Origin of the sequence: Ensifer sp. NM-2 (assembly GCF_003024455.1) — a bacterium.
In the GTDB taxonomy this organism is placed as follows: domain Bacteria; phylum Pseudomonadota; class Alphaproteobacteria; order Rhizobiales; family Rhizobiaceae; genus Ensifer; species Ensifer canadensis.
Map to the genome: position 1 here is coordinate 228,562 of NZ_PVZR01000002.1, position 115,343 is coordinate 343,904.

The window sequence follows — 115,343 nt, forward strand, 5'->3', positions numbered from 1 at the left end:
TCCACCTCCCGTTCCGATACTTTAGTCAGGCTAAAGTTTATGATGGTCGCTTGTCAATCGCCTTCGTGAGAATTTCGTCTGAAACAATCTCGAAACGACCACCTACAGCGCCGCGCGTCTTATTAGAGGCGCAAAGGTCGCTGTAGCACTTTGAATTGCCGCATGTTTTTAAATCGAACAGGATTTCAGGAAACATGCAGTAAGGGCCAGTCACCGCTCCGGTATGATCCGCGTCGTTCCGACCCATAGTTCCCTCGCCTCGCCGGGACCGACATTGCAGGCGCGATGCGGCAGCGAGGCGGGAAAGTGCAGCGTGTCCCCCGCCGTCAGTCGGTATTGCCTGTCACCGATCTCGTAGAGCATCTCGCCCTCGATCAGATACAGGAAATCCTCACCTTCGTGACGCGTCAACTCGGAGACATAGCCGGGTGGCATGTGCGTGATGCAGCTGTTGAGCCGAGCATCGGGAAAGCCGCGCCGCAACAGTTGATATACCCGCTCCTCCGCCTCGATGCTGTAACCGTGCCGTTCGCTGGCATGCGAGACCATGGAATAGGTGGGATGTGGCACCTGCTGCAGAAAGGCCTCCACGCTGGCGCCGAGGGCAGAGGCAAGGTTGTAGAGCGAAATCAGCGACGGCGTCGAAAGACCGCGCTCGATCTGGCTGATGAAGCCCTCGCTGAGCCCAACCTCAAACGCGACCTGTCGCATCGTCTTGCCGATCTCCTTGCGCCTTTGCCGAAGCGCGCGGCCAAGTGAAACGGCGGGCGGAAATTGTGGAGAAATGAGGAACTGCCCGTCGCCCTTCTGCCGCGTCACCCGTTCGTCGAAGCTCATATCGTCTTTCCGCTTTGTCCTGATTTGAGGAAAAACTTTAGCTTCACTAAAGTCACCTGCGCAAGCCAAAACGACATGTGGCCGCATTCGACAATCATTCACGCGGGATTTCGGGCAGGTTTCATGCCAACAAGACAGGCGCCTGGGCTAACAGCCGATCACTCCCCGCGACCCATGCGCGCGCGCCGTAACAGCCTTTTGCTCAGCGGCTTTGGGCGGTGGAACGGTCCCAACACGCGCTCTCGTTCAGTCTACTGAATGCCTGTTCATCGCAAGATTTGATATTTTTTTATCGTTCATATTGACCAATGTTGGATTACTAACATACTCTCACCCGAACAAGCCCGACTACCACCAAAAACAATCGACGCTGGAGGCGCGGAAATGGGAACAGCAACAAGACTACCGCTCGTTGCGGCAACTTTATATCTAGGCGCTTCGGTCTTGGCCGTTCATCCGGCGTCGGCTTCCGAACTCATCAGGATCGTATCCCCGTACAAGACCACGACGCTCGACCCGTTGCGCTCTGCCGCGGCGGGCAACATCGAGACATACGGCCAACTCTATGCGCGCCTTGTGCAGCGCAACACCGCAAACGGCGAACTTGAAGCAGGACTGGCTGAAAGCTGGGATATTTCGGAGGATGGCCGCACTTATACATTTCGCTTGCGGGACGCAAAGTTCTCGAATGGCACAACCATCACGGCCGATGACGTCGTGTTCAGTCTGTCGCGCATCCACGATGACAAGCAGTCAGCCTATCCCGCCCCGCTCGGTGCAGTGGTGACCATCACGGCATCTGACCCCAAGACGGTGGTGATTAGACTGAAGTCTGCGTTCGCACCATTCCTGGGCAATCTCGAAATTTGGAACATGGGGATTGTTTCCAAGGCTGACGTCGAGGCTCAGGGCGCGGAGAAGGCTTTCAGCAGCGCGCCAGTGACATCGGGCCCGTACGCCGTCAAGGAATGGAAGCCGAATGATAAGCTCGTGCTGCAACCCAATGAGCACTATTGGCGCAGCGGCTATCCAAAATCGGACGCGATCGTCGAACTGAAAGAAGTTGCCTCTCCTGAGACGCGAGCGGCGATGTTGAAGGCCGGCGAGGCTGAAGTGGTGCGCGCAGTACCGTGGGCGCAGATTGATGACCTGAAGGCAACGGACAGCATTGATATGCGGCTCGAACCTTCGACCACGATCTATATGACGTTGATGAACCACAAGCGCGAGCCGTTTTCAAACATGAAGGCAAGGCAGGCCGCAGCCTATGCGATTGACAACAAAGCAATGGCAAAAGCGATTACGCGGGGTTACGCAGAACCCGCCAACACGACCCTGCCAGGCAGTATCGATTTCCACGACAAGGACAACCCTGGCATCCCCTTTGATTCTGCGAAGGCAAAGCAGTTACTGATTGAGTCTGGAATGTCCGGACACGAGGTGAAGATCCTCGCCACATCGGGCGCGACCGAGCAGCAGATGGCGTTGCTGTTGCAGGCACAGTGGCAGGCCATCGGACTGAAGCCAGTCATTGTAAACGTTGACTCCGGCGCTTGGTGGGATGCAACCGCCAAGGGCGACTACGATGCGGCGGCAAACTGGTGGTATAACGAGACGCCCGATCCCGATCTGGCTGTTCGCTGGGCAGTCTGCGGCACTTGCGGCTCCAACTCCTACAACACCTTCTACGCCAACCCGAAGGTCGACGAGTTGGTTGCGCAGGGCACCATGGAGACCGATCTCCAGAAGCGAGCGGAGATCTATAAGGAGATCCAGAGGATCACGACCGAAGAGGTGTCTCAGATTCCTCTGTTCTATGCGCCGAACGCGGTCGCCTACTCGAAGAACCTCGAAGGCATCAAGCTTACCCCCTCCCTCCAGTGGACCCTCGAAGATACGACGGTCGCCAAGTAGATGAGATCAGGGCGGCGGCGCTTTGGTGTGCTGCCCTTCCCTCTCACCGGAGGAACCAGATTGAACTTTCTGTCACTCATATCGCGGCGCATGCTGCAGTTGCTTGCCGTGATGGTCGGGATCAGCATCGTCACCTTCCTGCTGCTGCACCTCGCGCCCGGCGATCCCGCCCGTCTCCTTGCAGGCGACCGTGCGAGCCCCGAAACGATCGCGGCCATTCGTTCGCACTATGGTTTGGATCAGCCACTCTGGCGGCAGTACCTGACCTACACCATCAATCTACTTGGAGGTGACATCGGTCAATCATTGCGATTCCAGCGGCCGGTAAGCGAACTCATTTTGCAGTTCATGTGGCCAACCTTGTTCCTTACGGGTTACGTCGTGACACTGGCCGTTCCGCCAACAATTGCGTTGGCGATCGCCAGCGCCCGCGAACCAGGAGGTGCCGCCGACCAGACCATTCGGATCATCGGCATCATCGGCCTCACCATTCCGGTTTTCTGGCTGGGTATCATGATGTCGCGCTTCTTCGGTGTTTCGTTGGGATGGTTTCCTGTTTCAGGCTACGGCGAGACCTTTGCCGAGCATCTGCACCATTTGTTTCTGCCTGCGATGTCGACGGCGATCTGGCTTGTTCCGGTGCTGACCCAGAGTCTCCGCGCTGCGCTGATCGAAAAGACCACGGCCGACTTCGTAACCGCGGCGCGTGCTCAAGGTGCAAGCGAGCGGGAGATCTTCTGGAAAACCATCCTGCCCAACGCCGTTCTTCCGACGCTCAACCTTCTGGGCGTTATGGTCGCCTTCATGATCGGCGGAGCCATCATCGTTGAAACGGTCTACGCTATACCTGGCCTCGGCTCGCTGATGGTCGGCGCACTCCTCGGCCGTGACTACTATGTGGTGCAAGGGCTCACGCTCGTTTTTGCCTTCTCCACCGTATTCATAACGCTAGCCGTCGATCTTGTTTCGGCTTTGATCGATCCCCGAATCCGGCTCTGAGGTACCACAATGTTGAAATCACCTGCTTTATCAGGGATCGTTGCATTCGCAACGCAGCTCTCACCGATGATGGTGCTGGCGATCGCCATTCTTGGCGGCTGGTTGTTCATCGCCCTGGCCGCTCCCCTGATCGCGCCATACGACCCGGACACGATCGACATCGCCAGTATGCTGACAGCGCCCAGTGCAGATCATTGGTTTGGAACCGATCAGGTAGGTCGCGACGTTTTCTCCCGTGTCATTTACGCAGCGCGCGTGGACCTGTTTCTTTGTGTCATCGGCGTCCTGCCTCCGCTTGTAATCGGCACCATCGTCGGGCTCTTCAGCGGTTACTTCGGAGGCATGGTCGATAGCGTCTTCATGCGGGTCTATGACCTTACGGTCGCCTTTCCATTTTTTGTCTTGGTTCTGGCTATCGTCGGCGTGATCGGACCGGGCCTCGTCAATTTTATCATCGCACTGACGATCGTCGGCTGGGTCAGCTACGCGCGTCTTGTCAGAGCTGAAGTCCTGACGGTTCGCGAAAGCGAATTCGTCCGCGCCGCCGAATGCCTCGGCTACCCGAGACGAGCGGTCCTTTTCCAACACGTTCTGCCGAACGCAATCGGACCAGTCATTGCCTATGCCGTAAGCGACGCCGTACTGGTCATGCTGGCCGGGGCGAGCTTTGGCTATCTCGGCATGGGCGCTCAGCCGCCGCTCGCAGAATGGGGCGTCATCATTGCCGACGGACAGGCGTTCATCCAGCAAGCATGGTGGATCTGCCTCTTCCCAGGTCTCGCGGCAATTTCACTCGGACTGGGCTTCGCCTTTCTCGGAGACGGTCTCGGCCAATGGCAGCGTCGGGAGGTGGCCGCATGAGCATGGCAAGCAAGCTCTCACCATTGATGGAGGTTGAAAACCTGTCGATCTCCTTCGGATCCCTCGAGACTGTGAAAGGCGTGTCGTTTAGTGTCAATGCTGGCGAAATCCTCGGCATCGTCGGGGAAAGCGGGTCTGGGAAGTCCCTCACGTGCCGCGCGCTCATGGGCATTCTTCCCAGAACAGCAACAACAATGGGCGCTGTCCGGTTGGAGGGGCGAAGCCTCCTCGAACTTGGCGAGCCTGACTGGTGCTCGATCCGCGGCCGCGAACTCGGTATGATCTTCCAGAACCCCGCTTCACATCTCGACCCGCTCCGTCGCATCGGCAAGCAAGTCGCAGCACCGATGGTGCGGCATCTGGGAATATCGAAGCGCGAAGGAGAGCGGCGGACAATCCAACTGCTTGAGGATGTTGGCATCCAAGATGCGCACGCGCGATCGCGTTCTTATCCGCACGAATTCTCCGGCGGAATGAAACAGCGGGCCATGATCGCCGCTGCAATCGGCTGTGGACCGAAGCTACTGATCGCCGACGAGCCGACCACAGCACTAGACGTTACTGTCCAGGCGCGCATCCTTAAGCTTCTGCGCGATCTGAACCGAAATCGCGGCTTGTCGATCATCCTGATTTCTCATGATCTGGCCGCAATCGCCAGCACCTGCTCGCGCGTGATCGTCATGCGCAACGGAGAAATTGTTGAACAGGGCCCGACTGAGGAGATCATTAACCGCCCCAAAAGCAGCTACACACAGCTCCTGATCGCGTCGCAGCCAAACGGCTGGAGCAACACCGGTGATCCAGCGCCTGCATCGCGGTCCATCCCCCTGATCAGCGTTGACAAGCTTTCCGTGTCGTTCGTGCCGCGAGGCAATCTCCTAACCGGTTCGGCATCCAAACGAATCCCATTCCTTGCCCTGAACGAAGTCGATCTTCAGGTCAGCGCCGGAGAAACGGTGGGCATCGTCGGCGAAAGCGGATCGGGCAAGAGCACGCTCGCGCGGGCGATTGTACGGCAGAACAAGCCGAGCAATGGCGCGATCAGTTTCGATGGCAGCGATGTGCATGAGTTGAGCGGCGCGGAGCTCATGCGTTTCCAACGGCGCGTGCAAATGGTTTTCCAGAATCCGTACGACTCCCTCAACCCCCGAATGAGTGTCCGGGACGCCGTCGCCGAGCCGATATGGAGGCACGGCCTGTCAGACCGACGCTCGGCTCTAATGCGCGCAGACGACCTTCTGGAGATGGTCGAGCTGCCGAGGGCGTTGCGAGAGCGTCGCCCCCGACAGCTATCTGGCGGCCAATGCCAGCGTGTCGGCTTGGCCAGGGCACTCTCGCTAGAGCCAGAATTGTTGATCGCAGACGAAATCACGTCCGCTTTGGACGTGACAACACAGGCACAAATCCTGGAACTCCTGGGCAGACTTCAGCGCGAGCGGCAACTCGCATTGCTCTACATTTCCCACGATCTCGGCGTCGTCAACAGCATTTGCCAACGGGTCTATGTCTTTAAGGGAGGCAGGATCGTTGAGAGCGGCCCGACACAACAGGTCCTGAACAAGCCACAAGATAGCTACACCCGCGAGCTTGTCGGTTCAGTCACCCACCTAAAGCCCCATGCAAGACAAGGAATGTGCCATGCGCCTCGATGAGTACGTCACCTACGATGGCGTCGGCCTTGCGCAACTCTTGGCAAAGGGTGACGTAAGCCCGAGAGATTTGGGGCGGTGCATTACGAGCTCGGTGGCGGCAGTGAACTCAAAGATCAATGCCGTCATAGAACTGTACTCCGACGCCTTGGATTGCCTTCCGGAGAAGCCGGGCCCGGGCCCGTTCTACGGGATCCCGACACTGACAAAGGACTTTCCGGTCGAGGCGGGGCGCCCTGCCGAGTTCGGCAGTCGGCTTGCTGAGGGAAACCGGGCGACGCAGGACGCCGTTTATTGGGAACGACTTAGAAACGCGGGCCTGGTCAATGTCGGCCGTACGACCAGCTCGGAGTTCGGCGTGGCCGCAACGACAGAAACGCTGCTCTACGGCAACACCTCTAATCCATGGGATCCCAAGCGCGGCGTCGCGGGGTCAAGCGGCGGTGCGGCCGCGGCAGTTGCAGCGGGCATTGTGCCATTCGCGCAGGGCAGCGACGGTGGCGGATCGATCCGCAATCCCGCCTCCTTCTGTGGACTGATCGGGCTCAAACCCTCACGCGGGCGCATTACCGGATCTCCACGCGCCAACGCTCCGCTTCTGGGACTCGCCACGGCATTCATGTTGACAAGATCAATTCGCGACACGGCCCTCCTGCTGGATCTATCCAATGGCCCTGACGCTGGGGATGGATACGAGATTTGCAGGCCGACCAGCAGCTATAGCGAGACAATTCAGCGTCCGCCGAAGGGCTTGCGCATCGCACTCTGCACAGACTCCTGGTCGGGGTTCCAATGTGATCCCGAAGTCGTGAACGCTGTAAGAATGACGGCGGGACTGTTAGCTGCCCTTGGTCATCACGTCGTGGAAGCGCGGCCAGAATTCGACTACGCCGCGTTTCTCCATGCACAGAAAATCATCTGGGCAGCCGATAGCGCTTCGGGATTGTCGAAAATTGCAGAACACATGCAAAGGAAGCTCGGCCCTGAAACTGTTGGCACCACTGTCCTGGCCTTGCATCGCTACGGAACGACGCTTAGCGGCGCGGAACTGATCGGTGCGCTTGCCACTTATGACGATGTGACGCGCCAAATCGGCCGCTTCTTCAATCAATACGATCTCCTCTTGACGCCGACCAGCGCCATTCTGCCGGAGATCGTGGGGACATTTGACCCCGCGCGGCCGGAAATCGATGCGGACGATGTCTTCGCCGACCTCGAACCGAAGGAAACGTTTACAGCTCTTTTCAATGGTACTGGTCAGCCAGCAATCTCGCTTCCGACGGGAACATCCTCAGGCGGAATCCCTATCGGCAGCCAGCTGGTGGCCCGGTTCGGGCGCGAGGACTTGCTGCTTGCTGTCGGACGCCAGCTCGAAGAAGGTCTGGATCGTAACAACGGCATATGGGGGCAAGGATTTCCCCCTGTCTTTGCAGGTAGCATGCGGGAGTGATGACAGTGACATTTGCCAATGACGAAAGCTCGAACGAGGCTGGTGCGGAGAAGATCGACATTGAAGCGATCCTCCGCGCGCGCATGAACGAATTCTCTCCCTCGGAGCAGAGCCTCGCTGTCTACATGCTCGATAATGTTCAATTGTTGCCCTTTGAGACGGGCAGCACCATCGCGCGCGCAGTAGGCGTGAGCGAGATGACGGTGACGCGTTTCGTACGATCTCTTGGCTTTGAAAATCTTCGCGATCTGAAGAACCGGATGCGCAGCTCTGTTGTAGAGAGAGACGGAGAAGTCGATGACTACATGGCGCGTTTCCAGGTCCGCAACAGCCGACAGCAGGAACTCCAAGAGAGCTTGAAACTCGAGCTGGACGCGATCGTGAAGGCGTATGGGCTGACTGCGACTGAACAATGGGATGAGGCCGCAACGCTTCTTGCCAAGACCCGCCACGTCTATGTCGTCGGATTCCAGGCGTCCAAAGGTTTGGCGATGGATTTCTCGAGCCGTCTGCTATGGGCGCGCCCAAACGTTCTCTTCGCCGACAACGCTACAGGCACCTTTGGCGAAGTCCTCTCAAGCGACCCCAAACAGAGCGTGGTTGTACTGGTTGATACTGCGGCCTATGCCGCCCGAGGGATCAAGCTGGCTGACAAGCTCAAGGCATTCGGAATTCCACTCATCATTGTGACCGACCGCTACAGTCATTGGGGCTTCACCTACACGCCGCTTGTCTTTGAGGGGCACACACACGTGAAAACCTTCTGGGACTCGACGGCGAGCCTTGGAGTGATCCTCAACCTCATGATCGACTCTGTGGCGGTGAAGCTCGGCCCCAAGGCGAAGCGCAATTTTGCGACAATGAGCGAGATGGGTCAGTTGTTCGGCGAGTTCGTCGGCGGATCGTACCTAAGGCGAAAAGACTAGTATTATCAAGGAAATGCGAAAGAAGTACTGATGACATCGAGCTCTACGCTAACCTTCCGTGATCCCAACAAACCCGGCGCACCCCTTGTCCCGCGGGCGGAGTGGGATCGCGCGCCGTGGAATCGCTGGACCTTCCAGAACGTGCGTTCGATCGTGCCCACAGCACAGGTCTGGCGAGGTCAGGGTGGACCAACGGAAATGCTCAGTGCGCATCAGGATATTGATCGCGTTGAGTTCGAGCTGGACGGGACCCGCCGGACGGTCGCTAACTTCATGCAAGCGCAGTATACCGACGCGTTTCTCGTTCTGCACCGCGGGAAAGTGGTCGCGGAGAGATATCTCAGCGGCATGACCGCCAGGACGCCGCACCTCTCGCAATCGGTGGCCAAATCCATTGTCGGCACCGTGGCAGGCATTCTTATCGAACGCGGTGAAATCGATCCGGCCGCTCCACTCACCCAGTATCTCCCCGAACTCGAAACCACAGCGTACCGGGGTGCTACCGTTCAGCATGTGCTGGATATGACCAGTGGCGTGGTATTCGACGAAACCTACACTGCCCACGATTCCCACATGGCGCAGTTGGATGTCGCAAGCGGTTGGAAAGACGGACATCAGCCAGACTGGCCGAAGAACGTTTGGGAATTGATCCTCACGCTAAAGGAGGCCGAATGCCCGCACGGGGCTTCGTTCCGCTATCGCTCTATCGAAACAGACGCACTCGCCTTCGTTCTTCAGCGGGTAAGCGGTCTGATGCTATCTGAGCTCGTAAGCCGCGAATTGTGGTCGCGTATGGGGGCTGAGGAAGATGCCTATTTCACGGTGGATCCCGCAGGCTATGCGCTTGGTGACGGTGGCTTCAATGCCACGCTGCGTGACTACGGACGCTTCGCGTTGTTGCACCTAGGGCAAGGCAACATTGGTGGTCGGCAGGTTGTTCCCTCAAGATGGATCGAAGAAACTCGCTACGGAAAATCGTACCCGCTTGGAGACAACTATTGCGAGACCTTGCCGCACGGCACTTATCATAACCAGTTTTGGATCGAGGACCAGAAAAGACGCGCCTATATGGCACGCGGCGTGTTCGGTCAGTTGATCTATATCGACCCGGAAGGCGACTTCGCCGCTGTGATCCTCTCAAGTTGGCCACAGTTCCTCAGCACGGATCGGACGCGGACGGCACTAAGTGCGATACATGCCATCCGTGATGCCTTGAATTAAGTGCTCTCGGACGAGGGCAGCCGCGGCGCATGGTAAGCGTTCTGATGGCCTTGGTCATCGTGCCCTTCGCGACGGCAAGCACGCCTGTAGCGGCGGCTTCCTGCGCCGATTGTGTGCAACTCCACGACCGGCAGCTTCATCACATTGCCAGCAGTCTCCCCTCGGCCGACGACGTCATTCGTCCATCAATCACGAGGCTGACATCAACGATCGACCCGTCTGCTTTGCGGTAGGACGGATTACAAACTTGGCTGCCACAGGGGTGGCATCGCTTTTTTTGAGCCACTGCGCCTTGAAGCGCATTTGAGCGAAACGCATTATTGTTGGTGGGAGCGATCGCGTCTCGTGGAGTGGTGCAAATGTCTTCCGTCGAGTCCCTTGCGGCGCGATTATTGTCAGCGACATTGATGTTCGATCGGGCGTCTTTGGCGGCACTCGAGGCTTTGGCTGCCGAATCCGACAGGCGGATATTGCGACGTGGGGAGGCTCTGGTTCTCGAAGGTGAGCCATCGGATCGGTTCTTTATCGTGCTATCGGGCCGCTTTACGGTGCATAAGGAAGACTATGCTGGTGCGGTCGCTGAGATCGGCCAGGGCGAGCTCGTCGGTGAGGTCGGTTTTTTTGCAGGGCTGCCCCGCATGGCGACCGTGCTGGCTGCCCGCGATTCGATCGTCCTTGAAATCCGCGGCAGCCAGTTCGAGAAAGCGGCCAAGGCTTTGCCAAGCCTGCGGCAGGCGGTCACCACGTTTCTCGCGCGCCGGTTCGCCATGCAGTCTCCGAATTCATCGCGCCCAAAGGAACCTGCCAAGATCCGAACGCTTGCGATCATTCCAGCTGGCGGAAGTCGCATTTCACCAGTCTTCGTCCATCACCTGCGAGCGGCGTTCGCGGCGGGAATGCGCGCTGAGTTCCTTGCCCGGCCTGACATTGAAGCGCGGTTCGCCGGTCGTCCGATCGACGATCAGTCGGTTCTCAACTGGTTGAACGAACTCGAGGCCAAGACCGAGATCATCGTCTATGTTGCCGATGAAGAGCCCAGTGAATGGACACGGGTCTGCATTCGCCAGGCGGATAGCGTCCTGCTGCTCGCCGACGCGTCCTGCTCGCCCCGCCTGAACCGGTCCGAGGAACTGGCGCTATCGGTTCATTCACCCTCGACCGCGCGGCTCATCCTTATTCACGACAAACGCTCGGCAACGGTTTCTGGTACGGCGAAATGGCTAAACGAGCGTCCTCATGTTGGCCATCATCACCATGTTGCACTGGGGGACGGGTCTGACATCCAACGCCTGGTCCGATTCTTTTCCGGCAAGGCAAGGGGCTTCGTAGCGGCGGGGGGCGGGTCCCTCGGCTGTACGCATCTTGGTGTTTGCAAGGCCTTCGTCGAGGCGGGCGCTTGCTTCGACTATCTCGGTGGGACAAGTTCCGGAGCGGCAATGATGGCCGGTTTCGCCAGAGGGCTGAATGCCGATGAGATCGACCAAGGCACGCACAACATATTCATCAAGGGTCGAGCGTTTCGCCGTCCCACCTTGCCGCATTTCGCGCTCCTGGATCACAAGGTGTTCGATCAGGCCCTTCAGGCCGAGTACGGCGACGTTCTGATTGAGGATCTGTGGCTTCCGTTCTTTGCGCTTTCGACCAATCTCAGCACTCGTCAGCCTCATGTTCATCGCCGCGGAAAGCTCTGGCAGGCGGTTCGCGCGTCAGGCTCGATCCCCGGTGTCCTGCCGCCATTCTTTACGGGTGACGGCGATATGCTCGTGGATGGCGCGATCATGAACAATCTGCCGCTCGAACAGATGAAGGAACTCAAGACCGGGCCTAATGTCGTCGCGAGCTTGGAGTCAGGTGGTCCACAGAAATACCACATCGACTATGACCGCATCCCCGGAGCTTCCGAGTTGGCGCTCGCCTGGCTAAACCCTTTCGGTCGCGCCAGCTTGCCAAAGGTGCCGAGCATGATTCAGGTGATTGCTGCGAGCATGCTGGCACACCGGCCGCAGGACATTGCCATTGGCCCAGAGGATGTCTTGGTTTGTCCGCCGGGTTCGAGCGCGGTGAGCTTCATGGATTGGAGCCGGCATTCCGAATTGTTTGCCGGGGCCTACGACTGGGCCATCCGATGGATCGACGAACGCCTGCGCCAGAACGACCCGGCACTCCACGCGGTGCTGGGCACCTCAGCTCAGAAGGGCCCGACCCAAGTCCGTGGCGACAGCATGGACAAGTCCACCACGTAGCGCGATCCGCCACGTTGTGCCACCAGCGAGCAGTCACTTCATGGCAGATTGAGGTACGCCCGACTCTCGACCCACGGCCGAGCACGAGGAAAAGGAGTACGTATGCGATCCGCTACGGCAGCACGGTTGCGCCGACTGTCGCCGAGCTTGAAAGCCGCATTTGGGCGCGCTCGTGCGAAACCCGCAGAATGCGAATCCGGTTCGCGTTCACGTTGCACGCGAACACAGGCTGGAATAAAGTCTAGGAATAGATCCGGCCTTGTTTCGGTAGGTTCGTTCCATAGAAGTCGCGAAGAGATTGTCGTTTGAGCTTATATAGTAAAGACATGGCATGCGTGGGCGTCTGCTTCGGGACGCCTGAAGCCCCGTGCCTGACCACCGTACCAATCCGCGCCGCGAGCTTTTCCGTGACCAGCATTTGCCGGGAGCTTTGGGCGGGTGACGCAAACGACGTTCGACTTCCGGCCTGCGAGTCCTACTTCCTCATGCTCTATCTAGAGGACGCCGAACACGCAGACATCCGGTCGGACGGCTCCTGCGCTCCGGTTCGCCGCTTTGGGCGTGGCACCATCTGCATCGTCGATCTCGGGGACGGGGCGGCCATTCGCCTCAACAGTCGACTGCGCTCGCTGGCCTTCGTGCTACCCAAGGCCCTGTTCGGCGAGACGGCGGAGCTATCGCCGGACACCGGACCACGCCGCCTGGTGTGCCGTCGTGGCGAACCGGATTCGGTGCTTTGCAATCTCGGTACGGCGCTGCTGGCATTTTTCGCCGGTAGCGGAAAAGCGCCTTCACCGGCGCCCCTGGGGCCTGTAGCAGTCGCTATCTGCGCCCACCTGCTGCACCGGTATGGCGAGCCGATTGAGGCGAGCGGTGGAAAGCCGGCAAGGGTGTTCCTGCGGGAAGATCTCGGCACCGCGCTATTGCCAATCGCCACACGGATCGACAGGGCGAAGGCGTACCTCGCCAATCATACCCTCTCGCTGGAGGACATTGCCTGCGCGTGCGGATTCGGCAGCCTTGAACATTTCGCAAAGGCATTTGTCGGCGAAACGGGCGTTACGCCTTCGGTCTGGCGGCGGGGGTGCCTCCATTAATCCAATTGCTTGAACGAAGAAACTTGGGCAGTCTTTCTTTCGCCTGTTAGTTGGGAGTCGTACGATAGGGAGGCCGCCCCGGAAAGCACCCAGGAGCCGGACGCCATTCGCCGATCGATCGTCGGCGCATCCCCAATCTCCTTCATACGGCTGCGATCCCATCGCGAAGACTTGGCACCGAGCCCGGCCAACGCGCGCGATGAGGCCTTCAACATTATCACGCAATTTTTCATGCAGGAACGCGTCGAGAAGGCTCGCGACCTGCTCGTCTCCTCGCCGCTGCCAATCGCCGAGATTGCAATGGCGTGTGGCTTTGCCGACCAAAGCCACTTCACGCGCGCCTTCTCGCGTGTAGTCGGCACCACGCCGGGATGCCGGCAGCGCCATCAGCGTTGAGCGCAATCGCCGTTATGTGAACGGTGTATCCCTGCCGTCCGCCGAGTTTCCCTTCGTTGCGGGTAAACGGGAGAATCTTCAAAAAGCAGACATTCCGGACAAGAACCTGGAGCGGGATAGAAGCAATATCGGGGAACCACTTCCGCAACCGGCAATTACTCGGGGAGAAGCCGATGATCCTGGCAGTCACGCCGCCGTCATGCCCGACTGGTCGCCGGTCAGGACCTTCGGTGAAGGCGCCGGCGCCTGGACATCACGCCTGCCGATCGCCGATCTCAAGGGCTTCTTCGGCGCGCTCGGCTGCGCCTGCAGGACCGTTCAGCGACAGAGGAACGCACGGCATCGTTAGTTAAACTCCCGCAAAGGATCAAAGAATGAAAAACATGGCCGGACCTGCCGCAATAGCGGCAGTCTCAATCTTGATCTGTTCATCTGTCGCTCTCGGCGATGACCGTGCCCCAGCAACTGGCAAGGCCCGCCCCTCTTGGGCGAAGGTCGTTGTGAACCATCCGACGCCGAAGCGTGGCGCCTATTACAAGGGGATATCCTCGACCGCGTTCGCAGCTTGGAATGGCAGCAGATCCGATGAGGGTGGTGGCACTCGCCCCGCGTTAAGATGAAGACCGCCAGAGAAGGAGGGTTGGCTGCCCATGAGTTTGCGTGGCCTACTGCAGCGTCGCCACGAAGGCAGGCACATGCTGTTGCCAAACCAGGTTGGCGCGCTGATGCGAAGCCGCCCCTGATCCGCCTTGTGGGCGTCGATCGCGTCCTTGCGCGCCGTTTCGAGCGCCTGCATTGCGGGCTGGACCTGTGCGGCGAAGATCGCCCCGTCCGTCGTCAGCGACACCTGCAGCGTCGTGGGCACGAAAAGCTGGATGCCGAGATCGTCTTCCAGAGCGGAAATGGCCCGTGTGATCGCGGCGGGCGCCAAGTTGAGCTCCCGCGCTACCTGGGCAAAATTTCGCTTTTCGGCGGCAAGCAGGAAGATGCGCAGGGCCTTATAGTCGTTCATCTTGATTATTTCTAAAAACGCAATTCATTCGCAATTTTTATTGCAATTACTCGACACAATTAACGGAGCTACACCTGTTCTCACCAAACAAAGTTTACCGCAGAACCGGCGAAGGCGGCGGCAGACGCCCTGCTTCCCACCAACTCAAGAGGAGATAACCCATGTCCAGCAAACTCGAAGTCCTGACCCCGCAAAACAGCCAGCTCATCTTCATCGACCAGCAGCCGCAGATGGCTTTCGGCGTGCAGTCGATCGACCGCCAGGTGCTGAAGAACAATGTCGTGGGCCTCGCCAAGGCCGCCAAGGTCTTCGATATTCCAACGACAATCACCACCGTCGAGACCGAATCCTTCTCCGGCCACACCTATCCCGAACTGCTCGCCGTCTTCCCGGAAAACGACATCCTCGAGCGCACTTCGATGAACTCCTGGGACGATCAGAACGTCCGCGATGCGCTGGCGAAGAATGCCGCGAACGGCCGTAAGAAGGTCGTCGTTGCCGGCCTCTGGACGGAAGTCTGCAACACCACCTTCGCGCTCTCCTGCATGCACGACACGGATTACGAGATCTACATGGTAGCCGATGCTTCCGGCGGCACGTCGGCCGACGCGCACAAGTACGCCATGGATCGGATGGTGCAGGCTGGCGTGGTGCCGGTGACCTGGCAGCAGGTCCTGTTGGAGTGGCAGCGCGACTGGGCGCGAAAAGAAACGTACGGCGCGGTCACCTCGGTGGTGAAGGAACATTCCGGCGCCTATGGCATGGGCATCGACTACGCCGTGACCATGGTCCACAAGGGCGAGGAGCGCGTCCATCACGGCAAGCGTATCGGTCCGAACCCCGCAAAATAATCATCGCCGGTCGCCTCCCTGGTTTGTCGTCGAGACGCACCAGGGAGGTGGAGGCGCTGACCACAGGGTTCGATTTCACTTTCGAGCACACGTTGGAGCACCGGACCGGTATTAAGGAGAAAGCACGCAGCACCTGAATAGCGTCGTTAAATCGCCTCACCCGGCCGTCGTCGGAGGACAAGCGTGGATCGCTTGCTGCGCCCGCTTTGCAAGAAGGGCCGGATTCAGTCTCAACCAATAGGGGTCACCGCAGACAATGCTGAATATACTTCGCGGGAAAAGCAATTCACTGGTACTGGCATTCGTCTCTGGATTCGCGGACGCGCTCTTCTTCATTCATTTGGGCGGCCTTTTCGTTGGACTGGTCACCGGCAATGTCGTGCTCCTCGGGCTGGGGCTGGTCGGTCACGAAAAAGGTGGTTTGCGTGGTCTTCAGATCATGTCATTCCCTCTCTTCATGGTGGGCGCGGGTTTGGCGGCGATCATGGTCACCTCGATCAAGCCTCTCAAACGCGCGACGTTCTGGACGCTCATGGTCGCCGCAGCTGCGTTCGCGATGTCCGCTCTTCTTGCAATCTTCGATGCCGGGCCGGTATCCGCCTGTGCACTTCTCGCCGTCGTCGCGATGGGGATGTTGACGGCCATCGAGCGTCTCGACACCAGGCTCGGCCCGCCGTACTCGCTGATGACAGGCAACATCGCCGGGCTCGCCACCGCCGCTGCTCGTCGCCTCATCGGCTACACCGAGAAGCCGGAAGAGTGGGGGCAATCATTAACCTCGACGATCCTGGTGCTTGGCTTTGTGCTGGGGTGCGCCGCCGGCGCGTTTGCGCAAGTCACGGTTGGCGTTGCCGGCATGCTCTTGCCAGCCCTTTTGTTGCTCCTGATCGGCCTTTTCTATTCGCCTCAGAGCCCACAGAAGTCTAGCTAAGCGGATGGTCGCTGACATTTTGTCGCCCGGAGGCGCGATCGCTGCGGATCGACGGAGACCGTACGACCGCTCGTCGGGCAGACGTCTGGACCTACCCCCCAATGCGAATGAGCGGCCTCACCACGTCGCTACTCTGTTGGATCTCTCAACAATGTCATCGACCGCGGTTGAAGGAATGACCTGCCGCAGGGACGTGTACGCTGCGATGTCCTTTTCGACCTCGTACTTGCTGTCGAGGTGTACGCCTGCGGACTTGGCTGCGTCCGCGGCGGAGATGCCCTGCCGCGTCTCGGCTTGCGGGCCGCCTTCGAATGGTGTCGTCATCGCGAACAGCGAGGTCGCTCCTTCGAGCGCCTTGGTGAGCGTGGCTGTGTCTTCGAGTGAGGCGCGGATGAGCGTGGCGCCAGCGTTTGCAAGCTCCTTTGCCTTTGCGGAGTCGGTGTTGCGCGTGACGGCGCGAAACTCGTGGCCGCGCTCCAGCAGGTTCTTCACCACAGCGCCGCCTTGTTGGCCTGTGGCTCCCGTGACGACGACAGCAAGCTTCTGACTCATGACCAATCTCCTTTCACTGGACCAGATTGGGCCGCCGCCGGTTGGGCCGAGCGGCGACCCAACGCGTTCAGCCGACTGAAGCCAGTGCGGATGTGGCCTGACGCCCTGTCTGCAGCGTGTGGCTCCACCAGGAAAAGTCATCCAACAGAACGCCCGCCGCCTGTTCGAGATGCGGAAAATCCACGAAATCCTTGCCCTGCTGCCAGATGCCAAGGAACTCGGCCATGCCGATGTTCACGGACTTGGGGATCGGCGCCATCTGAAGTTCGACGGCAACCATGCGCAGTTGCTCGATGGCGCGTGCGGCCCCGACGCCGCCATACCCGACGAAGGCGGCCGGCTTGCGGTTGAATTGCTGGAAAGCATAATCCAGCGCGTTCTTCAGCACTGCGCTGTACCCGTGATTGTATTCGGGCGTGACGAAGACGAACCCGTCCAAGGCGGCCAGCTTCGCCGCCCAACGCTCTGCGACGTGATCCTTCGGCTGCATCCAGGCCGGCGATGCCGGCTCATCGAAGAATGGCATCGGGTAGTCGCGCAGGTCGACAATTTCGACGCTGAGATCGCTGCGCCGAGCGGCAATCTTGTGAAACCATGCGGCCGCCCGCTCGCTGAAGCGGCCCTCTCGCGTCGAGCCGACGACGATGCCGATATGTGGGTTCTTGGACATGTGGGTGCTTCCTTTCAGGCTTGTCGAACAATCGGGACTGCGTGCAATTCCCGCTGTCCCTAAAATGCTCGCCGCATATTTAATTGACTAGGCGGGGCTATCGGATTTAACTCCCCCATTTTTAGAAGGAATATCGACGATGCTCGACCTGAACGACATCGGCCTGTTCGTGCAGGTTGTTCGCTTTGGCAGTTTCGCGGAGGCCGGACGTCGTTTGGGGATTCCCGCCAATACGGTCAGCCGGCGCATTCAGGAACTGGAAGAGCAGCTCGGCGCCCGGCTCATGCAGCGATCCACCCGGAAGCTGAAACTCACCGATGCCGGACATGAACTCTACGATAATAGCGCTGCGGCCGTGGACGGACTGCAACAAGCGGGAGAGGATCTGATTGCCGGCGCGCGGGTGCCCAGGGGGCTGATACGTGTGGCGATGCCCGCCGACTTCTTCGACTTCTACAAAATGGAATGGATAGCCGAGTTCCTGGCCTCGCACCCACAAGTGCGTATCGAGTTCGTCTTAAGCGACGCCACGGTTGATCTTATCGAAGAAGGCATCGATGTCGCCTTCCGAGGGAACGCAACGCGTGGTCCGAACTATGTTGTGCGCAAGATCCAAACCCGCTCGTTCGGACTTGTCGCCAGCCCGACCTACCTTGCCGCGCGCGGGACGCCTGCCACATTGCAGGAGCTGACCCGTCATGACTGTCTGTTTATGCCACAGGCCCGGGACTATGCGACCTGGCGCCTTCAAGGTCCCGACGGACCCGAGGAGGAGGTGACCGTCACCGGCCGCGTGATGGCGAATACCGCACAGGCGATCCGAAAGGCGGCGATAGCAGGCCTCGGCATCGCGTTGACACCGATCCTGGGCACAGCCGATTTCGCGGCTGGCCGACTGGTGCCGGTTCTGCCCCAATACATGCGCCGCAATCTCGGCATGAGCGTCGTCTACCCCAACCGGGCTCACTTGCCACTGGCGGTTTCGGCTTTCATCGACGCCGTCGTCGGCAAGATACGTGCCGAATTGTTGAGCGCAGAAGGGTCGCAGCAATTCGCGCCAATTGCCGATCCAACTTCAGAAGGGCCGGCCCCACGGCTCTGATATAGCATCGGTAGGTCGGCAATAGACGTCAAAATGCCCCGGTTTTCCGGGGTCTTTGTCAGTGTTCCGCTCCGTACGCGCTCCTGCAGGACTCCGGGCACGCTCGTCGGGTCCTTTCAGCCGCGAAGCCTCGTCCGCCTCAGGAAATCGCCCCAAGCACCTCGTGGGTTATGGCCCACAATGCCTGCCGCGCATTCGGGTCGTCGGCGGGCGAGACAGGCTCCAGCGGCGTTGCATCCTTCACCGAGAAATATCCGCCCGTAGCGGTCCCGAACTCAGCATCCATGGCGAGACGAACGATGATGCCCGCGCCTCGACGGGGATCGCCAATCTTCAGCCTCGTCAGGATCCGTTCGAGCATTGGCGCAAAGCTCAGCTCGCGCCCCAGACCAGTGACATTAAAACCTGGGTCCAGGCAGTTCACTGCCACGCCGGTTCCTTCCAGCTGCCGCGAAAGTTCGAGGGATAACATGATGTCCAGCAGTTTCGTCCGTCCGTAGATCCGTGAGGAGCCTAGCCGGGAAAACCGCGTGGGCGCGAACATATCGCCCGTCAGTTCGATCTTTCCGTGATGGCGGGACGCTTCCGATGCCGTGGTCACAATGCGCGAGGGTGCAGACCGGATCAGCGTCTCGCGCAGGGTGCTCGTGAGCAGCCAGGGTGCGAGATAATTGACCGCCATCATCTCGTCGTAGCCGTCGACCGTGGTGCGCGGCGCGAAGGCGTGAATGCCGGCATTGTTGATCAGCACATCGATCTTGTCATGTTCCCTCGCGATCGTCTGGCCGACTGCGGAGACTGTCTCCAATCGCGTCAAGTCCGCATAATGAATGTCGATCTGCGCCTGCGGCGCGACCGTCCTGATTGCATTACCGGTGGCTTCCGCATTGACCTCGGAGCGTGCAATCAGCACCAAATGCGCACCACGACTGGCCAGCTCGATCGCCGCCAGACGCCCGATTCCGCTCGTAGCGCCGGTCATGACGACGATGGGCGCGGAAATCTCGGACATGGACACCTCATAGATATAGTGGATATATATCCATCATATCGATAACGCCAAGGAATGGAAAGGGGAGCGACTGCATGGCGTCCCTCACCGAAGACGAAACAAATGAGACGCCCCTGCTGTGGCTATCGCTCGGCGAACAGCTCAATGCACTGCTGAGCGCGTCCCGCGCGGTTGCGACTGAAATGGCCGCCAGCTTCGACGCCGATTTGCAACCGGCCGCCTACCACATCATCCAGTGGCTTCATGCGTACGGGCCGGCTCAGGCGAGCCATGTTGCAGATGGTTTGGCTATGGACCGTAGCGCGACTAGCCGCCTGGTGCGACAGCTAAAGCAAGCCGGAATCGTCGAGTCTCGTCCCGATCCGGCCGATAAGCGTGGCGTAATACTGTCCCTGACAGACCAGGGCGTCACCAAGATACGCGCAGCGATCAAGTACAAGGGCGAGGTTTTTCGCCGTCGTCTCGACGGCTGGAGCGAGGCGGATCTACGCCTCTTTACGGCCCTGCTTCGTCGCTTCAACTCCGGCAAAGCAAACTAGGACCAGCCCCCGAAGGGCACAGACATGGTGGTCGGCCTTTGTGGAACGGTCATTTGGGAACGTCAGCCGGCCTTGTAGCACGCACCGTGTCGGTGATGGACAATCTCGTCATCCGGCCATGGGCGTGTCGGCCGCTGCAATAGACAGATGGCCTCCTTTCGAGGAGGCCATCCTGCACACGATCCGGAGGGATTAGTTTCGGGATCGCTTTTGCGCGTGCACTAATATAATGGCGAAAGCGCAGAATTGTTCCCATCCAACGATCGGCTCGCGAGGGCTTCTCGCCTACCGGCGTCAAACCCTCTGCCGACTTCTTCGTGGCGATCGAAATATCGCGCAACGACCAATTGATATTATTGTTCCGCCTCTAGTTACCTATAAGGTAAAGCCCTGGAGGAACTACATGATACGCTATGTGCTTTTGCTGAACCTGGTCGCATCTCCAGCTTTCGCCCAGTCAGGGGATCTGGAAGCGATATGCGCCACGGTCGCAAAAAACTTCCTTCTGACCGATGTGTTGCATCTTGGAATTGTTCAGTCCTTCCCGGAACTGAAGCCGCCGGGCGTGCGGCTGACCTATTCGACGCGTGCCAACGTGGCAAAATCGGACATGTCGGACACGTTTGAATGTGAATTCAGTAACGCAAAGCCGCCCTTTGCATTGGTCCGGTTTTGCCAATCGAACACCTGCTATTCGCCCCAGGAGGAGGACGCTGCGCGAAAAAGGCGGTTCGATGAGATGCGTATCCTTTTGGAGCGATCACAAAAATAGCCCGGCCCCCGGACGTCTGCGAAGAGAGACCGTGCCAAACTGATCCAATGCATCATCAGATGGCATGTGGCGTTTGCTGATGCTGAACGAGTTTCCAGTCGTTCTCGCAAGCATGATAGGTTGACGTACAATAGGCGTGATAAGCCTCCGTTTCGCGCCTATTCGCTAACGCACGATAGGCCAAGACCATGACGTCGTCCGACGGCTGCGCAAAACACTTTTCCGTCATCCTGATCCAATCCCAACGCGGCGACTGTCGAATGCTTTCGATGATTTCGGACCCTTGAAGAATGCCGAGAGGCGCCACGAAAACCATAATGCAGCCGGGGTGCACAAGATCCCTGTAGGCACTCTCGCCTTCACACCAGAGACGCTCTTCCATTGTCCAGGCGTCATTGTCGATCATAACCACCTCCTGAGTGCAATGAGCAGCAAAATACTGCCTGCCCGATTTCGGTTCCCTTGCATGCCCGCCCAGTGCTTCGCTTAAGAAACTTCAGAACGCTCAGACGAAACTTCCTTGAAGATTAGGGTTTGCTGATGTGACAGTGAAAAGAGTTTCGCAATGGCCCTGATCGCGCCCGATGGTGGCAGACTTCATGGATGTAGCGCAGACGCAGCCGCGCTCCTGGCTTCTATACGCTGGCTGAGGAGATTGCCGTAACCGAGCGCGTGATCGTCCGCATTGGTTGCCCGCTGGATCTACCCGAAGCCAAGGGATGCCAGTCGTGCACCACAATGCCGGCGATTTTCCCTTGGGACATGGATCGGCGGCCCGCATTTGTTCGTTTGGCTCAAAGGGCTTGGGATTTTCAACGTGATCTCCTTCAACGGTCATCTCTTCCATCTCGGGCCAATGCCGCTTCACAATTTCGTCGATCACACTTGGGATCTACCAAATCCTCGGCAATCATCATCAAAGCCGTCGCCAGGGCACCGAGGCCAAACGATGCACCGAAAGCGTAGATCTGCAACCCGAACGCAAGCGGATCAAGACCCTCGCCGTGCCCGAGGGCGCCCGGAGCGACTATTGCGATCGACGCCCACATTCAAAACAACGAACCTGATCAGCGTCGGCATGATGAACCTCATGAACCTCACGATCCATCCCAAACCTCAAAATCGACTATCGGTTCCGATCGCTCAGAAGAAATCGATCACGAATGTGGCAACGAATGAGCGGAACAATCGACAGGAGCGACCGTTCGCAGACCGGCGACATTCAGGCCCGACTTCCGGTTCCCAATGGCGACAAAAGACTGCGTCGTGTCTCTTGCAGACGCCGCCCCGCGGAGATCCTTCCGTGACCAATACAACCGTCTTTAGTCACGTCCGTGGCGGTCCCGGAACCTTCGGTCTTGTCAATCGGTTCTTCTCATTGAACCTGGAGTACTGGACATGTCCAAGAAGACTGCTGCCCCACCCAAGAGGGTCGACCCTAGAGCACAGCCAATCCGCCGTCCCGACGACAAGGAAGCGCCATCGGAGCCCGACGACCGCAAACATCCCGCGCGAGATATAAGAGAGATGCCAGCGCCGAACCCAAACGGTGACCCTGCAGACGGGAGTTAGCCCCGTCCACCGCTGCACATGAAGGTGATGTGAGAATCTCTTCATTTCGCCAGGCACCGTCACGCGCTATCGGCCGGAGCTTAATTCAAGATGGATTTCAACGGGGCAAGGTCACAGACGCTAGATGTTTATGCGCGCCAGGGATATCTGGAGCAGCCCGGTGCGAGGTCAGCAGGTTTGGAACAATTCGCCAGCGCCCGCGTTTTGTGGACACCCCATGACAGCTGGCAGTCCCCCCCGCAACAGCTGTCGTTCTCTCGGCCCCTCCCGCAGGGGCCTTTTCTTTGCAGGCGTCAATTGCCCGCTTGAACATCCATTCGCGGCACCTAATTTAAACTGTCTTTCTTCATCCACTTGCATGTGAAGGAGGAACCCATGTTCATTGCGGAAATGCCATGGTCTGTGCCGCTCTTGGTAAAGCTTCAGAACGGCACGCATCACGTTTTCTCGTCCGTCTATGAGGCTCTTGATTTCCTGGAAAATGAGTGGCCGCTTCGTCGAGGACAGCGCTACGAGCGCGCGGTCAGGACTTGCCGCGGTGCACTTCAGCGGGCGACCCCAGTCGCCGTCGCGCGCGAAGCGTTCATCGCAGCCTGTCTTGAAGCCGGTTTGCCGGCCACAGCGGCATTTGAACAGGTGAAGGTGCCCGGAGGCAGTAATCCTCAAAGGGCCGCCTAAGGTTACATTGGCGATCACGGAACGACCTCCGGCGATCCACACAACCTGTGGTCCATGCTTCTGTCGGGACCACGTCGGAACGAAGGCTGCATCCGCTCGTTATCCCTGCGAAGACAAGGACAGGGCGATGATCGAAACTTGGAACGAATGCGTCATCATCCAGCTTCCCGACCTCGACGGCGTGCAGATGGTTTGGACGCCCGCGCGGGCAGCTACTTTGCTTAACGACAGCTGGCCGGTAGACTATGGCGTCGCCTTCACCGACGCCCTCAACAAGTGCACGGACGCAATGCTTGGTACCTACCCTTGGGAACAAGCCCGCGAGGCGTTTGTCGAGGCAATTGCCGAGGCAAAGATCACAAAACTGCACTGACATCACGCTGCCGCCCCGCGCTCGCATCGTGATCGACGATGTCCCACGCATGTCCGCAGGTTCAATTGGAATGCGGGGCCCGATGCGACCAGCCCTGGCGGCCGAGGCGTTGGCGGGCGTCGAAAGCGGCCGCACGCAGGGAACTCGTCTGCCCGTCCCGGCGTTATCTGGCCGGAGGTACGGTCATGTCCAAACATATCAACGATCAAAAGCTGAATTCACAGCCCCACCAACCTGTGTTCGACGTCGTGGAGCATTGCATCCGCCACAGCATAAGCAGCAAGGATCAGGGCAAGCTCCTTTCCCTGTTGGGCAAGTTCGCGAGCAGGCATGAGCTCGAAACCAACGCCCCACCCAAACGACCGCGCTTCCGTTAACCCAACTGCTGTGCAGATCGTCTGGCTACAGCGCCGCTCGTCTAATAAGACGGCAAAGGTCGCTGTAGCACTTTGAATTGCTGCATGTTTTTATCGTTGGATTTAGGGAAACAGGCAGTAGTGTGAAAAGTGGCCCGCGACGCCTCCCCTCGAACCTTATGCGAGAAAAGGGAGGGTTTGGCGTCGACCGGCGCGGCCGCACGCGACCGAGTGACGATTGCAAACCTTTGCTTCATCACCGCGCCGTCGACAACATGCACCGGACTTTGACCCAAGGACTATGCTACTCAGGATCGTCAACGATTCTGAGTGTATGTGTGATGAGCTCCAAGACCCGCGGCTACCTCTTCGCCTTTCTGGCGATCTGCATTTTCGCCGCCCAGGACGCCATCACCAAGTACCTTGGTGATCGTTACCCGGCGCTTTTCATAACCATGATACGGTTCTGGGCGTTTGCGCTCTTCGTATTCTGTTTCGCTGCATCGTCACCGGGCGGATATCGCCGCGCCGTTCAGACGCGTCATCCTTGGTTACAGATCGCACGCGGACTTTTGCTCGTCGCGGAAATCGTCATCATCGTCTTTTCCTACGTTCATGCCGGGCTCGCGATGAGCCAGTCGATCTTCCAGGCAACGCCGCTGATCATCACGGTCCTGTCAATTCCGCTGCTGGGAGAGACGGTAGGATGGCGGCGCGGTACCGCGGTACTGGTTGGGCTGATTGGCGTTTTGGTGATCATAAATCCCGTAGATGTTCACTTCGACATGTCGCTTCTTCTGCCGCTTGCAGCATCCGTGCTGTTTGCGCTCTACAGCATCGCCACCCGCGCGGTCAGCCATGAGGATTCGGCAGTCACAAGCCTTTTTTATGCCGGGGTCGTCGGAGCTCTGGCGATTTCGCTCATTGGCCCCTTCTATTGGACCGAAGTCCAGACTTTCGACTGGCTTGCGCTGGCAGCGCTTTGCGTCTGCGGTACGCTCAGTCACTATTTCCTGATCAGGGCGTATGGGCTGCTGCCTGCCGCCGAAGTTCAGCCTGTCACCTATTTTCAGCTGGTTCTCAATGTCATTGTAGCGGTGATGTTGTTCGACGAGAATTTAACGCACAACATTATCGCAGGCGCTCTCATCGTCGTCGGCGCGGGCCTTTTCACCATCTGGCGAGAACATCAATTGACGAAGCGGTCGTAGTCAAGATTGTGGGCGCCATCCGCGTCCAAAGGCCCTCGCGGCGGGTAACTTCGACGTTGGTATGTTTCCATTCGAGTTATACCTTTTTCCAAGAAAGGCATAACAACGAGAGGAGCGGAGCAAGAGAGACAATCGGCGGCGGCAAAAGTCCCTGTGCCGCGACGTCGCAAAACGTCCAACCGCGATGGCGGGAACACAATCACATAACCGCTATGATTGATCCGATGTCTCAGCCCATCCTACCCGCCTTGGCCGCGCTCATCCATTCTCGAACCTCCAGAACAGCGGCCGGGTGGCGCGGCTTGCGAGGCGAGACCAGATAGAAGTCCGCTCCAACGCGCAATTCTGGCGTGAACGGGCGGACAAGACGACGGGAACCCAGATCGTCCGTCACGAAGAACAGACTGGCGAGAGCGAGGCCCTGCCCGGCCGCCGCTGCCTCGATCGCGAGCGAGGTTTGGTTGAACCGGATGTTCTTGCCCGAGGTGGCGACCCCTGCGGGAAAGGCAACATCCAGAAACTGGGGCCAGAAATCATGGGCATCATGTAGCAACGCATAATGCCTGAGATTTTCAGGCTGTGTTGGCGGTCCAAGCTTCTCGATCAACAGAGGGCTTGCGACAGCAACGATCACGTTTTCGTACAGGAGGTCGGCGATCAGACCCGGTCCGAATGGCGGACGCCCGTAGCGCACCGCCAAGTCCACCGCGTCGGTTTGGAAATTGGAGATCCGGTCGGTCGCCAGAATGCGGAGGCCGATGTCGGGATGCATCTCCGTGAAGTCCGGTAACCGTGGGATCAGCCAGCGTGACGCGAAGGTTGGCGTCACGCTGATGGTCAGATGGCGTGGTTCGGGTTTCAGGGCTTCCGTCGCATCGGAAATCAGTTCGAAGGCGCGGCTGATATTGCCCACATAGCTGCGCCCAACGTCGGTGAGCGCAAGCGTCCGCGTATGGCGCTCAAATAGCTTCAGGCCGAGGGAGGTTTCCAAACCGCGCACCTGCTGCGCGACTGCACCCTGCGTCACTCCCAACTCTTCAGCGGCGAGGCGGAAGTTCAGATGTCGCGATGCGACCTCGAAGGCACGCAATGCGTTCAGCGGCGGAAGTCGCCGATTACCGTCAGCCATGCGATAGTTTTTCTACTGGATGATAAGTGTTGTTCTGGTTCGTGAGCCTAGACGAAAGATGCTATCACTGTGGGCAATTAACGCAAATCCCGATGAAGGAAACGAATATGTCAGAAAAAGTGGCGATCGTCGTGGCGGGTGGTTCTGGTATGGGTGCGGCCTCGGCCCGGCGTCTGGCCGCTGACGGGTTCAAGGTGGCCATCCTGTCATCCTCGGGCAAGGGAGAGGCGCTGGCTCAGGAACTCGGCGGATTTGGCCTCACCGGATCGAACCAATCCAACGATGACCTGAAGCGCCTGGTGGATGGTACGGTGGACCGTTGGGGCCGGATCGACGTGCTGGTGAACAGCGCGGGGCATGGGCCGAGGAAGCCTATCCTTGAGATTACGGACGAGGACTGGCACACCGGGATCGACGTTTACTTCCTGAATGCCGTGCGACCGACACGGCTGGTAACGCCCGTAATGCAGCGCCAGAAATCCGGCTCGATCATAAACATCTCCACCGCATGGGCGTTCGAACCAAGCGCCATGTTTCCGACCTCGGCGGTGGCGCGCGCGGGCCTTGCCTCCTTCACGAAGGTTTTTGCCGACACCTATGCGGCCGAGAATATCCGCATGAACAATATCCTGCCCGGCTGGATCGACAGCCTTCCGGCCACCGAGGAACGGCGCGAGGGCGTGCCTATGAAAAGATATGGCACCAGCGACGAAATCGCCGCAACGGTGGCATTTCTTGCCTCCGATGGTGCGGCCTACATCACGGGCCAGAACATTCGTGTTGACGGCGGCATCACGCGCTCCGTGTGATCGCTGCTGTCGGATCGTCATGTGAGAAGGTTGGGGTCAACGATTGTTGGGTGGGATCCCGATTTCCTCCATCCAGGCCTGAGAGACCGGTATCCTACCTCAATGGCCGGCTCAGTCTGCGTGCCCTGCGGGGTCACTCATTGGGGCGCTACCCTTCTGGGCACCCCGCCCCTGTTCCTTGCCATTGATGGCTGAGCCATGCCATTAAGCTCTGACACGCAAAACGGCCGCGAAGGACCGCTTTGCAGCGCAAGGCGCAGCAGGCGGCACGCTCCGGCTGCTTCTCCGTGAGGCAGGCCGACACATTTCAGGAGAACTCATGTTTGACCACGTCAAATTCGGAGTGAGCGACTATGCAGCGAGCAAAGCGTTCTTCCTGAGCGCACTCGAGCCGCTCGGTGTAGCTGTCGTCGCGGAGGGACCGCCGACATACGGTGTCGAGCTTAGCCCAAAGGGTAAGGCTTCACTGTGCCTGTACCAAACCGAGGAGAAGCCGGCGCATCTTCATTTGGCGTTCACGGCCGACAATCGCCAGCAAGTCGAAGTTTTCTATCGCGCGGCTCTGCAGGCCGGTGGCAAAGACAACGGTGCGCCCGGTCTGCGCCCGCACTACCACGTGAACTACTATGCAGCTTTCGTCATTGGCCCCGACGGGCACAATATCGAAGTGGTTTGCCACGAACCGGGGGCCTAACCCCTCCATCGCGGCGACGTCCACAAGCGGGCTTCCCCCCACCGGCCGCCACCGCTCATGCCATGCGTTGACCGTCTGCTTCCAGACCCAAAAACCGAGACCGGATCAACGCCTTGGCTGAGTTCCGCGTCGGACATCACGCTCGACAAAGAGCCTCCAATGCGGCCCGATGGATTTTTTCGTTCGCCGCCATCAGCACCGCATCATATCGGCGCGCGTCCGCTAGTGGTCTGCCTTCCCAATCCGTCACAATGCCGCCGGCGCCGAGCACGATCGGGATCTGCGGCAAAATATCGTAGTCGAAGACATTGCTTTCGAGGAGGAGATCGATGCTGCCTAGGGCCAGGAGGCCGGCAGCGTAGCAGTCGTGCGAAAACCGGGTGAAGTGGACCTTTGCGGCCAACTCGGCGAATTGGCTGTGCCGCTCGCGGTCGAACTGTTCCAGAGCAGAGGTGTAGAGAATCGCCTGATCGATAGCCGTTCGATCGCTGGTTCGGATCGGGTTGCCGTTGAGGGTCGCCGGCGTGCCGGGCAGGCCGAGCCAGCGTTCGTCCGTGATCGGCTGATTGATCATGCCGAGCATGGGTTCACCGCGATAAAGAAGGGCGATCTGCGTGCCGAAGGCGAGCGAGCCGGAGACGAAGGATTTCGTGCCGTCGATGGGATCGAGCACCCAGATCCATTCGGCATCCGTCCGGCAGGCGCCGAACTCCTCGCCCCTGATGCCGTGATCGGGAAAATGGACCTCGATCATTTGCCGCATCGCTGCTTCCGCATCGCGGTCGGCGATGGTGACGGGACTGGCATCGGCCTTGGCGTCGATGGCAAGGCGCTGGCGGAAATACGGGCGGATGACATCGGCGGCAGCGTCCGCCATGGCGTGGGCGAGCGCCAGAAGGGCCGGCGGGCAGGTCTGTGCAGGCGTCATGCTTGGTTCCTTTCGGCTTCGGTCGCGATCTCGCGCAACAGGGTTCTGACGGTCTCGACCTGTCTTTGGGCGGCGGCGGCCTCCTGCCGCAGACGCGCCGTCAGATTGCCGGGCCCGATATCGGTGAAGCTCGCCGGGCGGGCGGCAATGAACGGGTCCGGCTCATCCGAAGGCAACCGCAGGGCGGGCGCGAAATACCCTTCTTCCTCTTCCAGCCCGAAGGCCAGAACCTGCGGTCGGTCTTCGCCCAGAAGCAGCAATTCCACAAACATCGCCGCCATCGGTAGATGCCCCTCGCCGGATAGGCAGGCAAGATGGGCCCAGCCGCCACGATCCGGCTGGACGAGGCAGTCCTTCACATGCACTTCGGCAATGTAGGGCGCCTGCAGCGCCAGCGCCGGCAGCGGCAATTCGTAGGCATTGATCATGTTGCCGAAATCGAACAGCAGGCCGAGGCGCGGGTTGTCGACGGCCCGCAGGATACGGATCAGCTCCCCGGATGTCAGGTCCTCATGCTGTTCGAGCGTGTAGCGCAGCCGCGCCTGCGGATCGAAGTCGGCAAGGCGCCGCAGGTCTGCGATCGTCCACTCGACGATCTCGGAAATGCGACCCTCGTAACGCGGATAGCAGCGCAGCGAAGTGGCGCCGGCGGCAAGCGCGATGCGCACGGCATCCGAGAGCCCGGCCGCTTCCGTCGTGCTGGTCTCGACATGCAGTTCCAGCCCGTGGCGCGCGACAGCCTCCGCAAAGGCTTGCAGAGCCGCGTCCGGCATCCGGCTCAGGCTTGCCTGCTCGCCGTCCTCGACATGGATCTTGATGCCGCAAAGCTGCTGCGCTTGGGCGAATTCGATGAGATGCAGCGGCGTCATTCCGCCGAAGCGCATGTTGAGATGAAAGGCATAGGCATGCGCAAACAGCGGGGCGCTCCTCGCCCGCGCGGCAAGTCGGCCGCGGCTTTCAGCGGCAAGGGCTGCGATTTTCGCCCGCCAGTCCGGGCGCGGCATGGCGTTCCATGGCATATCCTTCACGGTGCCGGTTCCTCCGCAAGATAATCGTGTTGGTTGACGGGCGATCCGCCGCCGTCAGGCGGCCAGCACCAGAAGGTCGCGCTCCGAAACGCTGACCTCGACTGGCGCGCCGATCGCCGGCGGCGGCCTGTCGGGCTGGTTGAACGTATCGAGCGAGAGGAGCTGGCCGGCGACGGCGACGCGGACGCGGATCACCGAACCGAGGAAATGCACCTCGGCGATATGGCCGGAGAGAACGACATTGCCGTCCTGCTTGCGCCCCAACGCCACCGTTTCCGGCCTAAGCGCCAGGCTGATGCGGTCGCCGGAACGCCCCGCCAGCGTCCGGTTCAGCGCCACCGGCACGTCGCCCAGCCGGATCCGGCCGGCAGCGGCGTCCGTGAGCTCGGCGTCGATGAGGTTCAGCGTGCCGACGAACTCGGCCACGAAGCGCGTTGTCGGCCGGTTGTAGATCTCGAACGGGGTTCCGACCTGGTCTGCCACGCCCTGATGCATGACCACGACGCGATCCGACATGGAGAGCGCCTCTTCCTGGTCGTGCGTGACGAAGATGGTGGTGATGCCGAGGTCGCGCTGGATGCGGCGGATCTCCTCGCGCAGGCTGACGCGGATTTTCGCGTCGAGCGCCGAGAGGGGCTCGTCGAGAAGCAACACCTGCGGGCGCACGGCAAGCGCTCGGCCCAGCGCCACGCGCTGCTGCTGGCCGCCGGACAGCTGGAAGGGATAGCGGCCGCCCAGCTGCGGCAGGCCAATCAGCTCAAGCATCTCGGCGACCCGGGTGCGGATCGCGGCCTTGCCCTCGCCCGCCACCTTGAGGCCGAAGCCGATATTGTCGGCCACCGTCAGGTTGGGGAACAACGCGTAGGCCTGGAACACCATGCCGATGTTGCGCCGGTTGGCGGCAATGCGGGTCACGTCCCGCCCGTCGATGCGGATCGAACCGGAAGTCGGCGTTTCGAACCCCGCCACCATGCGCAGCACCGTGGTCTTGCCGCAGCCGGAAGGACCGAGGAAGGAGACGAACTCGCCTTTTTCGATGCCAAGATTGAAATCCTTGACGACGCGCGTCGCGCCGAAGGATTTTTCCAGATGATGAATGTCGAGAAAGGCCATGGTCAGCGCCTCACGGTGGAGAATTTGGAAAAGCGGGTGAAAAGCTGCATCAATCCCATGCAGGCCCAGGTGATGGCGAAGGCGACCACGGCGAGTGCCGAGGGCTCGTATGCCCGGTTGCCGCCCATCCACACCATGTAGGGACCGAAGGAATTGACGTTGAGGAGTGCTGCGAAGACGTATTCGCCGATGACGATGGCGAAGGTCAGGAATGCCCCCGACATGACCGAGACGAAGACGTTCGGCAGGATGACGGCGGCGAGGATGCGCGCCCAGCCGGCCCCGAGGCTTTGCGCCGCCTCGGTGAGGCTCGCGATGTCGATGGTGCGAAGGCCGGTGTCCACCGAGCGGTACATATATGGCAGCGACAGCGTCGCGTAGCCGAACAGCAGCAGGATGTTCGTGCCCCACCAGCTTCCCGTCAGCGGCAGGATCGAGGAAGTGTTGTAGATGCGGATATAGCCGAAGACGATGACGATCGGCGGAATGACCAGCGGCAGCAGCGTGATGAATTCCACAACCGGGCGCAGGCCCGGGAGGCGCAGCCTGACGAAATAGGCCGTCGGCACGACGATCAGGATGCCGAGCACGATGGTCAGGAGCGCCAGTACGACCGAATAGCCGAAGGTCTGCTGGAACTGCGGATCGGCCAGCACGACACGGTAGGCCTCGAAACTGTATTCGCCGCGCGTCATGCGCATCGAGAAATCGAACATGCCGAGGAGCGGCAGCAGGAAATAGAGCCCGCCGAGAGCGACGGCGAGCCAGGACCAGAGGCGTTTTCCCGTCATTTTACCCACCGTTCGGCGCGCATGCGCAGGAGGATGTAGATGCCGTTGGCGATGCCGGTCAAAACGATCATGGCAAAGGCGATGGCATAACCGAGGTGCGGATCGTTGAGCACGTCGCCGCGGATCTGGGCGAAGAGCACGATGGGCGCGATGGAGAGCGACGAGCCGGTGAGCGCGATGGCAGTTGCAACGGCGCCGAAGGCATTGGCGAAGAGCAGGGCCAGCGTGCCGAGCAGCGACGGCCACAGCACCGGCAGCGCCACCAGGCGCCAATACTGGAAACCGCTCGCGCCCAGGCTTTCGGCCGCCTCGCGCCATTCGCGCCGCAACCCGTCCAGCGCCGGCGTGATGATCAGCACCATCAGCGGGATCTGGAAATAGAGATAGGTGAGTGCCAGGCCGAGGAACGAGACGATGTTGAAGCCGGAGCCGTAGAGGTTGATGCCGAACCAGTTGCGCAGCAGCATCGTCACGAAACCGAGGCGACCGAGTGTGGCGATGAAGGCAAAGGCGAGCGGCACGCCGGCGAAATTCGAAGCGACGCCGGAAAAGGTGAGTATCCCGTTGCGCAGCGGGCGCGGCAGGTCGCCGAGCGAGATGGCGGCGGCGATGAGGAAACCGATCACGCAGCCGAGCACCGCCGTCAGCAGGCTGAGTTCGATGGAGATCCAGAAGGCTCCCCGGATCGACGGCGAGAAGAGCTTGCCGATGTTTTCCAGCGTTGCCTGCCCGTCCGTGTTGCGGAACGCGCCGACGACGATGTTGAACGTCGGCAGGATCAGGAAAAGCAGAGCGAAGATGAAGAAGGGGGCAACCCCGAACCAATTGCGAACCTGCCGCGGCCTGAGGGCGGCCGGCAGGGATGCGGCGCTTGTCGTCATCGGATTTTTCCCTGAGGGTGGAGCCGCGAGAGGCTCCGCGGCAAGCGGAGCCTCTGTAGCAAACGCGAACCCTATTTCACGTTGGCGCCGACGACCTTGTCCCAGCCTTCGACGATGGCGGTCTTGTTGGCGGAGAGCTCCTCGACGCTCGGGAAGATGGCCTTCTCATAGGCTTCCGCCGGCGGCAGCTTGTCCAGAAGCGCCTGGGGGAACTTGCCGGCCTTCAGCATGGCGTTGAAGCGCGCCGGGTGGCAGTAGCCCTTAAGCCAGCCGATCTGGCCCTCGTCGGAATAGAGATACTCCATCCAGAGCTTGGCGGCGTTGGGATGCGGCGCATAGGCCGAGATCGCCTGCACATAGACACCGGCCACCACGCCGCTTGCCGGAACGACCACGTCCATTGGCGGGTTGCCCTTCAGGCCGTCGCGCCAGGCGAGCAGGTTGTAATCCCAGGCCGCGACGATCGGGGTCTGGCCTTGCGCGATGGTGCCGGCCTTTCCGAGTACCGGCACGAAGTTGCCAGCCTTGTTCAGCTCCGCGAAGAGTTCCAGCCCCTTGGCGCCGGAATCGGCACCGGGCTTGGCACCGCGCGAAACGCCCGCCGACATCAGCGCGAGGATCGCCTGCGCCGAGGAGCGCGGATCGCCCGTCAGCGCCACGGCGCCGGAGTATTCGGACTTGGCGAGATCCGACCAGTCGGCCGGCGCGGTTGCAAGCAGGTCCTTGTTCACGCCGAAGGCCATGACGCCGTAGTAGTCGCCGTACCAATAGCCCTTTTCGTCCTTGATGTTGGCCGGGATCTCGTCCCAGGTCGCCACCATGTAGGGCTGAAGCAGGCCCTCTTCTGCTGCGGCCGGCGCGAAGGCGAGGCCGAGGTCGACGACATCGGGCGCCTGCGAACCGGTATTGCCCTTGTTGGCCCGGATCGCTTCCAACTCATCGGCTGTGCCGGCGTCGGGGTTCAGCTCGTTGACGGTGATGCCCGGATACTTGGCTTTGAAGCCGGTAATGACTTCGCCGTAATTGCACCAGTCATGTGGCAGTGCGATCACCGTCAGCATGCCTTCCTTGGTGGCGGCATCCACGAGGTCCTGCGGGGCTTCCGCACGGGCAAGCCCCGGTAGCGCGACCGCAATGGCAAGCGTGGAGACGAACGCGCGGCTCGCGGCGCGGGATACGTAGCGTTTCATGGAGTCCTCCTGTTGACCGTCTGCGACGGTTCGTGGGCGATGGCTGCGTGCTGTCCTTGCATCCGGTCGTCGGCGTCGCCGCCCGTCCGGTTCCCCTTGCACCTGTCTGCGTCCTCGGGAGCTGCATCGGTGCGTTTTTATGTAAGGGCAGGATGTAACAATTGGACAACAATCAAACGTCCATTATGGTGCATTTGACTGTACCAATTTTCGGAGGCACGCCTTGGCCAAACAGTTCGAAGGCCCGATCCTGCCCTTCCTTCGCCTCGACGCTGCAAGCGCCCTGCCGAAATTCCGCCAGGTGCAGGACCAATTGCGCATGGCGATCCTGCGCGGGCACCTGCGCGCGGGGACGCGCCTGCCGGCAAGCCGCATCCTTGCCGAGGAACTGGACCTGTCGCGCCAGACCCTGGTGCGGGTGCTGGAGAACCTGAGGGCGGAGGGATATCTGGAAGCACGGCAGGGCGCTGGCACCTTCGTCTCGGCGGCCCTGCCGCGCCAACTGACGAAACCGCGCCTCACACCTGTCCGTAGCGACGCGCCGGATATCGCAGCGCCCCGGCTGTCGCGGATCGGCGAACTGTCGCGCGAGGTGTCGGCCGAAATCGGCCAGATGGAGCATAAGCCCTTCCTGCCCAACCAACCGGCGCTCGACCGCTTTCCCTTCGCCGTTTGGCGCAAGTGCTGGAATGCGGTAACGCGCAGCGGCAAGGCGGTGGCCATGGGCTATGGCGATATCGCCGGCGAGCTGGTGCTGCGCCAGAGGATCGCCGAATATCTGGCGCTTCACCGGCGCGACCCTTGCGATCCGGAACAGATCGTCATCACCCCTGGCGGGCATGCCGCCTTCACGCTCGCTGCGCTCGCGCTGGCCGATCCCGGCGACGGCATCTGGTTCGAGGATCCCGGCCCGGTGACGACCAGCAACCTGTTTCGAACGCTCGGGCTGCGCCTCTGCCCTGCCGATGTCGACGCCGACGGCATGGACATCGCGGGCGCCATGGCGCGCCATCCCGACGCGCGTCTCGCCTTCGTCATGCCGTCGCGTCACCACCCGCTCGGGGTGACGCTGTCGCTGCCGCGCCGGCTCACGCTCCTGGAATGGGCACGAACGAACGACACCTGGATCATCGAGGACGATTATGACAGCGAATTCCGCTACGACGGTGCACCACTCCCCTCCATGCGGTCCATCGACAGCCATGACCGGGTCATCTATGCGGGCAGTTTCAGCAAGGCGCTCTATCCCGGCATTCGCGTCGGGTATCTCGTGCTGCCGCCGCAGCTCGTCGGCTCCTTCCGCAGCCTTTCGGGACTGATCCACCGCAGCGTCCCGGTGGAAACCCAGCTCGCCCTTGCCGAATTCATCGGCGGCGGCCACTTTGCCAGCCACCTGCGCCGCATGCGCGGCCTCTATGCGGAGCGCCGCGCGGTGTTCGTGGAGGCGGGACGAGCGACGCTCGCCGGCCTTGCGCGCATTGACTGCTCCGACAGTGGGCTCAACGCGCTTGCCTGGCTGGAGGATGGCCGGAACGACCGGGCCGTGCACGCCGCCGTCCGCGATGCCGGGCTGCAATGTTACCCACTGTCCGACTATACGATCGCAACACCCCGGCCGGGCGCCCTCATCCTCGGCTATGCGGGCGTTCCGACAGACCGCATGAAGCCTCACCTTCTTCGCCTGGCCGAGGCGATCGCCCGCACATGACGGCGCAACGGGCGACCATGCGGCTCAGGAACGCCTCGATGGCGATAGCCCAGTCCTGCGGCTCCTCGGTGTCGTCGCAATCCCGCCGGGCGATTACATAGCCTATGCCGCGCAGCATCCCTGCCACCGAGCTCAGTGCCGGACGGCGCGCACGGGCGTACCGCTGCGCTGGGTCACCCCGACGCCGGGCGCAATCCCCACGTCCGCATTGGAGGCGGCGAGCATCGGCTTGCCGCGCACGATGTCGGAGGCGCGCTCGGCCAGCATGATCGTCGGCGCGTTAAGATTGGCGTTCGGCTCCGTGGGGAAAACGGAACTGTCAATGACCCGCAGTCCCGCGATGCCGCGCACCTTCAGGTCGCTGTCGACCACCGCCATGGCATCCTCGCCCATGCGGCAGGAGCCGCAGGGGTGATAGGTGCTTTCCATCGTCTCGCGCACCCAGGCGTCGATCTCGTCATTGCTGCGCACATTGGTGCCGGGAGCAATCTCCTCGCCGCGGAAGCGGTCGAAGGCCGGTTGGGCGATGATTTCGCGCGTCAGCCGCAGGCAGCGGCGGAAGCCTTCGCGGTCCTCCTCGCGGTCGAGATAATTGAAGAGGATGTCCGGCTGCTCGTGCGCCTCCGGCGAACGCAGACGGACATGGCCCCGGCTCTTCGGCTTGTTCGGCCCGGTGAGCACCATGAAGCCGTGGCCCTCGAGCGGCTTCTTGCCGTCGTAGCGCATGGCGGCGGGCAGGAAATGAAATTGGATGTCCGGCCATTCGAGCGCGACATCGGAACGGATGAAACCGCCGCTCTCGAAATGGTTGGAGACTGAAAGTCCCTTCTTGAACAGCAGCCATTCCGCACCGATCAGGGCACGGCTGAGAAGGCCCATCTTGCCGTTGAGCGTGATCGGCTCCTTGCAGGCATATTGGATATAGACCTCGGAATGGTCCTGCAGGTTCTCACCGACGCCCGGCAGATCGTGCAGCACCGCGACACCCGCCTTTCGCAGTACCGCCGCCGGGCCGATGCCAGAGCGTTGCAACAGGTGCGGAGAGCCGATCGGACCGGAGGAGATCAGCACCTCGCGGCTGGCCTTCGCCACGACGCGCGTGCCGCCAAACTCATATTCGACACCGACGGCGCGTTTCCCCTCAAGGATCACACGCCGCGTCATGGCGTGGGTTATGACCGTGAGGTTCGGCCGGCTCATCGCCGGCTTCAGATAAGCGTTGGCCGTCGACCAGCGCACGCCGTCCTTCACGGTCATATGCATCGGCCCGAAGCCTTCCTGCATATGGCCGTTCGGGTCGGCGGTGGCGATGTAGCCGGCCTCGCGGCCGGCATCGACGAAGGCGCGGTAAAGCGGGTTCTGCATGCGGTTGCCGGCGTTGGTGGCGAGCGGACCGGAAGCGCCGCGATAGGCGTCGCCCCCGTCCTGCCAGCTTTCGGCACGCTGGAAATAGGGCAGGCAATTGGCATAGCGCCAGCCGCGCGCGCCCCGCTCCTCCCACTCGTCGAAGTCGCGGGCGTGGCCGCGCATGTAAACGAGCCCGTTGATCGAGGACGAACCGCCGATGACTTTCCCGCGCGGGCAGTGTACCCGGCGACCGTCGAGGCCGGGTTCCGGCAGAGTCATGTATTTCCAGTTGTACTTCGTGCCATTCATCGGGATGGAGAGCGCCGTCGGCATCTGGATGAAAATCGACTTGTCGCTGCCGCCGTATTCCAGCACGAGGACTTTCGTGGCCGGGTCTTCCGAGAGCCGGTTGGCGAGCACGCAGCCAGCCGAACCGGCACCGATGATGATGTAGTCGTATGTGTCGGTCATGACGGTTTTCCCAAGGTTACGGATACTGGCCCCAGCCGCGCCCGCGGGCGAAGAGCCGGGTCAGGACGTAGTGGACCGCACCTGCCGCGACACAGGCGGGTATGGAGGCGGTCAGGTACTTGAAGGCCGGCAGGCTCGCGAGCGTCTGCGGATTGAAGATGACGACGTAGACGATGCAGCCGACGGCAAGGGCGAGGAGCCCGATGGGATTGAAGCCTCCCCAGAAGCGGTAGGGACCGTTTTGCTGGGGGCCATGCAGGCTGCGCATGTCGAGCTTCTGGCCGCGCAGGAAGAAGTAGTCGACGATGCCGATGCCGGCGAGCGCAGAATTGAGCGCCGAGGTCCAGACGAGGAAAATGAAGAAGCCGTCGTACATCTGCGGATAGAACACCACCAGGCCGAGCGGGATGAGGCAGAACAGGAAGAGGACCGTGCCCCAGGGAATGCGGCGCACAGACGCCGTGCCGACCTGGCGCAGCCCGACGATGGAGGTGTAGAGGATGTTCGCCATCGAGGTCATGTTGGCGAAGGCGACGAAGAGCAGGGCAATGATGCCGATGACCGGACCGGCGATCTTGGTCATCCAGATCGTCGGATCGCTTTCGCCGAGTGAGACGGCCGCAAGCAGACCGACGATTTCGCCAAGGGCAGCCGCCCCGAAGATGCCGAGGATGTTCGGCCAGAAGGCGGTCCGTTCGTTCTTGGTGAGGCGCGCCAGGTTGCCGATATAGGGCCACCAGGAGAAGCCGGCGGCCAGATTGACCTCCACCGCGACGATGAAGTTCAGCGTATTGTCCTCGAAGGGCGGATCGAGCGCCGGCAGCGCCAGAAGCTCGCTGAAAGACCGCTGACTGAGGATGAGGTAGAGCATCACGCCCATCAGGATCACCAGGGCCGGTGACACGACCATGTTGAAGAACTTGATCGAGGTTGGGCCCTTGGCGACGATGAACCAGGTGACGAGGATGGCGCCGATCGCGGCAATGACCATCTTGACGCCAGTCGGGTTGGCCGCCTCACCGGCGCTGAGGGCCATCAGGCCGTCGATCGAGCGGCCGAACATCATGGCGAGCACCGCCAGCCAGCCCATGGTGAGCAGCACCACGGCCAGAACGTAGACAACACGGCTACCGTTGTAGCCGAACTGGCTGCGCAGCGCGATGAACTGTTCGACACCGTAGCGCCCGGACATGCAGGTGGTAGCGAGCGACGTCAGCACCACGCCAACGATGTTGCCGATGACGATCGCGGCGATACCTTCCTTCGGCCCGACGAACAGGCCAATCGCGCCGCCAATGAGGAAGGCCCAAGTGGCGATGGCAAGCGCCGAATTGGCATAGGTGAATTCCCAGAAGCCCCAGAGCCTCTCGGAGGGCAGGAGCGGCGCATCACCGCGCTCGGCAGCGGCGCTGTGGCGGGCGGCGTCCTCGCGTTCGATTTCTGCGGCCGAGAGACCGCCACGGGCGACATGATCGGTCATCTCAGGCCCCCCAGATCCAGAAGGCGGCGACGAGCACGACCGTCAACACGGTCATGCCGGTATAGTCGAGCGCAGTCATCGTGCCCTCGAAGCGGTGCCCCGCCTCGATATCCTCATAGATGCGGGCGCGGCGCGCCAGCTCGTTTTGCCAGGCGGTATCGTTGTCTTCCATTGTCGTTCCCCTTGTCGCGTCGCGCCTTCTGGCGTCTTTCCGCGAGAAATGCGGCTCCATCAGCCGCCGATCCTTGGAACCGGCCGCCCATGGGCGACGGCCGGGCGATGTGTCAGGGCCTCATGGCAGCGTGATCCAGACAGCCTTCGTTTCCATCAGGTAATCCAGCTGCTCCGGCCCCAGATCCTTGCCGAAGCCCGATGCCTTGAAGCCGCCGAACGGCATGGAGGGATCGATGGTGCTGTGGGCGTTGACGTAGATCGAGCCGGCGTTAAGGCGCGGAATAAGCCCATGCACACGGGACAAGTCGTTCGAGTAGATGGCGGCGGCGAGGCCGAAAGCGGAGTCGTTCGCCAGCGCGACCGCGTCGTCCAGTTCGTCGAAGGCATCGGTCACAAGCACCGGGCCAAAAATCTCCTCCCGCACGATGCTCATCTCGGGTTTGCAGCGGGCGAAGATGGCGGGCTCGATGAAATGGCCCGGCCGATCGGGGCTGCCGCCCCCATGGATCAGTTCGGCGCCTTCGCGGCGGCCGGCCTCGATATACGCAGAAACGACCTTCTTCTGCTGCGCCGACACCAGGGGGCCGATATAGCAGTCGCGGTCCAGTCCGGGCGCGACCTTCAGCGTGCGGGTGACGGCGACCAATTCGTCGAGGAAGGCGTCATGGACCGAGCGCTGGACATAGACGCGCGTGCCGGCGTCGCAGACCTGTCCGGAGTTGAAGAATACGCCGTTGACCACCGCGCGGGCCGCACTTGCCAGATCCGCATCGTCGAGCACCAGGACGGGGGATTTGCCGCCCAGTTCCAGCGTGACATGCTTGAGATGCCCGACGGCCGTGCGCCCGACCTCCTGGCCGACCGGCGTCGAGCCGGTGAACGTGACCTTGTCGATGCCGGGGTGGGCCGACATGGCCGCGCCGATCACGCTGCCCCGGCCCGTTACAATGTTGACCACACCGTCCGGAATGCCGGCGTCCTGCACCAGTTCGCCGAAGCGCAGGGTCGCAAGCGAGGTCAGCTCGGCCGGCTTGACGATAGTGGTGCAGCCGACTGCAAGGGCAGCTGCAAGCTTCCAGGCCATGGTCTGGAGCGGGAAATTCCACGGCACGATGGCCGCGACGACGCCCAGGGGCTCCTTGCGGGTATAGGCCAGGTAATTGCCCGGCAGGGACGGCTCGACCGTGCGCCCATGCAACTTGGAGGCCCAGCCGGCGAAATATCGGAAGGTATCGATCGTGCCCTGAACGTCGACCTCTCTGGCGAATGTCACCGACTTGCCCATGTCGATGGCTTCGATCTCCGCCAGTTCGTCGGCGTGCGCTTCGATCAGGTCTGCGAGGCGGTGGATCAGGCGCTCGCGTTCGAGCGGCTTGAGGCGGCGCCAGGCGCCCCCATCGAACTGGCGGCGCGCGGCCTTGACGGCGCGGTCGAGATCCTCGGTCGTGCCTGACGGCACCCGGGTTACCAGGCCGCTCGTGGAAGGTTCGAAAACGTCGAAGGTTGCACCGTTGCCGCTGTCGACCCAGGCTCCGTCGATGAACATCTTCTGGGGCTTCGCCAGAAACCGCCGGGTCGCGTCGCTGACGCCGTATTGATCCAGATAATTGCGGACGTTTTCGTCCATGTCGTGTCCTCCTCGTAGGCCTGGGCCTCACGTTCCCCTTGCATGCATGACGCGACCGATGAGGTTCATGAGCACCTGTGCGGCCAAAGTGGATGTTGAACCGGAATGATCGTAGTCCGGTGCAACCTCTACGAGATCGATGCCGACGACCGTGCCGCGCTTGACAAGCGCGGCGAGAATTTCCAGCACTTCGTAGTAGATGAATCCGCCATGCGACGGCGTGCCGGTGCCCGGCGCGATCGACGGATCGAAGCCGTCGATGTCGATGGTGACGTAGTAGCGTGCGCCGGGCGGCACCCGTTCGGCCACCGCATCCGTGCCGAGCGCGCGGATCTGGCGCACCGAGAGGATGTCGGAGCCCATCTTGCGGGCATCCTCGTAGCCTTCCCTGGCGGTGGAGGAGACATTGCGGATGCCGAACTGCGACAGACCGCTGACATAGGGCTTTTCGGCGGCGCGGCGCATCGGGTTGCCGTGGCCGTAGCGCACGCCATGGCGCTCGTCGACGAAATCGAGATGGGCGTCGATCTGGACGATGTGGATCGGGCCGTTCTTTTCGCAGTCCTCGGCAAAGGCATTGATACAGGGGATGTTGACGGAATGGTCGCCGCCCAGCACCACCGGCAGCGCGCCGGCGGTGAGGATCTTGCGCACGCCGAATTCGATATTGGCGTGGCTCTTCATCGTGTCGGTGTGGACGATGTCAGCATCGCCGATATCGACGATCGAGACCTCACCGCTCGGCAGATAGGTGACGTCGTCCTCGTGATCGTAGGCGCCGCCGTGGCCGAAGGAAAACAGCGTCGAAGCTTCGCGGATCGAGCGTGGACCGAAGCGGGTGCCCGCCCGCCACTGCGTGCCGCAGTCGAACGGCGCGCCGAGGATCGCCACATCGGCGTCGATGGCGTCCCAGTCCGGCTGATAGGGATATTTGCCGAACGTGCAGATGCCGACGAACGGCAGGTTCAAACGTCCGGTTTCGTAGGAATTGCTGGCCATGTCACCCCTCCATAGGTGGAAGGAGTGTGCCGGAGGCAGATACATTTAAAAGCATCTATGATTGCATGTTCACTTGTGCATTAATCAATGCATGATCAACAAGGTCCGCCACCGCGTCCTCCATCTCTCGCTCGGCGATGCCGAGCTTCGGCTCCTGCGGGTCTTCGCTTCGGTCGTGCAGCACGGCGGTTTTTCCGCCGCGCAATCAGCGCTGGGCATGACGCAGGCGACGATCTCCACCCATATGCGCCATCTGGAAGAACGTCTCGGCCTGCGCCTGTGCAGCCGTGGACGCAGCGGCTTCCTGCTCACCGACGAGGGGCGGCTCGTCTACGAGGCGGCCCTCGAACTCTTCGGCTCGCTGGAAAAATTCCAGGGCCGTATCGGCGAGGCGCAGGGAGAGCTTACCGGCAGCCTCAGCTTCGGCACCGTGGACGCCATGATCACCAACCGCAACCTCGACCTCCAGGGCGCGCTCGCCGCCTTTCATGCCAAGGCGCCGCGGGTGCACCTGGAAATCGACGTCGCCGCGCCGCAGGTACTGCATCAGGGCCTGCTGAACGGCACCTACCAGATCGTGCTCATGCCGTCCGTCGGCAGCGTCACGCCGCATTTCCGCAGCCAGCCGGCGTTTTCCGAGATGCAGAAGCTCTACTGCGCCGAGGGGCATCCGCTCTTCGCGACACCCGATGGCGACCTAACCGACGCCGTTCTGGAGACACAATCCTTCGCCGGGCGCACCTACATGCTGAACGAGACGATCTGCGGCGTGAACTTCACCTGGGCGGCCGCGACCCCGCATATGGAAGGGACCCTGCTGCTGCTCCTATCCGGCGCCTATATCGGCTTCCTGCCCGACCACTACGCAGACGAATGGGTGCGCGATGGCCGCCTGCGGCTGCTCGCCCCCGAGCGCATGAGCTTCGAAGACCTCTTCCACATCGCCTACCCGCGCAACAAACCCTCCCGGGCAGCCGAGACCATGGCGCAGGCAATTACCGAAAGCGTGCGTAAGCCGAGCTGACACCGATGACGTTCCGGGAAATGGCGGATCTGGATTGAGCGATTGTCGGACAAAAAAAGCCCCGCCTGATGGCGGGGCAGGCGCGCGTCCTGATCAGGGGGACGCGAGGGAATGGCAATCTCTAAAGTCGCAGAAAGCGCCGCCGACAACGCTTCGTCGGCGAGCAGCCCTCCCGCTTCACGCGACCGATGCCTCGGGCTGAAGGAGCGCCGATCGCTTGCCTCGATGAAGATCCCGCGCGAAAATGCAGGCGGCGCTGTGGCCCGGCGAAAGGCCATGGGACGGCGGTATAGCCTTGGCACAGTCGTCCACCGCCAGGGGGCAGCGCGTTCGAAACCGGCAGCCGGACGGTGGGTTTGTCGGACTGGGGACTTCGCCGATCATCAACGGCCCCTTGCGGAGCTTCTCGACACGCGGATCCACCTCCGGTGCTGACGCCAGCAGCATCTGCGAATAGGGGTGGCCCGGATGGTCGTAAAGTTCCTGGGACGGACCATGCTCGACGATCTTGCCGAGATACATCACATAGACCCGCGAAGCCGCCTGCCGCACCAGTGCAAGATCATGGGCGATGAACAGGCATGCCACGCCCAGATCCTTCTGCAGGCGCAGGAACAGGTTCATCACCTGCGCACGAATGGAAAGATCAAGTGCGCTCACCGGCTCGTCGCAGATCAGCACTCGCGGGTTGACGGCGAGCGATCTGGCGATTGCCACGCGCTGGCGCTGACCACCCGAGAGCTCGCGCGTGTGACGGTCCCTGACCGCGGACGCCAGACCGACCTGATCCAGAAGCTCCTTCGTGCGACGATCCCGCTCCTCGGGCGATCTGGTGCCGGCGATGACAAGCGCTTCATCGATGGCCTCCCCCACCGTCTGGCGATCGTTCAAGGACGAATAGGGATCCTGGAAGACGTATTGCAACGCCCTACGGCTATCGCGCAGGGGCGCGCCTGAAAGGCCGCTGAGGTCGACGCCGTCGAGCAACACCCGTCCGCTGCTCGCCTTCTCGAGCCCGACAATGGTGCGCCCGAGCGTCGACTTGCCACAGCCGGATTCACCGACCAGCCCGACGATCTCACCGGGATAGAGTTCGATCGAGACATCGTCGACGGCATGGACAAATTTGCCCCGCTGAACGCTCTTGAAGCGCGTCTGGAGATTTTCGACTTTAAGAACCGGTGCGTGTGTCATGCGGCAGCCTTTCCTTGATTGACGACGGGGCAAGCCACGAGAACCGCACCGTCGTCCGACCGGACCAAAGGGGGGCGGCTATTGCTGCATGCGGGGACGGCAAGCTCGCAACGCGGCGCAAGGGCGCAACCCTTGATCGGCGCGCCGAGCGTCGGCGGAATGCCGGGGAGCCCTCGAAACTCCGACCCAATTGGATCCTCCCGCCTCGGTATCGCGTTGATCAGCCCCCTGGTGTAGGGGTGACGTGGGCTGACGAGGACCTTGTCCACCGGACCGCATTCGGCGGCGCGCGCCGCATACATGACGACGATGTTGTCGGCAGCACCCGCGACCACCCCCATGTCGTGGGTGATCAGCACCATCGCCATGTTGAGACGACGCTGCACGTCCTTCAGCAGCCGCAAGATCTGCGCCTGAACCGTCACGTCGAGGGCTGTCGTCGGCTCGTCGGCGATCAGCAGCTTCGGCTCGCCCGCAAGGGCAATGGCGATGACGATGCGTTGCCTCAACCCGCCCGAAAGCTCGTGCGGGTATTGCCGGAGCCGGGCCACGGGATCGGAGATCCCGACAAGCTTCACGAGCTCGAGGGCACGTGCCTCGGCTGCCCTCGGCGTCATGTCGAGATGCAGTTCGGCCATCTCGGCAATCTGCCGCCCGATCCTGCGCACCGGGTTAAGCGCGCTCATCGGATCCTGGAAGATGAAGCCGACGGACTTGCCGCGCAGCTTCTGGATTTCAGGCTCAGGCAAGCCGATCAGTTCGCGCCCCTCTAGCTTGACGGAACCAGAGAGCATCGTCGTTACGCCCGTCGGCATCAGGCCGAGCGGTGCGAAGTTCATCACCGTCTTGCCGCTGCCGCTTTCGCCGACGATGGCGAGACATTCACCCTGCCGGACCGAATAGCTGACATCGTCGACGGGGCGGACCGCCGATTTCGCGGTTAGGAGGTCGACCGTCAGATTGCTGACGTTCAGGAGCGGCTCGTCACGCATCGGAATTCTCCTTGCCCCAGCTTGCGACCTCAAGGCGACGCGCTGCGAGCATGCGCCGAGTGAGCGGTTTTGGAATGCGGTTGAGAGCGATGGACTCCCCGAGGGTGTTGAAGCCGATGACGGCGGCCGTGAGGGCAAGCCCGGGCAACAGAACCTGACGCGGGTCGGATTCGAGATAGGGCAACGCGTCGACGAGCATCTGGCCCCATTCCGGCGTTGGCGGCTGAATGCCGAGGCCAAGGAAGCTCAGCGTCGCAACCGCCAGAGCGGCAGTGCCGGCGTCTGCCGTCGCATAGACCATCACCGAACCGATCGTACCGGGGAGGAGATGGCCGAAATAGATGCGCCAGGGACTGGCTCCCAGCACCCGCAGCGCCTCGATATGAGGTTTACTCATGATGCTGACTGCCACGGCGCGGCTGATACGCCCACTCATGGGCCACCAGGCAAGTGCCAGCGCCAGCACCATCGTCCAGTATCCGGGACCGACGATCCCGATCACGGCCAGCGAGATGATCAGGCTCGGTACGGACAGGCCCACATCAACGATGCGCATCAGGAGGTCGTCCACCCAGCCCCGGTGGTAACCAGCGATCGTTCCGAGCACGATACCGATGGTCATGGCGATACCGAGAACCGAGCCGACGCTCACCAGCGACGTGTTCGCAGCGATAATCAGACGGCTAAACGTATCACGACCGAGGTGATCGGTTCCGAGCCAGTGTGCGGCCGTTGGCCCGAGACCGGCCTCCAGCAGGTTTTGGGCGCTCGAGTCCTGGGGCGCCAGCCAGGGCGCGAAAGTACCCAGAGCAACGAATAGGCCGATGGTAATCAAGGCCGCCCGCGGCATCTTGTTCAATCGGGCCAGGATAGGATTGAGCATGTTCATGATCAGCTCCATTGGCGGCGAATGCGCGGATCGGTCAAAAGAACCGCTAGATCGACGATCAGATTCACCACGATAAAGAAGGTCAGGAAGATGAGCAGGCATGCCTGCACCACCATGAAGTCGCGAAAGCGGACGCCGGCGAGGAAGTAATCCCCAAGACCCTGCCAGGCGAAAAGCGGTTCGACGATGATCGCAGTGGCCGTCATCAGCCCGACCTGGGTGCCGAGCGCGTTGATGAAGAGGGGCGTGATGTTGGGCAACGCCTCGCGGAGCAATATGGCTGTGCGACCAAGACCCTTGCTCTTGGCGGTCAGAACGAAGGGACTCGTCATCGCTTCCTCCAGCCCTACCCGCACGACGCGGCTGAGGACGGCGGCCGGCAGAACGGCGACGGTGAGCCATGGCAGGATCCAGCTTTTGGGGCCGTTAAAACCGAACGACGGCAGAAGCTGGAAGGTGACGGAGAAGCCATAGATCATCAGCGCCCCGACGAAGAACGTCGGCGTCGATGCGCCGAGGAGCGCCAGACCGCGCGATACGCGGTCCGGCAGTTTGTAGGGCCAGAAGGCCCCGAGGAAACCCAAAGCCAGGCTGATGAGGGCGGCGATCACAGCCGAGCCTGCAATCAGGAGCCCGGTCACGAGCATCCGGTTCGCCAGGTCTGCGCTGACATCCTGTCCCGTTCTGTAGGAAATGCCGAAGTCGCCGCGAACAGCGTCGCCAAGCCAATCCACGTAGCGCATCAGCAGTGGCTTGTGCAGTCCTATCTCTTCGGCGACCTGTTCGACATAGCCCGGTGTAGCGACCGCCCCGCGAAGTTCCGCGATCAGGACGGCAACATTGCCGGGTGCCGACACCACGAGTGTGAAGCAAACCAGGGACGCCATGAATAAGAGGACCAGGGAATGCTTCAGCCGCTTGCTGATGAAGTGGATCAAGGTACCCTCCTCCTACTCGGCCAGCAGAATGTTTTCGTAGGGCATGTCGTATTCGGTGACCGGGCTGCTGAAGCCATGGAGCCGCTTGGAATGCGCCCAGATGCTCGGCACGTAGACCAGCGGCGCAATCGCGTCGTTGTCCCGTAGCCAGTCATAGACCTTCTGAATGGTCGGCTGGATCTGATCGCCGGTCGCGGCCATCGCCGCATTGATCAACGGATCGAGGTTGACCGGATCGGTGACCAGCTTGCCCTCGACGTCGTTGTGGAAGGTCGAAAGGCACAGTCCGACGATCGAGCCGAACGGATCGTAAGGTGCGCCATATGTCAGGAAGAAGCCGAGATCGTACTTCTGTTCGAGCATGTCCGTGTGCTTGGAGGCATGGTCAACCGAGCGGATGACGAGGTCGATACCGATCTCCTTCATCTCGGACTGGATGACCTCGGCAATCACACGTGATCCCGGCACGGCGTCCGGGCTGACGACCAATTCGAGCGTCAGCGGCTTGCCGTTCTTGGATCGGATGGGGCTTCCCGTCCAGCCGGCCTTTTCGAGCAGCGCCGATGCGGCCGCAGCATCCCGGACAGGTGCATCACTTTGCGTTCCGGCATAAGGCAAGGCGCCCGAGAACATGTTGCCGGCGGGCTTGGCGTAGCCATGGTAAAGCACCTTGGAAATCGCGGCGCGATCGATGCCGATGCTGACGGCCTTGCGCACTTGCGGATCCTTGAGCGCCTCAGCACGGTCGGGATTATAGGCCATCACCAGCGTGACGTTGCCCGGATCGACGACGACGTTGAAACCGGCCGCCTCAAGCTGCTTGCCCTCTTCCGGGGTCAAGGGCGCGATCCAGAACCCGCCGATCAGGTCGAGTTCCTCGGCACGCAATGCCGCAACCCGCGAACGGGCATCAGGGATAACCTTGGCTTCAAGGCGTTCATAGGACGGCAATTCGCCCCAGTAGCCTTCGTGATGCTCGAAGACGCTCTGGGTGTCGTCCGCGCTGATCTGACGCCACGGCCCGGTACCCACAGGCTCCTTGAACTTGCCGTCGGCACCTACGGATTTAGGCGATAGGAAGCGCGTCGGCCGCGTGTAGGAAAGTTCCTGCATGAGCGCGAGCACCGGCTCCTTGAAATGCAGGGTGACGTGGTAATCGTCGACCACGTCGAGCGACTGGAAGTGCTTTGAGCAATTCATCCAGCTGAACTGGTCGATGCCCATCCAGCGCTCGAGATTCCATTTGCACGCGGCAGCGTCGAACTTGGTGCCGTCCTGGAATGTCACGCCCTCGCGCAACGTCAGATGCAGCGTCTTGCCGCCGTCTTCGATCTTCCAGTCGGTTGCCAGGCAAGGTTCGATCTGACCGCCCTTGCCGTATTTCACGAGCGGCTCGAACATGAGGTCCTGAATGGCCCAGATCGCGTAGTGACTCTGCGGATCGAGATTGCCGGCAGGCTTGGCGATGGCAACCCTGAGCGTGCCGGCGGCACCTTGCGCATAAACGATTTTCGACAAAGCACCCTGCGCCATGGCCAAGCCGATAGCGCCGGCCGCCCCTTGCAGGAACGTACGTCTATTTACTGACATGAGTTTTTTCTCCTCTTTGGCGCTCCCTGCGCCCGCCTAGACACCGCGGCCTCCACGCCGTTTTGTATAGACAAATTGACTGTCTCATGTATACAATCTTGCGTCAAGATCGCATTTTAGATTGTCGACATTTTAGCCTGACAAAGCGGTACGCAGACGAGAATTGGGATGAGAATGCGCTGGCACAACCGACGTTATCGTCGCGTTTCGCAAACGACGAAACGCTGTTGGCGCGAATCCTGGCAGCTGCGACGCCATTCCACCTCAACAATATCGGCAGACATTGTATACAATGCGGGTGGAGTTGAATGCTGACGAGACCAGCGGCTTCCGGAAGAAGGAGGCCGCACAAAAAGGTGCGCTGATCGGCGTGTCCCGCCCGATAGGCAGGCCCAAGATAAATGCGCGGGCCGAGTTCGGTCGCCGCAATCGTTCATGTGTGGTTTTGGATCGAATCTCGACAACGGCGGCCTGCGTATGCGGCCGCCGTTGGTGTCATCAAGCGTATCGCAGCCGTTGCAGGAATGGGAGCGCTCGCAACGGCGGGTCGGCCTCAGGCTTTGCCGATACTGCCGAACACCAGACGCCCCTGGTGGAAGGTGGCGGTGCGCGCCGGCACGCGAGCCACCGCCTCCGCGGAGCAACTCGCACCGACAAGCGTGAAGGCGGCGTCATCTCCGGCATTTGGCCAGGCGCGCTTGCCTTCATCATCCAACGGCAAAACGCCGCCGGTGGCGATGGCCATGGCCCGTGACAAGTGGAACTCATCCGACCCGCGATAAAGCTGCGCGTAGAAATAGGCCTTTTCCAGCATGTCGCCGCTGCCGAACGGCGACCAGTGATCGATGACGCTATCCGTTCCGGTCATCACGAACACGCCCGCCTTGCTCAATTGTGGCAATGGCATCATCAGAGCACCAAGCGGGACCGTCGAGGCGATCGTCATCTGATTTTCCGCCAGGCGGGAGGCAGTCTCCTCCAATGCTTCAGGAGCCAGTGTAGTCAGGGCAAAGGCATGGCTGATGGTCACCTTGCCACGCAGCGCGGGATTCTTCTCCGTGGTCTCGATCATGTAGTTGATCGCCGCCATCCCGGCCGGACTGGTTTCATGCAGGTGGATGTCCACCCCTTTGCCGGTATCGAGGGCAATCTGGAACATGGAGTCGAGTGACTTCTCCATCGCCCCATCGACGTTGGTCGGATCCAGCCCACCGACATAGTGCACGCCCATCTGCATCGCTTCGCGCATCAAGCCGTCGACCTTGGAATGCAACAAACCGTGTTGTGGGAAGGCGACAATCTCGCAGACGAAGTCATCGCGGTGATTTTCCAGCGCGCGCTGCAGGTGTTCAAGGCTTTTCAGGCCACTGACCGGATCGATGTTGCAATGGCTCCGTGCGACGGTGCTCCCCTTGGATTGAAGCAGCGCGATCAGGCCCTCGGCTCGTTGCTGCGAGGTGGGCAACAATTGGGGGATCAGCTTTTCTTCCAGCGCAATCATGTCCATGATGGTCTTGCCTTGGCGCGGCCGCGGCGCCTGCCAGGGACCACCGTAAAAGGTCTTGTCCAAATGTATGTGCATATCGCGCATGGCCGGCAGCATCAGTTGGCCATACGCCTGATAGCGCGCGACACCGCTGGGCAGCGTTGCGTTCGCGGGATGAAGCGCGGCGATCTTGCCGTCCTTGATCTCGACGGTGTACAGCGCGGTGCGGGTGCCGATGACGATGTCGCCGTCATACTCGAAACCTTCTTCCAGCCGCACGTCAGCCAGCAGGTAGTGACGATCCGTCAGCATGTTTGCTCCAATCTCGGCAACAGGTTCGGCCGTATTCGCAGATACCTCGTGAGCCAGTCCGCCAGTCAGCCCGACGACCGCGCAAGCGGTGGTCAGCTTCCCCGTTTGGCCGAGAAATGCCCGGCGGCTTTGCGACAGTGTCTGTTCCAACATCGTTCCCTCATCGTGGGTTTGGGGAGTTTGCGTAATGATGACAATTCGATTTGCACGGACAGCCGATAGCTGTCGCATCTTGCCGAGCTACGGGACAAGATGTGCTACGGTTGCAGACTGCAAAACGTTACCGTTTCGGCCGAACTGATCACTTCTTGGGAAATGGGCGTGAGAACCATCCGTTGATCAATGATGGGGTGGCACGCCGATACGAGATCACCGGACTTGTCGCGGGGATAAGCGTAGGCGCCAGCCTTCGAGGTCCGAAAGCCACCGCTCACCAATGCCTCGGCGAGCTTGACGGCTGCCGCCACGCCGTCGATGACGGGGACCCCCGTTTCGCGCGATAGCCAATCGCACAGTTCTGCCATGCCGGCGCACCCAAGCACGATGGCATCGACACCATCCTCGCGTATCGCAGCGCGCGCCTCATCGAGGAGTTTCGCGCGCGCGATTGCCGGGTCGGTTTCGAGTGCTAGCACCGGCAGGTCGACCGAGCGCACACGGCGGCATCGCGAGGCAGCCCCGTAGTGCGCGACAAGATCCTCAATCACCGGCACCGACCTCGGCAGCGTGGTGATCACTGTGAAGCGGGTCGCTACGGTTACTGCGATCTGCACCGCCGCCTGGCAGATACCGATGACGGGACCGGAGGCAACCTCGCGCGCAGCGGCAAGGCCGGGATCATCAAAGCAGGCTATCACGTGCGCCGATACGCCCCGCTTCTCGGCGGCACGGATCGCCGCCAACATCGCAGGCACGGCCATCGCCTCGTCCGCGTAGCCTTCGATCGAGGCGGGCGTGTCCGTTGCGGTCTCCGCCTCGATGACTGTGCCCTCCGATCGTGCTGCCTCGGCCGCACGTGCGATTTGGTCGGTCATTGAGGCTGTCGAATTCGGATTGATGACGTGTATGCGGATCATCGGGTGGCTCTCTCCGGCCTGGGGTTCACTTGTGCAAACTCGAAGCGCAGTAGCTCTTCCGGCTTTTTAAGTTCGAACTGGCGATCTGAAGTGATGTAGTTGTCGGCATGCAGCCTGGCGATCGGCTGGTAGGTTTCCGGATTCGCATAGCGCCCTTCGGCATCAAGGCACCGGTCCTGGATATGCATGTGCACGACTTTGCCGATGACGAGCACGCGCTTGTGATAGTCGAGGATGCGGTCGACCCTGCATTCGAAGCTGCAGGGACTTTCGGCGATGCGAGCGACGTCGATCTGGTCACACGGCACCGGTGTCAGACCGGCGAAATCCAGTTCATCCACTTCTGAGGCGAAGTTGACGCCGCAGACGATCATCGCCTCGGCGAGCGCCATGTCGACCATGTTGACAACGAACTCGCCGGTTCGGCGGATGTTCGAGACAGTGTCCTTCTCATCACCATTGCCGCGGTTCTGGATGCCGAGCACCACCAAAGGCGGCTCGTGGGCAAACACGTTGAAGAAGCTCATTGGCGCCGCATTATTGTGTCCGGCCGGCGACCGGGTTCCAACAAGCGCGATGGGGCGCGGACCAATGAAATTGGTCAGCAATCGATAACGATCGGGAGGGGGTAGCGTGGTGAAATCGATATTCATGTCCGGTTCTCCTCCATGACCGTTCAACCGCTTATCACTGCGCCGACGCACGGCGCGTCGACCGGCTGGGACGTCCCAGCGTGCAGCCGTAGGCACGGCAAACACCCACGCACAGGAGAACCTCGCCGAGCTTTCCGCACGGAAACCGGCGTATCTGGCACGTTGCTCTCCCGGCGTCGCCGAATACCATCTTTGATTTATATCGCATCCATTTTTGTGTCAATATTGCATCCAATTAATGCATACAATATTATCAGTCAATCTCAGGCGTGCCTGCGCCACATTGCCGGCGCGAACCGCTGGCACAAAGGAATGTTTGGGAAGACGTTTTAACTAATGCGCTGCCGCGAAAAAGGTCGCAACGATGTTGCCAATCACCGACTGTAGGTTTCGTTAAATCGTATTCGATGTAAAAACATGCAGCAATTCAGAGTGCTACAGCGACCTTTGCGCGTCTAACAAGACGCGCGGCGCTGTAGGTGCGTTGCTCGACGCGAGGGTATAAGCGAGAGTGGCATACGACGCGCGCCGAAATCTGCTCACCTTCCGCCCAATCTGCTGGCGGCAAGTTGTATACTATAGATGCCGAATATTGTATTATGTTATGGGTGCAGCCGTCAAAGCGCTACAGCGACCTTTGCGCGTCCAATAAGACGCGCGGCGCTGTAGCGGCGCTGTAGGAGTCCTGACTTTCGTCCGCGCGTGGAAAACGGGCATTGACGTCCAGCAGGGAGCGCCAGTGATCACGCTGGTCACAAGGCGGCAAAACGGTCTAAAGGCCCTCTTCTTTTGCGTAGGCAGCCAGGAGATCCGGCAAGTCGTTTTCCGAGTTGCTTTTCAGCAGAGCGCGCGTTGTGATGGCCCCGATGTGATGGTCCATCAATTTGCACGCCTTTTCGCGATCGTTCCGTGCAAGTGCGGCAATCAACTCGCGGTGCTCCGACACGGCGCAATCGGACGAATGAGGGCGACCATAGAGCGACAAAATCATGGACGAGCGCGAGACGAGCTCGGTAACGTATCGCGATAGGATGGCGTTCTCCGTCAGCTGTGCGAGCAGGACGTGAAACTCACCGGCGAGTTGGATCGAGGCCGACGGATTGTCGAGCCTTGCCTTGTCTTCGGCGTCGACGTGCGCTTCAAGCTCCTTGATCTTCGGGGCCGTCAGACTGCCGATCAGGCTATCGACGACCAACGTCTCCAACGCTCGGCGCACGGCAAAGATATTATGCCCTTCCTCCAGACTGGGGTGGCTGACGCATGCTCCCTTGTTCGGCCGCAATTCGATCAGACCCTCACCGTTCAGTCGCGCCAGAGCCTGCCGCACGATCGTGCGGCTGACGCCCAGCCGCTCACCGATCGAATCCTCGGGAAGTTTCGTGCCCGCAGCGAATGCTTGGTCGAGGATGGCACGCTTCAAGATACGATAGACCGCATCTGACTTGGGGACCGCCGATCTTGCATTGCTGTCGCTGGGTTTGGGAGTCATGATTTTCCTCGAAAATAGCCAAAGCGTGCGATTGATAGCGATTGCCAAGCGTTGGATCGCAAACAACTATCACCACGCAAGCCGAACCGTAAAGCCGCGGTCGGCGGCCCGCTGAACCGGCAGGTTAGGCCGTTGCATAGTGACGGCTCGACCGATCGCGGCCCGCCACTGCGAACACCAAATTCCCGACTTTTCGCCTTTCATCGAAAAAGCTTCATTCGATGGCCGGCAAATCGCCAGCCAATTCGCCGCCATTCACAACCACGCGGCCGCGCCGGATGACGGTGCGCCTATGCGGCGTCAGGGCGACGGCTTCCGCCAACGTGCGCGCGGGCACCAGCACCAGGTCGCCGAAGCAGCCTTCAGAGAGACCGTAACCGCCGAGACCGATACCTTCAGCACCACCGAAAGTGCAGATGCGGGCGGATTCTTCGAGATCAACATCGTTGGTCATACCGTTGCGTTGCGCCAGGTACTTCGCCCGCTCCAGCATGTCACCATTTCCAAACGGCTCCCAGGTCCCCTGAATGCCGTCAGAACCGGAGGCAACCGTGAGACCGCATTGGCGCATCAGTCGCAATGGCAATGCCGGGGCAGAGGGACTGCCGACGGTCATCACCGCGATGCGTTCTGCAGCGAGCTGGCCGATTAACGCGTTTTGCCGTGAGGCGTCGAGCGTCCCGAGGCAATAGGCGTGGCTCACCATCACCTGCCCCTGCAGCGACAAGGCGCGGGTCCGTTCGACGATGAGTTCAAGACAATAGGCACCGAGGTCGCCCGGTTCATGCAGATGAATGTCGACAGGTTTTCCGTGACGATCCGCGAGCGCGAAGATTGCATCGAGATGACGCACCGGATCGCGCTCGATCGTGGCGGGGTCGATGCCGCCGACGATATCGGCGCCGGCCTTCAGGGCCGCATCCATCAACTCGAGCGTCCCCTCGCGCGGCAGCATGCCGCTTTGCGGGAAAGCCACAATCTGTACATCGACCAGATCGCGCATTGCCTCGCGTGTTTCCAGCACGCCTTCGACATTGGCGATGCCGATCTCGGTGTCGACATCAACGTGGCTGCGAATGCTCAAAACGCCATGGGCGAGCGTCTGAAGGATCTGACGGGCCGATTGCCGGCGGGCGTTGATGCCAAGCTCGCGCTTGGCATTGCGGTCGGCCAGGATTCGGTCGTTGCGGGTCGGACCGACCCGGTTCTCGAACCAGTCCATGCCGACAAGTGTCTTGTCGAGATGCGTATGTGCCTCGACAAGCCCTGGCAAGGCGACATGTCCGGTCGCGTCGATCTCGGCCACCGGACGGGGACAATCTGCCGCAACAAACCGACCGTCTCGGATGAGAAGGTCCTTAACAGGCCCACCGAAGGGGCGGGCATTACGGATAAGAAGGTCTGCAGTCATTGTAGATCCTCAATTGTCCAAGCGCCTTACGTGCGATCACTAAGTCCGGCCCGCGCCATCGCCAGCCGAAATGCGCGCAGGGCACGGTCGAGGATCGCGTCTTCGTCCTGGCCGACGAGGCGTCGCCCGCGCATCAGAACACGCCCGCCGACGATGGTGGTGTCCACGTCCGCCCCATTGGCGTATCGGGCAAGGCGCTGCACCGGATCGTGCGGTGGCCAGAGATGGGGCTGACGCATATTCACAAGGACGATATCGGCGCGCTTGCCGGTTTCAAGCGAGCCGAGTTCATCATCCATCATCAGGGCGCGCGCGCCGTCGATCGTCGCCATCTCCAGCAGCCGCAGCGGCGGCAGCACGGTATCATCTGAGAAATGGCGCGCGTGGTAGCGATGGGCCTGGAACATGTTGCGGAACATGTCGAAGGACCGATCGGGCGCCGCGGCATCGGTGCCGAGCGAAACCACTATGCCGTCCTCCATCAGCTCCGGTGCCGGGCAGCGGCCATAGACCGACATCAGCGCACTCGGATTGTGCGCAACCTTGGCACCGGTCCGCTTCAGGACCGCCCGGTCGGCCTCGGTCAGGTCTATGCAATGGGCAAGGAGCGACCGCTCGTCAAAGAGACCAAGTCGCGCATCGTTGGCGGCGATGGATCCGTCGCGATGACCGTCCTGCACCAGAAGGCTTCGCCTCTCACGCGCGCGGTCGCGGACTTTGCATGCAATCCTGTATACCGTTTCCCCGCGCAGTTCCTGCTCATCGAAAACCGGTAGCGAAAACACGACCTGCAGCCGGTCGTCGCGTCCAGCCCAGGCATCGACCAACTCGGTGGCCACGTCTATCTGCCGGTCTGGGGAGACGACGATGTCGTTGTGGGACGTCGGCGTATACTGGCGATACACGTGATTTTGCCCGGACCGGTTCGGCCCCACGGCCAGAACCTCACGCACTCCCATGGCGGCAACCGAAGCGAGATGCGCCTCCGCCGCCTCCGGTGCCTCGGTGCGCATGATATCCGGGCCGCCGCCGAACAGCAGCGCCGCAGTCGTCGTGCCGCACTTGATCCGCTCTGCCGCCGACAGCGCCGCTTCCGCTGCCCAGAACTCAGGGTCGGTCGCAGTCGCGTAAATGCGGCCGGTCACGTCCATCCAGTCCTCGGCTGCACTGCCCAACCCTTTGGTCAGCATATGTCCGGCATGAGCGTGTGTGTCGATCAGCCCAGGCATCGCGACCATGCCGGCAGCCTCGATGCGCTCGGCCTGCCATTCTCCGGCAAAGCTTCCCTCGCCGATGCCGGCGATGCGCCCGTCCTCGACCAGAACATGGCCGCGCTCAAGAACGCGACGGTCCGCGTCCATGGTAACGATCGTGGCGTTTTCAATCAGCAGTGCATTCGTCATCGGAAGTTCCCTTTCCGGCTGTCGGGCCTGGCGTTCTTTTTTGAGAAGCGTCGCCAAAACCACTTTTGCCATCTTGATATTGTTTGCATCAGATGTACACTATTACTGGGAACATTCGTATCCAATAACACAGATAATATGTATACGCCAAACGGGAGAAACCAGTGAAAACCTCTTTGAAGACCCTCTTGGCGGGTCTCGCCCTTGTGGCGCCGCTTTCCGCCCCCGCCCTCGCCGAGACACTGCGCTGGGCTTCATCCGGCGATGTCATTTCCTACGACCCCAACGCACAGGTCGACAGCTTTACCCAGAGCGTGCACCATATGGTTTTCGACCCTCTGGTGCGCCGTAACAAGGACCTGAAGCTCGAGCCGGCGCTCGCCACCTTCTGGGAGGTCATCGAGCCGACCCGCTGGCGCTTCAAGCTGCGCCAGGGCGTGAAATTCCATGAGGGCCAGCCCTTCAACGCCGACGACGTCGTGGCGACCATCCAGCGCCAGATCGACCCCGGCGCGCGCAACCGCGAGAACCTTTCAACCGTCGTCGGCGTCGAGAAGGTAGATGAATACACTGTCGACCTCATCCTGCGCGGGCCCTATCCGCTGCTCCTCAACGACCTTGCCGCCATCTACATCATGAGCAAGCCCTGGATGGAGGAGCATGACGCGCTGAAGCCGGGCAATGCTTCGACCGGAGTCGTCACCTATGCCAGCAACCATGCCAACGGCACGGGTGCCTTCAAGCTGAAGACCTACGAACCGGATTCGCGCTCGATCTTCGAAGTGAACAAGGACTGGTGGGACAAGCCGCAGCACAATCTGGACGAGGTCGAGTTCCGTCCGATCGCCTCCGACGCGACCCGCGTCGCGGCGCTGCTATCGGGTGAAGTCGACATGATTGCGCCCGTTCCGCTGCAGGACGTCGACCGCATCTCCGCCACCGATGGGCTGAAGGTCGTCGAGAACCCGTCCCTGCGTACCATATTCTTCATTTTCAGCTACCGGCCGGAACTTCATGCGACCCCCGGCAAGCCCAATCCGCTGCTCGATGTGCGGGTGCGTCAGGCCCTGTGGCACGCGATCGATACCAACACGATCCAGAAGCGCCTGATGCGCGGCAAGTCGCGTACGGCCGGGATGCTCGTCGCACCGGCGGTGACCGGCTACGACGAAACCATCGACGTGCCGCTTCCCTATGATGTCGACAAGGCCAAGGCGCTGCTGGCCGAGGCCGGTTATCCGGATGGTTTCAAAACGGGGCTCGCCTGCCCCAATGACCGCTACATCGCCGACGAGCAGATCTGCCTTGCGGTCGCCTCCATGTGGGCGCAGATCGGCGTCCAGGCCAATGTGAGTGTCGAGAGCAAGACGACCTATTTCCCGCGTACGGACAAGGGTGAGTTCGACGTCTATCTTCTCGGCTGGGCTTCGCTGCCGCCGATGGACGGCTTCAGCCCGTTGCAAGCGCTGCTGGCGACCAATGACGGCACCTTCGGCGGCAGCAACGCCGATGGGCTCTCCAATCCCGAGATCGACAAGCTGGCCTATGCCGCAGCCGTTGAACTCGACGAAACCAAACGCGTCGAGATGCTGAAGCAAGCCTTCCGCATAACCCATGATCAGGTATTCTACCTGCCGCTGCACCAGCAGCCGGTCGCCTGGGCGATGAGCAGCAAGCTCGACATGCCGCAGTTCCCGGACGAGTACGTGCGTCCGTGGTTCGCACAGATGAAGAAGTAGTCGGGATTCTCCCAAGGCGCAGTCCCGGCAAGCGAAGCCTGCCGGGACTGCGCTCAAACCGGGTCAACCCTTCCGCGTCGCTGGCGGCGCGGGGGACGCGGGAGCGCAACAGCCCGGTTTTCGCCCCTTCGGGCAAGATCGCTCCCTCAAGGACTATCCGATGATCAGACTCTTTTCAGTCAGGTTGCTTCAGGCCATCCTCGTGATGGTCGCAGTGACTGCCATTGCCTTCGTCATGTTCCGCTTCGTCGGCGATCCCGTCGCCTCGATGGTGCGCGAAGGCGCAACCCAGGCGGAAAAGGACGCGGTCCGTGTCGCTCTCGGCCTCGACAGGCCGGTCGTGGTGCAGTTCGTCGATTTCGTCGGCCATGTGCTGACCGGCGATCTCGGCACGAGCTACCGCTACCAGCAGCCTGTGACCAGCCTGTTGCTCAGCCGTCTTCCGGCCACGCTGGAACTGGTTGTCGTCGCCACCGTGCTGGCCCTGTCGCTCGGCATTCCGCTCGGAGTGCTCTGCGCGCTAAAACCGCGTTCCTTTCTCTCCCGGCTGACCCAGTCTGCGACACTGGTCGGCATTTCGATGCCCACCTTCGTCACCGGCCTGCTGCTGATCCTGGTTTTCGCAGTGAACCTGCGCTGGTTGCCGTCCTCCGGACGCGGAGACCTCGTCGATATCGGTTTTTGGGAGACCGGCTTCCTCACCCTTTCGGGCCTGAAGTCGCTGATCCTGCCGTCGATCACGCTGGCGCTGTTCCAGCTCACGCTGATCATGCGGCTGGTGCGCTCGGAGATGATCGACGTGCTGTCGTCGGACTATATCCGCTTCGCCTTCGCCCGCGGCTTGCCGCGCGCCTATATCTATGGGCGGCTCGCTCTACGCAACGCGCTAATGCCGGTCGTCACCGTTACGGGCCTGCAGATCGGCCAGCTCATCGCCTTCGCCATCGTCACCGAGACAGTGTTCCAATGGCCGGGCATGGGCCTGCTCTTCACGAATGCCGTCGGCTATCCCGACGTGCCGGTGTTGGCTGCCTACCTTCTGTTCGTTGGCTTCCTGTTCGTCATGATCAACATGATCGTCGACATTCTCTACACCTTCATCGATCCGCGCCTGAGGACACGATAATGGCTACGCAATCCCTGATGCGCCGGCTTCCGCCGGTTTCCGTGATGGTCGCCGGCCTGGTGCTCTTCATCATGCTGACCCTCGTCATCTTCGCCCCGCTGATCGCGCCGATGGATCCTCGCGACGTCTCATCCTATTCGCTGATCGACATGGAAATCCCCCCGGCGTTCATGGAGGGTGGTGATCCCCGCTTCCTGCTCGGCACCGACAACCAGGGCCGCGACCTCGTTTCCGTCATCCTGTTCGGGCTCAGGATCTCCGTCGTCATCGGCGTCGGCGCGGTGGTCTTCGCGGCCGTGGTCGGCGTCGTGCTCGGTCTCGTCGCCGGCTTCTTCGGCGGTGTGATCGATGGCATCGTTATGCGCGTTGCCGATGTCTTTGTCAGTTTCCCCACCATCCTCGTCGCGCTGCTCATCAGCGGCATCGCCCGCGCGCAGCTCAGCGCCGAAACGATGCTTGCCTGGGCGCCGCTGGTGTTGATCTTCTCCATTGCCGTCAACGAATGGGTGCAATATGCCCGCACCGTGCGCGCCTCGACCATGGTGGAAGTCGCGCGCGACTACGTGCGCGCCGCCAAGGTCATCGGCCTGCCGTCCGGCCGCATCATGGGCCGCCACATTCTACCAAACATCATGAGTTCGGTGATGGTCATCGCCACCATCAACCTTGCGGGCGCGATCCTGACGGAGGCGACGCTCTCCTTCCTCGGCGCCGGCATGCCGCCGACCTATCCCTCGCTCGGCACGTTGATCCGCATCGGCAATCAGTTCCTGTTCTCCGGCCTCTGGTGGATTGCGGTGATGCCGGCGACTGTACTGGTCGTCCTTGTGCTGGCCGTCAACGTGATCGGCGACTATTTGCGCGACCACTTCAACCCGAAACTGATGGTTCGCTGAGATGACCGAATCCACGCTCCCCGTCCTCGACATCCGCAATCTCTGCGTCGAGTATCCGCTGGCCAACGGCAACACGCTTAAGGCCGTCAAGAACACCGATCTCATGATCCGCCCCGGAGAAATCCACGCCCTCGTCGGTGAATCCGGCGCCGGCAAGACCACTGTCGGCAATGCGCTGATGGGTCTCCTGCAGGCCCCTGGCAGAATCGCATCCGGCTCCATCGTCATCGCCGGCAAGCAGATCGACCTACGCACCGGCCGCACCCAAGGCATTGTGCCCGGACGCGATGTCGGCGCGATCTTCCAGGATCCGATGACGAGCCTCAACCCGCTCTTCACGGTGGAAAGCCAGCTCTGCGAAGGCATGCTCACCCATCTGAAGCTTTCGTCCAAGGAGGCGAAGGCCCGCGCGCTGGAACTGATGAAGGCCGTCGGCATTCCGGAGCCCGAACGCCGGCTCAGCAGCTATCCGCACCAGCTTTCCGGCGGACAGCGCCAGCGCGTGGTCATCGCCACCGCACTCGCCTGCAATCCGCAGCTTATCGTCGCCGACGAGCCGACGACGGCGCTCGACGTCTCGGTGCAGGCCCAGATCCTCAAGCTCATCCGCGATCTTGCGGACGAGCGCGGCGTCGGCATTCTGCTCGTCACGCATAATATGGGTGTCGTCGCCGAGATCGCCGACCGCGTCACCATCATGCAGAACGGCGCGGTGGTGGAAAGCGGGCCGACGCGCGAGGTGCTGACCGCGCCGAAGGCGCCCTATGCCCGCACGCTGATCGCCGCCGTGCCGCCCATCGAAACACGCCTTGAGCGTCTACCGGTCCCAAGTGAGGAAACGCAGGTGTCGCTCGACGCCCGCGCCACCGTGCGCCGCAAGAGTGCAAAGACCGAAGCGGGCAGCCGCGACGACGTGGTACTCTCCGTGCGCGACCTTGCGGTGGAGTATGGCAGCCGTTCGTTGATCCCAGGCCGCAAGGCGTCGGTCTTCAAGGCGGTCAAGGGCGTCTCATTCGACGTCCGGCGCGGCGAGATTTTCGGCCTCGTCGGCGAATCCGGCTGCGGCAAGACCACCGTCGCCAACTCCATAGCCGGCCTGGTCACCCAGAGTTCGGGCACCATCGATTTTCAGGGAACGGCGCTCGGCGCCCGACGTGAAAAATCGGTGCGCCAGTCCCTGCAGATGGTGTTCCAGGACCCCTATTCGGCACTCAACCCGCGCCTGCGTATCAACTCCGCGATTGCGGAGCCCATCCTGTTCTACAAGCTCGCCTCCAATGCGCAGGAAGCCCGGCAGGACGCCACGACGCTGCTCGAAGCTGTCGGCCTTCCCGCCGACGCCGGCGCGCGCTTCTCGCACGCTTTCTCCGGCGGTCAGCGCCAGCGGATCGCCATTGCGCGCGCTCTCGGGCCGCGCCCTTCGCTGCTCATCTGCGACGAGCCGACCTCCGCGCTCGACGTCTCGGTGCAGGCGCAGCTCCTCAACCTCCTGAAAGATCTGCGCGACCTCGCCGGCCTCTCCATGCTGTTCATCAGCCACGACCTCGCGGTGATCCGTCAGATGTGCGACCGCGTGGCCGTCATGAAGTCAGGGCAGATTGTCGAGCTTGCCGATACCGAAACGCTCTTCACCGCGCCGCAACACGAATATACCCGTGAGCTTCTTCGCCTTGCCCCGTCACTTGAGCGCATCCTGGGCGCGAACTCGCCTCGGCCTGGCCGTGGATGGCAAAACGGATGAGAATCTCCCCTTGCCGGCACGCCGTTCTCGATGCCGCCCAGCTTGAAGCCGATCTCATGATCGACTGGTCAGGTTTGCGCGATACGCTGGAAACGCCGCGCGTCTTCCGCGTCACAGCCGAGATACGGATTTGATTGAATGAATCCCGTGCACGGCGTGGCTTTGCTGCTGTGCCGAAGTTATTGCACGTCGCGAACGAATTGGTGCACCACTGCGCGCATGCCTTTTCGGGTCACCGCAATAAAAAGAAGACGTAAAGGAAACACCCGATCATGCCGAAATCAACCCAGCCCGCGACGGGCCGGCAATGGATGCTGCTCATCCTCGTCTTGCTGGTTGCTGTCAATTTGCGGCCGTTTCTCACCGCACCGGGGCCCGTGCTGTCCGAGATCGTCGCCGAAACCGGAATGGGATATGGCAGTCTGGCCTTGCTGACGCTGCTGCCGATGATGCTGATGGGCGTCGGCGCCTTCGTGTCGCCCTCGCTGCAGGCCAGGATCGGCACGCGCCGCGGTATTCTCATCGCCCTGCTTGTGCTAGGCGCCGGCTCCCTGCTGCGGCTCGTCGCGCCCGGCGGCGCAGCGTTGGTGACAACCGCCGCCCTTTGTGGCGCCGGCGCCGCCTTCATCCAGGCGGTCTTTCCCGGCATCATCAAGGCGGAATTTCCCCAAAGCATCCCGGTTGTCACTGGACTCTATTCCGCGTTCCTGATGGGTGGCGGGGCCTTAGGCGCGCGGCTGACGCCACTTCTCGTCAATCACGGTTACGGCTGGCGCCCAGCGCTGGCCTGGCTCGCGGCGCCCGCACTTGTCGCTCTCTGCGCCGCATGTTTCATCCTGTCGGACTCGCGCAGCGACCGTCCAGACAAAGCGCTCACCGGCAGATTGCTCCGCCGGCCTCGTACATGGACGCTTATCGTCGCCTTCGGGTTGGTCAACGCCGGTTACTCCTCCGCCGTCGCCTGGCTGGCCTCCTATTACCAATCTCTTGGCTGGAGCAGCGGCGACAGCGGCAATCTCGTGGCATTGATGGCAATCTGTCAGGCAGCGGCGGCCCTCGCCCTGCCGGTTCTTGCCCGCCGCAGCATCGACCGGCGAGCGTTCCTCCGCATGACGCTGGCGATGCAGGCAATCGGCTTTGCCGGTCTCGCTTTCATGCCGCAGGCAGCGCCCGCCGTCTGGGCAGCCTTGTGCGGCGCCGGCCTCGGCAGCAGCTTCTCGTTGGCGATCGTCACCGCCCTCGATCACCTGCCGCGGCCGGAGGAGGCGGGCGTGCTGGTGGCGTTGATGCAGGGTGGCGGTTTCCTGATCGCGTCCCTCGGCCCCTTCGCCACCGCATTCCTGCTCGACGTCAGCGGCAGCTTCGCCCCTGGCTGGGTGATGCATCTTCTCTGCGTCGCCAGCGTGTTCTTCCTTTACATGCGCTTCAACCCATCACGCTATGCGCAAGCGATGCAATCACCGATCTGAGCGAAAATGATTTGCTCTGGATCGGCGGTGGCACTTTGGCCTCGTCACGTTCGGTCGACGTTGATGCCTCGGACCTCGCACAGGACGGGTGTCGAAACAGCTTGCCTCTCGAGATACCAAGGCACTGGACATGCCGCCATTTTGTATGCAATTCGAGGTGACAATCACCAGGATTTGGAGAAATCAGAATGGCAAAGAAAGAGAGCGATGTAGGCGGTGGCCGCGCTCAGGCCGTTCATCGTGTCCTGAAACGCGCAATCCTCGACCAGGCGCTTTCGCCAGGATCAAAACTGCCGGAAGATTCTATCGGCGAACGGCTTGGTGTCAGCCGAACCCTGGTCCGCGAGGCGCTGGTTCGCCTTAGCCAGGAGGGATTGGTCGAGTTACGCCCGAACAAGGGGGCGATGGTTTCACGGCCGACGCTCGAAGAAGGGCGCAATCTGTTCCTTACTCGGATGGCGCTGGAACGGCTCGTGGTGGAAACACTTTCGGGCAAATTGACCAGCGAGCAAATCGACGTGCTTTCCACGCATATTTCGCTCGAGGAAGCCGCTAAGAAGGAGCGGGCCCCGTCGATCCGGCTGGCGGGCGAGTTCCATACCCTCCTTGCGCAGATGACGAACAACACGAGCCTAATTCGTTACGTGAACGAACTGGTCGCCCGAAGTTCCCTGATCCTCGCGCTCTATGGCCGACCGCATTCTTCGGAATGCGCCGTATCGGAACACCGGGACCTTCTGGACAACTTGATTGCTGGCAAGACCGACGAGGCGACCACCCTTATGGGGCATCACCTCGAGTCGGTTACGACACGCGCACTCCTTCCCACGGATGGCGACCGAAACATCAAGGAGGTGCTGTCCGCCTACGCTGCGGCGGAGGGCCTTGCCTAGAGCATTTCGAGGAAAAGTGCGAAGCGGTTTTCCGTCAGGAAATGCGTAAAAACAAAGAGATAGAGCGTTTGTGCGGTTCCGTCTAAATCGGAAGCGCTCTAGACGAAACAGGGTGAGACGGGTGACGACCTCGTATCCCTGAGCGCTGCGCTCCGACACGTCAGGATCGCCGGATCACCCAGACTGAGCCGCAAGAGCAGGAAGACGACGAGGATGACCGGCGCCACGCCAAGCATCCTCCTCGCAACGTAGCCTGGCGTGCAACTCCAACCAGATTGAATGCATTTCTCCTATAATCTTGTATTCAATCCGCACAAAGCCACCGAAAAGTACGGAACTCTCCGCCGAAACAGCCAATACCCTAACCTTTCCCGGGCGGCCCGTAGCCAATGAAGAGCATGCTGCAAGACCCAGCGAGCGCCTTCCGGCCCCCATGCGCATGTGCTCCTTGCCTCAGCGCACAATGAGGAACACTCCGCTGACGATGGCAAAACTCAAAACGGCAACGCGAAGACCACGTCCGCCGATACGATGATGCGCCAATCTGGAGACAGCGCTTCCAAGCAGTACCGCGGGTGTCAGATAGAGTGCCGCAAGCAGCTGCTCAAAACCCAGTCGTCCGGAGATAGCCAGCACGACCAGCGACATCACCTCCCCGACGAGAAAGCAAAAGGCGACCGTTGCGCGCAAGACCGGTGCCTTGGCATGTTGGTAGAGCAAGGCGAGAGGTGGGCCACCGATGCCAGTGGCGGTTTCGGTGACGCCCGTGAACAGGCCGACACCGAGGGCGCTCGGTTTGTTCGGCGTAAACGGTGGGGCAACAAGAGCGGCGGCGGCGGCAATCACCGTGAAAATACCGACCGCAAGGTCCAACTGGTCGAGTGAAAGCGCGGCCAGCAACCAGAGACCGGCGAACGTTCCAGCAAACCGGCCAACGGTGATCCAGGTCGCGCCCGACCAGTCGACGTGCGCGCGCTCGCGTAGCGCGACATGCAGATTGAGCGGCAGCATCAACAGGAGCAGTGTCACTGGAAGCAGTTCAGGCTTCAACATCCCGACGACCGGCGCGACAATCAGGGCAAAGCCGATCCCGAGTGCGCCCTGGATGAACGCGGAGACGAACGTCACGATGGCCAGAATGGCGATAAGGCTCATGCTCATTGATAGTGCCCAAGACCGCGATGCGCTTCGGAAAGCGGGTGAATTCTCTGGATCGGCGCCGCCGCGATAACAGCAGCGGCCGCGCCCCTTATCTCCGCCAACAATGCCCGCGCATCCCAGTCGATGGGCCAGCCTTGCCAAAGCCTGAGGCGCCCGCCGGTGAAGACGGCATCGATCTGGTCGCGATTGCCGTAACGGACAAGCTCCCACATGAGATCGTGCGAGGGGGTAAACTCCGGGCGGTCGAGATCGACGAGCAGGAAGTCGGCGGCAAGGCCTTCGGCAATCGAACCGGTTACCGCCGATAGGCCCGCCACGTTCGCAGCGCCGGATGTCGCACGATCCAGCCAGAGTGAGCCGCCACCGCAGGACGAATCTCCCGTAGCAAGGCCAATGCCCGCGCGCTGCAAGCCTTCGGCCGCATCCATGAGCCGAAACCCGTCGGCGCGGGTACCGTCGGTGCCCAGCCCGAAGCGGATGCCGAGGGCTGCCATATGCAGCGCTGGCGCCACCGCATTGCCCTTCCACAGACTTGCCACTGGATTGTAGGCGACGGCGGTGTCGGTTTTCCGCAAGAGGTTGAGTTCATGCGGTGTGACGAGCGTTGAATGCGCCAGCAGAACCTGGTGGCCGAGGGCCCCCAGGTGGTCCAGGTGTTCGATTGGCCGGCGGCCCCTCGCCACCAGCGAACGTTCCACGGCAACGAGATGTTCGTTGACATGGGTCTGGAACACGACCCCGGCCGCGGCCGCCATGTCGGAAACCGCCTTCAACATCGCATCGCTGGCGGCTTCCGGAATGGATATCGCCAGAGAGGGATGGATCAGCGGATCACTGCCAAAGGTCGACAGGTGCTCCTCGGCCTGTTGCAGGATGACGTCTGGTTCAGGGATGTGCGCGGCGCCGCCAAGATCATTGCAGATAAAGCCGACGACGCTGCGAAGCCCGACTTCGCGCGCGGCGCGCACGAGCGCGCCGATATAGCCCTGCGAACGGGTGCCGGCATCGACGGCGGTGGTGAAGCCACCGCGCAGACACTCCAGTCCGGCGAGCTTGGCAGAGAGATAGACCATTCGCTCGTCCAGACTGCCTTCCAGCGGCACCCAGATCCGTCGAAAGATCTCGGACGGCTCCCCGAATACCAGGGCTTTGCCGAGTGACTGGGTCAGGTGCGTATGGGTGTCGACGAAGCCGGGCATCAGCAGATGACCCGGCAGGTCGGTCGGCGCGAGCTCCGGATAGTCCCTGGTTATCGCCTGCGCCGTGTCGACCCGGTCAAATTTGCCGGCGCGTATGACGACGGCCATACCGGCCCGTGGCCCTTCCGGCAGCAGGATGTAACCTGGACGCAGAAGCAGGTCATCGGTTGTCGACAGTTTTTGGCGGATTGCGGTCACTCGTTTGCTCCCTGGGCAGTGGATTTCAGTGAAGGCGCCGATGCCGCAGTGCCGGCGCCGTAATGGGAAAAGAAGGCGTTGACGACGACGGCCGTGATGGTGCCAGCGGCAAGCCCGTTGCCGAGGACCATCTGCGTCCATTGCGGAAACTGGCTGTAGACGCCCGGCACCAGGATCGGCAGAAGGCCGATCGACAGGGCTGAGGCCAGGGTGAACATCGGACCGTGTTCGCGCAGATCGACACGACGCAAAAGGTCGATCCCGATGACGCCGATAATCGAGAAGACGATGACCGCCGTGCCGCCGACGACAGCACCAGGCAACGCCGTGGCCATGCGTCCGACCGGCGCGACGAGAGCGATCAGGACGAGAATTGCGCCCGCCATGGCGGTTACGTAGCGCGACTTGACATTGGTGGCGCGCACGATGCCGACGTTCTCGCCGCTGGTGATGATCAAGGAGGTGCCGAACAGGCCGCCGACGAGAGACATCAACGCATCGCCGCGAATGGTTGCCGGAACGATCGCATGCACATCTCCCCTCCGCCCGACGATCTCGGCGGTGGCGATGGTCTGACCGGTCGCCTCCGCCATCGAAATGATCGAGAAGACGATGAGAGGCACGGCGGCGATAAGATCGAACTTCGGCATGCCGAACGGAAACAGCTGCGGAACGGCGACGACCGGGCCGACGAGGACGCCGGACAAATCCATATGGCCGAGGGCAAGAGCGACGAGTGAACCGCCTACCAGACCGAGCATGACGGCAAGCCGCTGAAGCGTACCGCGAAAGACGCGCGCAGCGACGACCGTCAGAATGATGGTGATCAGGGCCAGACCAACCTCGATCGGCGCCGCGAAGCCTTCCGTTCCGGGCTTGCCGGTGATCGTAACGCCATAGATGCGCACGAGGTTGACAGAGACCAAGAGCAGCATCGTTCCAACGACGATTGGCGGAAAGTAGCGCAGAAGTCGGCGAAAGACGGGCAGCGCGAGAAAATAGAAGATGGCCGTCACAATGACAGCGCCCACCGCCGTCTGGACATCGGTCTGCTGCGCAATCACCAGGAAGATGGCGATCGGCGCGCCGCCCGGTACCATGACAAAGGGCAAGCGCGCGCCAAAACCCTTCGGACCAAAGCTCTGGAGCATCGAACCGAGGCCGCAGACAAAAAAGGTTGCGCTGATGAGCGAGACCGTCACGGCCTCGGAAAAGCCAAGAGCCTTGCTCACCAGAAAAACGGCGGTGATAGGAGACGCCGCCATCACCAGGACGTGCTGAACGCCAAACAAGACCAAGCTGCGCAATGGCAGCCTTTCATCGGCCGGATCGACCACTCCATTCATTTCATTTTGCATCATTTCCTCCTCCCGGCCTCCTCAAGCCGTCATGCAAATCGTTTTGCATGACGCGACTCGTACCATGGAATTCGTCGAATGCAAATCGATTTGCAGAGTGCCGGCGACATGCTAAGAAGGGCAAACTGGAGGCATCATGGGAAAACCTACTATCGCCGACCTAGCCAAGGCGGCGGGCGTGTCTGTCACCACCGTGTCGCACGCGTTTAGCGGGCGCCGCTATGTTGAGCCGGAAACACGCAAGCGCATCGAGGCACTCGCACACGAAATTGGCTACAGGCCCAACCACCGTGCGCAACGCTTGCGAACCGGAAGGGCCGGATCGATCGCGCTCGTCTCATCGATGCCATTCGCGGTTGCTGCTGGTCCCTCGCGCCTGGGTTTCCTGATGGAGATCGCCGCAGCCGCAGCCGTCGCAGCCTTTTCGCGCGGCATCGCGCTGTGCCTTGTCCCTCCGCTGGGTCCGAGCGACAGCCTGGACGCGCTTGAAGTGGATGGCGCCATCGTCGTCGAGCCGGAACTCAATGATCCGGTGCTGGATTTCTTCTTCGATCGCGGCGTCGATGTCGTGTCCATCGGACGCGCACCCGGCCGGGACGACCTTCCTTTCGTGGATCTGCAGAGTGGGGCAACGGCCCACCTAATGCTCGATCACCTGCTCGCAGGCGGCGGTCGCGTCGGGCTGATAACCGGCGTGCAAAGACGCAATTCCTATATCGAGATGGAAACCATCTATGCGGAGCGCATGGCGAAAGCCGGCCTCTCACCCCTTGCCGTTCGCGTTGACGAACGGGGGGGCGAACAGGCCGCGGCCGTGGCCGCCGAAGCTCTCCTGCGGGCGGACCCCACCATTTCTGCCCTATGCGTGCCGGTCGACGCCTTTGCGACCGGCGTTCTGGACGCGGCACGCTCCGTCGGACGCAAGGTTCCCCAGGACCTCCGCCTTGCGACCCGTTATGACGGCATGCGTGCCAAGTTGGCCACCCCGCCCCTCACGGCGGTTAATCTTCATCTCGATCAGGTGGCGGCGGGGGCGGTCGATCTGCTCCTGGCCCGTCTGGGCCACCACGACCACGAACCAGGCGTTGTGTCGCCACCAACGCTGGTGCCGCGAGCTTCGTCGGGGGCGTCACCGGTGTAGGTTTGTACATTGCAATCCTGGAGGGGCACCGGACATTTCCCTGACTACTCGGACGCAACGCGTGATTTCGCGACATCTGCAACGACCGAAAGGGCAAGCGAATTCGCGTCCCTTGCCTTGTCGAAGATTCCGATTGGAGCCTTGATGCGGGCAAGGTCGGCCTCACCGTAACCGCGCTGCCGTAGGACCGTGCAGCGCTTGGCATGGGTGCGCCGGCTTCCGAGTGCTCCGATGTAGAAGACCGGCGATGCCAAGGCACGCTCGAGCAATGCCAATTCCCGGTCGATATCGTGGAACAGGAGCGCGACCGCGGTATCCCCGTCCAATTGATCCTGCGGAGGCATCCGGCCCCACTCGGCGGCAATGATCTCGTAGCCGGACGCGGCTGCGACGCGTGCCACGGCGCCGGCTTCCATCGGCGTACCGGCGACGAGAAGCCTCTGCCGTGGGCGGTAGGCGCGCACGAAGCAATCCCCTTGCCAACCGGTCGCCCCCTCGCCCGGCTCGAAGACGAGCGTCCGTTGGCGGGGATGGTAGCGCAGGCGAACGGGCGTGCGCTGCTGTAAGGCCGCAAGTGTCCGGAGCAGAACGGCTGCATCGCGGATGACGTGGATCGCGAGCGTGATGCCACCGCCGCAGGGCAGCACGATGTCGAGGAAGGGCGAACCTTCGCCGAACCGGAGATTTCGGTCCGTGCCATTTTGCAGGGCGATCACGGCCTCAGCCGCAACCGCCGCCTCGGTGCAGCCGCCGGAAACAAACCCGCAATAGAGGCCGTCTTGCCGCACCGCCATTTGCGCGCCGATAGCGCGGGCCGCACCGCCGTGGATTTGAACGAGCGTAACCAGGGCGGCAACGTAGCCGTCTTCAAGAGACTTTGCGGCAAAGCGCAGGATGTCGATCGCATCGTCCGACAGGAAAGCGGCGCGGGGAACTTGCGCGATCGGTTCCAGGTCGGGAGCAATGCGGGCGGTCATGCTATTCGGCCCCTGCCTGCGTTCCCTGCCAGCGCCGTACGATGCCAGGGTCGAGGTCGAAGAGGTCGAGCACGCGGCCAACCGTATGGTCGACCATCTCGCCGAGACTTTGGGGCTTGGCGTAGAAGGCCGGCACCGGCGGATAGATGATACCGCCCATCTCCGTGACCTGCGCCATGTTACGGATGTGGCCGAGATGGAGCGGCGTCTCGCGCAGCATCAGCACGAGGCGGCGGCGCTCCTTCAGCACCACGTCGGCGGCGCGCGAGAGCAGGTTGTCGGTCGTGCCGGTCGCGATCTCTGCCAGCGTCTTTACCGAACAGGGCGCGACGATCATGCCGAGCGTCTTGTAGGAGCCGGAGGAACAGACGGCTCCGATATCCTTGTTGGAATGGGTGGTCGTGGCGAGCGCCTCGAGATCCTGCTTCGAAAAATCCGCCTCGGCCGCAAGCGTGATGCAGGCCGCACGCGACATGATCAGGTGCGTTTCGATGTCGAGGTCGCGCAGCACTTCGAGGATGCGCTTGCCGTAGACCACGCCGGAAGCGCCCGAAATACCGACGATCATACGTCTGGACCGCGTCGTCATCGCCTACCCCACACTTTCGAGGAGCGCCGCAGCACGGGCGGATGCCTCGTCGCTGATGCGGGCGCGCACGCCGTGGAAATTCGGCCCGCGCGTGGCATCGAGGCCCATGCGCGAGGTCGTGCCAATGCCGCTTGCCGAGGGATCGAGCGCATTGCCCGGCAGGCCCTCGATGATGACGACGTCCTTGTGGGGCTGGAAATGGGTGGCGAGCGCCCAGAGCACCTCGCTGTCGCGGGTGATGTCTACATCCGCATCCACGACGACGACAGTCTTCAGATACTGGTCCCAGCCGAGGAGGCCGAGCATCACCTGTCGGGCCTCACCCTCGCGCATCTGGTTCATCGCGATATAGGCGTGGAAATGAGTGCCAGAGGACGGGTAATGCACTGCCGTGATCGAAGGGAAGCGAGCCCTCAGCTTTTCCACCACTTCCGCCTCACGCGGCACACGGCCGAGATTGAGGTGTTCGGCGGAATTGCCGCCCGCAACGCTGATGAGGATGGCATCACGCCGACGCATAATGGTTTCGACGGTGAAGAGATTGTTCGTCGAGCGGTCGGAGGAATAGCCGGTGAATTCGCCGAACGGCCCCTCTTCCACATGGGCTTCCGGATCCAGCACACCCTCCAGCACGATTTCGGCATGGGCGGGAACGCGGATTCCATATTTCGGCGTGCGGACCACCTGCAGGGGTTCGCCCATCAGACCGCCGGCCACATCCCGCTCATCCTCGCCAAAGGCAAGGCGGGCGGAGGCGGCGAGCATGAAGAGCGGATGGCCGCCGATCACCATGGCGACCGGCATGGGCTCGCCCCTCTCCTTCGCCATATTCATCAACCGCCAGAGATGACCGCGTGAATGCAGCGAGGTCGCGAGCGAATTCCTCGAATGGATCATCGCGCGGTGATAGCTGAGATTGCCGGCACCGGTCTTGGGATGCTCGCCGATGATGATACCGCTGGTGATGTATTTCGCGCGGTCCGTGTCGAAGTGCTTGAGCATGGGCAGCGCGTGGAGATCGACGGCATCACCTGAAATGATCTCGTCAGTGACCGGGCCACTTTCCAGAAGCTCCGGCGTGAACGGCCGGTTGGCGCGCGCCTGATAGGCTTCATGCAGGGCGTCGGCGGTCGAGCCCAGAAGACGGGCGATGCGGTCACGCGAGGCGAAGATGTTCGAGAGCACCTCAGCTCCGATGCCGCTGACATTCGTGAGGTGCAGCATCGGATGCTGGCCCTTGTTGGCAAGGGTCCAGATCAGCGCGGTCACGTCCTGATCGTCCGAGACGGGCCGGTCGATGGTGATGACGTCCTGGCCATGTTCTTCCCGGTAGTCGGCCAGGAAACGGCGGACGTCTTGCTTGTGATACTTGGTCATGTCTCGGCCTCGATGCTGCGGATGGGTGGCGGCGCCCAAAGGGCGCCGCTGTCGTCAAATCAGGCGAATTCCAGATGCCGGCCGGTGGCGCGATCGACACCGGCATAACTGTCCTTCAGGCGCGCTTGGGCGTCCCTCAGGTCGCGCGGCGGCGGCGATGGGTCGATGCCGACGAGCTTTGCGATATTGTTGCCGAGATAGCCTTCCAGATCGTCCTCGGAGAGGTTGATGCCGTGCGGCGGGTCCTTGCAAAGCACCTCGAGTTCGCGCAGCCACATGCCCGGATCGTTCGGTGGGCTGTCCGTCCCGAAGACAATCTTGTTCTTCGGCAGTTGCTGGGCAAACTCGACGATGCGCGACTGGAAGCACCAGCCGGATTCGCAATAGACATTGGGCGTGTCCATGGCCATCCAGAACGATTCGAACGAATAGTTGCCGCCCGTCTGAATTCCGAAATGGCCGATGATGAAGTTGACCATCGGGAATTCGCGGATGATCGGGTAGAACATCGTGGGGATCGTATAGGGCCCGTCGCCGGTGTGGATCAGCACGACCACGCCGAGTTCGGCGCACTTCTTCATTGCTGGACGCAGCCAATCCAGCGCGCGGTCGGGACGATAGCCGTGCATGTTGGCGTGCAGCTTCAGCATCTTGAAGCCGTATTCCTTGACATGGAATTCCAGCTCCGCCGCGCCGTTTTCGGGTCCCCAGCGCGGGTTGTAGTTGAAGTTGCCGATGAAGCGGTCCGGGTATTTCTGGCAAAGCTCGGCGCAATAGGCCATGTAGTCGCGAATGCCGTCGCGGCCCTTGCGGTTGCCGTCGCGGTAGCCGGTATTACCCGGCGGCGGCTGGATGAAGCCCATGTCGATCCGGCGCGGCTTGCCGTTGATCATATAGGGGCCGTCCATCAGCTTGAGCATGCGCTCGCCAGTGAAGGGCTCGCCCGTGTGACGCCACGCCTCGTCGACGAGGTTGGTCGGGTGAAGATGGGTATCGATGATCATTGTTCACTCCGTTCAAATTTACGCGGCAAGTGCTACGCCGTGCTGGCGCAGATACGCCTCGGCTTCCTCGACGGTGGCCGGTGGTTTCGTCGCTTCCAGCCCGATCATCCGGGCGACGTTGTTGCCGAGATAATCTTCGAGCGTATCCTCATCGAGGTTGAGGCCCTGCGGCGGCTCGTGGCACAGCACTTCCAGAAGGTTGATCCACATGCCCGGCTCGTTCGGCGGTGTGTCGGAGCCGAAGAGGATCTTGTGCTTGGGCAGGACCTTGGCGAATTCGACGATACGCGACTGAAGGCACCAGCCGGATTCCACGTAGACGCTCGGCGTGTCGAGCGCCATCTGCATCGGCTCGAACACATAGACGCCGCCCGTCTGCACGCCAAAATGCGCCAGGATGAAGTTCACTTCCGGGAACTCACGGATGATCGGGTAGAACTCCGTGGGGATCGAATAGGGACCGTCGCCGGTGTGCACCTTCACCATCAGGCCGAGATCGGCGCATTTCTTCATGGCCGGCCGTAACCAATCGAGCGCGCGGTCCGGGCGGTAGGCGTGCATGTTCGCCTGGAGCTGCACCATCTTGAAATCGAACTCCTTGGCGTAGCGTTCGATCTCTTCGGCACCATTTGCCGTGCCGTAGCGCGGGTTGTAGACGAAGCAGCCGAGGAAACGGTCGGGATGCTCCGTCACCATCTTTTCCGTATAGGCCATGTACTGGCGGATGGCGGCCTTGCCTTCCAGGTCCATGACCTCGTGGGTGTAAATGGTGTTGCCCTGCGGCGGTTGGATGAAGGCCTTGTCGATACGGCGCGGCTTGCCGTTGACGTAATAGGGGCCGTCCATCATCTGCAGCAGCCGCTCACCGGTGAACGGCGCCCCGTCGTGGCGCCAAGCCAGGTCCACCAGGTCGGTGGGGTAGCAGCTTAGGTCAATTATCATTGCGTTCTCCTGTCGTAGAGGGTCCGGTCGATGCGGGGCCGCGCAGTGAACCAGGCCGGCCGAAGCGGGCGTGGATCCGCGATCTCAGGAAATGCCGATGACGGGGAAGGAAAGCTGGTGCGGATGCCGCAGGGCGGCTGCAACCAACGGGTATTCCATTCTTCGTGAGCATCGACATCGCGGCCTCATCTTCCAACAGACGGTGAGCAATTGTCGGTGCTTCTACTCGCTGTCGAGGAAACCACAGGACGGGCTTTATGTCAATAAAAAAATTAATCTAACATATTGTTTTTAAATGATTTTTTCGACAACGGCAGCGACCGCCCGCGCGCTGGAGGGCGCGCGGACGGTTCAGACAGAGGGACTTGCGCAAGCGGTGTTCGCGGCGGGAGAAGTGCCGCTAGGTCGCCAGGCATGCACGCAGGTTTCTGTCTATGCCGTCACGGTCGAGATTGCGGCCGATGAAGACGAATTTCGACTTCCGCTTGTCCTCGCCCCATGCGTGGTCCGGGCGGAAATCGACCAGCTTGTGCACCGCCTGGAGGACGAAGAAGCGATCATCATCGGCGACCGAAACGATGCCCTTGGTGCGGAAGATGTCGTCGCCGTGCGCACCGAGATAGCCCTTCAGAAAGGTCGCAAGCTTTTCGCGGTCGAAGGGGTCCGGATAGACGAAGGAATGGGATTTCACCGTCGCGTCGTGCTGGTGCGGGCGGCGAACGGGCTCGTGCGCATGGCCATGATCATGGTGGTGGTGGTGGTGGTGGTGGTGGTGGTCATGGTCGGGGTGGTCGCAGGCTGGATCGTGGCAGTCCGCGTGGATGTGGTGATGCGCGTCGTGGTCTTCGTCCAGGTCGATGTCGAGGATTTCCGCACGGTCGCGCACATAGGACGGCCGGAAGCCGTTGATGCCGAGGATGTTGGAGAGTTCGACGACGCCGTAGCTCGACCGCAGGATCGGCGCCGTCTGGTTGAGCTTGCGCAGCGAGCCCTCCAGCGAACCAAGCGCCTCTTCGCCGGCAAGGTCGATCTTGTTGACGATGATCCGATCGGCCGCGACAATCTGGTTGACCGCCTGGTTGTCGCTGCCGTCCAGCACCGGATCGTAGAGGTGCTGGTCGATATGTTTAGCATCCACCAGCGTCACCACCGCATCCAGCTCCACCTCGTCGGCGACGGTGCGGTCAACGAAGAAGGCGGTGGCCACAGGCGTCGGATCGGCAAGTCCGGAGGTTTCGACGATGATGTGGTCGAACTTGTCCTTGTGGCTGAGGAGCTTCTTCATCACGTCGATCAGGTCGTTGCGCACGTCGACGAAGCAGCAGATGCAGCCGTTCTGCATCTGGAAAATTTCCTCGTCCGAGGCAAGCACCAGGTCGCTGTCGACGTCCACCTCGCCGAATTCGTTCTCGATCACCGCGATGCGGTGGCCGTGCCGTTCGGTGAGGATGTAGTTGAGCAGCGTCGTCTTTCCCGATCCCAGGAACCCTGTCAGGATCGTGATCGGGAGCTTCTGCTGGTTCGCAGCTTCGATATGGATGTTCATGCGCCCTTCTCCCTCAAGGCTTTCAGAATGTCTTCCGGAGTGATCGGATAGTGGCGGAAGCGAACGCCGATGGCGTCATGGATGGCGTTGGCGATGGCCGGACCGATCGCGATGATCGGGTCCTCGCCGACGCCCTTTGCCCCCCACGGGCCGCCCGGATCAGGGGCCGCCTCGAGGATGATCGTCTCGATCTCCGGCATGTCCATCGACAGCGGCATCTTGTAGTCGACGAGGCCGGCGTTAAGGGACCGGCCGGTCGTCTTGTCGATCACGTAGTCCTCAGTGAGCGTATGGCCGATACCCTGCTGGATGCCGCCCTCGATCTGACCTTGCGCGGCGATGGGGTGGATGACGCGACCGACGTCATGCACCGGCACGACACGTTTGACCTCGACGATGCCAGTATCGGTATCCACGTCCACTTCGGTGAAATGCGCGGCGAAGGAGTAGGATTTGGTCGGCTCATAGGTACCGTTTGCAACGATATTGGCTGCAGGAATGCCGCGCGAGGGACCCATCGCCTCGGCCACTGTCATAACGCTGGTGGGATCCGTGATCAGGAAGACCTTTCCTTCACTGAGATCGACGTCGGCGGGCAAAACCTGCAGCTTCATTGCCGCCCGCTCCAGAACGGCGGCGCGGACCTTGCTGGCGGCCATCTTCGCAGCTGTGCCGACGAGATAGGTCGTGTGACTGGCAAACGCGCCGATATCCCACGGCACCACGTCGGTATCGCCGTGGATGATGCCGACATCCTCGAAGCGCACGCCAAGTTCCTCCGCGACAATCTGTGCCAGCGCGGTATGGGCACCGGTGCCAAGGCCTGCAGCGCCGGTCAGGAGGGTCACGGTCCCGTCCTCGTTGACCTTCACGGTGGCATTGCCCTGTTCCTTGATGCCCGGGTATGCAGACGACCCGTGCATCTCGCAACCGATGCCCCAGCCCTTGCGGATGTGCGGGCGCTTCGGGTCCGGCGTGCGGTCGCGATTGCGCAATGCTTTCCAGTCGACCACGTCGACGCCGTGCTTGATGCACATTTCCAGCCCGTGGCCGATGATCGGGTGGCCGGAGGGCGCAATGTCGCCCGCACGCACCGCGTTTCTCAGCTTCAGCTCGGCCGGGTCCAGGCCCAGACGCTCGGCCGCCTCGTCCATCTGGATGTCGAGCGCATAATAGCTCTGCACAACGCCATAGCCGCGGAAGGCGCCGTTGATCGGCGTGTTGGTGTAGACGCAACGTCCCTCCAGCCGCACATTCTCGCAGCGATAGAGCGAGGTGGCAGCAGTGGTGCCGACGATCGTCACTCCCGGTCCGTGCGAGCCGTAGGCGCCGGAGTCGTAGACGAGCTTCATGTCGCGCGCGACGATGGTGCCGTCGTTACGGAAACCCTGTTTCAGCCAGATCTTGCAGGGATGGCGGGCGCGGCCGGCAACGAAGGTCTCGTGCCGGGTAAATTCCATCTTCACCGGCCTACGCGTTTCCTTGGCGAGCAGCGCGCAGAGGAATTCGTGCTGGAAGAGGTCCTGCTTGGCGCCGAAGCCGCCGCCCATATGGTCGACGATGACGCGCACCTTGGTGAGCGGCAGGCCGAGGACTTCGGCAAGAATGCCGCGCACCATGAACGAGGTCTGCGTCGAGGTCCAGAAGGTGAGCTTGTTCGAACCGTCCCAGTCGGCAATGCAGACATTGGGCTCCATGTAGGCCGGATGTGGTCGCCCGCCGGAAAAGACGCCTTCGAGCACGAAATCCGCCTCGGCAAAACCGGCTTCCACATCGCCGCGGCTGACGCGCACCGGATCGAGCACCAGGTTACCGCCAGGCCCGACCTCGTGGATCAGTGGCGCGCCAGGCTTTGTGGCCTCCTCTGGCTCGAACACCGCCGGCAACGGCTCGTATTCGACTTCGATCAGGTCCAGCGCCTCGTCGGCGATCTCCTCGCTGATCGCGGCCACGGCGGCGACGCCCTCGCCCCAGAAGCGCACACGGTCGTCGAGGATATACTGGTCCTTGGTGCAGGAGGCTGAACGGGGATGTGGCGAGCCGTAATGCAGAACGCGCGGCACGGTCTCATGCGTCAACACCGCCTTGACACCGGGATAGGCGAGCGCCTTGCTGATATCGAGGCTCTTGATGCGGGCATGGGCGATTGCCGCACGCTTGATCTTGCCGTGCAGCATGCCGGGCAGTTTGACGTCGCCGGTATACTGCGCCTCGCCCGTCACTTTTTCGAGCACGTCGTCGCGGCGAACACTCTTGCCGACGATTTTGAAGTCGCGCTTTTCGATTGGGGTCGTCATGTTCATGATCTTGCTGCCTCCATCTCGCGCGCGGCGGATTTGATCGCGTCGAAAATCTTGGTGTAGCCGGTGCAGCGGCAGATATTGCCGCTGAGCCCGAAGCGTATGTCTTCGTCGGTGGGCCGCGGATTGTCGTCGAGCAGCTTCTTGGCCATCATCAGGATGCCCGGTGTGCAGAAGCCGCATTGCGAGGCTCCGTGCCGCATGAAGGCATCCTGCAGGGGATGCAGCGTATCGACGCCCGGCTGAAGCCCCTCGACCGTCTCGATCGCGCGGCCCTCCGCTTCGACGGCAAGCATCAAGCAGGCGTTGACCGGCTCGCCGTCTACGAGCACGGTGCAGGCGCCACAGTCGCCGACGTCGCAACCCTTCTTGGTGCCGGTGAGACCGACGTCGTCGCGAAGCGCGTCCAGGAGCGAGCGGCAGGGATCAACCGCCATGTCGCGCGGCTCGCCGTTGATGGTGAGTTCGACGATCCGTTTCATGCGAAAGCCTCCAATGCCTGTTTGATGGCGCGGCCGGTCAGCACGCCGACCATGTCGCGGCGGTAATCGGCGCTGGCGCGCACATTGCTGATCGGCGTGCACTCCTCCATCGCCTTCGCGGCGGCACTCTTGACTGTTGCAGCGTCGAGCGCCGTGCCGCGCAGCACGCTTTCGGCCTGTCGCGCACGCAGTACCGTTGCACCCACGGCACCAAGCGCGATGCGGATGTCGTTGCACACGCCATCCTCCATGGTCAGGCTGACGGCGACGCCGACCGTGGAGAGCTCCATCGCTTTTCGGCGGCCGTGTTTCAGATAGGCCTTGCCGCTGTTTTCGAGCGCCGGCGGCACGGTAACGCCGGTGACGATCTCGCCCTTGGCGAGCACGCTCTTGCCAGGGCCTGTGAAAAATTCCGAAAGCGGGATCACACGCATGTTCGTGCGGCTGTAGATGTGCACGAAGGCCCCGTCGGCGATCAGCGGCGGAATCGTATCTGCCGAGGGTGAGGCGCGACAGATATTGCCGACAACAGTGGCGCGGTTGCGCACCTGGATGGAGCCCAGCGAAGCGAACGCGGCCTTAAGGTTCGGATAGCGCGCGCCCACCAACGGCAGACGCTCGAGGCGACCGACCGTCACCAGTGCGCCAAAGGTCAGGCCCCGCGTTTCGTCATAGGTGATTTCGGAAAGGCCGGGGATATGCTTGATATCGACAACGTTGCGCACGCGCCGCAGCCTCTCCCTGATCTCAACCAGAAGGTCCGTACCGCCGGCGAACAAAAAGCTGTCGTCGCCGAGCTCGGTGAGTAGACGAGCGGCATGCTCCAGCGTTTCCGCCCGATGGTATTCAAAGCGTCTCATGGGATTTCCCTTCGTTCGGGGTTCCGGCGGGGTTCCGGCGACGCGATGCCGCCGGACATGTGTCGGGTGCTCTTCAAATCGCGTCGGGCGCGGGCGCAGCGTTCTTAAGTTCAGGCTCCTCCGGCTCCTTGGCGGGAATGCCGTTGAAGAGGATGTTGAGAAGTGCCGCGGCAAAGGTGCCGACGAGAACACCGCTATGCAGGAACTTTTCGAGCGCCTGCGGCAGCTGGTCGAAGATCTTGTCGGCGACCACGGGCACCATGGCGAGACCGACGCTGACCGCCACGATATAGAGATTGCGCCGGTTGTTGGTGAAATCCACCTTGCTCAGGATCTTGACGCCGGTGGCCGAAACCATGCCGAACATCACGATAGCCGCACCGCCCACCACATAACTCGGGATGGATGCGCTGATGAAGGCGACCTTGGGCAGCGAGCCGAGCAGGATCAGGATGACGCCGCCCGTCGCCACCACCCAGCGGCTCATGACGCCGGTGATCTGCAACAAGCCGACATTCTGCGCGTAGGTCGTATAGGTGAAGGTGTTGAGGATGCCGCCGATGATGTTGCCGACACCATCTGTCCTCAGGCCGCGCGCCAGATCCGCCTGGGAAATCTTGCGGCCCGTCATGTCGCCGACCGCAAGGATCTGTCCGGTCGATTCGACCATCATCACCGTCATGACCGCACAGAGCGAGAAGATCGACCAGAACTCGAATATTGGCCAGCCGAATGCGAGCGGATGAATGATCCGGACCCAATCGGCATCCCCCACACCGCTGAAGCTGACCTTGCCGGCGGCAATCGCGATGGCGAAACCGACGCCGATGCCGAGCAGCACGGCGAGATTGGACAGGAAGCCCTTGAGATACCGCGTCATGAGCAGGATCGCGACGAGCACGATCGTTGCGACGGCCAGCGCGAAGGGCGCACCGTAGGCCGGGTTGGGGATCATTCCGTCCGGCCCCGTGATCATCGGCTGCCCGCCGGCCGCCCAGTTCACGCCGACGCGCATCAGCGACAGCCCGATGATCAGCATGACCGTTCCGGTGACGATCGGCGGGAAGAACCGCACCCATCGACCGAAATAGGGTGCTGCCAGAAGCGTGAAGACGCCGGATCCAATCACGGCGCCGATGACGCCGGGCATCCCAAGCTCCGGGTTGGTGCCCGTCGCGATGATCGAGGGAACCGCGGTAAAAGCGATGCCCATCATGATCGGCAGGCGAATGCCGACATTGCCGATGCCGACAGCCTGGATGATGGTCACCAGACCGCAACAGAACAGGTCTGCGCTGACCAGCATGGCGATCTGTTCCTTCGGCAGATGCAAGGCGCTGCCGATGATGAGCGGCACGGCAACTGCGCCGGCATACATGACGAGAACGTGTTGCAGGCCCAGAGCAAAAAGGCTCGGGATCGGATACATCTTTTCGACGGGATCCGTCGTTGCAGGATTGGACATTCGCTTTCCTCCCAGCGAACAGCTTCCGGCGCGGTGGGGCTTCGTGGCCTCGTGGTTATGTCACCGCACGCCGTACGAGGAGGATCATGCGGCTGGCCAAATCAGCAAACAATCGGCATAATTATATTTATTCATCTAGTAACTGAATGAATGAGGCGGCATGGACATTACGCTGAAGCAGCTTCGGGCTTTCGTCACGGTGGCCAATCTCGGGCAGTTCACGCTGGCCGCCGACAAGCTTGGCTCATCACAATCGGCCGTCAGCACGTTGGTGCGGCAACTGGAAACCAATCTCAATCTCCGCCTCTTCGACCGACATACCCGTCTCCTGCGCCTCACCCAGGCCGGCATCGACATCCTGCCGGTCGCGTCGCGCGCCGTGGCGGACATCGAGGGCATGGTGGAAAGCTCGCGGGAGCTGAACGCGCTTCGACGCGGCAAGGTCTCGATTGCGGCAGGCACCGTGCAGGCCGCGCTGCTGCTGCCCCCGCTGATCAATGCCTTCAACAAGCTCTACCCCGAAATCACCGTCGCCCTGCATGACGTTGCCGAAAAGGCGGTACTGGACTATGTCGCCAACGGAACTGCCGACCTCGGCGTCGGCACGGTGCCGGAGGAAGACACCGACCTGGTCGGCACCCGGCTGACGACTGACGAATTCCTGGTGGTACTGCATTGCGACGATGCGCTGGTGAAACGCCCGGAGCTTCGCTGGACCGACCTTGCCGAGCGCAAGCTGATCGGCCCGCAACGCTGCAACCCCATTCGCGACCGTCTGGAAAGCGAGTTGGCGCGTAACGGCATCGTGCTGCCGCTCGACAAGACGATGCAGGAGGTGGCGCTGCCGTTGACCATTATCGGCATGGTCGAAGCCGGCCTCGGCGTCGCGATCATGACTTCGGCGGTCGTGCGGCTGGCGACATCGATGGGGCTGATCGTGCGCACGCCGACCGAACCACTCATCCGGCGCGAAGTCAGCCTCATCCAGAAACAGGCCCGCTCGCTCTCGCCTGCCGCCCGACGCTTCCGCGACTTCCTTCTGAAGGCCGTGCACTAAAGCGCGTCGCGATCTTTCAGATTCCCTTTCTGCGCTTTAGGCTCTTGTTTTTGCGCATGTCGTTATCGCAAAACCGCTGCACACTTTTGCGCGACATGCTTCAAGCAAATCCATTGGAGTAAGCAGCAATTCATCATCTGGCGCGGCGCAAGTACCGTGGTTGACCGGACAAAATATTCAGCGCTATCTGGTATCGCTGCTGGACTGCGTATTGCGCGGGCAGGCAGGGCGCAGAGGGCCTTGTGGTCTTGTTCTGCGCGCGGTGTCCGGCGCACCATCGTGCCCCGGCCAGCCGCCGCTCCCAGCCACACCAGATCAGGAGCACCCATGGCCCACTCCCTGAAAGACCGTGCCGACCATTCTGAGGCCTCCGGCCGACCGAACCGCCCCGACCTTTCCACAGACACCATCCGAACCGCCAGGGAAGAGCTCGCCGCCTGTTTCCGCATGGCGGCGCGCAATGGCTTTGAGGAAGGCATCTGCAACCACTTTTCTGCAGTTGTCCCGGGGCACGACGATCTCTTCATCGTCAACCCCTATGGCTACGCCTTCCGCGAGCTGACCGCCTCGAAACTCTTGATCTGCGATCTAAATGGCACCGTCGTCGAGGGTGAAGGCGAGCCGGAGGCTACCGCCTTCTACATCCACGCCGAGATCCACCGGCGCCTGCCGCGCGCCAAGGTCGTCTTCCACACGCACATGCCCTATGCGACGGCTCTGTCGATGACGGACGGTCCGCCGCTGATCTGGGCGGGGCAGACGGCATTGAAGTTTTATGGCCGCACCGCCGTCGACGAAAATTACAACGGCCTTGCGCTCGATCACCGCGAAGGCGCTCGCATTGCCGGAACATTGGGCGATGCGGACATCCTGTTCATGAAACATCACGGCGTGCTGGTGCTCGCACCGACCATCGCCGAGGCCTGGGATGACCTTTACTACCTCGAACGGGCGGCGCAAGTGCAGGTCCTTGCGATGTCCACGGGCCGCACGGTCTGCCCCGTCGATCCGGCAATCGCTGAAGCCGCTTATCGGCAGATACGGGAGGGAGATGCCGCCTCCGCGCGTGCGCATCTCGCCGCCATCCGTCGACAGCTCAACGCGGAAGAACCGCAATATCGACATTGAACATCGGACGTCGCACGTCTTGGCCTGGATAGGTGGGCGTGCGACCCCGACCGCGAAGCGAACGGGCAAGGCGCCCCCGATTGTTACGAATTATTCATTAAAAGATTGAAATAATGAATTTGTTTAAATTAACGGTGCGTGTTTAGTTTCGCCTCACAACAAAAAGGTGGGGACGAATGGCACGGGACAATTCAATTGCGTCGCTCGCAAACCTGGCCGCCGGTCAGTCCTTTGCGCTCACTGGCGGCACCATCATCCATGACGATGGCACGCAATCGATCAGCGACATCATCGTGGGCGCCGACGGGCGGTTCGTTGTCGTCGAACCCTTTCTCAACACGATTTCTTGCAGCGCCTGCGTCGACATCAGCGGCATGCTGGTTTCGCCGGGCTTCGTCGATGCGCACCAGCATCTCGACAAGACGGGCGTGCTGCGGTTCACGCCCAATCCATCAGGAACGCTCCAGGGCGCCCGCGAGGCTTTTGCCAAGTATGCCCGCACCGCCGGTCCCGACGACATTTACAAGCGGGCAACGCGCACGGTTGAGCGATGCCTGTCCCGCGGCACGACGGCCATTCGCAGCCATATCAACGTCGACAAGGATGCCGGTTTCCACGGCATCGAGACGCTGGCGGGCATCCGCGATGGCGCGAAAGACCGCATCACCCTCCAGCTCGTTGCGTTCATGACGCCGCACCCGGGCCAGGACTTCGACTGGCTGGGCCAAAACATCGACGGCGCGGTGGCGCTCGCCGATGCCGTCGGCGGAACGCCGGCCGTTTCCGAGGACCCGCCACGTTATCTCGACATCCTGTTTTCGGCCGCCGTCAAGGCGGGCAAGCCGGTTGATCTGCATCTCGACGAGCACCTCAACGCCAGTGTCCACCTCATTGATGCCGCCCTCGACCGGGTGGAGCGCTTCGGCATGCAAGGACGCACCGTGTTCAGCCATGTCTCGGTCTTGAGCGCCCTGCCTCGCCGGAAATTCGAAAGCATCGTCGAGCGCATCCTTGCCCTCGACGTCGGTGTCGTTACCCTTCCGGCCGCAAACCTCTACCTGCAGGGGCGTGATTACGAGATGCTGCCGCCGCGCGGGCTGACCCGGGTCGCCGAACTGCATCGCGCCGGCATCACAATCGCCACGGCCTCGGACAATATCCAGGATCCGTTCGTGCCGACCGGCTCGGGCGACATGCTCGAAATCGCCCGCTGGACGCTGCTTGCGGGGCACCTGCGCGGCGACGAGCTTGCCGCGGCCCACCGCATGATCACCACGGCGCCAGCCCGTTTGATGGGGCTAGGCAAGGACTATGGGCTGCGCGCAGGCGCCCGGGCCGACTTCGTGGTCACAGATTGCCTCGACACCGACACGCTGATTGCCGGCGGGCCGGATCAGGCCTTTGTCTTCTCAAGGGGACGCCTTGTCTCAGAAACGACGACCGCGCTCATGCGCGTCGAAAACAGCCGATTGAAGGAGGACGCATAACCGATCGGCGACTCCGGGGGGATTGAAACGACAATCTAATGGGAGGAATGAAATGAAGAAAACTGCATTTTCACGTCGCTCGCTGCTTGCGTCCATTTTCGGATTGGCCCTCGCCGGAATGATCCGGCCGGACATTGCGCATGCCGAAGACTTCAAGATGGGCCTTCTCGTGCCCGGTAGCGTTTCGGAAGAGGGATGGAACCGGATCGGCTACAATGCGCTGAAGGGCGTTGAAGACCAGCTCGGCGCCAAGATCAGCTATGTCGAGTTGCAACAGAATCCGGCATCCTTCGAAAAGGCCTTTCGCGACTACGCGAGCCAGGGCTACAAGGTAATCCTGGGCCACGGATTTGAATTCCAGGACGCAGCACTCGAAGTCGCACTCGATTATCCGGACACCTATTTCCTGATCTCGTCGAGCAGTATCCATGAAGGCAATGTCATCGGCCTCAACACCGATACGAGCCAGCCCTTCTACCTTATGGGCGTCATCGCCGCGAAGATGGGCCAAAAAGCGGGCCTCGTCGGCGGCATGGAGATCCCACCGATCCAGCAGGCCTTCGCCGGCTTTAAAAACGGCGCCAGGAGTGTGAACCCGGACTTCCCGATCAGCGAGGCCTATATCGGTAACTTCACCGATACGACGGCCGCCAAGGAGGCCGCGCTTAGCATGATCTCGCAGGGTGCCGATTTCGTCGTGCCGAACGCCTCGGGAGCCACCGTCGGCGGCTACCAGGCGATTTCGGAATCCGGGCCGGACGTGCGCTCTTTCTCGATCTTCAGCGACTTTACCGAAGTTGCGCCCAACAACATTCTCGGCCTCTACGTCGCCGATTATGCGCAGGGCGTGGTGGAAGTTGTGCGCTCTATTCACGACGGCAGCCCGCCCACGCAAAACGTCGTCTTCGGGCTGAAGGACCCGAAGGTCATCTCCTTCACCTTCCGCGATGACGGCCCAGTCTCGGTGCCGGAAGACATCCGCGCTGAAGTGAAAGCGATCAGCGCCAAGATCGCCGCCGGAGAGATCAAGACAGACACTCAGTGACGGGCCTTTCGCTGCGACCGGCCATGCCTGGTCGCAGCGAACCATTTCAATGCCACACCATTATCGGGACCGATCCATGGAACAGGTAAACCAGGGAGCGCGTGATCACGTGTATCCTCAAGCAGCCCACGCTCTCTACCGGACGCTCTCGCAGGCGGTTATCAGCGCTGCGACCCCGATCGCCGCGGTCCTTGTCGCCCTTTCGTTCGGCGCGGCGCTTTTGTGGCTGAACGGCTTCACTGGGACCGACGTGGTTACGGTGATGATCATGGGCTCCTTCCAGGATGCGCGCTCGATCGGCGAAATCCTGCTGAAGGCGACGCCGCTCATCCTGATCGGCGCAGGGCTTTGTGTCGCCTTCCGGTGCAGCATCTGGAACATCGGCGCTGAGGGGCAGCTTTATGTCGGTGCGATCGCCGCCACCTTCGTCGGCACCAGCATCGATGGCCTCTCTGTCTGGATCCATGCCCCGCTCGTCATGCTGGCGGGCGCGTTGGCCGGCGCCGCCTGGGCCGGCATCGCCGGCTATCTCAAGGTACGCTTCCAGGCGAGCGAGATCGTCACCACGATCATGCTCAACTACATCGCCCTCATCCTGACGAGCTATCTCGTCACCGGGCCGATGAGGGACGCAAGCGCCGCCTATCCGCAATCGGCCCGGCTGGTGCGCGAGGCCTGGACGCCGCGCATCGTCTCGGACATGCGCCTCCATATCGGTATCCTCGTCGCCATCGTGCTGGCGGTCGCACTCTATATTTTCCTGCAACGCAGCAGCCGCGGTTTTGCCTTGCGCGTCGTCGGCCTCAACCCGGATGCGGCGCGTTATGCAGGCATGGACGTGCGCCGCAACGTGATGATCGCCATCTGTATCAGCGGCGCGATGGCCGGGCTTGCCGGCGCCTTCGAGGTCGCGGGTGTCACCCACCGGCTCTATCAGAACATCTCACCGGGCTACGGCTTCGAAGGCATCGCCGTGGCGTTGCTCGCCAACAACAATCCCCTGGCCGCGATCCTGTCGGGCGGGCTCTTCGCGATGCTACGGTCCGGCTCTGAGGTCCTCCAGATTACATCGCAGGTCCCGCAGGTTCTCGTCCTCGTCATTCAGGGCATCGTCATCCTGTCAGTCGTGGCCTTCGCCAAGTTCCGCGGTGTGCTGACGAGCCTGCGTTAGCCAAACCGCTCCCCGCAAGGGATGAAGATGATCAAGAGAGGTCCGCAACCATGGACGACATGATGTTTTTCACCTTCCTCGCGGCGCTGATGGGCGCGGCCTGGAGGCTCGCGACGCCCCTCATCTTCGCCTCGATCGGTGAGGTCTTTTCCGAACGGGCGGGGGTGCTCAACATCGGGTTGGAAGGCACGATGCTGGTCGGCGCGTTCTGCGGTTTCGCGGCCGCCTTCGCCACCGGCAGCATCCCGCTCGGCCTTCTTGCCGGCGTCGGCGGCGGCATGCTGTTCGGGCTGGTTTTCGCCTTCTTCACAATTACCATCAAGGCAGACCAGATCGTGGTCGGCGCGGCACTCAACCTGCTTGGCATGGGCCTCACCGCCTTCCTGTTCCGCACCTATTATGTCTCGACCGGCAAGGGCATCGAGATCGCCCAGCCGGTCCATATCCCCTGGCTCAGCGATCTGCCCTTCCTGGGAGAAGCCTTCTTCCGGCAGAACTTCATCGTCTACAGCACGATCCTTGTCGCAATCCTCGCCACCCTCGTGCTCAATCGAACCTCCTTCGGACTGACACTGCGTGCTGTGGGTGAACACCCCAAGGCCGTCGACGTCGCCGGCCGCAACGTCGCGACCTACCGGTACGCCGCAGTGATGGTCGGCACAGGTCTTGCAGGTCTCGGCGGCGCATTCCTGACGCTCGGTCATTCCAACCAGTTCGTCGAGGGCATCACCTCCGGGCGCGGCTTCATCGCGCTTGCCGTCGTGGTCTTTGCGAGGTGGTCGCCAATGGGGGCCTTCTTTGTCTCGCTGCTGTTTGGCCTCTTCTATGCCCTGCAACTGATGCTCCAGGCACAGGCGTCCATCGTGGTGCCTTACCAGGTCCTGCAAGCCCTTCCCTACATCATGACGATCATCACGCTGGTCGTGGTTCGCGGCAAGGGCGCCGCGCCGAGCAAGCTCGGCCAGCCCTACGAGATGAGGTAACGGACATGTCCCCCAAACCATTCCTGCGCATCGATAATATCCACAAGCGATTCGGCCCCATCATCGCCAGCGACGGCGTGTCGCTGCAAATCGAGGAGGGTGAGATCCACGCGCTGCTCGGTGAAAACGGCGCCGGCAAGAGCGTGCTGATGAGTATGATCTGCGGCATGGTGCGACCCGACGCGGGCGAGATCGTCTACAAAGGCGCGCCCGTTCGCTTCAACAGCCCGCGCGAGGCGATCCGCCAGCGCATCGGCATGGTACACCAGCACTTCATGCTCGTGCCGAACCTCACCGTCGCGGAAAACTATATCCTCGGCCAGGGATCAGCGTTCCGGATCATCAACGACATGGACAAGATCCATGCGAAAATCCGCGAGCTCAGCGATCGCTATGCGCTCGACGTCCGCCCTGACGCCCTCATCGAAGATCTCTCCGTCGGCGAGCAGCAGCGCGTCGAAATCCTGAAGGCTCTGTTCAACGGCATCGATCTCCTCATCCTCGACGAGCCCACCGCTGTGCTGACGCCGCAGGAGACCGACCGCCTGCTTGGCCTGATGCGTGACCTGGCCGCCGACGGGAAGACTGTCGTCTTCATCTCGCACAAGCTCGACGAGGTGATGCGGGTCAGCGACCGTATCAGCGTCATGCGCGACGGGCGCGTAGTCAATACCGTCGGCGTCGACGACACGGATGCGCGAGGCCTTGCCCGCATGATGGTGGGGCGCGACGTTGGCATGGAGCTGGTCCGCGACGCTGCCGCCCCCGGTCGGCTCGTGCTGTCGGTCGAAAACCTCAGCTGTCGTAGCGAAACCGGGCTTCCGGCCGTGCGCGGCATCAGCCTTGATGTGCACGCCGGCGAGATCGTCGGCATCGCCGGCGTTTCCGGTAACGGCCAGAGCGAATTGTCACTGGCGCTTGCGGGCCTGTTGCCGGTGGATTCGGGCCGCGTCGTACTCAACGGCAAGGACATTACCGGCCTGGACCCCGCCCGCATCAATGCTTGTGGGTTTTCCCACATCCCGGAAGATCGGCACAAGCATGGCATCGTGCTTTCGCTCTCGCTCAGCGAGAACACCATCCTCCAGCGATACGACCAACCGCCCTTTGCCGCCCGCGGCATGCTCAATCGGCGCACGATCGGCACGCATACCCGCGATCTCATCAAGCGCTTCCGCATCAAGTCCCGCGATGAGAACCAGCGGATCGGCGACCTTTCCGGCGGCAACCAGCAGAAGCTGGTGGTCGCGCGTGAGCTGGCGCGCAATCCCGATTTTATTCTCGTCAACCAGCTCGCCCGTGGCATCGACATCGGCGCGATGGAATTCGTCATGGAGGAGATGCTGAAGCAGCGCGACAGCGGCAGAGCGATCCTGCTGATCTCGACGGAACTCGAAGAACTCTTCGCGATCTGCGATCGGATCCTCGTGATGTGCCACGGCGAAATCCTTGGGGAACTGCCGCCGGACCGTTCTCGCCTCGAGGAGCTGGGACTGCTGATGGCAGGTAAAGCTGCGGATCGCCTTGAGCAACCGACACCTGCGGGCTAGACAGGAGAGGCCGCGCCATCGTTTGATGTAAACCGCACAACCGGCATGTTCGAAGGAGGGCGTCGCGTCCATGAATATAACCCTGCGGCAACTCAGGGCCTTCATCGCGGTGGCCGAACTCGGCCAGTTCAACATCGCCGCAAGGAACCTTCACCTCACCCAGTCGGCGGTCAGCATCCTCATCCGGGACCTGGAGTCGGAAATCGGTGTGCGCCTGTTCGACCGCCACACGCGCATGGTGTCGCTGACGCTCGTCGGGCAGGAATTCCTGCCGCAGGCCCGCAAAATATTGAAGGACCTGGAGCTCGCCGTCGGCGACGTGCGCGACAATGCCTCGCTGAAGCGCGGCCAGGTCACCGTCGCTGCGGCCATTGTGCTCGCCGCAACCATCGTGCCGCCGATCATCGCCCGGTTCCTGCGCATGTATCCGGAGATTTCCGTCAGCATCCGCGACATGCCCGAGGAGGCGATCAGCCCGGCGCTCAAGCGCAACGAGGTCGACATCGCCGTTGGCACACTGTCTGAAGAGGATCCGGAGATCACGGCCACCCCGCTTTTGCGCGACAAGCTGATGCTTGTGTGCCGGGAGGACCACCGTTTCGCCAAACGGAAGTCCGTGCGGTGGGAGGAGATGAAAGACGAATCGCTTATCACGCTGGCCGCCGCCAACCCATTGCGCAGCATCGTTGAGCATAACCTCATCCGCGTCGCTCCGAATTTCCGGCCGAAGTACGAAGTGCGCTTCTCAACGACCGCCATCAGCATGATCGCCGCCGGCATGGGCGTCGCCGTCCTGCCGGAGAATTCCAGCCAACTCGCATCCGCCGTACACGTCACGACCATCGACCTGATCGAACCGGACGTGATGCGAGATGTCTCGCTATTGCAGCGGCGCCAGCACAGCCTTTCGCCCGCGGCCGAGCATCTCAAAGCGGCCTTCGTCGCCTGGGCTGCTGACCGTACTGGATCCTCTGTCCGCGATTGAAACTACGGCAAGTCTCCCAACCCGCAATGCAATGCATGCGCACGACAGATGCAAAGCCCCTGGCGCGATCCCACAAGCTCTTGACCTTACCATCGTTGGAAGCCCCATAAGGGTCGCGTTACCCTTCATGGTACCGAGAGCATGCGAGCTCGGCTGACCGTGAGAGGTCCCGAAGCCTGCCCGCATGTCCAGAGCAAAACATGAGATCTTCACTCAGCGCTGACTGGGACTTCGAGCGGGAAATCCGTTCAATCCTTCTGCGGTTCGTCGCCCTCGCCATACTTCTCGCCAATCTCTTGCTGGGCGGGGATGCCGGGGCTGAAGGGACCCATTTCGCCGTCATTATTTGCTATCTGGTTATCAGCATCGCATCTGCCATGAGCGCCCGCTTCCTGCCCGGACGATCCTGGCTGAAAACGCTATTCGTCGTTCTTGACGCACTGCTGGTCGCGTTAATCCTCTATGCCCATATCCTTGGCGGTCCGGTCACCGAGAACCACAATGTTACGACGAGCAGCCTTGTCGTCGCATTCATTCTCCTCAATCATGTTGGCCTCAAGCTTGACCGTCGGCTGGTCCTCGTCTTTTCAGGCATCGTCGTTGTTGCCTGGATCGGCATGCTCGCTGCTACCGCCGCCAGGCATCACACGGCTGACGCCATGTCGTTCGTTGCGTACTTTTTCAATCAGGATCTTGGTCTGACGGTGAGTTATGGCTTCACCGCCTTTGCAATTTATCTCCTCGCCAAGGATCACGATAAGACGCGGAAGGAGGCTCTGTTGGCAGACAGGCGACGCCTCAATCTGTCGCGGTTCTTCTCGCCACTCGTTGTCGCCGACCTTCAGGAAGGAAGTTCGGCTCTCGAACTCGAACGGCGCAATGCCGTGATCATGTTTGTCGACCTGCGTGACTTCACCAGTTTTGCCGAGACAGCACCCGCTCGCCAATTGGCAGCGGTGCTGGCTCAATACCGTCATCTCGTTTCGGGGATCATTTTCGACCACGGCGGAACCGTCGACAAGTTCATCGGAGACGGCGTGATGGCCGTGTTCGGCCAACCTACAGCAATGAAGGATGACGCAGACCGTGCGCTCGCTTGCGCTCTCGACCTGGTCGATGCGTTGAATGACTGGAAGCACCAGAATTTGGTTGGCGGGTATCCTGCCCTAAGCGCTGGCATAGGCTTGCACTATGGCTCCGTCGTCGGCGGCGTCCTGGACAGCGGGTGTCATAGCGAATTCACAGTCATAGGGGATGCGGTCAATGTCGCCCAGCGACTTGAAGCCCTTACGAAGGTTCTGGGCTCACCGCTTGTTGTCTCATCGGCGCTGGTCAAACAATTGCGCAAACCTGCGCCATCTGCACTGTGGACGGTACAGAATGAGGTTGCGCTCGCTGGCCGGCGGTTGCCGATTGACATCTGGTACTTGCAGACCGAGGTGGATAGCAGGGTCCCTTCCCCCGTAGCCGGCGGTGCAAAGACACCCCTCCAGAGGCCTTCCCTCCAGTCCTCGCCGTTTACAGCGCCAGACGTCGGGATTGGATAATCAATCCCTCTCGCGGTGGTCCTGACAAGCTCATCTATCGTTCGGGCAAAGACTCGCCAAAGATCGATTGGCACGCGCCACTGCCGGCCACTGCATTCTTGATCTGGGTTCCATCTGGACCGCGATCACCTGACGAACGCTGCTTTAGATTTCGTGTCACCGCGTCATTCCTCGACGGCCTTCAAACTGCCGGGTCCATCAGGAACTATTTGTAATTAGCAAGCCAAAACTCCTTGACATTTCAATCAAAAACGAAGGAATTAAGATAACAACAAATTCTTGGAGCTTGTTTCATGCTGGCCATTGTCGCCGATGATCTGACCGGCGCCCTGGATGCAGCCGCCCCATTCGCCAGCAGGGGCCTGCATACTGAGATTGCGCTTACCGTCGAAGCCATCCCCGGGGCGTTGAGCGAGCACCCGCAGGTCATATCCGTCAATATTGGCTCGCGGGAAATGGATGTCGTATCAGCGCAGCAAGCAACTGCTGCGACGCTTGCCGCGCTGCCGCCGGGCTCGCGCCTTTTCAAGAAGATCGACTCGCGCCTCAAGGGCCACATCGCTGCCGAGCTCGACATTATCCCTTTTCGCTCAGCGCTGGTTGCTCCCGCCATTCCGGATTTCGGACGGATGGTAAGGGCCGGCCATGTACAGGGCTTTGGGGTGGATACGCCGATATCGATTGCTGAAAAACTTGGCCGGCACGCGGGGAACATGACGATCCCGGATATCGCGACCGCGGAAGAAATGAGCCGCTCGCTTCAATCGGCCCAGGAATCGGGTGTGGACCTGCTGATCGGTGCACGCGGATTGGCCGAGGCACTGGCACGCCAAATGACCGGCGACGCAAAGGCGCTAGCTGCCGAGATCCCAGAAGGGGCCGGACTTTTTGTCATCGGCTCGCGTGATCCGATCACGCTAGCGCAGATCGAAGAATTGCGTGCCACGCTCGAGCCGCGTTATCTGCCGGCACCAAATGGCCGCCTGAGCGACACGTCTTCGGATGGCAGCTTGATCACTCTTGTGCAGGCAGTTGACGGAGATGTCGCAATTACCTCGCAGGAAGTCTCCCGTCTTCTAGCGGAAAGCGTCTTTCCAGCTTTGACACAGGCCGCCTCGACGTTGCTTCTTTCCGGTGGTGCCACTGCACAAGCCGTGCTGGACAAGATGGGGATTAAACGTTTCCGGCTAATGGGTGAGTGCATGCCAGGTCTGGGCTTGGCCTTCGCCAACGGACATTGCATCATCGCGAAATCCGGAGGATTCGGTCACGCGGGGACGCTGAGGGAGATTGCGGGCAGAATGCTCCGCGACATGGGATGACAATGGGACTGGAGAACGGAACGACACGCAAGAGCCTGGCCGACCTCGTCTTCGAGCGGATGCATCGCGCCATTAAATCAGGGGCCTACAAGCCCGACGAACGCTTGCCGACGGAGCACGACCTCGCTGCCGAATTCGAAGTGTCCCGACCGGTCATCCGCGAGGCGCTTCGCCGCATCCGTGACCAGGGCCTGATCTATTCTCGCCGAGGCGCTGGCAGTTTTGTTCGTGCCGTCGGCATGAAGGAGCCACTTGGCTTCGGACAACTGGAGAATGTCGCGGATCTGCTGAACTGCTACGAGTTCCGGCTGACGGTCGAGCCGGCAGCAGCAGCCGCAGCAGCGGCACGCCATGATGACGCCAGTCTTGGCGCCATTCGCCAGGCGCTGGAGTTGATGCGGGACGCGACCAACCGACAGTCGCATCGCGAGGACGCGGACTTCCAATTCCATCTGGCGATCGCGCGCGCTGCCCAGAACAGCTATTTCTCGACCGCGATGGAAGCCCTCAAGGACCATATTGCCGTCGGCATGAAATTCCATGGCGCGTCAGTCAAGCGCGAGACAACCGGCCTCACGCGTGTTTTCGCCGAGCACGAAGCAATCTGCGATGCGATCGCTGCCGGTGACGGCACGCAGGCAAAGCAGTTGATGCACGATCACTTGACCGGCTCGCGCGAGCGGTTGTTTCAGACGACCCGGTAAATCGGCGACACTCGCAACGCGAAGCGCCCCGACCTTTGGCCGAGGCGCTTGAAATTGGGCAATGGCCCAAGGCGCCTAAAGCGCAGTAGCCTCTCAGGTTCGCCTACTGCGCGTTAGGCACTTGTTTGTTGCGCATGTCGTTCTCGCCGCTGCGCACATTTCCGCGACATGCGTTAGAAAGCCGCCCTGTAGACCTCCAGCACCTCGTCGACACTCATATCAACAGGATTGTTGTCCATCAGGCGACGGTTGGCATGCGCCTCGCTGGCATAGAGCGGCAGATCGTTCGACGTCGCGCCGTGAGCTGAAAGCGACATCTCGATGCCGAGATCACTGCAAAATCCGCGAGCAGCGCTCAGAAGTTCCGGCGCCGAAAGAGCCTCGCCCAGTCCCAGCGCCTGTGCGACCTCATCCGTCTTTTCTGCTGCAACGGAACGATTGAAGGCAAGTACATGTGGGAAGATGATGGCGTTGGCCAGCCCGTGCGGCAGGCGGAGCCTGGTTCCCAGCGGATAGGCGATGGCGTGGCCAGCGGCCGTGTTGACCGGCCCAAGGCATATGCCGCCATAATAGGAGGCGAGCATCAGCCCTTCGCGGGCCTCGGTATCTGTCCCGTCCTTGACCGCGCGTGCCAGATATTTGCCGACAAGATGGAAGCCCATTCGCGCAAAGCCATCGATCATCGGATGCGCCCGACGATTGGTGAAGGCCTCGACACAATGGGCCATCGCATCGACACCCGTCGCCGCTGTGACGGCCGGCGGTACGGAATAGGTCAACTCCGGATCGAGAACGGCAAAGTCCGCGATCATGTACGGGCTTTCCACTGCGATCTTGTTACCTTTGCCGGGATCGGTAATCAGCGAGCGAATGCCCGCTTCAGAGCCGGTTCCAGCCGTCGTCGCGACTTGAACCAGGCGAGTGTTGCGGCCGGCGACGCGATTGGGGCCCGCGACATCGACGAGCGTTTGATCCGAATCCCAAAGCGCGGCAACCAGCTTTGCGACGTCGAGTACTGATCCGCCGCCAAGACCGACAATCAGGTCCGGCTTGCACCGCCTTGCGGCCTCGAGCGCTGCATCCAGCGTTGCGATGTCGGGCTCTCCGGGTATCGCATCGAAGACAGTGACGCGGCCGGAAAGCCGCAATCGATCTGCAAAGCCTGCCGTGATCGGCGTTGCGATCACGAGTGCGGAGCCGGCTTCGGCAGCCCAGGCACCGACCTCTCCGACCGTACCTGCGCCGATAGCAAGCCGGCGTGGTTGATGAAGGGTGATTTGAGCAATTGTCATGGCCTGGTCATCCTTGCTTGGCGCTGCCGGCCACGAGCTTGCGCGCGTAGGCGATGGCGGAGTTCATATTGCCGTGGTCGGCGATGCCCTTTCCGGCGATGTCGAAGGCCGTGCCATGGTCGACCGAGGTACGATCGATCGGCAGATCGACCGAGACGTTGACCGCGGTATCGAAGGCGACCAGCTTGATCGGGATGTGTCCCTGATCGTGATATTGCGCGACGATCAGATCAAAAGCGCCGGAATAGGCACGATAGAAAACCGTGTCCGCCGAAATCGGCCCGTAGGCGTCGATACCCTCGGCGCGCGCGGCCGCAACCGCAGGCGCAATCTGGTCGTCATCCTCGGTGCCGAACAGGCCATTTTCGCCGCAATGCGGATTGATGCCGGCAACAGCGATCCTGGGCGCGGCATAGCCGGTGCGCTTGAGATGAGCGTCCCCGGCCCTGATCGTTGCCAGAACTCGCTCTGTCGTCGCCCTTCTGATTGCCTCCTGCAGCGAGACATGCGTCGACACATGGATAACTTTCAGTCGTTCGGAAGCGAGCAGCATGTAGGCAGCCTTCGACCCGGTGAGGCTACGCAGCATGCCGGTATGGCCATCATAGTGATGGCCTGCGAGGTTCAGCGCTTCCTTGTTGATCGGTGCGGTGACGATGCAGCCGATCGCACCGGATTCGGCGTCGCGCACCGCTTTCTCGATGAAACGAAAGGCAGCATCGCCGGCGACCGGGCTCAGTTGGCCCCAGGGCAGCGGCGCGCCCTCGATCGGCAGATCAACGACATGAGGGCTGAGGTCGATGTCCAGGCCGAGCGCAGACCGAGCGGCCTCAAGCGTCGCCAGATTGCCATAGATGCGCGTCTGTGCGCGATCTGCACTGGACATTTCAGCCAGGGCCCGCACCGAGATCTCGGGGCCGACCCCACAGGGATCGCCCATGGTTATGCCAATGATATTGCTCATGAAACACTCCGTCGAGCCGCACTGTCCCAACCGGGAGCCAGGCGGACATATTTGATCGCGCGCCGATGATAGGTGTAGGCGAGATGCATTGCGCCGTCGGGACCTTCAAGCAGCCAGGGATAGGACATTTCCTGGTTGCGGCCATCGGTCGAGTCATTGGACAGGCAGGTTCCCGGGCCATCTTCGATCGACTGGCGAAGCGCAAAGGAATGCCCACCGTCGTTGGAGAGGCAAAGTGCAACGGGTGCGCGCGGCACCCCCCAGACGGGAACGCAGCCTCCGCTTGGATCCGCATCGGGCCGGCCATCATCTTCGCCCAATTCGTCATAGAGCGAGGCGCGTCGGTCGGACGACAGAAGCGCGTTCACCGGGTTGCAGATCATGGCGATGCGGCCGTCGCGCAGGCGGATTGCCGCTAGCGACGAATTGTTGTTCGGCACTTCCGTGGCATGAGGCACGGACCAGGACCGCCCCCCGTCGACGCTCTCGCTCCGGTAGACAAAGTCGGCCTGACGACGCCGGAAGAAGGCGGCGTAGCGCTCCCCTCCGAGCGAGACCGGCGACATGTGCACACAGCCGGTGGACTGTTCAATATCTTCGAGCCGCCACGTCCTGCCTGCATCATGGGAGACACCCACTGCGGCCGTGTCATGGCTGCCGTTCCATTTCTGGCCGGGGCGTTGCACGCATCGGAAAATCGGCAGCAGCCACGCACCATCGTCGCGCACGACGACAGGGGCGCGGACAAAACACCCGCGCGGCAGGTCGAGGTAGCGCCCCTTTGGCGCTGCGAGCTTCAGTGGGTCGGCGGGATCGCGCACCACCTCAGTCATGCGGATCCGGCATTCATCCTGATTTCCTGATGGTTGGGAGGTATGAAACAGCCAGAGAGTGCCGTCCGGCGCGGAAAACAACACCGGGTTCTGTTCCGAATGTGAAGGATCGTCACTCAGTCGCTGCGGCGGTCCCCAGGCGGTCGAGCCTTGCGTCAGTACAGACGCGAAGATCGAGATATCCGACTTGCCCTCCAGCGTGCCGCCGAACCAGGCGCACACGAGCGCACCATCATCGAGCAAGTGCAGGAATGCCGCATGGTTCTGGATCATTGACGAAGGCAACAAGGCTTCGTCGCGCCCCGGGGACACGGATCGAAGCACGCCGTTCATGTTGCGAGCGATTTCATCGGGATGCATTTAGGCCCTCCTGTCAGGTTCGAAAATCATCCAAATTTCGAAGTTGTCAAGTTCTTTAATGTCATTTAGTTTTGCTTCTAGGCCATGTAATCATACACAACTATTTGAAATTGCTTATTATTTTTTGACAATAGCAGCGTTCAATAATTTTACATAGGAAAACGATTTGACAAACTTTGCCGAAAGATAGATTGTCATGACAACACGGCGCAAGGATGCCGGGGACGGAGGACCTTCATGTACAGCGCCAGCAGTCGCCACCAGGCTACGACGGCCGTCGTCTTTGCAGCAGGAGCAGCAACGCTCGCCGCGACAGATGCCGTGATCGTGCGTGCGCTGAGCGGCGCCGTGCACCCGTTCGTCATCGGATTTTTCCGGGCGTTCTTCGGCGCACTCATCCTTCTTCCCTGGATTGCGCTTCGCCCATCCGTTCTTCGCACCACGCATCCGGTGCGCCAGCACGCCCTGCGCGCCGGCTTCAAACTATTGGCGATGATCGCGCTGTTCGCCGCCTTCAGTTGGGGACCGCTCGCCGACGTCACCGCCATCGCCTTCACCTCTCCGATTTTTGTCGTGCTGGGTGCAGCGTTGACGTTGGGCGAACGACCGGGCCCGGCGATGATTGCAGCGGTCGCCCTTGGTTTTGCCGGCGCCATGCTGGTGATCGGCCCGTCCGCGACGGGCTTCACGCTGGCGATCTTGCTGGCGCTTGCGGGCGCCGTGCTTCAATCAGCGATCCAGCTGATTTTGAAATCCATGTCGAAAGGCGACGCCACGTCCACGCTCGTCGTGTGGAACCTTCTCTTGACCGTGCCTATCGCCCTGCTGCTCGCCATCCCGTTTTTCGCCATTCCTGGCCCAAGGGAAATGGGGTTGCTTGCACTTCAGGGCGTGGTCGGCACCGCATGCATGGGGCTGATGACCCATGCCTTTTCGCTGGCGCCGGCGACTGTCGTGGCACCGGTTGACTTTCTACGCCTGCCGCTTGTGGCCTTCGGCGGATTTGCCCTGTTCGGCGAAACCGTCGCGCTGACCACCATCGGCGGCGGTGCACTCATATGCTGCGCCGCATTGATCGCCGCGCGTTCCGGAAAATTCAGGTCTGGCAAGACGCCGGACTGAACGAGACTTTCTAGGGAGGAAAATGCAATGAAGAAAACGCTTATCCTGGGGGCGCTCCTGTTGGGCTCCGCCATGTCGCCTGCTTTTGCCGCATCGGGACCGATCAAGATCGTGCTGGCCGAGGAGGCCGATCTGCTCGAGCCCTGCATGGCAACCCGCTCGAATATCGGCCGCGTCATCATGCAGAATGTCAGCGAGACCCTGACCGAGCTCGACGTTCGCGGCGACAAGGGCGTCGTGCCGCGCCTTGCCGAAAAGTGGGAGCAGAATGAAGACGGAAGCTGGCGTTTCCATCTTCGCCAGGGGGTGAAATTCTCTGATGGCACGACCTTTGACGCCAAGGACGTCAAGCACAGCTTCGACCGCATCATGAGCGACAAGAATGCCTGTGAGTCTCGTCGATACTTCGGCGGGATGACGGTTACTGCCAATGTCGTCGACGATCACACGATCGATTTCAGCGCGGATCCGGTTCAGCCGATCCTGCCGCTGCTGATGTCGCTCGTCACGATCGTTCCGGAAGAAACGCCACTCGAGTTCATCCGCGAGCCGATCGGCACCGGCCCCTACAAACTGACCAACTGGACGCCGGGCCAGCAGATCGTCCTGACCGGGCGCGATGACTATTGGGGCCAGAAGCCGCAGGTCACGGAAGCAACCTACCTGTTCCGCGCAGATCCGTCAGTGCGAGCCGCAATGGTTCAGGCCGGCGAAGCCGATCTCTCGCCCTCGATCTCGCAGCTCGACGCAACCAACCCGAAGACCGACTTCTCCTATCTCGACAGCGAGACCGTCTATCTGCGCATTGATCACAATATCGAGCCTCTGAACGATGTGCGCGTGCGTCGTGCCCTTAACATGGCCATCGACCGTCAGGCGTTCCTGGGTACTCTGGTTCCCGATAGCGCGCTGCTCGCCACCGCGATCGTGCCGCCCCCGACGCTCGGCTGGAACCCTGACGTGAAGGTCTTCCCCTTCGATCCAGAAGCCGCGAAAAAACTTCTGGAGGAAGCCAAGGCCTCAGGCGTGAAGGTCGATACACCGATCACCATCATCGCACGCTCGGCAAACTTCCCGAACGTGACCGAGATCATGGAAGCCATTCAGGCGCAGTTGCAGGAAGTCGGCTTCAAGATCGATCTCAAGTTCGTCGAAGTGGCCGAACATGAAGGCTACTATTCCAAGCCGTTCAAGGAAGGTCGCGGGCCGCAGCTCGTTGCTGCCATGCACGACAACTCCAAGGGTGACCCGTCCTTCTCGATGTTCTTCAAATACGCGACCGAGGGCACGCAGTCGGGCTTTTCAGACCCCAAGGTCGACGATCTGATCAAGCGCGCCTCGGCGGCTGTCGGCGAAGAACGCGCCAAGCTCTGGTCTGAAACCATTGCCTATGTGCATGATGAAGTGGTGGCTGACGTGCTGCTCTTCCACATGGTTGGATTCTCGCGCGTTTCCGAACGCCTGGACTTCAAGCCCACCATGGCGACCAACTCGATGCTTCAGCTCTCGGAGATCGGCATCAAGTGATCCGTTCTGGCGATGATGAAATCCGCCAGTGACAGACGCAATCAAGGCGGCGGGAGGATCCCGCCGCCCTATGCAATCGAGAGGCACAAAGATGAGCTTCATTCGCAAACGGGCCCTGGCCAGCCTGATTTCCCTTATCGGGCTGATCGTGATGGTCTTTTTCCTCTCGCGCCTGACGGGAGATCCCGCCGCCCTGTTCCTTCCCGTCGAAGCCTCGGCGGAAATGAAGGACCAGTTTCGCGAGATCCACGGCCTTAACGATCCGATCATGGTTCAGTTTGCCCGCTACGTTGGCGACATCGTAACCGGCGATTTCGGCGAGTCGCTGCGCAAGGCACGGCCGGCACTCGATGTGGTTCTGGAAGCTTTCGTGTGGACGCTCTGGCTTGCCACTATCACCATGTCGCTGGTGACGGGCGCTGCCATCGTCGTCGGCTCACTGGCCGCGTTCCGCGCCGGCGGTTTTTTCGATCGCCTCTCCTCGGTGATATCGCTGATCGGCGCGGCCGTCCCGGACTTCTGGCTCGCCATTGTCGCGATCGTCGTCTTCTCGGTGAACCTTGCCTGGCTTCCGACATCCGGCACCGGCTCGCTCCTGCACTGGATTTTGCCCATCGGCGTGCTGTTCGTCCGCCCGTTCGGGATCATCGTCCAGGTCGTTCGCGGTTCGATGATCAGCGCGCTTTCGTCTGCCTACGTGAAGACGGCACGCGCCAAGGGCGTGAAGTCCGGACCGATCATCTTCATCCACGCGCTGCGAAACGCCATGCTTCCGGTCATCACCGTCATCGGCGACCAGGCCGCGAGCCTCCTGAACGGTGCGGTCATCGTCGAAACCATCTTTGGTTTTCCCGGCGTCGGCAAGCTGATGATCGACAGCATCCTGCAGCGTGACTTCAACGTCGTTTTGGCCGCCATTCTCGTGACCGCGCTGGCGATTTTCGTCATGAACCTGTTGATCGACCTTGCCTATACGCTTCTCGATCCACGCATCCGTCATTGAAGAGTTCAGCCATGACCTTACAGACGACAGATACGGCGATAACCCAGGAACCGACCTTTGCTGTTCGCATGGCGCGCATGCTGTGGGCGGACAAGTTCGCACTGTGCGCTGCAATCTTTCTGATCACCGTTCTCATTCTGGCAATCGTCGGGCCGAGCTGGCTTGGCGACCTTGCGACGAAGCAAAACCTGCGCGGCCGAAATGCTGCGCCGTTCGAATGGGAACGCGGCTGGGTCTGGTGGATGGGGGCGGATGCGCTTGGACGTCCGCTGTTTGCCCGCATCATCGTCGCAACGCAAAACACGCTGATGGTTGCCGCCGGCGCCGTCGCGATCTCCGCGATCGTCGGCACCACCCTCGGCCTGATCGCAGGTTTTTCCTCCGAGCGCGTCAACCAGGTCATCATGCGGCTGGCCGACGTCATCATGTCGTTCCCGTCGCTGCTGATCGCGGTCATCGTGCTCTATGTCCTCGGCTCGTCGATCCTGAACCTGATGCTGGTTCTGGCGATCACCCGCATTCCGGTCTATCTGCGCACCACCCGCGCGGAGGTGCTGGAGATCCGCGAGCGCATGTTCGTGCAAGCTGCGCGCGTCATGGGCGCCTCCAGCAAGCGCATCCTGTTCCGGCACATCCTGCCCGTGGTCCTGCCAACGCTGACGACGCTGGCGACCCTCGACTTTGCCTATGTGATGCTGGCGGAAAGCGCGCTTTCCTTCCTCGGCATCGGCATTCAGCCGCCCGAAATCACCTGGGGTCTGATGATTTCTCAAGGTAGGCAATATCTCACCAATGCCTGGTGGCTGTCCTTCTGGCCCGGCCTTGCAATCATCCTGACGACCATGTCGCTCAACTTGCTTTCGAACTGGATGCGCATCGCCCTTGATCCCGTCCAGCGCTGGCGCCTGGAAATGAAAGGTCGCAAGAATGGCTGACCATCTGCTGGAAGTCCGCAACCTCTCGGTCGAATTTCACACCGTGATGGGTGTGGTCAAAGCGGTCCGCAACATCTCGTATCACCTCGATCGCGGCGAGACGCTGGCGATCCTGGGCGAAAGCGGATCAGGCAAGTCCGTATCGTCGTCGGCGATCATGAACCTGATCGACATGCCGCCCGGCCGTATCAGCTCGGGCGAGATCCTGCTTGACGGCGTCGACCTCTTGACGATGCCGACACACAAGCGCCGCGAAGTGAACGGTCGCCGCATCGCAATGATCTTTCAGGATCCGCTCAGCCACCTGAACCCGGTTTATTCGGTCGGCTGGCAGATCCGTGAGGCACTGACGACCCACGGCACGGGAAGCACCGAGGCACAGGCGGAAGCTCTGCGGCTGTTGACCCGCGTCGGCATTCCCGACCCGGAGAAATCGCTCGACAAATATCCGCACGAGTTCTCCGGCGGTCAGCGCCAGCGCGTCATGATCGCCATGGCGCTTGCACTCCGCCCCGATCTGCTGATCGCCGACGAGCCGACGACGGCGCTCGACGTGACTGTTCAGGCCGAGGTGCTGGCGCTTCTGGAGGAGTTGCAGCAGGAAACCGGCATGGCAGTCCTGATCATCACGCATGACCTTGGCGTCGTCGCCGAGGTTGCCGACCGCGTCGTGGTGATGGAAAAGGGCGAACTGGTCGAGGCGGGAACGGTTCGCGATGTCTACAAGAACCCGCAACATCCCTACACCCGTAAGCTGATCGCCGCTGCCCCCGGAAAGGGCAAGATGCATTCGCCGGGCGCGCGCGGCGAGCCCGTCCTGTCGGTTCGCGACGTCCGCAAGCACTATGGCAGCTTCGAAGCTCTGAAAGGCATCTCCTTCGACCTCATGCCAGGCGAGACCATGGCCGTCGTCGGCGAAAGCGGCTCGGGAAAATCCACGCTCGCCCGCATCCTGCTGAGGCTGGACGAGCCCGACAGCGGCAGCGCGCTATGGAAGGGCCGTGACCTTTTCCAGCTGTCGCCGGCGGAACTCTACAAATTGCGGCGCGACCTGCAGATGGTGTTTCAGGACCCCACCCAGTCGCTCAATCCGCGCATGACCGTCTACCAGCTGATCTCCGAGGCATGGGTGATCCATCCGGACATCCTGCCCAAGGCGAAATGGCGAGAGCGCGTCGCCGAGCTTCTGGTTCAGGTCGGCCTTGGGCCGGAACATATGGGGCGATATCCACATCAGTTTTCCGGCGGTCAGCGCCAGCGCATCGCCATTGCCCGAGCGCTGGCGCTCGAGCCGCAATTGATCATCTGCGACGAGGCCGTCTCGGCGCTCGATGTCTCGGTTCAGGCCCAGGTCATTGCCCTCCTTGACAAGCTTCGCAAGGACATGGGCATTGCCTTCATCTTCATCGCCCACGATCTTCCGGTCGTTCGCGACTTCGCCGACCACGTCATGGTGATGCAGAAGGGCAATGTCGTCGAACTCGGCACCGTGCGTGAGGTCTTCGAGGCCCCACGCCAAGACTATACGCGCGCGCTTCTGGCTGCCGGACTTGATCCGGATCCCGACGTCCAGGCGGCCAATCGCGCTGCCCGCCTCGAATGCGCCTCTTGAGAGAGCGCTCCCATCACTGGAGATAACAATGTCCAAGCAAGCCTTTGTCGCGCTCGTTACCTGCTTCAACGACGATGAGACGATCAACTACGACGCGACGCGCGCTCAGGTCCGCCGACAGGTGGACGCCGGCAACAACATCATGTGCGCCGGTACGAACGGTGATTTCAGCGCCCTGACCTACGACGAGAAAGTGCGCCTGACCGAGGAGGTCGTCGATGAGGTCGCCGGCCGCGTCAAGGTCATCGTCAATGCCGGCATGCCCGCAACCTTCGAAACGCTGAAACTCGCGCGCGAATTCGATCGCATCGGCGTCGATGGTATTGCCGTGATAACCCCGTTCTTCATCGCCTGCACCCAGGATGGTCTGATCCGTCACTTCTCGACCGTTGCGGACGCGGTCGAAACCCCGATCTATCTCTACGATATTCCGGCCCGCACCCAGAACCACATCGAGCCGGAGACCGCGCGCAGGCTTTCCGGGCACGGCAACATCGCCGGCATCAAGGATTCGGGCGGAGCGAAAGAGACGCTTGAAGCCTATCTCGAAGTGGCCAGGGACGTTGAGGGTTTCGAAGTCTACTCAGGCCCTGATCATCTGGTGCTGTGGGCGCTGCAAAACGGTGCGGCCGGCTGCATATCGGGCCTCGGCAATGCCATGCCGCACGTGCTGGCGGGAATTTTGAACGCCTTCAATTCAGGCGACATTGCCGAAGCCGAAAGACAGCAGGCGATTTATTCGGCTTTCCGCACGGATCTCTACGCGCTTGGCTTTGCGCCTGCGATGGTCAAGCGGTCGCTCTTTCTACAGGACAGCTCCGTTGGCGCCAGCCGCGAGCCGGCCTTGCTGCCCAACAAGACCCAGGACGACCAGATCGAGGAGATCCTGCACCGGTATGGGCTCCTTTGAAGCGGGTGCCGAAACAGCACCACACGCATAAGCGTTTCCCCCGAGCGGCCGGAGCCATGCCCTCGCCGCATACGCGCTAGGGCAACCGCCGTTCGGTTTGCGCGTCGAAGAGGTGAATGTTGGCGGGCGCGAAGATCAGGCCGACCTTGTCACCCGCAGTCACACTCGATCGACCATTGAAGACCACCGAAAGCTCCGGCGTCGTTGCCATCGTCAGGAAACACGTCGCCCCTGTCGATTCGAGCAGCGCGACCGGGACAGAGAGAGCGCCTTTATCGGGCTCGGCAATCTCGATGTGCTCCGGACGCAGTCCAACGGTGAGGGCCTGCCCCGGTTGCACAGGCCGATCGAGGACGATCGTCTGTTTGACACCGACGTCGAGGATGATCGAGCGTCCATCCTGGCCGCCCACGGCGGGTATGAAATTCATCGCCGGGGATCCGATGAACCCGGCGACGAATTTGTTGACCGGCCGATCGTAGAGTTCAAGCGGGCTCCCCTGTTGTTCGATGACGCCATCGCGCATGATGACGACGTGGTCAGCCATCGTCATGGCCTCGATCTGGTCATGGGTGACGTAGACGGATGTGGCGCCCAACCGATCGTGCAGCGCACGGATTTCCTTGCGCATATGAACGCGCAGTGCTGCATCGAGGTTCGAAAGCGGCTCGTCGAACAAAAACGCCTTGGGATGGCGGATGATTGCCCGGCTCATCGCCACGCGCTGGCGCTGGCCGCCCGAAAGCTCGCGCGGATAGCGCCCGAGCAGATGGGTGAGCCCGGTGACGGCTGCGACTTCGTTTGCGGCCTTCTTGCGTTCGGCCTTGGCCACCCCCCTGATGCGCAGGCTGTAGGTCAGGTTCTCCTCGACCGTCATATGCGGATAGAGCGCGTAAGACTGAAACACCATCGCCACATCGCGCTTGCGCGGCGGCACGGCGTTCATCACCTCACCGGCGATCCTCAAGGTGCCGGACGATATGCTCTCGAGCCCTGCGAGGGACCGCAGCAGCGTCGACTTTCCGCAGCCAGATGGACCGACTAGCGCTGTAAAGCTGCCCTTGCGGATCGAAAGCTCGATGTCCTTCAGCGCGTGGTAGGCACCATAGTATTTGTTGACGTTGGTCAGTTCGATCTGGGCGGTCATTTGAGCGCTCCCGAGGTAAGGCCAGAGACGATGCGGCGTTGCAGGAGGACGAAGATGGCGAGGATCGGGGTCACGTAGATCGCCGCATAGGCCATGATGTTGTTCCATTCGTTGGTGTTCGGCCCCATGAAGGAGTTCAGCCCGACGCTTGCCGGCTGCAGTTCGACAGCCTGGATCATGGATTTCGAATAGACGAACTCACCGAAGGCCTGCATGAAGATCAGGATGGCGCTGACGAGAATACCATTGCGCGCGAGCGGCAGGACGATGTTGAAGAAGGCACCGACGCGCGAATTGCCGTCGACAAGCGCGGCCTCCTCCAGTTCCTGCGGCACGCTCATGAAGGTCGCGCGCACCAGAACCACGAAAAACGGCATGCTCTTGGCGGCAATCGCCAGGATGACCGCGAGCCTGGGGTAGTTGAGTAGTCCGATCTGGGAAAAGCCGACGAAGATCGGCGTCACCATCAGCGATGCCGGAAGCACCTGTAGCATGAGGACAAGGAAGAGGCCGATATCGACCCATATGTTGCGATAGCGCGCCAGGACATAGGCACAGCCGACACCGAGCACGGTGATGACCCCGACGGCGCCGCAGCCGATGACCAGCGAATTCCAGATATAGCGGCCCATGCTCCGGCTTTGCCAGACGTCGCCGAAAATGTGCCATTGAGGATCCGTCGGCCAAAAGGTCGGCGGGGTGGCGAACATCTCTGAACCGGATTTGATCGTGGTGATGTACATCCAGTAGAGCGGGAACAGGTAGACACCGGCGAGAACGATTGCGATTGCCAGCATCAGCCGGTCACGGGATACGGTATTCATCCGCGCACCTCATGCCGTGTCGAGCGCACGTAGACGACCGAGGCGATCATTACGAAGACGATCATGATCACCGAAATGGTCGCGCCCTTGGCGAAGTCGTACTGCCGGAAAGAGAGGTCCCAGGCCCAATATTGCGTGACGTTCGAGGCATTGTTCGGCCCTCCCGAGGTGATTGCCGCGAAAAGATCGAACTGCTGCAGCGTGAAAATCAGCCCCAGCGCGATGATCGCGCCGATGGACGAACGCATCATCGGCAGCGTGATCGTCCAGAAGCGTTGCCAGACATTGGCGCCATCGAGTTCGGACGCCTCGTAGAGATCGCGCGGAATTGCCGAAAGGCCAACGGACATCAGGATCATGTTGAACGAGGTGCCGAGCCAGATATTGGCGATGATCACTGCCCAGAGGGAAAAATCGGGGTCCGAGCGCCAGAAGATATTGCCGCTGATGAGACCAGTTTCACGCAGGATGAAGTTGAGCACGCCGAAGTCGCCGGAGAGGATCCAGTTCCAGATCGCGCCAACGACAAGTCCCGGCATCACCCACGATACCAGAAAGAGGCCGCGCAGCCACGAGGCGCCCGGAAAGTTCGTCCAGAAGAACAATGCCAGGCCAAAACCGACGAGGAACTGGCCGGCAATCGAGGCGATGACGAAGGTCGCCGTGTTGGCAAGGATTGGCCACGTTTCCGGCTGGGCGAACAAATCCCGGTAGTTCTTGAGGCCGACGAAAGGGCGCCAGAAACTGCCAAGGCTGAACATGTCGACTTCCTGGAAGCTCATGACGATATTGTAGAGCAGCGGCAGCCCGGACAGAGTGAGCAGGAACGCAAGCGGCAGGCTGACGAGGCCGATATCGAAACCGCGACCGTCGATCATGCTGGACAAAAATCGTTTCATGGGCTCCTCCGCCGCCGAGATGGCAGCCGACATCGGCGGCACGCGTCTCGACCTGCAAACTAGAACGACCGAACTGATGCCGACAGCCGGCACAAATTTCCTGGCTTTCCGCTCCAGCGCCTTAGTGCGGCGGAGCGCCCTTGATGCGGGCCGGCGAACGCACTTCAGGGAACGCCCAGAAGCGCTTCGCCCCATTCAAGAGGTTAGAGCGTTTCCGGCTTAGCCGCAGAACCGCTCCAGCTCTTTGTTTCACGCATTCCCTGACGGAAAACCGCTTCGCACTTTTCCTGGAAATGCTCTAGCCAAGGACCGCCTTTATCTTTTCGGCCGCCTGATCGAGCGCTTCCTTCGGCGCCATCTGCCCGGTCAGGGCGGCCTGGATCGCATCCTGGATCGCCTTGGAAATCTTCGGCCATTCCGGGTGCGGACCGCGCGGCTTTGCGAATTTGAGCTGCTCGTTGAACACTTTCAGGGCGGCGTCCTTGAGCGGCACGCCGGTTTCAGGAATGGCGATGTCGGAGCGGGCCGGCAGCTGCCCGAAGTCCTTGAACATGCGGTTGTCCTGGGAGACGAAATATTCGAGCACCTTGAAGGCTTCGGCCGGATGCTGCGTATTGGAGAAGATCGCCCAGTTGAAGTCGCCCATGGCCGAAGAGCGCTCCGCACCGACTTCAGGGACCGGTAGCAGTGCCACGCCCCAATCGAACTTCGCTTCGCTCACCATGCGGTCGAGCTCCCATGGCCCGGAGATCGCCATGGCGGCGTTGCCTGAATTGAAGGTGCCGGTCGAATCCCATTGGCCGCGCGTCAACGTATCCGGCGAGGCCAGTTTCTCGGTGATGATCGTCTTCCAGACCTCGAGCGCCTTGACCGCGCCGTCCGAGTTGATGTGCTCGTAGCTGCCGCCAGCCATCTGCGCCCAGGGCAGGAACTGGAATGTCCCTTCCTCGTTTGCCTTGGCCGAGAAGGCGAGACCATAGACGTTGGCTGCAGGATCCGTCAGCTTGCGCGCCGCATCGACCAATTCGTCCCAGGTCTGGGGCGGCTTGTCCGGATCAAGGCCTTTCGCCTTGAACATGTCCTTGTTGTAGTAGAGCGCAATCGTGTTGGTGGCCTTCGGCAGGCCGTAGTTCTTGCCGTCCCACATGGTGGAAGCGAGCGGCCCGGGGAAATAGTTCGACGTCTTCACCACCGTCGACTTGGCGATCATGTCGGTGAGATCAAGGAAGGCGCCGCGCGACGAAAACAGCGCATGCTCGGGATTATCGATGGCGATGATGTCCGGCGCCTGGCCGGTCGAATAGGCTCGCATCGCCTCGCTGACGACATCATCGAACTGGATCTGGCGATATTCGACCTTGATGCCGGCGTTCAACTTGTTGAAGTCCGATATCAGGTTCGGTGCCGGCTGGATGTCGCGATCAAGCGACCAGACGTTGATCGTGACGTCTTCGGCTTTGGCCGAGAGCCCGAACAAAGAGACACCTGCAAGGGCGAGAACGCCCAGGATTGCGGATCCGCGGATAGCCATTTTCTCCTCCTTTGGTTATCCCGCAGCCGGCATCCTCCATGCCGGCCGATATGCACACCTCAGACCGGATCGGCGACGAAGTCGCCGCCCCGGCAAGCCTTGAGATAGTTCAGGCCATGGACCTGGCCGGTCATCTCCAATGCGTCGCGGTAGACCGGATCGTGCCAGCCCTCGATGTCGATCGAGCCGGACCAGCCGGCCAGCCGTAGCTCGGAAATCACGTCGGTCCAATTGGTGTCGCCGAAGCCCGGCGTGCGCATGAAGACGAATTTCTCCTTGCCGAAGATGCCGTGTTCGCGGATGACGTCCCAGCGGATGGTCGCGTCCTTGCCGTGCACGTGGAAGATCTTTGTCGCCCATTTGCGGATCTGCGGCAGTGGATCGATCAGATAGACCATCTGATGGCAGGGCTCCCACTCGATCCCGATGTGGTCGTCCGGCGTCTCGTTGAAGATCAGTTCCCAGGCATCCGGATTATGGGCGATGTTCCAGTCACCGGTCTGCCAGTTGCCGTCCATGGCGCAATTCTCGAAGGCAATCTTCACACCCTTGTCGGCCGCGCGCTTTGACAGTTCGGACCAGATTTCCCTGTAGCGCGGCAGACTGTCGGTCAACGGCTTGCCGCGGATGCGGCCGGTGAAGCCGGCAACGCAAGTAGCGCCGAAATGATGGGCATTGTCGATGCAGTCTCGCCAACCCTGCAATGTCTGTTCGTCGATCGCGGTGGTCTCAAGCGGGTTTCCGAACATGCCGAGCGTCGAGATGGTGATGTCGCGGCCGCCGATCGCCTCCACGCAACGTTTGCCGAGCTCGGCAAGGTCCTGACCATTGGTCGTCTGCCAGAAGAAGGGTTCGAAGCTTTCGAAGCCCATTTCGGCGATCTGGTCGATGCGTTTGTCGGCACCGCCCTTGGTGGCCGAGATCATGGTGCCGATGCGAATGGATTTTGCAGGGTTCGTCAAGATGAGCTCCTAGGCTGCAATGGTGACGCGTTTGCCATCACGGGCGCTGTCGATCGCGCCGAAGACCATGGCAAGGCTCTTGATGTTGTCGCTACCGTCCGTTTCAGGCACGGTTCCCGTGTCGATCGCGCCGATGAAACGCTCGATGACACTCGCATGGCCGTGCGTGTCGGCACGGTCTTCAGCCTCGGGAACCGGGATTGGCTCGACCGCCCGCAGGAAACCTTCATGACCGCTGACGACATTGGCTTCGAAGCGTTCGCCGCCATCCCAGATGAGCGTTCCCTTTGAGCCGGTTATCCGCCACGCACTTTCCCAGCTGGTATTGGCGCCTTGCGCACACCAGGATCCGCGATAGGTGAAGGCGACATTGTCGGAGAATTCGAAGATCGCATTGGCTGCCGCGCCGTGGCGGTACCAGGAGCCTTGCGGATTGTATTCGTGGCAATAGACGGCAAGGGGATCCTTGCCTGACATGAAGCGCGCTGCGTCGAAGGTGTGGATGGCCATGTCGAGCAGCAGGACGTTGTCCATCTGTTCGCGGAAGCCGCCGAAGTGTGGACCGAGGAAGAAATCGCAATGCAACGCCGTCAGTTCACCGAGGCTGCCGGATTGGATGAGGCGGCGGATCCGGCGAACACCGTCGATGAAGCGGCGGTTCTGGACGATTGCATGCACTCGTGAAGCGTCAGCTGCGAGCCGGCGCAGTTCGCGCGCCTCATCGAGCGTGGCGGCCATCGGTTTTTCGCTGAGCACGTGGCAACCATGAGCCAGACCGGCTGCCACGACCGCGCGCCGCGCGGCTGGAACGACAACGTCAAACAGCAGATCGGCCCTGCTCTGGCGAAGGACTGCCGGCAGGTCTGTACCGATGATGATGTCGTGAAGCTTGAACTCGGCAGCGAGCGCTTGCGCCGTCGCCTGATCGAGATCGACGAGGCCCACGACCTCCACCTTCTCCCTCAGATAGTCGCTCTCCGTCAGAGCCTTCAGCCAACCTTTGGCCATAGCTCCGCACCCGCACAAAACGGCCCTGTGTCTCACGTGATTTCCTCCTGGAAACGAAAGCCGCAACTCCTCAATTGGCTTCCGTAAACGTTTACGATACTATGCGGCAAAGGGTTTTTGTGTCAAGAGGTGTGAAAATGGCCAGTCGCGGGTCTGGGGAGGAACGCGGAAAAATGAAGGGGATTCGCCAACTTGCCGAACACCTCGATATCTCGATCGGCACGGTCTCCCGCGCGCTGAACGGCAAACCCGACGTCAACGAAGAGACGCGAAAAAGAGTCCTCGAAGCAGCGGAATCCCTCGGCTATGTCGCCAACCAATCGGGCCGTGCGCTGAGGAAGGGGACGACCGGCGTCATCGGCTTCATGATGCAGACGGGGTCCGAAATCACCGGCCAGGGCGACACCTTCTTCATGAGCGTCTTCGACGGTGTGCAGACCGTCTTTGCTCGTCACAAGCTCGATCTGGTCGCCTTGCTCTGCTCCTCGCAAGAGGACCCGAACGACTATCTGAAACGCGTCGTCGCCCGCGGCTTTGCCGACGGCATCATCCTGTCGGCCACCCGGCGCCACGATGCCCGCTTCGAACTGCTGGCAAAGCGCAAGATCCCCTTCATCACGCTCGGACGAAGTCTGACCGATGTCGGCCAGCCCTGGCTGGACCTCGATTTCGAAGGCATGGCCGAGGCATCCATCGACCGGCTGGTTGCGCGCGGGCACAAGCATATCGCCGTCACCCGGCCGCACGACGACATGAACTTGGGCTATGTGTTCGAGGAACAATGCCGCGCCACCCTCGCCCGGCACGGCCTTAATCTCGACGCGCGTCACGTCTTCCGCTCGACGCCCAACGAGGCCGGGGGTTACCAGATCGCCCGGGAACTGAGTGCGCTTGAGACACGTCCGACGGCAATCGTCCTCATCAACGAGGCCATTACCGTCGGGCTTTATCGCGGACTGGTCGAAGCCGGAATAAAACCCGGGCGCGACCTGGCGATCATCGGGCGTCAAAGCCCGCATTCGCAGTTTCTGTCGCCACGACTGACATCGTTCAGCCTGTCGCTACGCGACCTTGGCATTGCACTTGCCGAATCCCTGCTCGCGACGATGCCGGCCTTTGCCGAGATCTACCGCGAGCGATCCGCGCGATGCCTGTGGCCCATGGATCTCGTTCCTGGTGAAAGCGACTGATCAAGCGGCTTCACGAAGCGGCCATCAGGCTTTCCGCATATGCCATCATCAAGGGCCCCACACCTTTGGCGTCATCCGAAACGATGGGTTCGGTGAGATAGTAGCTCGGTGAACCGTCGCGATAGCTGCCCTCGAAACCTCCAAGACCGGCGACATGGACAATGGTCGTGAAGCGGGTGGTCCCTTTGGCATCGGCAACGAGCCGGGTATTCAACAGCGCGTCAAGGGCGCGCTGCCCGGCCGCAGCCGCTCCCGCAGCAGTGTCCGCTTCGACTAGACCAAGACGAGCGGCGCGCAAGAGCGAATAGGCAAACATGACCGAGGCAGAGCTTTCGAGGTAGTTGCCCTTCAGATCCGGCGCGTCGAGCACTTGATACCAGAGGCCGGACGAGGCTGCCTGACGGGCCATGATCTCCTTTAGCAGCAAGCGGGCGCGCTGGCGCAACGACGCGGTCGCCTGGTCAACAGGAAGTGTCGCCAGAGCATCGACCACTGCCATTGCCAGCCAGCCCACGGCCCGGCCCCAGACAGCGGGAGACTTGCCTGTCACAGGGTCAGCCCAGCGCTGCTGGCGGCTGTCATCATAGCCATGAACATAGAGGCCGCGTGTAGTCGCCGTGAGTGCCAAAGCCGTTGAAAACTGCTGCAGCGCATCGGCGATCAGGTCCTTGCGGCCGGTCATCGTCGCATATTCGATCTGGAAGGGCAGTCCCATATACAGCCCGTCCAACCAGACCTGGTGCGGATAGCGCTTCTTGTGCCAGTAATTGCCGGCGGGAATGCGGGGGTGCGTCTCCAGCTGCCCGGCCAGCCGATCGGCGGCCAACCGGTAGCGCACATCATCGGCACCTTCAGCCAACGGGAACAAGGCGCGCCCGGCCAGGATATTATCGATATTGTATTCCTGGGGGTCGTAGCCCGAAAGTGCGCCATCGGCCGCGATCTGCTGATCGGCGAGACGATGAAGATGCGCCTTCCAGCGCGTTTCGCCTGTCGCATCAAAAAGAAGACTGAGGCCGCGATAGACGCATCCATCCTCGTAGCACCAGCTACCGCCCTTATAGTGGTTATAACGCTTGGCGAATTCGTCGAAATATTCTGTCGGGTTCACGAGAGCATCTCATCGAAAGGAAGGGACACGGGGGCAGCGCTCAACAAGGAGGGATCGTCGCAATCGACCTCTGCCCGCTCGCTGACAATCGTCTCATGGCGCATGGCTCGCACGCGATCGGCCATGATGGGTGGCGTTGCGACGGCCGCGGGATTGCTCGAGGTGATTTTAAGGCGGCGGATACGGACGTTGCGGATCGGGGCTTCGGGCAGTCCGAGAAACGCGCCTGCCGCATGGGCGAGCCCGCGGATCTCGACGTCTTCTATGGTGACGCCATCGATGAGCGGCGTTCCAGAATTGACGACCGCCGGCTCACGGGACTGCACCCAGTCATCGTGGCCATCGGCGTCGCAATGATAGTGAGCGTTGGCCGACAGCGCCGTTTCGACGCCATCGAGCAGTACGCGGCGCATTGCGATATTGGTGATCGACCCGCCGCGACCGCGACGGGTCTTCAGCCGCAGGCCGCGATCGGTGCCGATCATCTCGCAATCCTCGACGGAGACGTCATCGACGCCGCCAGACATCTCCGAGCCAATTACCAGGCCGCCGTGGCCACGCTCCATCAGGCAGTGACTGACACGGACGCCGCGCGTTTCGGCAAGGTGATCAGCCTCGCCGTTCGGGCCGCGTTTTCCTGCCTTGACGGCAATGCAATCGTCGCCGACTGAAAAGCGCACGCCCGCAATCACGACCTCACGACAGCTCTCAGGGTTGAACCCATCGGTGTTCGGGCTGTCAGCTGGGGCAACGATGGTTAGTCCGGCAGCGGTCAGCCGAGCGCAGCCTTGCGGATGGATCGTCCAGGACGGTGCATTGCGGATCGTAAAACCGAGCAGTGTCACATCACGGCAGTTGATAAGATGCAGGCCACGCGGGCGACGCGCACCATCACGCGTCTCTTTCGGCCAACTCCACCAATCGCCCCTGTCGCCAGATCCGTCGAAGACGCCCCTGCCCTCGATCACCAGGTTATCCGCCTGCACCGCGTTTACCGGGGCATTAAAGCAGGCGGCCGGCAGACCTTCCCAACTTCCAAGCATCCTACCGTTGTGATCGTGGGAAGGGAGAACAGGCCAGCCCGCGCGCAACGACGGCGCTTGGAGCGTCGCCCCTTCAGCGAGATGCAAGGTCATTTGACTTTTGAGCCTAAGTGGAAAGGACGTCCACAGGCCCGGACCGAGATGGAGCGTGCCTCCGGTTGGAACGGCTGCGACCGCTTCGCAAAGGGCCGCAGCATTGCTGCGCGCGCCTTCAATATCGTCAGGCGCAATATCGGCGACGAGTCCGAAATCGGTTGCTTCCACGACACCTGCGCAGGGCGCAGTCTGAAACGACAGCGGCTGAAATCCCTCCGCCTCGAAAAGATAACGGGTTGCCGGGCGAAGCCCGTGCAGAAGGGTGACGACCGTTTGGGCTTCTCCGTGTTGCAGGACGCCGGTCTCATCCGGGGATGAAAGCCGCCAGACCGTCCTCGATTTCAAACGGTAGAGGGCTCCGGGCTGCGGCAGGCATAGCGCCGCCGTTCGCGCCGAGCGCGCGATGATGGAAGGTCGGGTCATGTCGTGCCTCGTGTTGCGTGCCGCCAAGAGAGGACCCGCCGCGGCATCCGCGGCGGGCAGTATCAATGGTCAGTCGAACTCGGCCAGAACGTCGTTCACCGTGTCGATGATCTGTTTGGCGCCATCTTCTGCGCTGATCTGGCCATAGGCGTACTCCTCAAGCGTATCGATGAAAGCGGCACGAATTTCCGGGTGTTCATTGAAGGGCGAAACCATCGGCCCCGTGGCGGCCATGACGATCGCATTGGCGGCGCGAACCTCGGGTTCGCCCTTGTCGCCCAACCTGGCGGCGGCCGCTTTCGACGCGGGAAGACCGCGCGAGGTGCCTAGAGCATCGATGCCTTCCGGCTCGTTCAGGAGGCAGTTGACGATCTGCGCCGCCGCATCCTGGTTCTTGGAGTTCTTGGAGATCGAAAACACCATGGAAGGCTTGCGATAGACGCCTTCGGTAACCGCATCCGAAAGCTTCAGCATTGGTACAGGCTTGAGAACCTGACCATCCTTCAACGGGTCGGCATACTTGGAGTAAGTTGAATCCCATTCGTACGAGCCGGCGACCTTGCCTTCGGCCCAGGAGGGCTTTTCAAACAGATTGACGTTGCCGTCGGCGGCCTCCTCCTTCTGCGAGCGGATCGCGCCGGTTTCCACCAGCTTGCCGAGGAAGGAGATGCCTTCGGCGAGTTCCTCTGGCGTCCATGCTACGCGGTTGCTCGTCTGATCGACGAGATCCTTGCCAGTCTTCTGCACGACGGCAAGGGTCACCAGCAATTGGGCAGTCTCCTTCACCGCGTTGAAGGTGTAGTGGTCCTTGCCGAGCTTGTCCTTGATGGTCGCGGTTGCGGCGAAGAACTCGTCCCAGGTCTTCGGAATTTCGACGCCTGCCTTTTCGAAGGTCGTCGCGTTGAAGAAGAAGACACGACCCGTCGTCGAGACGGATAGCCCCTGCAGGACCCCATTCATCGAACCGGCCGCGAGATCGCCTTCCGTCCAGTTGGACAGGTCGATTGCCTTCAGCGTGCGAAGGTCGGCGAACCCCTCGCCATTCTTGGAAAACAGCGG

Annotated in this window: 102 protein-coding genes and 2 pseudogenes (1 of these 104 running past the window's edge); 50 read left to right on the forward strand and 54 right to left on the reverse strand. The window is 61.4% G+C overall.

The annotated features are described in order from the left end of the window. Positions 1–210: 210 nt before the first annotated feature. Positions 211–837, reverse strand: a complete 627-nt coding sequence (locus C6558_RS06285; protein ID WP_158268920.1) for a helix-turn-helix domain-containing protein — start codon at positions 835–837, stop codon at positions 211–213. Positions 838–1,221: 384 nt separating this feature from the next. Here C6558_RS06285 and C6558_RS06290 point away from each other — a divergent pair, with 384 nt between their 5' ends. From C6558_RS06290 to C6558_RS39865, 11 genes and pseudogenes are all read left to right on the forward strand, one after another. Next, positions 1,222–2,751 carry an ABC transporter substrate-binding protein gene (locus C6558_RS06290; RefSeq protein ID WP_057220074.1) on the forward strand — a complete coding sequence of 510 codons (1,530 nt, stop codon included), beginning with the start codon at positions 1,222–1,224 and terminating at the stop codon, positions 2,749–2,751. A gap of 60 nt (positions 2,752–2,811) precedes the next feature. After that, complete coding sequence (locus C6558_RS06295; protein WP_107026990.1) at positions 2,812–3,750, forward strand: ABC transporter permease; 939 nt, start codon at positions 2,812–2,814, stop codon at positions 3,748–3,750. Between the two features lie 9 nt (positions 3,751–3,759). After that, positions 3,760–4,611 (forward strand): ABC transporter permease, encoded by an 852-nt coding sequence (locus tag C6558_RS06300; RefSeq protein WP_107026991.1) that lies wholly within the window; start codon positions 3,760–3,762, stop codon positions 4,609–4,611. After that, on the forward strand, positions 4,608–6,263 hold the full coding sequence (locus C6558_RS06305; RefSeq protein WP_107026992.1) for an ABC transporter ATP-binding protein: 1,656 nt from the start codon (positions 4,608–4,610) through the stop codon (positions 6,261–6,263). Before C6558_RS06300 ends, C6558_RS06305 begins: the two co-directional genes overlap by 4 nt. Beyond that, the gene (locus tag C6558_RS06310; RefSeq protein WP_057207156.1) at positions 6,250–7,710 is read left to right on the forward strand and encodes an amidase; all 1,461 of its coding nucleotides are present in this window, start codon (positions 6,250–6,252) and stop codon (positions 7,708–7,710) included. The genes C6558_RS06305 and C6558_RS06310 overlap by 14 nt, the downstream gene beginning before the upstream one ends. A 5-nt stretch (positions 7,711–7,715) precedes the next feature. Beyond that, complete coding sequence (locus C6558_RS06315) at positions 7,716–8,636, forward strand: MurR/RpiR family transcriptional regulator (protein ID WP_239637612.1); 921 nt, start codon at positions 7,716–7,718, stop codon at positions 8,634–8,636. A gap of 30 nt (positions 8,637–8,666) precedes the next feature. Further along, positions 8,667–9,857, forward strand: coding sequence for a serine hydrolase (locus C6558_RS06320; protein WP_107026993.1), 1,191 nt, complete (start codon positions 8,667–8,669; stop codon positions 9,855–9,857). 359 nt (positions 9,858–10,216) lie between these two features. Beyond that, positions 10,217–12,100, forward strand: a complete 1,884-nt coding sequence (locus C6558_RS06325; RefSeq protein ID WP_107026994.1) for a patatin-like phospholipase family protein — start codon at positions 10,217–10,219, stop codon at positions 12,098–12,100. Positions 12,101–12,507: 407 nt separating this feature from the next. Further along, positions 12,508–13,197: a helix-turn-helix domain-containing protein gene (locus tag C6558_RS06330; RefSeq protein ID WP_245449131.1), complete on the forward strand. Its 690-nt coding sequence runs from the start codon at positions 12,508–12,510 to the stop codon at positions 13,195–13,197. Between the two features lie 231 nt (positions 13,198–13,428). Continuing rightward, positions 13,429–13,593: a helix-turn-helix transcriptional regulator gene (locus C6558_RS06335; RefSeq protein ID WP_107027114.1), complete on the forward strand. Its 165-nt coding sequence runs from the start codon at positions 13,429–13,431 to the stop codon at positions 13,591–13,593. 199 nt (positions 13,594–13,792) lie between these two features. Then, positions 13,793–13,942: pseudogene (locus C6558_RS39865) on the forward strand (hypothetical protein); the annotation flags it as partial. Positions 13,943–14,212: 270 nt separating this feature from the next. Here C6558_RS39865 and C6558_RS06340 read toward each other — a convergent pair. After that, positions 14,213–14,605, reverse strand: a pseudogene (locus C6558_RS06340) (LysR family transcriptional regulator); the annotation flags it as partial. Positions 14,606–14,766: 161 nt separating this feature from the next. Between C6558_RS06340 and C6558_RS06345 the strand changes: the two are divergent. Together C6558_RS06345 and C6558_RS06350 are read left to right on the forward strand one after the other, a co-directional pair. Next, positions 14,767–15,456, forward strand: coding sequence for a hydrolase (locus C6558_RS06345; protein ID WP_107026996.1), 690 nt, complete (start codon positions 14,767–14,769; stop codon positions 15,454–15,456). Positions 15,457–15,712: 256 nt separating this feature from the next. After that, positions 15,713–16,387 (forward strand): DUF1275 family protein, encoded by a 675-nt coding sequence (locus C6558_RS06350; protein WP_107026997.1) that lies wholly within the window; start codon positions 15,713–15,715, stop codon positions 16,385–16,387. 117 nt (positions 16,388–16,504) lie between these two features. On the opposite strand, the gene C6558_RS06355 is transcribed toward C6558_RS06350, so the two are convergent. Continuing rightward, a complete protein-coding gene (locus tag C6558_RS06355; RefSeq protein WP_158268922.1) occupies positions 16,505–16,939 on the reverse strand; it encodes an NmrA family NAD(P)-binding protein in 435 nt (144 codons plus the stop codon). A gap of 67 nt (positions 16,940–17,006) precedes the next feature. After that, the gene (locus tag C6558_RS06360; RefSeq protein WP_107026999.1) at positions 17,007–17,609 is read right to left on the reverse strand and encodes an NADPH-dependent FMN reductase; all 603 of its coding nucleotides are present in this window, start codon (positions 17,607–17,609) and stop codon (positions 17,007–17,009) included. Between the two features lie 139 nt (positions 17,610–17,748). On the opposite strand from C6558_RS06360, the gene C6558_RS06365 reads away from it, so the two are divergent. Further along, positions 17,749–18,711, forward strand: coding sequence for a LysR family transcriptional regulator (locus C6558_RS06365; protein WP_107027000.1), 963 nt, complete (start codon positions 17,749–17,751; stop codon positions 18,709–18,711). 139 nt (positions 18,712–18,850) lie between these two features. On the opposite strand, the gene C6558_RS06370 is transcribed toward C6558_RS06365, so the two are convergent. After that, the gene (locus C6558_RS06370; RefSeq protein WP_057216922.1) at positions 18,851–19,723 is read right to left on the reverse strand and encodes an SDR family NAD(P)-dependent oxidoreductase; all 873 of its coding nucleotides are present in this window, start codon (positions 19,721–19,723) and stop codon (positions 18,851–18,853) included. A 74-nt stretch (positions 19,724–19,797) separates the two neighbouring features. On the opposite strand from C6558_RS06370, the gene C6558_RS06375 reads away from it, so the two are divergent. After that, positions 19,798–20,262 (forward strand): MarR family winged helix-turn-helix transcriptional regulator, encoded by a 465-nt coding sequence (locus tag C6558_RS06375; protein WP_057216920.1) that lies wholly within the window; start codon positions 19,798–19,800, stop codon positions 20,260–20,262. A 403-nt stretch (positions 20,263–20,665) separates the two neighbouring features. After that, entirely contained in the window at positions 20,666–21,034 is a 369-nt protein-coding gene (locus C6558_RS06380; RefSeq protein ID WP_107027001.1) for a hypothetical protein, read from the forward strand. A 55-nt stretch (positions 21,035–21,089) separates the two neighbouring features. Here the strand turns inward: C6558_RS06380 and C6558_RS06385 are convergent, their stop codons facing one another. Next, entirely contained in the window at positions 21,090–21,440 is a 351-nt protein-coding gene (locus C6558_RS06385; RefSeq protein ID WP_057216916.1) for a hypothetical protein, read from the reverse strand. Positions 21,441–22,981: 1,541 nt separating this feature from the next. Between C6558_RS06385 and C6558_RS06395 the strand changes: the two genes are divergently transcribed. The 4 genes from C6558_RS06395 (at position 22,982) to C6558_RS06410 (ending at position 25,224) form a co-directional block, all read left to right on the forward strand. Further along, positions 22,982–23,284 (forward strand): DUF982 domain-containing protein, encoded by a 303-nt coding sequence (locus C6558_RS06395; RefSeq protein ID WP_107027003.1) that lies wholly within the window; start codon positions 22,982–22,984, stop codon positions 23,282–23,284. A gap of 127 nt (positions 23,285–23,411) precedes the next feature. Next, on the forward strand, positions 23,412–23,657 hold the full coding sequence (locus C6558_RS06400; RefSeq protein ID WP_025430319.1) for a DUF982 domain-containing protein: 246 nt from the start codon (positions 23,412–23,414) through the stop codon (positions 23,655–23,657). Between the two features lie 185 nt (positions 23,658–23,842). Continuing rightward, positions 23,843–24,034 carry a hypothetical protein gene (locus C6558_RS06405; RefSeq protein ID WP_057216906.1) on the forward strand — a complete coding sequence of 64 codons (192 nt, stop codon included), beginning with the start codon at positions 23,843–23,845 and terminating at the stop codon, positions 24,032–24,034. Between the two features lie 320 nt (positions 24,035–24,354). After that, positions 24,355–25,224, forward strand: coding sequence for a DMT family transporter (locus tag C6558_RS06410; RefSeq protein ID WP_107027004.1), 870 nt, complete (start codon positions 24,355–24,357; stop codon positions 25,222–25,224). Positions 25,225–25,453: 229 nt separating this feature from the next. On the opposite strand, the gene C6558_RS06415 is transcribed toward C6558_RS06410, so the two are convergent. Next, a complete protein-coding gene (locus tag C6558_RS06415) occupies positions 25,454–26,353 on the reverse strand; it encodes a LysR substrate-binding domain-containing protein (RefSeq protein WP_107027005.1) in 900 nt (299 codons plus the stop codon). A gap of 107 nt (positions 26,354–26,460) precedes the next feature. Here C6558_RS06415 and C6558_RS06420 point away from each other — a divergent pair, with 107 nt between their 5' ends. Both C6558_RS06420 and C6558_RS06425 read left to right on the forward strand, forming a co-directional pair. After that, complete coding sequence (locus tag C6558_RS06420) at positions 26,461–27,162, forward strand: SDR family oxidoreductase (protein ID WP_107027115.1); 702 nt, start codon at positions 26,461–26,463, stop codon at positions 27,160–27,162. Positions 27,163–27,481: 319 nt separating this feature from the next. Next, positions 27,482–27,856, forward strand: a complete 375-nt coding sequence (locus tag C6558_RS06425; protein WP_107027006.1) for a VOC family protein — start codon at positions 27,482–27,484, stop codon at positions 27,854–27,856. Positions 27,857–27,992: 136 nt separating this feature from the next. On the opposite strand, the gene C6558_RS06430 is transcribed toward C6558_RS06425, so the two are convergent. The 6 genes from C6558_RS06430 to C6558_RS06455 form a co-directional block, all read right to left on the reverse strand. Beyond that, the gene (locus C6558_RS06430; protein ID WP_107027007.1) at positions 27,993–28,784 is read right to left on the reverse strand and encodes an inositol monophosphatase family protein; all 792 of its coding nucleotides are present in this window, start codon (positions 28,782–28,784) and stop codon (positions 27,993–27,995) included. After that, positions 28,781–29,803 carry a sugar phosphate isomerase/epimerase gene (locus tag C6558_RS06435; protein ID WP_107027008.1) on the reverse strand — a complete coding sequence of 341 codons (1,023 nt, stop codon included), beginning with the start codon at positions 29,801–29,803 and terminating at the stop codon, positions 28,781–28,783. The genes C6558_RS06430 and C6558_RS06435 overlap by 4 nt, the downstream gene beginning before the upstream one ends. 63 nt (positions 29,804–29,866) lie before the next feature. Continuing rightward, positions 29,867–30,925, reverse strand: coding sequence for an ABC transporter ATP-binding protein (locus C6558_RS06440; RefSeq protein WP_084814044.1), 1,059 nt, complete (start codon positions 30,923–30,925; stop codon positions 29,867–29,869). 2 nt (positions 30,926–30,927) lie between these two features. Next, a complete protein-coding gene (locus C6558_RS06445; RefSeq protein ID WP_025430328.1) occupies positions 30,928–31,716 on the reverse strand; it encodes an ABC transporter permease in 789 nt (262 codons plus the stop codon). Beyond that, positions 31,713–32,597, reverse strand: coding sequence for an ABC transporter permease subunit (locus tag C6558_RS06450; protein ID WP_025430329.1), 885 nt, complete (start codon positions 32,595–32,597; stop codon positions 31,713–31,715). Before C6558_RS06450 ends, C6558_RS06445 begins: the two co-directional genes overlap by 4 nt. 71 nt (positions 32,598–32,668) lie before the next feature. Further along, positions 32,669–33,787, reverse strand: coding sequence for an ABC transporter substrate-binding protein (locus tag C6558_RS06455; protein WP_107027009.1), 1,119 nt, complete (start codon positions 33,785–33,787; stop codon positions 32,669–32,671). 223 nt (positions 33,788–34,010) lie between these two features. Between C6558_RS06455 and C6558_RS06460 the strand changes: the two genes are divergently transcribed. Then, positions 34,011–35,495, forward strand: a complete 1,485-nt coding sequence (locus tag C6558_RS06460; RefSeq protein ID WP_057216894.1) for a PLP-dependent aminotransferase family protein — start codon at positions 34,011–34,013, stop codon at positions 35,493–35,495. 132 nt (positions 35,496–35,627) lie between these two features. Here C6558_RS06460 and betA read toward each other — a convergent pair whose 3' ends face one another. The 5 genes from betA to speB all read right to left on the reverse strand — a co-directional run bounded on the left by betA (position 35,628) and on the right by speB (position 41,593). Then, positions 35,628–37,313, reverse strand: coding sequence for a choline dehydrogenase (gene betA, locus C6558_RS06465; RefSeq protein WP_107027010.1), 1,686 nt, complete (start codon positions 37,311–37,313; stop codon positions 35,628–35,630). 16 nt (positions 37,314–37,329) lie between these two features. After that, positions 37,330–38,793: a cytosine permease gene (locus C6558_RS06470; protein WP_082555601.1), complete on the reverse strand. Its 1,464-nt coding sequence runs from the start codon at positions 38,791–38,793 to the stop codon at positions 37,330–37,332. A gap of 1 nt (position 38,794) precedes the next feature. Further along, positions 38,795–38,965, reverse strand: coding sequence for a hypothetical protein (locus tag C6558_RS06475; RefSeq protein WP_107027011.1), 171 nt, complete (start codon positions 38,963–38,965; stop codon positions 38,795–38,797). A gap of 120 nt (positions 38,966–39,085) precedes the next feature. Then, a complete protein-coding gene (locus C6558_RS06480; protein WP_057216890.1) occupies positions 39,086–40,594 on the reverse strand; it encodes an aldehyde dehydrogenase in 1,509 nt (502 codons plus the stop codon). A 27-nt stretch (positions 40,595–40,621) separates the two neighbouring features. Beyond that, a complete protein-coding gene (speB, locus tag C6558_RS06485; RefSeq protein ID WP_057207131.1) occupies positions 40,622–41,593 on the reverse strand; it encodes an agmatinase in 972 nt (323 codons plus the stop codon). A gap of 91 nt (positions 41,594–41,684) precedes the next feature. On the opposite strand from speB, the gene C6558_RS06490 reads away from it, so the two are divergent. Beyond that, positions 41,685–42,617: a LysR family transcriptional regulator gene (locus C6558_RS06490; RefSeq protein ID WP_057216886.1), complete on the forward strand. Its 933-nt coding sequence runs from the start codon at positions 41,685–41,687 to the stop codon at positions 42,615–42,617. Between the two features lie 177 nt (positions 42,618–42,794). Here the strand turns inward: C6558_RS06490 and C6558_RS06495 are convergent, their stop codons facing one another. The 11 genes from C6558_RS06495 to C6558_RS06545 all read right to left on the reverse strand — a co-directional run bounded on the left by C6558_RS06495 (position 42,795) and on the right by C6558_RS06545 (position 56,050). Next, the gene (locus C6558_RS06495) at positions 42,795–43,811 is read right to left on the reverse strand and encodes an ABC transporter ATP-binding protein (protein ID WP_107027012.1); all 1,017 of its coding nucleotides are present in this window, start codon (positions 43,809–43,811) and stop codon (positions 42,795–42,797) included. Then, complete coding sequence (locus tag C6558_RS06500; RefSeq protein WP_107027013.1) at positions 43,808–44,803, reverse strand: ABC transporter ATP-binding protein; 996 nt, start codon at positions 44,801–44,803, stop codon at positions 43,808–43,810. The genes C6558_RS06495 and C6558_RS06500 overlap by 4 nt, the downstream gene beginning before the upstream one ends. Continuing rightward, the gene (locus tag C6558_RS06505; protein WP_025430339.1) at positions 44,796–45,704 is read right to left on the reverse strand and encodes an ABC transporter permease; all 909 of its coding nucleotides are present in this window, start codon (positions 45,702–45,704) and stop codon (positions 44,796–44,798) included. The genes C6558_RS06500 and C6558_RS06505 overlap by 8 nt, the downstream gene beginning before the upstream one ends. Continuing rightward, complete coding sequence (locus C6558_RS06510; RefSeq protein ID WP_025430340.1) at positions 45,695–46,630, reverse strand: ABC transporter permease; 936 nt, start codon at positions 46,628–46,630, stop codon at positions 45,695–45,697. Before C6558_RS06510 ends, C6558_RS06505 begins: the two co-directional genes overlap by 10 nt. A gap of 12 nt (positions 46,631–46,642) precedes the next feature. Next, a complete protein-coding gene (locus C6558_RS06515; RefSeq protein ID WP_025430341.1) occupies positions 46,643–48,220 on the reverse strand; it encodes a nickel ABC transporter substrate-binding protein in 1,578 nt (525 codons plus the stop codon). A gap of 553 nt (positions 48,221–48,773) precedes the next feature. Next, entirely contained in the window at positions 48,774–50,171 is a 1,398-nt protein-coding gene (locus C6558_RS06520) for an amidohydrolase family protein (protein WP_245449132.1), read from the reverse strand. A gap of 104 nt (positions 50,172–50,275) precedes the next feature. Then, entirely contained in the window at positions 50,276–51,091 is an 816-nt protein-coding gene (locus C6558_RS06525) for an aspartate/glutamate racemase family protein (RefSeq protein WP_025430343.1), read from the reverse strand. Further along, positions 51,091–51,747 (reverse strand): flavin reductase family protein, encoded by a 657-nt coding sequence (locus C6558_RS06530; RefSeq protein ID WP_057216884.1) that lies wholly within the window; start codon positions 51,745–51,747, stop codon positions 51,091–51,093. Before C6558_RS06530 ends, C6558_RS06525 begins: the two co-directional genes overlap by 1 nt. Positions 51,748–52,519: 772 nt before the next feature. After that, positions 52,520–53,236, reverse strand: a complete 717-nt coding sequence (locus tag C6558_RS06535; RefSeq protein ID WP_025430345.1) for a GntR family transcriptional regulator — start codon at positions 53,234–53,236, stop codon at positions 52,520–52,522. 214 nt (positions 53,237–53,450) lie between these two features. Next, complete coding sequence (locus C6558_RS06540; protein ID WP_057225963.1) at positions 53,451–54,647, reverse strand: amidohydrolase; 1,197 nt, start codon at positions 54,645–54,647, stop codon at positions 53,451–53,453. A 26-nt stretch (positions 54,648–54,673) separates the two neighbouring features. After that, the gene (locus tag C6558_RS06545) at positions 54,674–56,050 is read right to left on the reverse strand and encodes an amidohydrolase family protein (RefSeq protein WP_107027117.1); all 1,377 of its coding nucleotides are present in this window, start codon (positions 56,048–56,050) and stop codon (positions 54,674–54,676) included. A gap of 164 nt (positions 56,051–56,214) precedes the next feature. Between C6558_RS06545 and C6558_RS06550 the strand changes: the two genes are divergently transcribed. The 7 genes from C6558_RS06550 to C6558_RS06575 all read left to right on the forward strand — a co-directional run bounded on the left by C6558_RS06550 (position 56,215) and on the right by C6558_RS06575 (position 63,914). After that, entirely contained in the window at positions 56,215–57,789 is a 1,575-nt protein-coding gene (locus tag C6558_RS06550; RefSeq protein WP_107027014.1) for an ABC transporter substrate-binding protein, read from the forward strand. A gap of 160 nt (positions 57,790–57,949) precedes the next feature. Next, positions 57,950–58,915 (forward strand): ABC transporter permease, encoded by a 966-nt coding sequence (locus tag C6558_RS06555; protein WP_107027015.1) that lies wholly within the window; start codon positions 57,950–57,952, stop codon positions 58,913–58,915. Beyond that, complete coding sequence (locus C6558_RS06560; RefSeq protein ID WP_107027016.1) at positions 58,915–59,811, forward strand: ABC transporter permease; 897 nt, start codon at positions 58,915–58,917, stop codon at positions 59,809–59,811. The genes C6558_RS06555 and C6558_RS06560 overlap by 1 nt, the downstream gene beginning before the upstream one ends. 1 nt (position 59,812) lies before the next feature. After that, positions 59,813–61,552: an ABC transporter ATP-binding protein gene (locus tag C6558_RS06565; RefSeq protein WP_107027017.1), complete on the forward strand. Its 1,740-nt coding sequence runs from the start codon at positions 59,813–59,815 to the stop codon at positions 61,550–61,552. Then, the gene (locus C6558_RS39870; RefSeq protein ID WP_156408056.1) at positions 61,549–61,686 is read left to right on the forward strand and encodes a hypothetical protein; all 138 of its coding nucleotides are present in this window, start codon (positions 61,549–61,551) and stop codon (positions 61,684–61,686) included. Before C6558_RS06565 ends, C6558_RS39870 begins: the two co-directional genes overlap by 4 nt. A 138-nt stretch (positions 61,687–61,824) precedes the next feature. Further along, the gene (locus C6558_RS06570; protein WP_107027018.1) at positions 61,825–63,021 is read left to right on the forward strand and encodes a cyanate transporter; all 1,197 of its coding nucleotides are present in this window, start codon (positions 61,825–61,827) and stop codon (positions 63,019–63,021) included. 188 nt (positions 63,022–63,209) lie between these two features. Next, the gene (locus C6558_RS06575; protein ID WP_025430353.1) at positions 63,210–63,914 is read left to right on the forward strand and encodes a GntR family transcriptional regulator; all 705 of its coding nucleotides are present in this window, start codon (positions 63,210–63,212) and stop codon (positions 63,912–63,914) included. A 453-nt stretch (positions 63,915–64,367) separates the two neighbouring features. Here C6558_RS06575 and C6558_RS06585 read toward each other — a convergent pair whose 3' ends face one another. From C6558_RS06585 to C6558_RS06595, 3 genes are read right to left on the reverse strand one after another with little or no spacing between them, the layout of a single operon-like run. After that, on the reverse strand, positions 64,368–65,075 hold the full coding sequence (locus C6558_RS06585) for a sulfite exporter TauE/SafE family protein (RefSeq protein WP_057216871.1): 708 nt from the start codon (positions 65,073–65,075) through the stop codon (positions 64,368–64,370). Continuing rightward, entirely contained in the window at positions 65,072–66,472 is a 1,401-nt protein-coding gene (locus tag C6558_RS06590) for an amidohydrolase (RefSeq protein ID WP_199196979.1), read from the reverse strand. The genes C6558_RS06585 and C6558_RS06590 overlap by 4 nt, the downstream gene beginning before the upstream one ends. Then, positions 66,469–67,830, reverse strand: a complete 1,362-nt coding sequence (locus C6558_RS06595; protein ID WP_245449133.1) for a uracil-xanthine permease family protein — start codon at positions 67,828–67,830, stop codon at positions 66,469–66,471. The genes C6558_RS06590 and C6558_RS06595 overlap by 4 nt, the downstream gene beginning before the upstream one ends. 136 nt (positions 67,831–67,966) lie before the next feature. Between C6558_RS06595 and C6558_RS06600 the strand changes: the two genes are divergently transcribed. Beyond that, positions 67,967–68,971 carry a LacI family DNA-binding transcriptional regulator gene (locus C6558_RS06600; RefSeq protein WP_082571884.1) on the forward strand — a complete coding sequence of 335 codons (1,005 nt, stop codon included), beginning with the start codon at positions 67,967–67,969 and terminating at the stop codon, positions 68,969–68,971. A 44-nt stretch (positions 68,972–69,015) separates the two neighbouring features. Here the strand turns inward: C6558_RS06600 and C6558_RS06605 are convergent, their stop codons facing one another. The 10 genes from C6558_RS06605 to C6558_RS06650 form a co-directional block, all read right to left on the reverse strand. After that, complete coding sequence (locus C6558_RS06605; RefSeq protein ID WP_107027020.1) at positions 69,016–69,948, reverse strand: XdhC family protein; 933 nt, start codon at positions 69,946–69,948, stop codon at positions 69,016–69,018. Position 69,949: 1 nt separating this feature from the next. Beyond that, positions 69,950–70,537, reverse strand: a complete 588-nt coding sequence (locus tag C6558_RS06610; RefSeq protein WP_107027021.1) for a UbiX family flavin prenyltransferase — start codon at positions 70,535–70,537, stop codon at positions 69,950–69,952. A 3-nt stretch (positions 70,538–70,540) separates the two neighbouring features. Beyond that, positions 70,541–71,914 (reverse strand): UbiD family decarboxylase, encoded by a 1,374-nt coding sequence (locus C6558_RS06615; protein WP_057225985.1) that lies wholly within the window; start codon positions 71,912–71,914, stop codon positions 70,541–70,543. A 59-nt stretch (positions 71,915–71,973) separates the two neighbouring features. Next, positions 71,974–72,918 carry an amidohydrolase family protein gene (locus tag C6558_RS06620; protein WP_025430361.1) on the reverse strand — a complete coding sequence of 315 codons (945 nt, stop codon included), beginning with the start codon at positions 72,916–72,918 and terminating at the stop codon, positions 71,974–71,976. Positions 72,919–72,936: 18 nt separating this feature from the next. Further along, complete coding sequence (locus C6558_RS06625; RefSeq protein ID WP_025430362.1) at positions 72,937–73,860, reverse strand: amidohydrolase family protein; 924 nt, start codon at positions 73,858–73,860, stop codon at positions 72,937–72,939. Positions 73,861–74,260: 400 nt separating this feature from the next. After that, positions 74,261–75,400: a GTP-binding protein gene (locus C6558_RS06630; RefSeq protein WP_371412243.1), complete on the reverse strand. Its 1,140-nt coding sequence runs from the start codon at positions 75,398–75,400 to the stop codon at positions 74,261–74,263. A 2-nt stretch (positions 75,401–75,402) separates the two neighbouring features. Beyond that, positions 75,403–77,709 carry a xanthine dehydrogenase family protein molybdopterin-binding subunit gene (locus C6558_RS06635; RefSeq protein WP_107027023.1) on the reverse strand — a complete coding sequence of 769 codons (2,307 nt, stop codon included), beginning with the start codon at positions 77,707–77,709 and terminating at the stop codon, positions 75,403–75,405. Further along, positions 77,706–78,188 carry a (2Fe-2S)-binding protein gene (locus C6558_RS06640; protein ID WP_025430365.1) on the reverse strand — a complete coding sequence of 161 codons (483 nt, stop codon included), beginning with the start codon at positions 78,186–78,188 and terminating at the stop codon, positions 77,706–77,708. Before C6558_RS06640 ends, C6558_RS06635 begins: the two co-directional genes overlap by 4 nt. Then, positions 78,185–79,048, reverse strand: coding sequence for a xanthine dehydrogenase family protein subunit M (locus C6558_RS06645; protein ID WP_107027024.1), 864 nt, complete (start codon positions 79,046–79,048; stop codon positions 78,185–78,187). The genes C6558_RS06640 and C6558_RS06645 overlap by 4 nt, the downstream gene beginning before the upstream one ends. Positions 79,049–79,121: 73 nt before the next feature. Then, complete coding sequence (locus C6558_RS06650; RefSeq protein ID WP_107027025.1) at positions 79,122–80,513, reverse strand: nucleobase:cation symporter-2 family protein; 1,392 nt, start codon at positions 80,511–80,513, stop codon at positions 79,122–79,124. Between the two features lie 160 nt (positions 80,514–80,673). Between C6558_RS06650 and C6558_RS06655 the strand changes: the two genes are divergently transcribed. The 11 genes from C6558_RS06655 to C6558_RS06705 all read left to right on the forward strand — a co-directional run bounded on the left by C6558_RS06655 (position 80,674) and on the right by C6558_RS06705 (position 93,492). Then, positions 80,674–81,570: a LysR substrate-binding domain-containing protein gene (locus C6558_RS06655; RefSeq protein ID WP_107027026.1), complete on the forward strand. Its 897-nt coding sequence runs from the start codon at positions 80,674–80,676 to the stop codon at positions 81,568–81,570. A gap of 327 nt (positions 81,571–81,897) precedes the next feature. After that, positions 81,898–82,698, forward strand: coding sequence for an aldolase (locus C6558_RS06660; RefSeq protein ID WP_025430369.1), 801 nt, complete (start codon positions 81,898–81,900; stop codon positions 82,696–82,698). Positions 82,699–82,874: 176 nt separating this feature from the next. Continuing rightward, on the forward strand, positions 82,875–84,185 hold the full coding sequence (locus C6558_RS06665; protein ID WP_107027027.1) for an amidohydrolase family protein: 1,311 nt from the start codon (positions 82,875–82,877) through the stop codon (positions 84,183–84,185). Positions 84,186–84,237: 52 nt separating this feature from the next. Continuing rightward, a complete protein-coding gene (locus C6558_RS06670; RefSeq protein ID WP_082523540.1) occupies positions 84,238–85,230 on the forward strand; it encodes a BMP family protein in 993 nt (330 codons plus the stop codon). 76 nt (positions 85,231–85,306) lie between these two features. Next, positions 85,307–86,401, forward strand: a complete 1,095-nt coding sequence (locus C6558_RS06675; RefSeq protein WP_057221097.1) for an ABC transporter permease — start codon at positions 85,307–85,309, stop codon at positions 86,399–86,401. Positions 86,402–86,451: 50 nt separating this feature from the next. Next, complete coding sequence (locus C6558_RS06680; RefSeq protein WP_057221098.1) at positions 86,452–87,384, forward strand: ABC transporter permease; 933 nt, start codon at positions 86,452–86,454, stop codon at positions 87,382–87,384. Positions 87,385–87,389: 5 nt separating this feature from the next. Next, a complete protein-coding gene (locus C6558_RS06685) occupies positions 87,390–88,934 on the forward strand; it encodes an ABC transporter ATP-binding protein (protein ID WP_025430373.1) in 1,545 nt (514 codons plus the stop codon). A 70-nt stretch (positions 88,935–89,004) separates the two neighbouring features. Then, complete coding sequence (locus tag C6558_RS06690; RefSeq protein ID WP_025430374.1) at positions 89,005–89,919, forward strand: LysR family transcriptional regulator; 915 nt, start codon at positions 89,005–89,007, stop codon at positions 89,917–89,919. 200 nt (positions 89,920–90,119) lie between these two features. Next, a complete protein-coding gene (locus tag C6558_RS06695) occupies positions 90,120–91,466 on the forward strand; it encodes an adenylate/guanylate cyclase domain-containing protein (protein ID WP_107027028.1) in 1,347 nt (448 codons plus the stop codon). A gap of 293 nt (positions 91,467–91,759) precedes the next feature. Beyond that, positions 91,760–92,788, forward strand: a complete 1,029-nt coding sequence (locus C6558_RS06700; RefSeq protein ID WP_107027029.1) for a four-carbon acid sugar kinase family protein — start codon at positions 91,760–91,762, stop codon at positions 92,786–92,788. A 2-nt stretch (positions 92,789–92,790) separates the two neighbouring features. Next, positions 92,791–93,492 carry a FadR/GntR family transcriptional regulator gene (locus tag C6558_RS06705; protein ID WP_025430377.1) on the forward strand — a complete coding sequence of 234 codons (702 nt, stop codon included), beginning with the start codon at positions 92,791–92,793 and terminating at the stop codon, positions 93,490–93,492. 173 nt (positions 93,493–93,665) lie between these two features. On the opposite strand, the gene C6558_RS06710 is transcribed toward C6558_RS06705, so the two are convergent. Genes C6558_RS06710 through C6558_RS06720 form a run of 3 tightly spaced genes read right to left on the reverse strand, consistent with a single transcriptional unit; the run spans position 93,666 to position 96,941 of the window. Further along, positions 93,666–94,784 carry an iron-containing alcohol dehydrogenase gene (locus C6558_RS06710; protein ID WP_107027030.1) on the reverse strand — a complete coding sequence of 373 codons (1,119 nt, stop codon included), beginning with the start codon at positions 94,782–94,784 and terminating at the stop codon, positions 93,666–93,668. A gap of 7 nt (positions 94,785–94,791) precedes the next feature. After that, entirely contained in the window at positions 94,792–95,748 is a 957-nt protein-coding gene (gene pdxA, locus C6558_RS06715) for a 4-hydroxythreonine-4-phosphate dehydrogenase PdxA (RefSeq protein ID WP_057207080.1), read from the reverse strand. Continuing rightward, entirely contained in the window at positions 95,745–96,941 is a 1,197-nt protein-coding gene (locus C6558_RS06720) for an exo-alpha-sialidase (protein ID WP_057207077.1), read from the reverse strand. Before C6558_RS06720 ends, pdxA begins: the two co-directional genes overlap by 4 nt. A 237-nt stretch (positions 96,942–97,178) precedes the next feature. Here C6558_RS06720 and C6558_RS06725 point away from each other — a divergent pair, with 237 nt between their 5' ends. From C6558_RS06725 to C6558_RS06750, 6 genes are all read left to right on the forward strand, one after another. Beyond that, a complete protein-coding gene (locus tag C6558_RS06725) occupies positions 97,179–98,063 on the forward strand; it encodes a DMT family transporter (RefSeq protein ID WP_057226004.1) in 885 nt (294 codons plus the stop codon). A 27-nt stretch (positions 98,064–98,090) separates the two neighbouring features. Then, entirely contained in the window at positions 98,091–99,590 is a 1,500-nt protein-coding gene (locus tag C6558_RS06730) for an ABC transporter substrate-binding protein (protein WP_057226006.1), read from the forward strand. A 91-nt stretch (positions 99,591–99,681) separates the two neighbouring features. Continuing rightward, positions 99,682–100,593, forward strand: coding sequence for an ABC transporter permease (locus tag C6558_RS06735; protein ID WP_084814070.1), 912 nt, complete (start codon positions 99,682–99,684; stop codon positions 100,591–100,593). A gap of 11 nt (positions 100,594–100,604) precedes the next feature. Further along, positions 100,605–101,528: an ABC transporter permease gene (locus C6558_RS06740; protein ID WP_025430384.1), complete on the forward strand. Its 924-nt coding sequence runs from the start codon at positions 100,605–100,607 to the stop codon at positions 101,526–101,528. Beyond that, positions 101,521–103,140 carry an ABC transporter ATP-binding protein gene (locus tag C6558_RS06745; protein ID WP_057221107.1) on the forward strand — a complete coding sequence of 540 codons (1,620 nt, stop codon included), beginning with the start codon at positions 101,521–101,523 and terminating at the stop codon, positions 103,138–103,140. Before C6558_RS06740 ends, C6558_RS06745 begins: the two co-directional genes overlap by 8 nt. A gap of 28 nt (positions 103,141–103,168) precedes the next feature. Further along, positions 103,169–104,050, forward strand: a complete 882-nt coding sequence (locus tag C6558_RS06750) for a dihydrodipicolinate synthase family protein (protein WP_057207066.1) — start codon at positions 103,169–103,171, stop codon at positions 104,048–104,050. A gap of 76 nt (positions 104,051–104,126) precedes the next feature. Here C6558_RS06750 and C6558_RS06755 read toward each other — a convergent pair whose 3' ends face one another. The 6 genes from C6558_RS06755 to C6558_RS06785 form a co-directional block, all read right to left on the reverse strand. Beyond that, a complete protein-coding gene (locus C6558_RS06755; protein WP_107027031.1) occupies positions 104,127–105,197 on the reverse strand; it encodes an ABC transporter ATP-binding protein in 1,071 nt (356 codons plus the stop codon). Further along, on the reverse strand, positions 105,194–106,021 hold the full coding sequence (locus C6558_RS06760; RefSeq protein WP_107027032.1) for a carbohydrate ABC transporter permease: 828 nt from the start codon (positions 106,019–106,021) through the stop codon (positions 105,194–105,196). Before C6558_RS06760 ends, C6558_RS06755 begins: the two co-directional genes overlap by 4 nt. Then, positions 106,018–106,920 carry a carbohydrate ABC transporter permease gene (locus C6558_RS06765; RefSeq protein ID WP_057221109.1) on the reverse strand — a complete coding sequence of 301 codons (903 nt, stop codon included), beginning with the start codon at positions 106,918–106,920 and terminating at the stop codon, positions 106,018–106,020. The genes C6558_RS06760 and C6558_RS06765 overlap by 4 nt, the downstream gene beginning before the upstream one ends. A 298-nt stretch (positions 106,921–107,218) precedes the next feature. Continuing rightward, positions 107,219–108,451 carry a sugar ABC transporter substrate-binding protein gene (locus tag C6558_RS06775; RefSeq protein ID WP_057207060.1) on the reverse strand — a complete coding sequence of 411 codons (1,233 nt, stop codon included), beginning with the start codon at positions 108,449–108,451 and terminating at the stop codon, positions 107,219–107,221. Between the two features lie 59 nt (positions 108,452–108,510). Then, positions 108,511–109,413, reverse strand: coding sequence for a sugar phosphate isomerase/epimerase (locus tag C6558_RS06780; protein ID WP_025430391.1), 903 nt, complete (start codon positions 109,411–109,413; stop codon positions 108,511–108,513). A gap of 9 nt (positions 109,414–109,422) precedes the next feature. After that, positions 109,423–110,457 carry a Gfo/Idh/MocA family protein gene (locus tag C6558_RS06785; protein WP_107027034.1) on the reverse strand — a complete coding sequence of 345 codons (1,035 nt, stop codon included), beginning with the start codon at positions 110,455–110,457 and terminating at the stop codon, positions 109,423–109,425. A 137-nt stretch (positions 110,458–110,594) separates the two neighbouring features. Here C6558_RS06785 and C6558_RS06790 point away from each other — a divergent pair, with 137 nt between their 5' ends. Beyond that, complete coding sequence (locus C6558_RS06790; protein WP_107027035.1) at positions 110,595–111,611, forward strand: LacI family DNA-binding transcriptional regulator; 1,017 nt, start codon at positions 110,595–110,597, stop codon at positions 111,609–111,611. A gap of 10 nt (positions 111,612–111,621) precedes the next feature. Here the strand turns inward: C6558_RS06790 and C6558_RS06795 are convergent, their stop codons facing one another. The 3 genes from C6558_RS06795 to C6558_RS06805 all read right to left on the reverse strand — a co-directional run. Further along, the gene (locus C6558_RS06795; RefSeq protein ID WP_107027036.1) at positions 111,622–112,722 is read right to left on the reverse strand and encodes a glycoside hydrolase family 105 protein; all 1,101 of its coding nucleotides are present in this window, start codon (positions 112,720–112,722) and stop codon (positions 111,622–111,624) included. After that, on the reverse strand, positions 112,719–114,284 hold the full coding sequence (locus tag C6558_RS06800) for a glycoside hydrolase family 28 protein (protein WP_107027037.1): 1,566 nt from the start codon (positions 114,282–114,284) through the stop codon (positions 112,719–112,721). Before C6558_RS06800 ends, C6558_RS06795 begins: the two co-directional genes overlap by 4 nt. Before the next feature lie 69 nt (positions 114,285–114,353). Further along, a protein-coding gene (locus tag C6558_RS06805; RefSeq protein ID WP_025430396.1) for an ABC transporter substrate-binding protein crosses the window boundary here: on the reverse strand, positions 114,354–115,343 show its 3' portion. 276 nt of this gene lie beyond the right edge of the window; only the last 990 of its 1,266 coding nucleotides appear in the window; its start codon lies off the right edge, out of view; it ends in the stop codon at positions 114,354–114,356.

What these genes read in the sequence shown, in the direction of transcription:
- C6558_RS06620 (WP_025430361.1), bottom strand. Translation starts at nt 72,918, where the DNA reads ATGATCATCGATACCCATCTTCACCCGACCAACCTCGTCGACGAGGCG.
- C6558_RS06745 (WP_057221107.1), top strand. Translation starts at nt 101,521, where the DNA reads ATGGCTGACCATCTGCTGGAAGTCCGCAACCTCTCGGTCGAATTTCAC.
- C6558_RS06480 (WP_057216890.1), bottom strand. Translation starts at nt 40,594, where the DNA reads ATGGACGAAAACGTCCGCAATTATCTGGATCAATACGGCGTCAGCGAC.
- C6558_RS06395 (WP_107027003.1), top strand. Translation starts at nt 22,982, where the DNA reads ATGTTCATTGCGGAAATGCCATGGTCTGTGCCGCTCTTGGTAAAGCTT.
- C6558_RS06800 (WP_107027037.1), bottom strand. Translation starts at nt 114,284, where the DNA reads ATGACCCGACCTTCCATCATCGCGCGCTCGGCGCGAACGGCGGCGCTA.
- C6558_RS06700 (WP_107027029.1), top strand. Translation starts at nt 91,760, where the DNA reads ATGCTGGCCATTGTCGCCGATGATCTGACCGGCGCCCTGGATGCAGCC.
- betA (WP_107027010.1), bottom strand. Translation starts at nt 37,313, where the DNA reads ATGACCGACACATACGACTACATCATCATCGGTGCCGGTTCGGCTGGC.
- C6558_RS06335 (WP_107027114.1), top strand. Translation starts at nt 13,429, where the DNA reads ATGCAGGAACGCGTCGAGAAGGCTCGCGACCTGCTCGTCTCCTCGCCG.
- C6558_RS06360 (WP_107026999.1), bottom strand. Translation starts at nt 17,609, where the DNA reads ATGTCCAAGAACCCACATATCGGCATCGTCGTCGGCTCGACGCGAGAG.
- speB (WP_057207131.1), bottom strand. Translation starts at nt 41,593, where the DNA reads ATGGCCAGCAATTCCTACGAAACCGGACGTTTGAACCTGCCGTTCGTC.
- C6558_RS06760 (WP_107027032.1), bottom strand. Translation starts at nt 106,021, where the DNA reads ATGAATACCGTATCCCGTGACCGGCTGATGCTGGCAATCGCAATCGTT.
- C6558_RS06750 (WP_057207066.1), top strand. Translation starts at nt 103,169, where the DNA reads ATGTCCAAGCAAGCCTTTGTCGCGCTCGTTACCTGCTTCAACGACGAT.
- C6558_RS06625 (WP_025430362.1), bottom strand. Translation starts at nt 73,860, where the DNA reads ATGATAATTGACCTAAGCTGCTACCCCACCGACCTGGTGGACCTGGCT.
- C6558_RS06285 (WP_158268920.1), bottom strand. Translation starts at nt 837, where the DNA reads ATGAGCTTCGACGAACGGGTGACGCGGCAGAAGGGCGACGGGCAGTTC.
- C6558_RS06790 (WP_107027035.1), top strand. Translation starts at nt 110,595, where the DNA reads ATGAAGGGGATTCGCCAACTTGCCGAACACCTCGATATCTCGATCGGC.
- C6558_RS06765 (WP_057221109.1), bottom strand. Translation starts at nt 106,920, where the DNA reads ATGAAACGATTTTTGTCCAGCATGATCGACGGTCGCGGTTTCGATATC.
- C6558_RS06475 (WP_107027011.1), bottom strand. Translation starts at nt 38,965, where the DNA reads ATGGAAGACAACGATACCGCCTGGCAAAACGAGCTGGCGCGCCGCGCC.
- C6558_RS06585 (WP_057216871.1), bottom strand. Translation starts at nt 65,075, where the DNA reads ATGAGCATGAGCCTTATCGCCATTCTGGCCATCGTGACGTTCGTCTCC.
- C6558_RS06470 (WP_082555601.1), bottom strand. Translation starts at nt 38,793, where the DNA reads ATGACCGATCATGTCGCCCGTGGCGGTCTCTCGGCCGCAGAAATCGAA.
- C6558_RS06740 (WP_025430384.1), top strand. Translation starts at nt 100,605, where the DNA reads ATGACCTTACAGACGACAGATACGGCGATAACCCAGGAACCGACCTTT.
- C6558_RS06685 (WP_025430373.1), top strand. Translation starts at nt 87,390, where the DNA reads ATGTCCCCCAAACCATTCCTGCGCATCGATAATATCCACAAGCGATTC.
- C6558_RS06355 (WP_158268922.1), bottom strand. Translation starts at nt 16,939, where the DNA reads ATGAGTCAGAAGCTTGCTGTCGTCGTCACGGGAGCCACAGGCCAACAA.
- C6558_RS06380 (WP_107027001.1), top strand. Translation starts at nt 20,666, where the DNA reads ATGATACGCTATGTGCTTTTGCTGAACCTGGTCGCATCTCCAGCTTTC.
- C6558_RS06610 (WP_107027021.1), bottom strand. Translation starts at nt 70,537, where the DNA reads ATGACGACGCGGTCCAGACGTATGATCGTCGGTATTTCGGGCGCTTCC.
- C6558_RS06730 (WP_057226006.1), top strand. Translation starts at nt 98,091, where the DNA reads ATGAAGAAAACGCTTATCCTGGGGGCGCTCCTGTTGGGCTCCGCCATG.
- C6558_RS06655 (WP_107027026.1), top strand. Translation starts at nt 80,674, where the DNA reads ATGGACATTACGCTGAAGCAGCTTCGGGCTTTCGTCACGGTGGCCAAT.
- C6558_RS06660 (WP_025430369.1), top strand. Translation starts at nt 81,898, where the DNA reads ATGGCCCACTCCCTGAAAGACCGTGCCGACCATTCTGAGGCCTCCGGC.
- C6558_RS06720 (WP_057207077.1), bottom strand. Translation starts at nt 96,941, where the DNA reads ATGCATCCCGATGAAATCGCTCGCAACATGAACGGCGTGCTTCGATCC.
- C6558_RS06490 (WP_057216886.1), top strand. Translation starts at nt 41,685, where the DNA reads ATGATCAACAAGGTCCGCCACCGCGTCCTCCATCTCTCGCTCGGCGAT.
- C6558_RS06455 (WP_107027009.1), bottom strand. Translation starts at nt 33,787, where the DNA reads ATGAAACGCTACGTATCCCGCGCCGCGAGCCGCGCGTTCGTCTCCACG.
- C6558_RS06575 (WP_025430353.1), top strand. Translation starts at nt 63,210, where the DNA reads ATGGCAAAGAAAGAGAGCGATGTAGGCGGTGGCCGCGCTCAGGCCGTT.
- C6558_RS06555 (WP_107027015.1), top strand. Translation starts at nt 57,950, where the DNA reads ATGATCAGACTCTTTTCAGTCAGGTTGCTTCAGGCCATCCTCGTGATG.
- C6558_RS06440 (WP_084814044.1), bottom strand. Translation starts at nt 30,925, where the DNA reads ATGGCCTTTCTCGACATTCATCATCTGGAAAAATCCTTCGGCGCGACG.
- C6558_RS06430 (WP_107027007.1), bottom strand. Translation starts at nt 28,784, where the DNA reads ATGACGCCTGCACAGACCTGCCCGCCGGCCCTTCTGGCGCTCGCCCAC.
- C6558_RS06415 (WP_107027005.1), bottom strand. Translation starts at nt 26,353, where the DNA reads ATGGCTGACGGTAATCGGCGACTTCCGCCGCTGAACGCATTGCGTGCC.
- C6558_RS06375 (WP_057216920.1), top strand. Translation starts at nt 19,798, where the DNA reads ATGGCGTCCCTCACCGAAGACGAAACAAATGAGACGCCCCTGCTGTGG.
- C6558_RS06675 (WP_057221097.1), top strand. Translation starts at nt 85,307, where the DNA reads ATGGAACAGGTAAACCAGGGAGCGCGTGATCACGTGTATCCTCAAGCA.
- C6558_RS06445 (WP_025430328.1), bottom strand. Translation starts at nt 31,716, where the DNA reads ATGACGGGAAAACGCCTCTGGTCCTGGCTCGCCGTCGCTCTCGGCGGG.
- C6558_RS06650 (WP_107027025.1), bottom strand. Translation starts at nt 80,513, where the DNA reads ATGTCCAATCCTGCAACGACGGATCCCGTCGAAAAGATGTATCCGATC.
- C6558_RS06420 (WP_107027115.1), top strand. Translation starts at nt 26,461, where the DNA reads ATGTCAGAAAAAGTGGCGATCGTCGTGGCGGGTGGTTCTGGTATGGGT.
- C6558_RS06690 (WP_025430374.1), top strand. Translation starts at nt 89,005, where the DNA reads ATGAATATAACCCTGCGGCAACTCAGGGCCTTCATCGCGGTGGCCGAA.
- C6558_RS06615 (WP_057225985.1), bottom strand. Translation starts at nt 71,914, where the DNA reads ATGACCAAGTATCACAAGCAAGACGTCCGCCGTTTCCTGGCCGACTAC.
- C6558_RS06505 (WP_025430339.1), bottom strand. Translation starts at nt 45,704, where the DNA reads ATGGAGCTGATCATGAACATGCTCAATCCTATCCTGGCCCGATTGAAC.
- C6558_RS06370 (WP_057216922.1), bottom strand. Translation starts at nt 19,723, where the DNA reads ATGTCCGAGATTTCCGCGCCCATCGTCGTCATGACCGGCGCTACGAGC.
- C6558_RS06350 (WP_107026997.1), top strand. Translation starts at nt 15,713, where the DNA reads ATGCTGAATATACTTCGCGGGAAAAGCAATTCACTGGTACTGGCATTC.
- C6558_RS06530 (WP_057216884.1), bottom strand. Translation starts at nt 51,747, where the DNA reads ATGAATATCGATTTCACCACGCTACCCCCTCCCGATCGTTATCGATTG.
- C6558_RS06680 (WP_057221098.1), top strand. Translation starts at nt 86,452, where the DNA reads ATGGACGACATGATGTTTTTCACCTTCCTCGCGGCGCTGATGGGCGCG.
- C6558_RS06500 (WP_107027013.1), bottom strand. Translation starts at nt 44,803, where the DNA reads ATGCGTGACGAGCCGCTCCTGAACGTCAGCAATCTGACGGTCGACCTC.
- C6558_RS06365 (WP_107027000.1), top strand. Translation starts at nt 17,749, where the DNA reads ATGCTCGACCTGAACGACATCGGCCTGTTCGTGCAGGTTGTTCGCTTT.
- C6558_RS06670 (WP_082523540.1), top strand. Translation starts at nt 84,238, where the DNA reads ATGAAGAAAACTGCATTTTCACGTCGCTCGCTGCTTGCGTCCATTTTC.
- C6558_RS06560 (WP_107027016.1), top strand. Translation starts at nt 58,915, where the DNA reads ATGGCTACGCAATCCCTGATGCGCCGGCTTCCGCCGGTTTCCGTGATG.
- C6558_RS06290 (WP_057220074.1), top strand. Translation starts at nt 1,222, where the DNA reads ATGGGAACAGCAACAAGACTACCGCTCGTTGCGGCAACTTTATATCTA.
- pdxA (WP_057207080.1), bottom strand. Translation starts at nt 95,748, where the DNA reads ATGAGCAATATCATTGGCATAACCATGGGCGATCCCTGTGGGGTCGGC.
- C6558_RS06385 (WP_057216916.1), bottom strand. Translation starts at nt 21,440, where the DNA reads ATGATCGACAATGACGCCTGGACAATGGAAGAGCGTCTCTGGTGTGAA.
- C6558_RS06535 (WP_025430345.1), bottom strand. Translation starts at nt 53,236, where the DNA reads ATGACTCCCAAACCCAGCGACAGCAATGCAAGATCGGCGGTCCCCAAG.
- C6558_RS06755 (WP_107027031.1), bottom strand. Translation starts at nt 105,197, where the DNA reads ATGACCGCCCAGATCGAACTGACCAACGTCAACAAATACTATGGTGCC.
- C6558_RS06405 (WP_057216906.1), top strand. Translation starts at nt 23,843, where the DNA reads ATGTCCAAACATATCAACGATCAAAAGCTGAATTCACAGCCCCACCAA.
- C6558_RS06635 (WP_107027023.1), bottom strand. Translation starts at nt 77,709, where the DNA reads ATGAACATGACGACCCCAATCGAAAAGCGCGACTTCAAAATCGTCGGC.
- C6558_RS06495 (WP_107027012.1), bottom strand. Translation starts at nt 43,811, where the DNA reads ATGACACACGCACCGGTTCTTAAAGTCGAAAATCTCCAGACGCGCTTC.
- C6558_RS06640 (WP_025430365.1), bottom strand. Translation starts at nt 78,188, where the DNA reads ATGAAACGGATCGTCGAACTCACCATCAACGGCGAGCCGCGCGACATG.
- C6558_RS06305 (WP_107026992.1), top strand. Translation starts at nt 4,608, where the DNA reads ATGAGCATGGCAAGCAAGCTCTCACCATTGATGGAGGTTGAAAACCTG.
- C6558_RS06435 (WP_107027008.1), bottom strand. Translation starts at nt 29,803, where the DNA reads ATGCCATGGAACGCCATGCCGCGCCCGGACTGGCGGGCGAAAATCGCA.
- C6558_RS06605 (WP_107027020.1), bottom strand. Translation starts at nt 69,948, where the DNA reads ATGACCGCCCGCATTGCTCCCGACCTGGAACCGATCGCGCAAGTTCCC.
- C6558_RS06570 (WP_107027018.1), top strand. Translation starts at nt 61,825, where the DNA reads ATGCCGAAATCAACCCAGCCCGCGACGGGCCGGCAATGGATGCTGCTC.
- C6558_RS39870 (WP_156408056.1), top strand. Translation starts at nt 61,549, where the DNA reads ATGAGAATCTCCCCTTGCCGGCACGCCGTTCTCGATGCCGCCCAGCTT.
- C6558_RS06665 (WP_107027027.1), top strand. Translation starts at nt 82,875, where the DNA reads ATGGCACGGGACAATTCAATTGCGTCGCTCGCAAACCTGGCCGCCGGT.
- C6558_RS06600 (WP_082571884.1), top strand. Translation starts at nt 67,967, where the DNA reads ATGGGAAAACCTACTATCGCCGACCTAGCCAAGGCGGCGGGCGTGTCT.
- C6558_RS06345 (WP_107026996.1), top strand. Translation starts at nt 14,767, where the DNA reads ATGTCCAGCAAACTCGAAGTCCTGACCCCGCAAAACAGCCAGCTCATC.
- C6558_RS06425 (WP_107027006.1), top strand. Translation starts at nt 27,482, where the DNA reads ATGTTTGACCACGTCAAATTCGGAGTGAGCGACTATGCAGCGAGCAAA.
- C6558_RS06300 (WP_107026991.1), top strand. Translation starts at nt 3,760, where the DNA reads ATGTTGAAATCACCTGCTTTATCAGGGATCGTTGCATTCGCAACGCAG.
- C6558_RS06725 (WP_057226004.1), top strand. Translation starts at nt 97,179, where the DNA reads ATGTACAGCGCCAGCAGTCGCCACCAGGCTACGACGGCCGTCGTCTTT.
- C6558_RS06410 (WP_107027004.1), top strand. Translation starts at nt 24,355, where the DNA reads ATGAGCTCCAAGACCCGCGGCTACCTCTTCGCCTTTCTGGCGATCTGC.
- C6558_RS06540 (WP_057225963.1), bottom strand. Translation starts at nt 54,647, where the DNA reads ATGACTGCAGACCTTCTTATCCGTAATGCCCGCCCCTTCGGTGGGCCT.
- C6558_RS06735 (WP_084814070.1), top strand. Translation starts at nt 99,682, where the DNA reads ATGAGCTTCATTCGCAAACGGGCCCTGGCCAGCCTGATTTCCCTTATC.
- C6558_RS06545 (WP_107027117.1), bottom strand. Translation starts at nt 56,050, where the DNA reads ATGACGAATGCACTGCTGATTGAAAACGCCACGATCGTTACCATGGAC.
- C6558_RS06515 (WP_025430341.1), bottom strand. Translation starts at nt 48,220, where the DNA reads ATGTCAGTAAATAGACGTACGTTCCTGCAAGGGGCGGCCGGCGCTATC.
- C6558_RS06710 (WP_107027030.1), bottom strand. Translation starts at nt 94,784, where the DNA reads ATGACAATTGCTCAAATCACCCTTCATCAACCACGCCGGCTTGCTATC.
- C6558_RS06310 (WP_057207156.1), top strand. Translation starts at nt 6,250, where the DNA reads ATGCGCCTCGATGAGTACGTCACCTACGATGGCGTCGGCCTTGCGCAA.
- C6558_RS06565 (WP_107027017.1), top strand. Translation starts at nt 59,813, where the DNA reads ATGACCGAATCCACGCTCCCCGTCCTCGACATCCGCAATCTCTGCGTC.
- C6558_RS06325 (WP_107026994.1), top strand. Translation starts at nt 10,217, where the DNA reads ATGTCTTCCGTCGAGTCCCTTGCGGCGCGATTATTGTCAGCGACATTG.
- C6558_RS06695 (WP_107027028.1), top strand. Translation starts at nt 90,120, where the DNA reads ATGAGATCTTCACTCAGCGCTGACTGGGACTTCGAGCGGGAAATCCGT.
- C6558_RS06775 (WP_057207060.1), bottom strand. Translation starts at nt 108,451, where the DNA reads ATGGCTATCCGCGGATCCGCAATCCTGGGCGTTCTCGCCCTTGCAGGT.
- C6558_RS06595 (WP_245449133.1), bottom strand. Translation starts at nt 67,830, where the DNA reads ATGCAAAATGAAATGAATGGAGTGGTCGATCCGGCCGATGAAAGGCTG.
- C6558_RS06320 (WP_107026993.1), top strand. Translation starts at nt 8,667, where the DNA reads ATGACATCGAGCTCTACGCTAACCTTCCGTGATCCCAACAAACCCGGC.
- C6558_RS06450 (WP_025430329.1), bottom strand. Translation starts at nt 32,597, where the DNA reads ATGACGACAAGCGCCGCATCCCTGCCGGCCGCCCTCAGGCCGCGGCAG.
- C6558_RS06705 (WP_025430377.1), top strand. Translation starts at nt 92,791, where the DNA reads ATGGGACTGGAGAACGGAACGACACGCAAGAGCCTGGCCGACCTCGTC.
- C6558_RS06400 (WP_025430319.1), top strand. Translation starts at nt 23,412, where the DNA reads ATGATCGAAACTTGGAACGAATGCGTCATCATCCAGCTTCCCGACCTC.
- C6558_RS06520 (WP_245449132.1), bottom strand. Translation starts at nt 50,171, where the DNA reads ATGTTGGAACAGACACTGTCGCAAAGCCGCCGGGCATTTCTCGGCCAA.
- C6558_RS06645 (WP_107027024.1), bottom strand. Translation starts at nt 79,048, where the DNA reads ATGAGACGCTTTGAATACCATCGGGCGGAAACGCTGGAGCATGCCGCT.